Below are 115343 nucleotides of genomic sequence, written 5' to 3'. Positions count from 1 at the left end.
CTGCAGTTCTTGAGGAACGTAACCGATCGATCGCCGCAATCTTGAAATATCGATATCGGTGCTCTTTTGCCCATCAATGCGAATGGTACCTTCTGTCTCTTCATATAAACGTGGGATTAGACCGACAAGAGAAGACTTTCCTGATCCGGTGGCTCCCATAATCGCTACACGCTCACCAGCAGCAACTTCAAAAGTAATATCCTCTAGCACCGAAATATCACTCTCAGGATACTTGAAGCTGATGCCTTCAAATTGGACGTGACCCTGTATTGGTTCGCCCTTTGCGGCTCCGCCTTCCTTAACTCCAGCGCCTGCTGACATCACTTCTGTAATACGCTGTGAGGAGGCACTTGCTCGGGAAATTGTAACGACAAGTCCAGATATAGCTGACAACGCTCCTATGGTTCGTAAAGAGTAGTTAATAACTGCAACAGTTTCTCCTAAAGTAGCATCCCCATTTGCAATCTCAATCCGTCCAAACCATAGGATCGACATAATCGCTGCATTCACAATAAGCATAACAAATGGCATCGTTGTCTCTGTCAAACGTAGCGCAGATACCGTGGATTTCATCAAATTCCCGCTAAAGACCGTGAAACGTCCAATCTCATGTCCCATGCGCACGAACACACGGATTAAGCGAATTCCCGTTAAATTCTCCTGGATTACACCATTCACACCGTCTAGCCGATTTTGTACGTTGCGAAATAACAAAGAAGCTTTTCTCATGATGAAGTAAAGGAAGAGAAGCAACAAAGGTAGAGCTACAGTGAGAAATAACCCCAGCTTCACATGAACAACCAATGCCATAATCACACTGCCCACCACAACCAGTGGCACCCGTGTCATAAAGCGGAGGCTCATAAATATAGTGTCCTGCAGCTGCGATACATCGCCGGTCAGACGCGTGATCAGCGACGAGGTGGCAAACCGATTGAATACTTCATATGTAAACGATTGTACCTTTTCATATAACTTGTCCCTAAGATCAAACGCAAAGCTCTGACTCGCATGGGCAGCAAAAAAAGAACTTAATACCCCAGCTATAAACGCAACTACCGCGCTGCCGATCAATACACCGCCCCAGAGCCATACTACAGAGGAATTTTGTTCTTTAATGCCCTGGTCAATAATTTTGGAAATGAGTAAAGGCTGTGACAATTCCACCGCTAGTTCAATAAGCATCATCACTAGGGCAGCTATTGCAGCGACTTTATATTTTTTAAGAAAAGAGAAAATCAAACCCATTCGCATACCCTCTTTTTCTATTCGTACAGTGCATCCCTTAAACGAGTCGACATTGTGGAAGCCTGCCCAGTTTTCATTATTGCCCGCCGCAGCGCTTTATTGCTTCGATTCAATTCCACCAAATCTGCCATCATCTCTTCCAGCAAAGCCTCAGCCTCGATAGAAAGATTTCCATTCTGCTGAATCAGAGCTAACCGTTCCTTGTATTCGTCTATTTTTTCAGTCACACATATTACTTCCTTTCCAATCACATGATTCCTTTTATCATACCACATTCAATTCTATCGCAATGTTTTCACTGGATACAGCTGACACGAATATGATACTCTAATAAGGTCGCATTTTTAAGATTAGATAATTGGCTTATACGAAAGGATAGATGGAAGTGGCACAATTGTTTTTCAAATACGGAGCAATGAACAGCGGTAAATCTATTGAGATACTCAAGGTTGCGCATAATTATGAAGAGCAAGGGAAATCGGTGCTCATTTTCACTCCATCCATAGACGATCGGGACGAAGTTGGTTTTATCTCCTCCCGTATTGGGCTGCGGAAACAGGCCATACCCGTCGACGAGAATACCGATATTTATAATATCGTCAGCAGTAACCAGCCCAAACCCCACTGTGTACTAATTGATGAATGTCAATTTCTAAGCAAGGACTGCATTCTTCAGCTAGTACGGATTGTGGATGAACTAGGCATTCCCGTTATGGCATTTGGACTTAAAAATGATTTCCAGAACCAGCTATTTGAAGGCAGCAAATACATGCTGATTTACGCTGATAAAATCGAGGAAATGAAGACCATTTGCTGGTTCTGCGAGCGTAAAGCAACAATGGCTCTAAGAGTAGAAAATGGTAAGCCTGTATACAGCGGCAAGCAAATCCAAATTGGCGGCAATGAAGCCTACTATCCAGTGTGCCGTAAATGTCACAAGAATCCTCCACTATAAAATATACCCACAAAGTGAGGCTTTGCTTCGATACTTACTCAGGTACATTGCGGGGGAGCCCAAAATATATACCTTTAGCTAAAAAAGCATTCCGAAGCCGCAATGGCCTCAGGAATGCTTTTTTTAAAATAAAACTCGATTAAACCAGATATCTTTCTTTAAGAATATTCAAATGATGATGATCATGCCCAATCAATACGCACGCCACTGCTCTCGCGGAGATGGTTGCATTGTTAACCGTTCCCTTACGAGTCCATGCATCTTCCGGCAAAGTGTCCAACAGAGCTTGCGTTGACTCTCGGACAAGCTTGTAATGAGCCAGTAGTTTTTCTAGAGTGTGTGCTTCAAAATTTGCGGTAGGCACATAGTCCTTTTCATCAAAGCCCGCCAGCGGGATCTTATCTCCTCTTGCAACGCGCAACAAACGATAAGACATAATTCTTCCAGTATCCGCTAGATGGCCAACCATTTGCTTAATACTCCATTTATCAGGAGCGTAACGATGCTCTCCTTGTTCTTCCGTAAGGTTCGAAATAAAGCTACAAATCTCATCCGTCTGCGCTCTAAAAACAGTACAAATGTCCCCTTCAACTGGCACTAAATCGACATACTTTGATAATTCTTCAAGATACTCACTGCTTTCTGGACGTCGATCCATGTCTAAACCCCTCTCATTTTGAATTTTTTTGAAAAAATAGGAGGAAAATTATACTGTAGTTGTTGTATTTTAGTCCATTTTATACGATACTTGCAATAATAGGGTTAGTTAAACTAGAAGTCATCGGGAGTGTCGGCATGATAGATTTTATGCTTTTTATGATATTTTCAATACTAGAGACCTATGCAATGTTCTTTCTGGCTTTCAAAATTTTCAAAATTGACTTATATCATAAAGAGATGTTGTTTGCTAGTTTTATTATGGGCTTTTTTTCTTATACCCTTAGAATCAACTATGGGATAGCTTCATTAGATACTTTCTCACAATATGCACTAATGTTTTGTTTTATGTGGATGTTATTCCGGATTCATCCCTTCTACGCTTCCATATTAACCGGAATGGCTTATCAAGCTTACTCGGTGATTCAAACCATAATTATGTATCTATTAGACTCTGTAATCAACATGCCTCTAAATACTTCGGAACCGATTACAAAAAACATAATGACAATGCAGATATTATCAGCATTAGCCGCGGTTCTCATTGGTATGTATGTGGGTCATAAACGTATTGGATTTGACTTTGTACCTGACAAACCCGATGTAAGAATTAAACCAACGACTAGCGAAAAATTATTATTTGCTCTTAATCTTCCTACAGTAATTGTCGTTACTTTACTCACCTACTTTTTTGAATCTTTTTTCTCTTTCTTCATCCCAATTTTTTATGGAGTACTATTATGGGGATATCTATATTTCTCACACAAAAAGGATAGAAATAACTATGAGTCATTTAACTTTTAAAATTGTTGAGCTCATTAAGAAAAGTAATCCAGAGCAAACGCATTCCATTGAAATCATGCATTATGCCCTTAGCATTATTTTAAATACTTTATTCATTATTATAACTTCGTTATGCATCGGCGGGCTCACTGGACAGCTAAAGGAAACATTCTTAGCCTTATCCAGCTGCATGCTCCTAAGAATGTCTTCTGGTGGAGTGCATTTAAAATCCGCAAGGTCCTGCAATATTGTATCTATCTTTATCTGTTCACTGATCCCTCATATCACTTATCTAATACATAACCATATCATTTGGATTAATCTTTTTTCTTTGCTTGTAATGATCTTATGTGCTCCAAATCCTGATGCTAATGCGCAAATCCCCAAGGAATGGTATTTGGGTTTAAAGATCATTTCCATAATTCTGGTTTCTTTGAATTTTTGGATCCATTCGTCTGTCATTGGATTGGCATTTTTAGTTCAATCCTTTACAGTTATAATTCCATTACAAAGGAGGCCAATCAAATGAAGAAAAATTTAGCTCGTTATGCTTCTAACCTATTAGGTATTTCTGCTGTTGTTTTTGCAACAATTCTGAAACCACTTGCTAACAGCCCTGAGATTCCAAAAGAACTGCGCAAGTAATCAAACAAGGATGGGGAAAAGATGCGTGTCTTACAGAAAGACGGTTCCTCTAGTGATATTCTAGAGGAAGATATATTGTATTTCTCCAATTATAAGAATACAATATTCGTCCATACGAAAGAAGGCGAATTTATTCTCCCCACCACGCTTTCCGATCTTTCCGTAGCGTATGAGGGTAAGGGATTCGAACGCCTTGACCGCAGCAACGTCGTTAATATCAACAACATAGAAGGCTATGATCCCGGACGCAAGATTGTATGCTTTAATCAAGGTAAGCAGTTCACTACCGTTTCGGAATCCAATGAACCTCGCCTAAAGAAGTACTTATCTACTCATAAGAAAGATTCTGATTAAAACAATCCCGACATGTACTATACATGTCGGGATTGTTTTTGTTTATTAAAATTCAAAGTAAACCAATCTATTATCACACAAAATAGCTATTATGCCATAATTCCCCTAAGATGTAAAGAAAAATTCATAGGATGAATGACAGGAGACGGATTGTATTCCAAATGATACCATATATATAAATGTGTAATAAAAACAAATATATGATGGAGGAACCAAATGAATTACTATTTTCATCCCTCACCACGCCCCTCATCTCTTGAATCAATATCTGATGAAGAATTACTTAACATCTATAAATTAGCGCTTGAGGCACAAGCTTTACCAGATTTCATAGAGATTGTTAGAGAGATCTTAGACAGTAGAGATCTCATACAAACTGAAAAATCATAACATCCCCATACACAAATTAATTCGCAAATTATGACATAATTACATAACTTCCTATGGCTTCACTGCGAGTGTTCTCTAGATTGTCTTCATGTTAACATCATCAACATAAAGAAGGTAGAGCCTCCTGAAGGCCCTACCTTCTTTATATGCAGTAAGGACTACTCCCTGAAATAGAGTAATCTTCTACTCCGTAATTTCCGTTTTAAATACATTTTCCAATTTTCCGCCAAGTCTTTTCTTCAAAGGAACTTTAATATCTCTACCCAGCTCTTTGAAAAAAGTTTCTACATCGCATTTCACATTTTGTGCAGTCGCAATTACAGCGCCATCACCAACAATATTTTGATTCTCTTCAAGAGGAACATCAACTTCGATATCATACTTTTTGGATAATGTCTTGATGTATCGTGCGAAGATCTCCAGCAATTCCTCGTTATTAAAATTCTCTATAGCGACTTTTCCCTTGCTGGTAAACTTCATGTTAATTTTCATTATTAATATCCCCTTTTCTGTCAAACCATTTTTAGTTGTTAGTTTATGGATCAAGATGAATAGATGGCTGCAAGAAAGGGCAACATTATTCATTTTTGAGATCATTTATGAAACACACATTATTTATAAGCACCCTTTATCTGTTGTACTTTAAACTGCGTAAATTCTTTGAGCGCTTGTATGACCTGATCCTGTTCTTCTTCCTTCAGCTCATAAACGCACTCCCGTAACCACTCGCCAAATAGAAAGGCTTGACGCCCTTTCCGAGGGCTCTTTCTTAAGGAGTCGAGGCAACCCTCAAACTTATCGTTCAGGACGTCGGTAAGATTGTATTTCTCAATCTTCTCTATTACCATTCCTGCCCCATATTCCGTTTCATAAACTATGACTTCATTAGAATCAAAGGAAACGTAAGATGTTTCTTTACCTTCCTTTGCCCTGAATTCCTTAAGCTTGTTAAATGCCGTCTCATAAATGTAGTCCTGAGACTGTTTAAGCTGTGGCAGCTCATAACCATGCTTTAAGGTCTTGATATATTCAATATCTGGCATATAGTCTGCCAAATGATACATCCGATTCTTCAGATCTGTTCCAAGTGCTTCGATGATCTTGTCCAGATTGTCTTTTAGCGGAATGCTCTCTCCACGCTCGATCTTGCTAAGCTGTGAGTAACTTATGCCGCTCTTTTCTTCCAGTCCTCTTAAGGTTAACCCTCTCGTCTTTCTGATGTGCCGAATGAAATTACCCAGCTCATCGGGATAGTTCTCAAAATCATTCATGGGAGTCACCTCCCTACTATCATAACACAACATAACAATTTGTGTTGGCTTATAACAATTAATACTAGTAATTACTTGCCTCTGAAGGGTGATTCTCAGTACCAAAAACCCAATATAATACTAGATTTCCAAAATATCGGAGAAGATTTGATACTCATCTGCCAGGCTCTGGATTGTAATCGTTGGTTGGGAATTACAGCGTATCGGACTCAAATGCAACTGTTCATTAAAATATACTACGGTTCGGTGCAAAAGTATGACAATAAGAGTTGTGATGTCCGAAAATTTGGAAAAATAGACCAAAAAGTTGAAATCGCTGCAATACAGTCCATAACGATCCCAAACCATCTACTGTCTGCAAACCATTGTGTGCTTCCAGCTAATCCAATTTGTTAAAAAAACAGCCAGTCCCAACAACCTGGAACTGGCCATAATCGTTACTCCATAACATTCAACAGATTGAGGATCATCTGTGCACTTTCGGCACGCGTGCCGTTTTGCTTCGGAGCAAATTGCGCTACAGCACGTCCCTGCATCAATCCAAGTCTGTACACCTCGCTGATAGCCTCTTGAGCCCATTGTGGTGCAGTGCCAATATCATTAAATGCTGAAACGTTAAGACTAGCTACAGATACGCTGTTCTTGGCGTATGCATATGCACGAGCCAGCATCGCTGCCATCTCTTGACGAGAGATCCTGGCATCCGGTTCAAACAGTAAAGCGGTCTGACCGTTAACAATTCCAGCTTGTTTTGCTAACCCTACTGCTTCTGCATACCATTTATCAGCAGGTACATCAGTGAAACCAGCTTCTGCCTGACCTTTTAAGCCAAGCGCACGGACTAACATCGCTGTAAACTCCGCACGTGTAACCGCACGGTTTGGATCAAAACGATCCACAGCTACCCCCTGTACAAGCTGTTTTGCCGCAAGCTGCTTCACAGCAAGGTAAGCCCAGTGATCCGGCTTCAGATCATTGAATGTTTTGTCATATTCTAATACAACGTATTTACTAAAATGACTGACAGCAGCAGATAGATAACCATTCATCCATGTACTGCTCATATACTCCAACTTACCGGCATCATCAATAAAATAAATACCCAATAAGCTTTGCTCTACAGTCGCACCGACCTTATATGAAATCGTGATCGGCTCTGCAAACTGACTTAATGAGAAGGACTGGCCATTTTCTATGAGGATGCTGAGCGACCAATCTCGCAGATCACTTTTCGCTCTCAATTGTGCTCCAGCTAGTGTACCTGCACGATCTAACAGATCCACGGCTGTATTACTAGCTAACGTGTTCAACCGTAGTGAAATCGTACTCTTGGCAAGAGCCTCAGCTGAGATTAGCTTACTTAGTTCAGCCAGTACTGTAGCAGGAAGCGTAACGGATAAATCCTGCATAACCACTCTAAGCGGTGCGCGTCCAAGCAGCTCTGCAGCATTGCCTGGTAAAAGCAACTCCGTAACCGCTCCGTCAACAGAAACCACAACTTCACCTTGAGCATTCTTGTTCTCTGACAGTTGAGAGGTTGTTATGGTTACTACACCCGCTTGTGCAGATGCCGACGGAGTCGGTGTAGCAGTCGGCGTTGCTGTCACCGCAGGTCCCGGCACCCAGCCTCCTGGTGTTGGTGTTGGCTCTGGACTTGGTGTTGGTTCCGGTGTTGGCTCTGGGCTTGGCGTCGGAGTCGTACCTGGCGTGCTCTCAGTCACTGTCAAAATATATTCAGTGCTGAACCCCTTATAAACAGCGCTGACTTTTGTTATACCAGCACTCAATGCGTGAAGCTCCCCATTCTCACTAATCATTGCAATGGAATGATCAGATGTATCATACCTTACGCTCTCGACCAATTCTTGCTTGCTTCCGTCACTATATACCGCCTGAACAACAACGGAGCCTTTATTTCCTTGTTCCAGCGAATCCGGCCCTTTTATCGTTATTTCTGTAAGGATAGGAGCCTCATCATTTGTTACTACGAGACTATACTCCGAGGCGAACTCCCTGTAGGTTACTGAGATCACAGTAGAGCCTTCCTGATGAGCCTCGACCAAGCCCCGTTCATTGATTGTAGCAATATGCTCATTCGAGCTGGAATAATGAAGTCCATCCAATATTGGGATTCGTTTACCGGATGCATAGACTGCTTCGGTGACTGTCTGGTCGACCTCTGCTGGTTTAAGTTGTCCTTTGCCCTGAAGCTTAATCGCTTGCAGCGCATCTACAGTTATCTTACTTTCCGCAAAAATATTCGGGTAACCTGCCACTGTGACTCTCACCTTAGCTGTCCCTGGTTTTAGCGCAGTAACCAAGCCATTTCCATCTACGGTAACTACTGATTCTGCCCTTTCAGGAACGATGGACCAAAGTTTTGTCAGATGATTAGCCTCATCCGGCACTACCTTAGCTTGCAATTGCAGACTAGCACCAGGCTCAAGCTCAACAGCTGTTTGATCCAGCGTAATGGATTTTGGAACAAAATTCCCGATCACTAAACGGTCAATTTCTACACCGTCTACCGTTCTTGCCGTAACCGTAATCTCGTTCTTCCCAATTTCAACAGCCGTATAGATTTGCTCATCTTCGTCATATATTTTTTCCTGCCAAAAACGTGGCGTCAGCGCATAGAACTTAGGACCGGAGGAACCGCCGATAACATATCGTGTGCCTTCGCCTTCTGCTACCTGTTTACCATCCTTCATTGGAAAAGTTCGCAAGTAAATATGATCATGACCGTTCATCACTAGATCCACATTATGCTTATCAAACACCGGCACCCACTTTGCTTGCACCTGTTCATTCGAATAGATGCTGCCATAGGGCCCTTGATGGAAAAAAATCACCTTCCACTTTTTATCTGTAGCAGATAGATCCTGATCCAGCCACTCTGCCTGTTCAGTGAACGGAGCACCTGAATGCTCTGTATTCATAACCACAAAATGTGTATCCTGAATGTCAAAAGAATAATTCGTACCTTTTACGCTCGCCGCACCGTTTTGCGGGTTATTGAATTGCGCCAGATAATCCCCATCGCCATTGGTTCCCATCACTTCATGGTTCCCAATAATCGGAACAAGCGTGGTATTCATCAGCTGCTTTTGGGCTGCATCAAACCACCAGTTCCACTGCTCTTGTTCAAAGCCTTTATCCACCATATCTCCAGCGTGGACCAGCATTTCAGCATCCGGCATATAGGCAAAAGCAGCCTCTATCGTATTGCCCCAAAGACTAAACCCCGCTTTAGAATCTGCTTGAGAATCTCCGATAAACAAGAATTTTGTAGAAGCGCTCTCCCCCCCGCTTGTAACGAAGGTTCCTTGCTCACTTACATTTGACTCCCCATCCCCCACACGATATACATATTCGGTTCCAGGGATAAGCCCTACTGCCTCCGCTTTATGAACTCGCATCGTTCCATCATTGTTGGTGTTGTAAATTGAACTGTTGCCAGTAATTTTCATTACATTCGCTGCTTGTAAGCTTGTGAATTCTGCCTTTTTCACCAATTCTACTACAGTATTCACGGTTAGCGGTTCAGTCTGCCAAGTAAACTGGCGAGAAGTCGCTGCATCCTGGCCCATCGTAACATTAACATTACGCGGGGCAGCAGTACCGTCATATGGAGCAACCTTGAACGTCATTACAGGACTATAGGTATTTCCTTTTACCGCCTGCAATTTAAAAGTTCCTTCTGCTGAAGTGACAAAGCCAGTAGTAAGTGTCCCACTTCCCTCTGAAGTTGCGCCTTGTACCTCCAATCCATCGAACAGCAGCTTCGCACCTTCAACAACACTTCCATTCAGATCTTTTACCGCAAAAGACGCATCAAAGCCCTTCGCAAGATCATAATGGTTCCAAGTGAGCATCAACTGTGTCTTTACAACAGATTCAACAGCCGCTCCAATAAAAGAAATAGGAACCCCGGTACCTTCTGTCGAAGTTACAGATCCGGATGTATTTTCAATTACAAAACGTTTGCTTGTATCCCCAGCGAGCTGCTCCTGAGTATAGGGACCCACATAATCATTTCGAACCGTATATTGAATTTGTCCGATGAGATCCGTATCTCGTAGATTGGAGGAATTGATATTCGTTAGGTTAAGACGCACAGTGCCCAAAGCTGGATCAATGATCGATTCCATTTGCGTTTCTGATAACTTATTCCCCCGAATTACCTGCAAATCTTTAACTGCAGCCGGATTAAAAGCAAACGTAAGATTTCCTTGCTTCAGCTTGCCCGCTTTCTCTGCCGTTACGTCCAATGTGTAGGTGTTGCCGGCATATACTACTTCTGGTGTTTTGTATACATAGAACGGAGAGCCCAAATTCACTGTAAAATACCATTCTTTTATCGTCTGGTTACCGCTCAAATCGCGGATGGCAACTTTTACTTTATGACGGCCTTCTGTAAGTGGAACCTTTGGTTTATAAGTGATCTGACCTTTTGGAGGATAAAAGCCATGCTCCACTATTTGATCGTCCACATATACTCGTGTTTTGTCCGGATCGATTAAGGTCGTTCCCGGATGCACCACTGGATCATAACCATCATCCTCACCATTGACGGAAAGGGTCGGTGTAGCTGTTTTGACAATCTCGTTCACGCCAGGATAGGCATCTTTAAGCACAGGAGGTGTTCTATCCTCCTCTATCGGACCATAAATGGCACGAATATCATCAACGTAAATTGCACCTGCGCTCTTGTTAAGATTGCTTGTCTCCATATAGCGGACAGGCATATCCATCGTTAACGGGGTGGTTTTTCCCTTAGGAACGGATACTTCGACGTATTTCCACCCCGTCCAGTTCACTCCATTCACCTGATCTGTAAAATCCACAGGCACTGCCGCATTATTGCCATCACGAATCTGTCCCCGCAGCCAGTGCTTTTTGCCATCTCCGTAGATCCACATACTGATTTTCTCAGGATACCCCGGAATCTGAATCCGATTGGCAGTTGAGCTTGCGGCTAAATAAGCACCCGATGTGCCTGTTTTATTAACAAAATCATATTCCAGCTTTAAGGCTTTATCCCCATTACGGACAAAATCCTGATCAGTCACTTCCTGAATGGCCACACTGTTAGCTGCTGCACTGGAGGCAATATATTTATCAATGCCATTCTCAAAATCCTCCAGCATTACAGGCGGTAACCCTACATTTACTTCAAAAGAGGTCTGGGCGTCCCCGTACTTAGCATAAATCTTCCCGTTCTTCCCATTTTCACTCGTCGCTTGAAACAGACCTTTCTCATCTACAGTTCCGATCTCGCCCTCTACCCGCCATTCAAAGCTATGGTTGTCGGCTTGAATTACCTGTCCATTACGTAGCGCCTTCACAGTTAATTGCGCAGCAGCACCTGAAGAATAAGTTTTGATCTCATCAGGAAACCTAAGGTCTGTGAGCTTATCCACGACTTCGATTTCCCCACTGCCTTTGACTGCCCCCACCTCTACATTTACCGTTCCTGTGCCGGCAGTGGTTCCTGCGGTGAAGACTCCGTTCGCATCGACAGTACCAAGGTCAGCGTCCACCTGCCAATTCAAAGTACCCGAATAAGGTGCCGGATGGCCGTTCTCGTCCATTCCTGCTGCTTTGAACATAAAGCTGGAGCCTTGCAAAATACGTTCCGCATTCGGTTGCACAACTAGCTTAGAAGCTGATGATTGCTCTGGGGCTGTGTTGACGACCAGCAAACCGTTGCCGGTTTTACGTTCATAGCCATCAGAGCCCTGATTCATCATTTTGACACCAGATGCACCCGGCATTCTGGCCACAAAAGTAGAAGAGCCGCCACCATCCAGATTCATGGCGTTCACAACGCCCATATCCTTCAGAATGTAGCCAAGCTCATCCGTATCTACACCTTCGCTAAAACCTGGAGATCTTCCATCCACTTCGAATAGAACGAGACTTCCGTCCGCTTTTGTCCCAATGGCTGTACGTGGATGAATTCCTAAAGGCCCTACACCTTGTTGAACTACTCCGTCTTTTACCAGCGGCCCTTCGCCGCCAATAGCTACCTTCACATCATTCCATTCTCCACTAAGCGCAAAGGTCGCAGTAACGTTATCGCCAACCGATAACCCCTGCAGAACAGCACGAGACGTTCCGTTAGCAGACAAAACTACTTTTCCTTTGGTAAGCGGCGTATTGCCTTGATTGTTGCGAATATCAGATACCTTTAGCTTCAAGGTCTGACCGCTCTTCACTTCTCCCTCGACAATATCTAGAACAACCTCGTCACCCTCATTGGTCGACTTTGTAGTTGTATTATAATCTTCCGTATAAAGAACCAGCTCATTCGTATTTCGATAACGGTTGATGCTGGTTAAATTAGTTGTTTTTCCATTAATCGTTACGTTCTTGGTCAGCTTCGGCACCCCATAAATCGAGCTGCCATCTTCTTTTAAACCAAAAGTAAAAGCTGAAATCGAACTGTTCAGGATTACACCATCATCCATAAATAATCCATTCGGAACACCCGTGGCAAAACCGGAGATTTCATAAAAATCACCGTTAATCCCTGCGATCACCCGGTTTCCAGACGAATCCGCATAAGCGGCCATTTCTGTAACACCCTTCATACCGTATACCTTTCCATCCTTCGTACCTGCCCGCAGTTCTAAATGGCCTTGCCCTGGGTTGAACTCCACTGCATGAATCTTTTGTAAACCACGTTCATTCTGAAGATCCATCCAGGTGTACATCGCCCCAGGTGCGAGCTCTGTTTGACGTACATCAATAACGGTTCCGTAGTTTGTTGCTGGTAAATCAGAAATGGAAGCGTGAACAAATACTCCCGGCTGCAACAACGAAATCAACAAAATAAAAATAACTGCCACATTAATTTGCCTTAGATACCTTCTCACTGTGTTGACATCCTCCCCACTTGGCTGTCCTAATAACGATCTGAGCTTGGACAACATCATAGGGTTATAATAACTAGGAAGCGTAAAGGTTAGATAAAATTTACCAAGGCATACTGTTAACTTCTTCTAATCCCCTCCTCAAATTCATGTTTTAACCTGTTGATGAATCTTCTGACCGTTTTCGATCCTTGTTTAGAAGCTGAAACAATGGACCCCGGAGTATTACGATCTGGTGATCGTAGCTCGATCGTCTTCATGATCTTCTGAGAACCCTCAAATGTTTTTAGAAAAGAATAATCCATCCCAATCGTGATCGCGAGTCCTGACGCAACTGCATTATCAATGGCACGGGTGTTATTGCTTGTAAAAAGAATATTCATCGGCCCAACTTTTAGTAAATAACGCTCCACAAAGTCCTGTATGTAATGATCATCGTATAAAACCAACGTCTGGCCTACTAACTGTTCGGGCGTAATTATTGTATTTAGAGCTAGTGGTGATTGAGGATGTACGCCTACAACAATCTTACCTTCCATTAATTCCTCGAATACGACTCCTTTATGTTTCTCTGATAAGCCCTCTGGCGAGACCATCAGTCCGATATCCATTTCATCCTGAAGCACATTATCCAGAATTTCTTTAGGCCCCTTTTCAAAAATCTCTATTTTCACATTTGGAAAATCCGCTTTAAAACCGGATATGACCTTCACGATTAGATGCATGGGTCCCGGAATCGTAGCAATCTTCAAATGACCACTAAGCGCATCGCTGTAGATCTGTGCTTCAGCTTTTAATTCATTTACTTTCATCAAGACTTCATTTGCTTTGCCGATAATGGCTTGTCCCTCTGCTGTGGGAACTGCTCGTTGGCCTCGCGAACGAATGAACAAAGTAACTCCAAGCTCCGCTTCCAGCAGTGTTATGGACTGGCTTATGGCAGACAGGGTGATATGACGATTTTGAGCAGCTTTGGTTAGTGAACCAATCTTTGCGACTTCTACGATATTCTCGCATTGCTCTAAATTCATTTGAATCACTCCCTAAGTTAATATTTACTTAACACCTATTAAATTTACTTAAATTTTAATTAATTTAGACAAGTGCTACAATGTAAATAAGTTAGTAAATAACCTTTTCACCTTATGAACCTATATTTCTAGTATAACTATATTTCTCGAGGAGGAGTCCCAAATGACAGACAAAAGAGTAGCCGTAATTACAGGTGGAGCCAGTGGAATCGGGAAACAAACCGCAATTAAATTTGCAAGTAAAGGTGATCAAGTGGTCGTTGCCGATTTCAATCAACAATTAGGTGAAGAAACGGTCGCACAGATCATCAAGGATGGTGGCGAAGCTATTTTCGTCAAAACGGATGTTTCAAAATACGAAGAGGTAGAAGCACTGGTTGAGAAAACCGTTGCCACATATGGAAGAATTGACGTTATGTTCAACAATGCCGGGATCGGCCGCGTCACTCCTGTACTAGACCAAGACCTTAAGGATTATCATAGTGTTATTAATGTCAATCAGCATGGTGTTGCCCACGGTATTATCGCAGCAGGTAAAAAAATGCGTGAGCTCGGCATCAAGGGGGTCATCATTAATACAGCTTCTGTATTTGGATTCCTAGCTTCCCCAGGTACATTCGCATATCACGCTTCCAAAGGTGCGGTCATTATGATGACTAAATCCGCAGCACTTGAAATGTCCGTTCATGGCATCCGCGTGCTTGCCGTTGCTCCAGGCGCTGTAGATACGCCAATTATCCAAGGATATAAAGATCAAGGAATGGTCGACCAGATGAAGAGCAAAGTAATGGGTAACAAATTAACATTGCCTGAACAAGTTGCAGACACTGTATACTTGCTCTCCTTACCAGAAGCTAGTGCAATTAACGGTAGTGTTGTAATGGCTGATGAAGGTTATGCTTCATTTAAATAAAAAAATTATAAATCAAAAAATCCAAGGCTTCCCGAGCGGGATGTCCTTGGATTGTTTTGTATTACTCCCATGATCTCTGTTCATTGATTTCCAGCTTACGTTTAAATGCCTGCTCTAGATCAATATCCAGTTTATTGGCCAGATCAAAAATATTCCACACCACGTCGTACATCTCAAATCCCAAGTTTTCTTTCTTCTCTGCACCGGGGTCGAAGGATACGGATAGCACCTCTTTGGACAATTCCCCTACTTCAGTCATTAAGTACAGCATTCTCTGCTCAATGGAGCTCGTGTCAAAACCTTTGGTTTCACTGAACTTCTTCACATACTGTTGAAACTCAGATGTATTCATTTCGTTACGCCTCGCTTTTAGGGTATAAAGTTATGTAGTTTATAAAAACGATGTCATGCGATTAGCCTAGCTTTTTCCTTTATTATCATCCATTTGTTCGAAGAAAACAAACTCTCCCGTCATTACAAAAAAAACGATTCTTCAGATCATTGAAGAATCGCTAAGAAAATTTATTTACTTGTTGCTGTTTCAGCCACTATCTACGCCTATGTCGGACATTTCACTGCGCGTTAATCCGCAAGTGCACGGCCAATTTCATCGTCGAACGTGCCGCACCAGTAATGGCGAGACTCTTCATCATTATTCATTTATTATTCGCCGAGTTGCTCCTTGAGCTGCGCAATTTCTGTTTCCATGAAATCCACACGTTTATTCAACTCCGCGATATAGTTTCTTCGAGCCTCTTGGTCCGCTGCGCTTGTTCGGTCGGCCGCAGTAGTTTCCACCAGTTGGATGGCTTCTTTGAGAACTTGAACGCTTGATTCTGCTCCTGCTAATCTTTCCCGGAGTTTAGCCGCTGCAATACTTGCTTTTAGCGCTGCCTTCTCAGTCTCCTTACTCTCCAATATTATCGTTTTTCCTTCAACCGTCAACCCTGCTCCGGTCGCTTCGGACATCGTGCGCACAGGTACGTAGGCCGAGTTATTTACTACAATCGCATCTGCAATCTTCTTTCCGTCTTGTTTTATCGTATACATTCCGGAAACTTTAGCGCCAATTAAAGACGAGCTCGCTGCGAATCCTATTGAACCACCAAGTAACAACGCCGCTGCTACAATCCCTACTATTTTCTTCTTCATATCTACGAACCTCCTGAGCTTATTATTCTTCCAATTATAACCAATCAATTCGTAACATGAAAGATATACTAAGAGACTCTGCCACAGCCAACTCAACTACTGACCATATGTAATCTAGCTATAAGAAGCCATCTGAGTAAGCTTGATCCTATTGTTCTAAGTTGTGTTTTTCGATTTCACGAACAACTTTATTTCGAAATGATTGATGTTAGTTGTAAACAATGTTACTCTATCAACGGTAAACTCAAAATCTTATGCTCCTCAATACCTCTATTAGTAGTCACTATTTTAGTTATAAAGAAAGGTAACACTATGATAAAAGTTGATAACTTATCCTTCGCATTCCCGCAAAAAGAGCTATATAAAAACATTTCATTTACGCTTGAAGAGGCACAACATTGCGCTTTTATAGGAACAAGTGGCAGTGGTAAAAGTACACTGATCGATATACTGATGGACCCAGAAAAATATTTGTTCGAAGGCAAGTTAGAAATTGACCCAAACTGCAAAATTGGATATGTAAGTCAGTTCTCACAAGTAGACAGAACTAAAGAAACAACCGTTTTTGAATATATAGGAGAAGAATTTATTAAGATACAAAATGAAATAACAGCTATTCTCACTGAAATGGAAACATCATCAGATATTGATTCATTACTCGAAAAGTATCAATTAGCTCTAGATGCCTTTGATTCAATGGATGGAAATGATTTTGAAAGCAATATTAATAAGAAACTAAATTTAGCCAACCTCTTGAAGCTAAAAGATGCTAGGGTATCCGATCTAAGTGGTGGGGAATTCAAGCTTATTCAAGTGATGAAGGAAATGCTGACTAGTCCAGACTTAATGATTATGGATGAGCCCGATGTATTTTTAGATTTTGAAAACCTAAATGCACTTAAAAATCTTATTAATGCTCACAAAGGAATATTGCTAGTTGTTACGCATAACCGTTATCTATTGAATCATTGTTTTAACAAAATTATACACCTTGAAAACATGGAGATCCAAGAGTTCGATGGGCGATATATTGAGTATAACTTCTCATTACTTCAGACGAAAATTGAGTTACAAGAAATCGCAGTCGCTGAACAAGAAGAAATTGAGAGATACGATAACATTATTGATAATCTTAGAGCGATCGCAACCTATAATTCAGAAGCATCTAGAGGGAGAGCGTTAAAAGCTAGGGTTAAGTTTCAAGAAAGATTGGAAGCGCGAAAAATTAAAGCGCCATTCGTTGATATTAAGCAACCGAAAATCAGTTTTGGTGTGGACAATGAAATTGAAGAAGACATCACTGTTTTAAATGTGAATAATTATAGTGTTTCCTTTGATGAGTTGATTTTAGAAAATGTTAACTTTGAGATGAAACCTACAGATAAAGTAGCCCTTATCGGTCCAAACGGTACCGGGAAAACGACTTTACTCCGAGATATCTTTAAAAATAATCATGATTCAATTGAAATAAATGCTGATATTAAAGTGGCTTATCTTTCTCAGCTTCAAGACGAAGTGCTAAAGGATTCTAATACCATACTAGAAGACTTCATCGATGCTGGGTTTGCAACTTATGACGAGATTAGAGCACATCTTTCAAACTATGGCTTTGAAGGAGAAATTCTTAATCAAAAGATAGAATCTTTATCCGGTGGCGAAAAAAATATACTGCAATTGGCAAAAGTTTCTGCTAGCAAAGCAAACTTATTGCTTCTTGATGAACCGACAAGCCATTTAGACACCTATACACAAATCGCACTGGAGAAAGCCATTGAAGACTATAAAGGTGCGATTCTCATGATTTCTCATGATTTCTATTCTGTAGTAAATGGTATGGATTATGTATTAATCATTGACGATAAGACGATTAGAAAAATGAGTATGCGAAAATTCAGAAAGATGATTTATGCCAGTCATTTTGATAAAGATTATTTAGAAAATGAACAAAATAAAAAAGCAGTTGAAATGAAAATAGAATTAGCTTTAAAAGACAATAATTTTGAACTTGCAAAAGGTATGGTTGACGAGCTAGAAGAGCTGATTAAGCTGCTTTAAACTACAACCCTCTGGCGGGAAAATGTCTACAAAAAAGACACTGATGAATAAGATCTCAGTGTCTTTTTACTGCATTGATTTGTTGATAGCTCTTGCCGCAACATACTGCCTAATATAATAACAAAACCCAATAAACCATATTGGTTTATCGGGTGAGATGGAAAAAGTTTATCGGTTTTTATATACTGACTGTAAACACCTACCAGCAACCTACAATTCCTTACCACGCACTGCCCCTAACCCTTTCAACTAACCTTATGCTCAATCCGCAGCTTGTCAGCTACCAAGGCAATAAATTCCGAGTTAGTAGGCTTAGATTTGGAGATATTAATGGTGTAGCCCTTATGGGGTAAGGGATTTCACATCTTGGTTATGTTAATTGTTCATAGACTTTATTGGCATACGGTTAGACATTAGTACGCAAAATTGTTTACATATTTTATTATGTCGTAAGCATCTAGAGTTAACAATGACAGTACATTGTGACTATACTACGTAGCCAGATATAAATAAAAAAAATAGGTGCAATGCATTTTCGCATCACACCAATAAATTAGCTGATATACAGCTTTTTATTAACATTGTCCCAGCTTACCTTATGACCTAGTGCTTTCAATACACTAATTTGGAACATAGTTCTCATTATCTTTAATAAATCCGTTATGTACACTATTATCTTTAGTTAGAACGTCCTTAACTGCTTCCACATTATCATCCTCTTTTTGAACTGATTTATCTGGTTTCGGACTAATAAGAGCATAGACAAAAACTATTTGTGTTTGAGTTGGCTGTTTACCATTACGATAATCTGCTGTAGACGTCCAAACGTCAATTGAAAATGTGGATAATCTTTAAACGTAGTCCAATCTCCGCCCCATTCGAAACCCAACTTTTTTGCCTCATCAGTACCGCTTTATCAGTTCTTCCTCAAAGTATTCAATAGACTTAGATTCTTCCTCGCTAGCATAGTGAATAACTAACTTAAATTCATTTTATAGTTCCTTTTGCTCATCTGATTTTTACCGATCTTTTTATCATGTGCTTCAGGAGGAACTTTAGGAATGAATTTTTAACATTTTTTCAATCCAATCACAAACTTCTTGTTCTAGTTGCTCTTAGAGATAGACTCTTCAGGAGTGGCGTAATGAATAACAAGTTTATATTCGTTCTTGTTGGTTTTTTTAGTCATATGAAACGTTCTCCCTCGTAATTGCATATAACAATTATAGCCAGGAGATTAAAATCTAAACTGTGGTGATTACTGAGAACTAATCAATAAAGTATATGAAATAGACACATATATTAAAGCCCCTGAGATAATCCTCTAGGGCTTTAAAATTACTCTTTAGTTTTAGATTTGGCTTCCATTAATACCACTTACGAATTTGAAATACCATCTAATTCCATCAGTAAAATATCGAACAGAATCGCGTAAGTAAGGCGTATTGTGCCTGTGTATTTGTGATCAATGGTGATAAAAGAGGGGTTTGTTTTATCTTGAATTTAGATACCATAAACTGCTGCCGTAATAGATGTATTATCCTCATAAAATATCTTAAACTCAAGAATAACCCCACCAACAATGAAAGGGACAACTATACTCCAAATATCATCAATCTTTAAATAACAAATATTAAATATTAAAAATAAACAATTGAGTTATTTATATAAATATAGTGATTTTTGTAAACATTTGCTATATTTTATTGTTTCATGTTACAATCAAAACACTCCATATTATTCCAAATATACCACAAAGGAGATTATGTTATGAAGAAATGTTTAATGTCTTTATTCTCTTGTTTACTATTGTTCAGTTTATTCTCAGCTACTGTGGGTGCTACAGCAGTGAACACTCAATATCTTGAAGAAATACAAAGTATTCAAGATAATCTTATCAAGAATTTGGAACAGGCTGATGTTGACAATACGAAAGAAGCAAATCAAGCAATCAATTCATTTTTTCAAAATAATCCTGTGAATGAATCCTTAATAACGGATTACTTTGTTAATACAAACCAAAAAACTGTTCTTCCAGAAACTGAAGCTGATAGCGACATGGATCTCAAAAGTTATTTAAGAACTAACATTGAGAATGGTAATTTCAAAGAACATATTATCTCAGATAATGTTAAAATTACATTAACTGATTCCCCATTCTTTATTGTCGAGACAGTAACTGATGATGAACAAGTCATTGATAATGCTTTATTATCGAGCGATATGGCTAAATTAGCAGCAAGTCAAGCAACACCAACAAAAACATATACTCTCGATGTTAAAAGTATACTGGGAAACACAATTTTTTCAATTAGTGTACAAGGGTACTTTACCTATAATGGTACAGCAGTTAATCCTCATCTAGTCGATGCTTGGTATAACAAAGGCACTTTGTCAATTTGGCAGGTTGACGATTGGGAAGAAGGAGTTACCTATGAAATGACTGGAAAAGTGAGAATTTTCGGAAAGGGTAAATTTCATTTCGGACTTGAAATCGCAGGTTATGGACTAACTGTTCAGGATAAATTTTATAATGTATTCCAAGAAGGCGATAAAAGTGGAGGAGTACTTTGGGATAAAACTGTCAACTAAAAAACAATAGAGGAGAAAAAATGATTAATTTTCTAAAATCAAAGTCTTTCCTTGTATCGACAGTACTATTCAGTTTAATATTTATTATTAATATTGCAGTAACTGATTCATCAACTGAAGAAATTGCTCTCGCTGTACTTAAATCATTATTGGCTGGAGTAATTTGTGGATTCGTATTTGGCGGAATTCTCTACTTAATACAGAAAAGAAATAAAAGAATTAATTAATACTAATGGAATTCTATGGAGTAGTTAATTTTATGGAAAAAATCAGGCACTATACAGTAAATTTTGTAACGCGCCTGATTTTTTATGTATGTTTAATGCTCTCTCAAGTTTAATTATCTTTAGCTTTTTCAACTTAACCATGTTTATATATATCTTAGTAAAACAAAAAATTTATTAACTTTCCAGATATCTTCTGAAGTCAACTTTTAACAAATATGTATCTTATTAATCCGATCCTCAGTATAGCTTTTGTTGCTTTCATTGTACCAGTCCTCAAAACAGAATTTCCATTTTTGTCTGTTGCAACTGTAACAAGCTGGTACACAGTTGGATAAATCGTTTGCTCCATCGTCGTTCACATGTTTTTTGTGTAGATCATGTTTTTGCATGGTAGCGCCTCTTGGAATATAATGATCATCTGCTTTTAATCCAGAGTAAAAGCACACGAATTATCAAAATAATTTTCACAATTAGTCCACTCTATGTCAGTAATATTATAATTTTTAGCAGTCCTTTTATCTCTATATACCCTTAACCTATCCTTGTTTTCCTTTGTCCATTTCTTAAACTTTCCATTAATCCTTCTGTTTTCGAACTAATTCTTTTTCTTATTTTTTCTTGAGAATCGTGTTTCCTTACGCTTTCTAAATGCTTGTCATAGTTCGTTATACGCCACTCCAAACCTGTGACAGTTACAGTCTCACCGTTTATTCTAAGTGTGTTCTTTTCGACTCCCTGCCCAATCCCCATTACTACATTTGCTTCAGACTTGGGGAACCTAGAAATGTGATGAATCATAACGTAATTGGTGCGACAAGCGGCTTCAAGTGCCTTACACAGCTCTTTTGCCTCTCGTTTCTTTGCTTCCTTTTCAGGGTTCGCTTTAAATAGGCCCATTTTATGTAATCTCCTTCGGATTCATTTTTTAATTAGCAGTGTTATTATACTTTGCTTAATTGCAGTTCTGTGTAATATTTAATTTCACCATGCTTTTCTAACTTTACTGTATTCCAGTTATTACTATAGGCATAAACCTTTCCTTTACCATCTGGCGTTGTAACATTTTTACCAACTACATATCGATTCACGTTTACACCCTCCAATTTTGTTAAGAAGCCATTAATATTTAACTATTATTTTGAGTAAATTATCGTTTTATTATAGAATATTTTCATTATTTCACCACATGAATAGTTCGAGAGTATGTAAGCTTGGTTTCAGATGGAATAGAATATAAAACAACAAAAAGACAGCTAATTCTAAACAATAGAGTTAGCTGTCTTTTTGAATAATTATATATCCATACTAGCCAGAGGACTATGTAGTTGATATCTTCCCAATCTCTTCGTCTGAAAAATCAAGATATGCATTTTGAGTAACCTCCACTGAGGAATGACCTAATATTCTACAAAGACTCAATTCCCCTTTAACTCTTTTAAGTAAACCTTTAATTTTCACAGGCATTTTCAGAATCGTATTCATTTAATCAGTAATTTTTAAGCTCAAAAATAGTTGCCTCTGATAACAAGATAAGCCTATCGCTATTAACAACAAAAAAACTTAAAGGTATTCCAAGGTTTGTAGAAGGGTCACTTATATTTATTACTTTTACTACATCATTTATATTTAAGTCTGGGATATCTATTTTATATAATCTATAAAAAGAGTCAGAGTTATAACATGTCGCTGTAATCTCATATAATGGTTTTTTTAGTTCATATTGATAAACGCTATAGTTTTTAAGTCCTTTTGATGAAAAAAAGTCTTTTTTGATGATAATTTCATCGCCAATGAATTTTTGCCCTGTTGGATATTCAGAAGCATCATTATATGAATTTGCAAATCCCAAAAGCTTCTCAACTTTCCAAGTTCTATAGAAATATTTTTCAGTTTCACTATTCAAATTTATACTTTCTTGAGCACAATATACGGATTTGTTTTTTGGAATAATAGACTCATCCGTTTCAGATTTAGGCTCACTAGAAGTATTTGGATTTGATGTCATTTCAACATTTGCACAAGCCGATGCTAGCATCAACATTATCATAATACAAACCAATAATATTTTTTTCATATTTCACACTCCCACTATTTTTTCAAGTTCATATGTCTCCTTTTAGATAAAATATTTGTTTTATCAGATGCTAAATTGTTCCAATAGATAATCTCTATAATCAACTCTATTGAAGAAAGTTAACTGTTCATCTGCTTCTAATTCATTTTACACAAGATGTGTTATAAGATATTCCCTGCGAAGTACAATACAACATAAAATTATCAATCTGAAATTAAAAATCAGTCATAAACAAACACTCCTCCATTGGATTTACCAACCCAATAAAGGAGTGAAATTTATACATATACAAATAAGAAATTGATTGGCTTTAAATTACCCAAAAAGAAGTTTATAGGCAAAATCGTTTCAGCCTAAACACCTACCAACAACCCTTAATCCCTTACCACGCACTGCCCCTAACCCTTTCAACTAACCTTATGCTCAATCCGTAGCTTGTCGGCTACCATGGCAATAAATTCCGAGTTAGTAGGCTTAGATTTGGAGATATTAATGGTGTAGCCGAATAAATGGCTGATGGAGTCGATGTTGCCACGGGTCCAAGCCACTTCAATTGCATGGCGAATCGCGCGTTCTACGCGTGAAGGCGTGGTCTTGAATTTCTCTGCTATGGCTGGATAGAGTGTTTTTGTAATCGCACCAAGGATCTCGATATTGTTATATACCATGGTGATCGCTTCGCGCAGGTACTGATAGCCCTTGATATGTGCTGGAACACCGATTTCATGGATGATCGAGGTAATGTTAGCATCAAGATTCTTGCCCTTCGTAAGCGGCACTACATTCGATCTGGACGTCGACGAATAGTTGTACATGTTAGAGGATGAGCTCATGCTGCCTTGGACCCCTACAAGCTGACGTACACGATTTGCCAGGACCTCCATATCGAACGGTTTCAAAATATAATAGGATGCACCAAGCTGTACAGCTCTTTGAGTGATGTTCTCCTGACCAAAAGCGGTCAGCATGATGATCTTCGGTTGAGGATTCAGATCCATATCACGCAGACGTTCCAAGACACCCAGACCGTCTAAATGTGGCATGATGATATCAAGAATAAGGACATCGGGAACTTTGCGTGCTTCGCTTAGCATTTGAAGCACTTCTTCACCATTGTAGGCGATACCCGTTACCGTCATATCTTCTTGTTCAGAAATGTATTCGGAAAGCAAATTCGTAAACTCCCTGTTATCATCGGCCAACAACACTTCAATATTCTGCACTGGCTGCTTCCTCCTTAATTATATCTGCTATTCGAAAATAACATTTTTTTCTTGTCTCTTAACATTTTCGACATGGAGATTGAATTCCCTTCTGTCGAAAATTATTTTTCTTTATTTTTTTTCTGGCATGGATTATAATTAAATATTTTATTTCAAAGTTCGATGATCTTCGTATTCCTTCGACAAAAAAATCTTAAGGCTAAACCGCCTTAAGATTTAATGGATACCTATTCTCCTGTAGGGTTACACCAGAATCCTTAAGCATCCATTCGATGAAGCAACCGTAACCGGACTTAGGATCATTTACAAACACATGAGTTACAGCGCCGATGAGCCGTCCATTTTGAACGATTGGACTTCCGCTCATCCCCTGAACGATACCACCTGTCTTATCGATCAGTCGCGGATCTGTGATACGAATTACCATACCCTTTGTCGCCGGCGTCTGCTGATGTGCCACATGAATGATCTCAACCTTAAATCGTTCTACCTGCTGCCCATCTACAACGGTAAGAATTTCAGCTGGACCTTCCTTGACTTGATTGCTCATTGCCACAGGAATAGGTTCTTTATAAAGACTATGCTCGGGATTACGACTCATTTTACCGAAGATGCCAAAATCCGTGTTACTCTCCACATTACCAAGCACTTGGCTTTCTTTTAAGAAATGGGCTCGTTTCTCACCCGGATCGCCATCCTGGCTTTTAGAAATCGAAGTTACACTGGACTGAACAATATGACCGCTGCCAACAACAATTGGTGTTCCTGTATTCATGTCCGTAATCACATGTCCTAAAGCTCCATAAACCCCCTGTTTCGGGGCATAAAAAGTTAACGTGCCGACACCCGCTGCAGAATCTCGAATGTACAGGCCTAACCTCCAGACTTTGTCATTAATATCATACGCAGGTTTCAGCTTGGCTGTATGCTCTTTCCCAGCGCGTTTAAAGACAATCGTCAGAGAATTATTCGCTTTTCCAGCACGATCCACAAGCTTGGCCACCTTAGATAACTCGTCCAACTTCTCTCCATCAATGGAGATCATCAAATCACCTGGCACCAAACCGCTGACCTCACCTGGGGAAAGCTTGGATTTCTCGGATACTTCAATCAGATGATGTCCAACAACCAGAACACCTGCTGATTTCACCTTTACTCCGATCGTTTGACCTCCCGGGATCACCTTCAGTTCCGGTTTCATTCCATGCGCAGTCACCTTGGCAGGTTCACTGTTCAGTGGTGCGGCAAAACTTTGGTGGGTTCCCGTTATGCCCGATAAACTAAGAAAGAAGGCAAATAAAAGGCCTGGCATTAACTTCCTGAGGTTAGGCTTCAATGGCTGTCACGCTCCCTTTTGCTTCTTTCGCTTGACGAAAAAGGTGGTCGCCAATTGCGTACCTATAAGATAACCTTGCCCCCAGGCTTTTATTACTGTCAATCATTGTTCCGCTTAGCTTGTTGCAGCCTTACTTGCCTCGGCCAAATTAAGCATTTCCTGCGAATGGTGCAATGTTTTTTCGGTAATTTCCACCCCACCCAGCATTCGGGCCAGCTCCATTACACGTCCATCATTCGAGAGTGATTCCACTTCCGTCATGGTTCTTCCGTCCTCAACCTTTTTGCGGATTAAGTACTGATGATCAGCCATACAAGCCACCTGCGGTAAGTGCGTAATGGAGAACACCTGACAAGTGGAGGACAGCTTATACAGTTTATCTGCAATGGATTGAGCAGCCCGACCACTCACACCGGTATCTACCTCATCAAAAATCAGAACTGGAATCGCATCATGACGCGCAAAAATACTCTTCATTGCCAACATAATTCGCGACAACTCACCACCCGAGGCAATTTTGCCAAGAGGTCTTAACGGCTCGCCAGGGTTAGGGGAAATCATAAATTCCGCACTGTCGATCCCTTGTCTTGTAAGACGAATACGCCGACCCTTATAATCAACTCCACGTGGGTCCTCCAACGTGTCTAATTTAACCTGTAGCGAAGTTCTTTCCATCTGAAGATCTTTAAGCTCACTCTCCACTTGCGTGGCTAAATCAGACACACACAGCTTCCGTGCTTCACTTAATTCAGTAGCTGCTTCCATCAATACAGAAAGCAGTGCATCGCGTTTGGTCGTCAGTTTCTCCAGATATTCATCTTTATTCTCAAGCAGATCGGTTTCCCGATGGATTTGTTCATAATAAGCCAAAATCTGTTCTACACTATCTCCGTATTTACGGCGGAGTCCGGTAATTAAATCGAGACGATTCTCGATTTCTTCGAGTCGCTGTGGATTGAATTCGATCTCTTCTCGGTAATCACGAAGCTGAAATGCAGCATCCTCTAGTTGATAATAAGAAGATTGCAGCTGCTCAAGCACGGATTTAAGACCCTTTTCATCATAACGAACCGCATCCTCGAGTCTGGAAATGACATTACCTATGGATTCTAAGCCTTGTCTATCGTAGAGAAGCTCATATGCACCGGATACGGAATCCATCATTTTCTCACTGTGGGATAGTTTGACCCGTTCTTCGGCAAGTAATTCATCTTCTCCCGGTTTTAATGCTGCAGATGAAATTTCTTCTAACTGAAAACGGTACAAATCAAGCATTTGATAAGCCTTTTGGCTGGATTCCTGCAGCTCTCGGAGCTCTTTCTCCACTTTCGCAAAGGCTGAATACTTTTCCTGATATACCGCTTTTAGCGGCCCGATAATGGGTTCTCCGTATGTATCTAACAGTCCCAAATGTCGTTCTGCCTTCAATAAGTTTTGGTGTTCATGCTGTCCATGAATATTAACCAGCTGCTCACCAATTTCACGTAGCATAGTAAGATTGACCATCTGTCCGTTTACACGTGATGTACTTTTACCCTGAGAGGTGAGTTCACGGCGTATTATAAGATGCTCCTCACGCTGAGCCTCAATGCCAAGACGCTCTAAAGTATCCCAGACGGGATGACCGCTTGGGAGGCTGAAGAGCGCTTCCATCTCTGCTTTTTCACAACCGTAACGAATAGAATCCGCGGAGCCGCGCCCTCCGGCAATCAGTCCAAGCGCATCAATAATAATGGATTTACCTGCCCCAGTCTCCCCTGTGAGCACATGGAAGCCAGGATAAAAATGCACATCTACCGCCTCAACGACGGCAAGATTGCGGATAGACAAGGTTTCTAACACTAATAGAGCACCTCCGAGAAGATGATAAGAATATAATGAAATTTATACTTTCTTATAATTTAAGAAATGTAACCCATGATTTGTGAAATTACAGTCTTACTGTCCTCAGGCTGGCGGCAAATAATTAGAATGGTATCATCACCAGAGATGGTCCCCATAATTTGTGGCCAGTCAATATTATCAATCAAAGCAGCGACTGAGTTAGCCGTCCCTGGTAAGCATTTCATCACCACAAGATTAGCCGATGAATCGATCTGCACAAAATTATCCACCAAAACGCGCTTCAGCTTCTGTATTGGATTGTACCGTTGGTCAGTTGGAAGCGAATATTTGTATCTTCCATCATCCATAGGAACCTTGATGAGCAATAGCTCTTTAATGTCTCGAGATACTGTAGCTTGGGTAACCTGGAAACCAGATTCACGCAAGGCTTCTACCAGCTCGTCCTGTGTCTCGATATCCTTTTGCGTAATAATCTCACGTATCTTAATATGTCGTTGACCCTTCATTGTTGCCTCCTAAAAGTTTTGTAAGCGACACTTCCAGATTAGCAGCGACAAAACTACATCGGAAGCATGGACTTAGTTTTGTAAGCGATGCTCCCCGAATTGCTTCGGCAAAACTACTTCGGAAGCATACACCTAGTTAAATATGGACTCAGTTTGATTCTCCGTCATCTCTGCCAAGCTTAATCACTTGAATAGATCCCGCTGCAGTATTAACATACAAAACTCCGCTACATTCCGGATAAATCAGCAAGTACGGAAGCAAGGTATCTCGTAAGCCACTGCCTGTGAAATCCAAAGGTTTGCGTGGTCTAGAAAGAATAACCAAATATATTGATCCTTCCTCTTTAGTCGCCACATAATCTATAAATAACCGGCTATACATCTGCGCCCCGTTTACGTTGAAGGACAACGGGATTTTGAGCTTCCCTCCAACGACCTCGTACCCTTCATCCTCTAGTATGTCTATAGATGGGTGAGGAATAATCACTTTATTAAACGGGATCTGATCCTTCATGAAAGAACGCGGAGAACTTTGCAGCCATATATATATCCGATAAATTATAAAAATCGATAATGCTACTCCAATAAACGCCATGACGACCTTGTCAGAGCTTCCCGCCACTATCAATCACCTCGGTGATTTATTCGCGTGAAGCCATGCCAATTCCTTCTTCTAAGCTGCCTTTTTAGAAGCTTTCCGAATATTTGTTATTTTCCATATGGAAAAAGAAACTCACCGGCGCGATGAGTTTCCATGAGTCGAATTTACATTAAAAGTACCCGTAGCCTGCTTAATCACTTCATCCGCTAGGGATGGAAAATCCTCCACTGGAATGACTGATGATACAGCATCTGAAGGCTGTAATGTACCTTCTTCAGCTTCCGCCAATTCAGGCGTTAGTCTCCAGTGAGCAAGAAACTCAATATTGCCCTCCCCGCCTGTAATCGGTGAAAAGGTTAATCCCTGCAGCTGGTAACCCAGCTCTGCCGCCATGGTCAGTACATTAATTAATACCTCTTTATGAACAGCAGAATCACGAATTACACCTGATTTACCAACCTTCTCCCGTCCTGCCTCAAACTGTGGCTTGATCAGCGCAGCAATATCCGCCGGGCGCTTAAGCAAAGCTTTGAGCGGTGGAAGAATTATTTTTAAGGAGATAAATGAAACATCAATACTCGCAAAATCTGGAATCGGACCCACCAAATCTGGAGGCGTCATATATCGGAAATTCGTTCGTTCCATCACACTAACGCGTTCATCATTACGCAGCGACCAATCCAGCTGATTATAACCAACATCAATCGCGTACACATGGCTTACCCCATTCTGAAGTGCACAATCCGTAAAGCCTCCAGTAGAAGCACCGATGTCCAGCATGGTCCGTCCCGTAAGATCAATATTAAATTGGCGTAGAGCCTTCTCCAGCTTTAGGCCCCCACGACTGACATAAGGATGCACAGAGCCTTTAACCTTAAGGGTAGCCTCCCGTGACACCTTCATACCAGCCTTTTCAATGCGTTCTTCATCCGCGAGCACCAGTCCTGCCATAATGGCTGCTTTAGCCTTCTCACGGCTTTCATAAAAACCTTGCTCAACAAGTAGTACATCTATCCGTTCTTTACGGTGTTCCATGGTCATCTCCCGATCGTTCAAAGGGTTGCTAATTTCCGGCTTCCATTTAGGAAGACGAAGTTGTTTTGTAGTTATATGCACTCAAAGCCATCATGGACTTGATACGTGCACATAGCGCTTCTACAGTAAGACCTGTTTCCTGGCGCTGTTCTTTAATAGAGCCGTGCTCCACAAAGATGTCAGGTACACCCATCAGATGCACACGAGCGTCATAAATTTCATTCTCTGCGTAGAATTCTAATACCGAGCTGCCGAGGCTTCCCGCTTGGCAAGCCTCTTCAATAACAACCATGTTGGTTCCAGCGTGAGCCAAATCAAGCAGCATGGAGTTGTCGAGTGGCTTCAGGAACCGCGCATTCACGACGCCTACCTGAATCCCTTCCCGCTTCAGTAAATCAGCGGCTTCTTCAGCCACTTGAACCATAGGTCCACAGGCTACAACAGCATAACCTTCGCCTGTACGCAGTCGTTCCCATGATCCGATTGGAATAGTACGCAGCTCAGGATCCATTGCTACACCTGTACCGTTAATACGCGGATAGCGATAAGCAATCGGACCGTCATTATATTCAAGCGCCGTCTTCATCATATGACGCAGCTCATTTTCGTCTTTTGGCATCATCATCACCATATTCGGAATATGGCGCATAAAAGCAACATCGTACACACCCTGATGAGTCTCACCATCCGCACCCACGAACCCCGCGCGGTCAATGGCGAACATAACATTCGCGTTATGCCGGCAAATATCATGGACGATCTGATCATAGGCACGCTGCATGAAGGTAGAATACACCGCATATACCGGCTTCATCCCTTCCATAGCCAAAGCTGCACACAGAGTAGCCGCATGTTGCTCGGCAATTCCGACATCAATCATACGATCGGGAAATTCCTTAGCAAAAGGAAATAAACCCGAGCCTCCTGGCATCGCAGGTGTAACAGCAATCAGACGAGAATCTTCCCGACCCAGTTCGATCAGCGTCTCGCCAAATACTTCCGTGTACATTGGAGGACCCACAGCTTTAAGCGCCTGACCCGACTCAATTTTGTATGGTGAAATGGCATGTGATTTATAGAAATCGGTCTCAGCCGGTTTGTAGCCCTTACCTTTAGTTGTTAGTACATGTACCAACACAGGTCCAGCCACGTTATCTGCTTGGTGGAAGGTATCAATCATCTTCTCCAGATCATGTCCGTCTACAGGACCGAGATACGTAAACCCGAGCTCTTCAAACAATACTCCAGGTACCATCATATATTTGAGACTATTCTTTAACTGTTCAGCAGTCTTCGCTAATCGTCCTCCGATGGCAGGAATCTTCTTAAGTAGCCCTTCAACCTCGTCTTTGGCACGCAAATAGTGGCGATCTGAACGAATTTTGCTTAGATAATTGTGCATCGCTCCTACATTAGGAGCAATCGACATTTCATTATCGTTCAAAATAACCATCAGCTTACGCTTCTCATGGCCAATATGGTTAAGTGCTTCAAACGCCATTCCACCAGTAAGAGCACCGTCACCAATCACGGCAATAACCTTATTGTCTTCACCCTTGAGATCGCGAGCCATCGCCATCCCCATTGCTGCCGATAATGAGGTACTGCTATGTCCAGCTTCCCACACATCATGCTCACTTTCGGAGCGCTTAACGAAGCCGCACAAGCCCTGATATTTACGCAGGGTATCGAAGCGGTCTTGACGACCAGTCAGAATCTTGTGGACATAAGCCTGGTGCCCTACGTCGTAAATCATTTTGTCACGAGGGCTGTTATAACAATAATGCAAAGCCAAAGTGAGCTCCACGACTCCCAGATTGGATCCGAGGTGCCCCCCAGTTGCTGTAAGCTTCTCAATCAGAAATCGACGAATTTCCTCCGCTAAGGTAGTTAATTCATCGACTGACAATGATTTTAGTTGCTTAGGATCATTTATTTGTGGAAGCAGCACGTATAGTTCCCCGCTTTCCTAGATGTTGTAAATTATATAAAACCCATTATAACACAAACGAAACGGCTGTCGAAATACAGCCGTTTCGAAAGTTCATAATTAGTGATCACGTGCCATTAAGTAATCTGCAATTTCCAGCAGGCGCTGGCTGTCATGAAAACCACCGTTCAGAACAGCATTTCGGGCTGTTTCTGTAAGCTGCTTCACTTCTTCTCGCGATGCTTCGAGACCGATAAAATAAGGATAGGTTACTTTATGCTGCTTAACATCACTGCCTGTTTTTTTGCCAAGTTTACCTTCGTCTCCAACCAAATCTAGAATGTCATCTTGGATTTGAAAAGCGAGTCCAATGGCTGTTCCAAATTTATGCAAAGCCTCAAGCTGCTGCTCGTTAGCACCTGCAATACGACCGCCAGCTAGTAGCGAAAAGATAATCAAATCTCCTGTCTTATGCAGATGAATGTACTTTAGCTGTGCAAGATCGGTTAGACCCTGCTCGCCTTCCATATCTGCAATCTGACCGCCAACCATACCACGAGGGCCTGCCATTTCCGCCAAATCCTCCACGATGGATAGTACACTTTCCGCAGGGACGCCAAATTTACGTGAGGCTTGTACCACACTGTAGAAAGCATGGGTCAGAAGGGCATCACCCGCAAGAATAGCGGTCGCTTCGCCAAAGACTTTATGATTCGTCAGCTTCCCGCGCCGATAATCATCATTATCCATGGCAGGCAAATCATCATGAACTAACGAGTAGGTATGTACCATCTCTATAGCAGCAGCGACAGGCAGGGCAGCCTCTCGATTTCCTCCTAGTGCTTCACATGCGATAATCACCAGCAGTGGCCGGAGGCGTTTGCCCCCAGCCATAAGTGAATACTTCATGGCTTGCTGCAAATTCTCTGGAACCATCCATTGTGTGGGGAGAATAACCTCTAGTTCATGTGAGACTAGATCGCTTAAGGACGCGATGTAATCCTCCAGTGGCTGACGCACTGTTTCTCCTTCAGAGCTTCTCTCAAGCTCATGCTCAAAGCGAGTCATCGGCGTCCCCTTCCAGACGTGCACCAAACGGCTTCTTACGCAGTTCTCCGTCCTCTAGGGTAATCATTTCGATCTTACGCTCTACCTGCTCAAGCTTGCTGCCGCAAAGCTGAGATAACTTCATACCTTGCTGAAATAAATCGATGGCCTTCTCCAGGGGAACGTCGCCGTGTTCAAGCTCACGTACGACTTCCTCCAGCCGGTCCATGGCGCCTTCAAAATCAAGTTCCGCTTCCTTCGTCATCGTCTTTGCCATCCTCCTTCATTCCCCATACCTGGCAGTTCAGCTGTCCGTCATTCATCTTTATCACTACAAGATCGCCAAGCTGTACTTCGGTCAGCGATTTGATTAAATGTTCTTCTGCTTCGTCATAGACTAAGCTGTAGCCTCTCGACATAACTTTAAGAGGGCTCAGTGCATCCAGATGACGAATCTCCGCTACATAGCGAGCTCGCTTCTCCTGCAGGCGGGCCTGCATAGCACCCATCAGCTCACGGCGCATGCTTTCGGTGCGCTGACGCGCAGCGGCAACACTGCCGTGCGGATGGAACCGCTGCAGACTATGATGCAGCACAGCTTTGCGCTCGCGGGAACGGCTGAGCCGTGCATCCGCTGAGCGCTGGAGCCGCTCACGCAGCTGATCCAGCCGCTGCGTGTGCTGCATCAGCGAGCGGCGCGGGCCTGCCAGCGCCAGCGAGCGTTCCAGCCCCGCGTGACGCTCGCGTCCGCGCTGGGCGCGTCTTTGCAGCGCTTGGCGGAGCCGCTGCTGTTGCTGGCGAAGCTGCGCAGCTAGCTCGCCGGCGTGTGGCACGGCCAGCTCCGCGGCCGCTGTGGGCGTAGCCGCGCGGAGGTCGGCGGCGAAATCGGCAATCGTGAAATCGGTCTCGTGGCCAACGGCCGAGATGACCGGAATCCTTGATGCCGATATCGCTCGCGCGACTTCCTCCTCGTTAAACGCCCACAGCTCCTCGAGCGAACCGCCGCCGCGGCCGACGATAAGCACGTCGGCCTCACCCATGCGGTTCAGCGCTCCAATCGCCTTCACGATCGAAGGCGCGGCGCCTTTGCCTTGCACCAGTACGGGATAGATTACAATAGCCACCTGCGGAAACCGCCGCTGGAGAGTAATCACGATATCCCGCACAGCTGCACCCGTTGGCGAAGTAATCACGCCAATGCACTTTGGAAAGCGAGGCAAAGGGCGTTTACGTGCTTCTGCAAACAGCCCCTCTTGCTCAAGCTTGCTCTTCAGCTGCTCATAGGCTAAATATAGACTACCAATTCCATCTGGCTGCATGTGTGTGGCATAGAACTGGTATTGCCCGTCCCGTTCATATACGGTCACATTACCTCTAGCAATTACCCGAGCACCTTCCTTCGGAATAAAGGGCAGGCGCTGGTTATGAGAAGCAAACATAATCGCCTTGATCCGACTGCTCTCATCCTTTAGCGTGAAATACATATGACCGCTACCATGATGCGTAAAGTTGGAAATCTCTCCGCGAATCCATACATCCGAAAGTAAATTATCCGAGTCTAGCTTCATGCGGATGTAACGGTTGAGTTCTTTTATCGAATAGACCTGCCGCTCTGCCGCCATGAATTCCTACCCCTATTCCAAGCCGTGACGGCGTTTAGCCGCAATCAGCGTATTGCTCATCAGCATTGTAATCGTCATCGGTCCAACCCCACCCGGAACAGGTGTGATGTATCCGGCAACTTCTTTTGCACTATCATAATCAACGTCACCCGCAAGCTTACCGTTATCCAAACGGTTCATACCCACATCAATGACAACAGCACCCGGTTTCACGTACGAAGCGTCAATGAAATTCGCGCGTCCGATCGCAACAACCAGAATATCTGCTTGACGGCTAATTTCTTGCATATTAGCTGTACGGGAATGGCACATCGTCACAGTAGCATTCTCACGTTGCAATAACAAAGACACTGGCTTACCTACAATATTACTGCGGCCAATGACCACAGCATGTTTACCAGCCATTCCTGTTCCTGTACGTTTGATTAGTTCAATTACACCTGCAGGTGTACAAGGAAGCAGACTGTCAGCACCAATCACTAGGTTACCTACATTTACAGGGTGGAAGCCGTCAACGTCTTTCTCCACGGAGATCGCATCAATAACAGCTTTTTCCTCAATATGCTTAGGCAATGGAAGTTGAACTAGAATCCCATCAATATCATCGCATCCATTAAGCTGCGCTACGAGAGCCAGCAATTCTTCTTGAGTAGTAGACTCATCCAGTTTATGCACTTCCGAATGGAAACCAAGGCTGATACAAGATTTTTCCTTGTTGCGAACATAAACTTGTGATCCTGGATCTTCACCTACTAGAATTACTGCCAGACCGGGCTTCACGCCACGTTTCGCCAGTTCAGCAACCTCCTGGGCAATACCAATACGAATTTCCTCAGATACTTGTTTACCACTGATGATTGCTGCTGTCATGATAGTCTCTCCCCTTTTATATACTTTACTATTGTACAAGCATAAACGCCTTCGGCGTCCTTATGTGGACGGTAAGCGTTTATGCGAGAAATATAAAACATAAAGAATAGGTGAATAACTTATACTTGCTTATATTTTTTTAAAATTAAGAATGGTCAGCTTTAATTGTATCTATCTCCTGGATCATCTTACCAAGCACACCGTTTACAAACTTACCGGAATCATCCGTTCCAAAATGCTTGGCCAAATCTATAGCCTCATTCACAGCAACCTTAGCCGGAACATCATTCGCGAACACCATTTCATACGCCGCAAGACGTAAAATTTGACGATCCACACGTGACAGACGGCTCATTTGCCAGCCTTTCAAGTAATGCTCAAGCATATCGTCAATTGCAACCTTGTGCTCCCACACACCGTTTACATGCTCCACCACATAGTGCTTAAGCTGAATTTCGTCCGTAATTACACGCTCTGTTTCATTCTCCTCTGAAGCTTCCTCCAGCAGCATTTCCACAGCTTCCGCGCTCTCTACATCGTTCATTTCCATCTGATACAGGCTTTGGACAATAATCTCTCTCGCTATACGTCTTTTCATGTGTTCCTCCTAAAATCTTATATCGCATTAACATCTTTACTCAAACTTCTATAACGTCGGGCAACCATAAATATAACTTCACACCTCAAGTGTGATAATAATTCAGACTTTAATGACATCGCCTATAATTATTTTAAGCCCAAATCCTTCGAATTCTATCCCTAATCCTTAGAGGATTATTGTCCGATGTCCGTTAAAGATATCTTTCACAATTAAAAAAACCGCAAAGTCTTTCTTCCAGGGGCATTGGACAACACAAACTTACGGCTTCCTGCTCCGGGAAAAAGACTATCGCGGTTCACTTGAAGGGACGCCAGCGTCCGGATAGACGCGTAATCAGCTCCTGCCACTGAAACAGGGGAGCCTCTGCGTTATCCTTTCTTTTGCCGAACGTATATCCGATGAACACTACCAGTGCAAAGAACAACATATCCCAAAAACCGCAAATTAAATATATCAAACCTAGACCAATGCCGAAAGTCACTCCGGCGATTCTACCCCCGTGACTTTCCCATACTTCTTTCCAAGACATAAGGGAAATTCACCTCTATTCCACTCGACTTTTGAAGCTTGGAGACTGCGTGAGGTTAGCAATGTATACAGACACATCAGCAACCGGAATACCGGTTGTCTCCTGCACAAAATCATGCACCTGACGTTGCACTTCTGTGGTTAGTAGCGGCAATGAATGTTCACCATCCACTACTGCGCGAATTGTAATTTCAAGGCCCGCCTGAGAAACGCGAATACGCGATTTGAGATCTCTGATTCCCTTCACTTTACCGGCAGCCTTCAGACTCAGATTCTCAATGGTCTCCACTGAAATCTGGATATCCCCATACTCTGTACGCTGATCAACAGAAGGTAAAGAAGCGCGATCACGACGCAAAGAGATATAGAAAAATCGGATGCTCAGAAGGAACAAGACAACTGCTACTACAATTGCAGTAATATAAGCTGCTGGTCCATTCTCAATCTCCAAAGTTTTAGGAATAGCACCGCTCAAGAGGAGGATGGCAATAACAGATAATATTCCGATACTTAAGCTGTAGACAAACAGCAAAAGTCTGTCCAAAATTTTTGCCACGAGTCTCATAACCTCCTTAAATTAGAGTAAACCCTCGACTTTACTGTCGGGGGTTTATGGAAGAACGACGACTGTTATTTCACGCGAAGAACCGTTTCAGCTTCCTCGTTCTTGTCTACAGTGTTGTTGTTCTTGAATTGTACATCATGAATATGCACATTCACTTCCACAACAGTCAGACCAGTCATAGTCTCGATGGAACGCTTAACATTACGCTGAATTTCAGCAGCCACTTCAGGAAGACGGTTACCATATTCAATGATTACAGAAACATCCACTGCAGCTTCGCGTTGTCCAACCTCTACTTTAACTCCTTTAGACAAGTTCTTACGTCCGAGAAGCTCAACAATACCACCGGCGAAACCACCGCTCATGCCAGCTACACCTTTAACCTCAACGGTCGCTAAACCTGCGATCACCTCGATCACTTCAGGAGCAATCTGGATCTCACCGATTTCTGTCCGTTCGTATTCTGTCGGCAATGTACTCATTTTAGACTTCACACCTTTCAACAAAGATTCTCATAAATTCAAGCGTAAAGCACGTCTCTTATTAAACATACTATATCATTTGACGAACTTTATGACAAACAAAGCGAAGTCGTCCTAAATTTCATACTCTTCCAGAAACTTGATGTCAAAATTACCATCCAGAAATACAGGATGCTCCAACAGTTTCTGATGGAAAGGGATCGTAGTATGGATTCCCTCCACGGCAAATTCAGCCAAGGCACGCTTCATCTTTGCAATCGCTTCCTGACGTGTGGGTGCCCATACAATCAGCTTTGCAATCATAGAATCATAGAAAGGGGAAATCGTATACCCAGGGTACGCCGCGCTGTCTACACGAACACCGAGACCTCCAGGCGGCAAATAAAAGCCGATTTTACCTGGTGAAGGCATAAAATTACGTTCTGGATCTTCCGCATTGATACGGCATTCAATCGACCAGCCATTAATCACGATATCTTCCTGTGTAAATGACAAAGGATTTCCTTCTGCAACCGAAATCATTTCCTTGATCAAATCCACACCCGTAACCATTTCCGTTACCGGATGCTCTACCTGAATACGAGTATTCATCTCCATGAAGTAGAACTGTCCATCCGGTCCAAGCAAGAATTCAAGCGTTCCCGCTCCCGAATAATTCACAGCGAGTGCTGCACGAACTGCTGCATTCCCCATCGCTTCACGGATATCCGGTGTAAGTACAGAACAAGGTGCCTCTTCAATCAGCTTTTGGCGACGACGCTGTACGGAACAGTCGCGTTCACCTAAATGCACTACATTACCATGCTTATCTGCAATAATTTGAATTTCTACGTGCTTCATACCTGTAAGGTACTTTTCCAAATATACACCAGCGTTGCCGAACGCCTTCTGCGCTTCCTGTTGTGCAGCAGTAATCTGCTTCACCAATGATTCCTCGTCCTCAGCAATCCGAATGCCCTTACCCCCGCCACCTGCGGTAGCCTTAATGATAATCGGGTATCCGATATCACGACCCAGCATGACGGCTTCCTCAACATCACCTACAAGGCCATCTGAGCCCGGGATGATCGGAACTCCAGCCAGCTTCATGGTTTCCTTCGCCACAGCTTTATCACCCATACGGTTGATTGCATCTGGAGATGGCCCAATGAAGATAATATTGCAAGATTCACAAATCTCTGCAAAATCTGCATTCTCAGCTAAAAATCCATAACCAGGATGGATGGCATCACATTCTGTTAAGGTGGCTACACTCATAATATTTGTAAAGTTCAGATAGCTGTCCTTGGACGGCATCGGACCGATGCAGTAAGCTTCATCAGCCAACCGGACATGCAGTGAATCCCGGTCGGGTTCCGAATAGACCGCGACGGTGGAAATGCCCAGTTCTCGGCAGGCCCTAATAATGCGGACCGCGATTTCGCCGCGGTTGGCAATCAACACTTTTTGAATGTTCATGCGTTTCCTCCCAAAGTTTTGCGAAGCTTCCGCTCCATAAGTAATCTGCGGTATTTATTCCGGTTTAACCAAGAATAGTGGTTGACCGTATTCTACAAGCTGACCATTCTCGGCCAGTACGGACACGATTTCACCTTTAATCTCCGCTTCCAGCTCATTCATCAGCTTCATCGCTTCGATAATGCATACCGTTGTTTTCTCACCAACACGGTCTCCAACATTAACGAACGATGGCATTTCCGGAGAAGCGGCACTATAAAATGTTCCCACCATTGGAGATACAATTTTATGTAGTTTGCCTTCTGCGACGGCTTGTGGCTGCTGCGCTGGAGGAACCTCACTGATTACTGGATAGGACACTTGCTGCACGCTCTGCGGCTGCGGGGCAGGCGTAAAGGGATAGGCATTATAAGGAGTCGCCTGTACTGCTGTTCCATCAGCTTCAGGGCGATCCGGTTTGCGAATTGCAAGCTTCATTCCTTCGCTTTCGATCTCCAACTCATGTACAGAGGAGGTCTGGTCCAGCAATTTAATTAATTCCTTAATTTCGCTCAACTTGAACATACATTAGTTCACTCCTTCAGCTTTCTCTCGAAGCCACTTCTTAAGCGGACAAGATAACTTTATGTATTATATCATAAACGCTAGAAATGGAAAGAGCCCGGGAGAACCCGAGCTCTTTCGTCATTTTTCCTATAATTTCATGTCTTATTATTTCTCGGAAACGTATTGAACACTAACTTTATCCTGAGACACACTCAGTTCCTTCATTACGAGATCAACGATGCTAACCGCTTGTTTTACATCCAGCTTGTCACTCAGTACGACTACTTTATAGCTGTCCCCAGCTTCTTCCTTCACGATGGCTTCCCCATATTTTTGTTGAAGCTGTTCTTCGATGCCCGTAATTTTAGATTCTTTTTCTTCAAGGTTAAGGAGCTGTTCTTGAGCAACTGCGTTATCAGCAGGCGTCTTCTCCATATCGTTAATCAAAGCGAGTAAGTCTTGTTGGCTCTTTAGATTCTTTTGCTCACGTTCATACAGGTAGTTAGTGAACATGCTGCTCGCCGATACACTTTGTGAAGCTACTTCATCCAGGATTTCTTTATCATTCTTAGCAGGGGTTTTGGATGTTGTAGTAGCCGCTGTATCCTTAGCTGCCGTATCCTTAGTTGCTGTATCCTTAGCTGCTGTGTCCTTAGCTGCTGTGTCCTTAGCTGCCGTGTCAGAAGTTTTACTGGAGTCTTTTGCAGCAGTGTCCGTCGAAGCTTTCTCAGAGTTACCGCTGTCTGCTGCAGCTTTACTGCTATCATCCTTAACCGCTGTAGTTGCACTGTCATCAGTAGTTGCAGTAGCTGCACTATCGTCAGTGGCTGTAGCGTTATCTACAACGCCTCCATCAGCAACAACATCTCCTTGATTGACAACTTCGTTCACAACGATGCCTTTGTCGCCAACCGTTGGTAATGCTGCGTTTGCTGTATCTTTTTTCAAGGAGTCTACCTGCATAGTTCCTGCTGTGTCTTTTGGAACCGATGCACCTGAATCTTCAGTAAATAAATAGTATGCCGAGAGTACAACCATCAAACTGAGCATAGAAACCAACCATATTGTTTGTCTTTTGCCGTTCATTCTTAATTCCTCCTAAAATTTAATCTAGTGGCTGCTTCGGAAGCACTCACTTCTTGACTTTCTCCTGCTACTCTTGTTTGCGTGGTACTACTGAAATGCGCTGAATTGGGACATTCAAGCCTTTTTCGATAGCCTGCTCGATAAGTCCACGAACGACTTTGTTCTCTGCACCTTTGGCAACTACCAGTACGCCGCGTACCTGAGGCTTAATCCGCTTCGTCACAATAGGTGTTTCATCACCCGATTGCGAGTAGGTTACGATTTCGCCATCCCTCGTATATTGTGTCGTGTGACGTTTTCCACCACTGGCATCCGTCTCCTCACTAAGCTGCTGGGAGTCGTTCATATTTCGCACCACGACAATTTCTTCCGTGGATTCCACAGTGACCATGATATCAACGGTACCGACACCAACGATTTTTTCCAAAATCTCCTTCGTCCGGTTCTCCAGTGTCTGTTCAATACTCTCGAACGAGTTAGTAGCTCCAGGATCACTCTGTACCAGCGCCGTTTGGGAGGACTGATTCAGCGGTGGCTCACGCCCCGTATTCTCGTTATCAATCTTCTTCACATTGACGAAGGAATTAAACAGCATAATCGCTGCGCCCAGCAGACCCAGAATGATTAGCCAGCGAAAAGTATGACTTCTCTTCGGACTGCCAGCCCCACCCCCAGCCCATTGCTCCAGCTTTTTCAGCCAATTGCCCACTCCTATCCCTCCTAACATTGATAGTTTAGAAGCTACAGACTCATAACTTGACGTTATTCACAACGCCGCCATCCACTTGGATTACTTTGGGATCCAAATCCCATTTTTGTTCCAACAGCTTTACGATGGACTCCGTTTCACTTGAAGGCGTGTTATTTTCTGTTACATTTCCGTTCACTGCTTTGGGCTCATCTGCAGAAGCTGATCCACTCTCTGGATTTGTACCGATCTTTACTTCTACAGGCTCTACAGGAGCGATTGCAATCGGCGGAGCAGCGGCTGCGCTGGAATTACCTGAAGCCCCTATGGAATTAGCTGTTGCTTGGGACATTGAGACCTTCACTGCAGAGATGACAGGAATATCTTCATTACCGGAGCCGCCGGATTTCCCCATGCCGAGCGTTACAGTGACATTAACCCCGCGTTTGCCGGTCTCGCTGATGATCTGCTCCCTCATTTGCTCAGCAACCTCTTCTGCGGCCAGCTTTAGGCTTTGATCCTGTCGCCCTTGTGCAAGCTTTTGACCATCTGCCAGAATCTTTTCCAAAGAGGGATCTCCACTTCCCCCTCCTGTGAATAAGCCTCCCTCTTTCTCCTGACGCCCCATGGCTATACTCAGCTCGGCTATTGCGTCACCTTTAAGCAGAGAAACGATCGGGCTAAGCATGGTAAGTAAGATCAGGAGGCTCAGCACCAGCCTTGCATAACGCTCCATGGATTTGCTTGGGAGCAGTAATTCAACGAATGATGCTAGCAGCACGACAAGTATGATCTCTCGTAGCCAATCGCCCAACCAGCTCATCGTTTCCCTCCTAAAAGTTTTGTTAGCATAGCCTTCAGAGAATTTCTTCGTACTAAACTAGCTTCGTAAGCACCCGCTAAGTTTTGTTAGCATAACCTTCAAGCTCACCTCATCATGACGGTTAAATTGCCAGCGGTTAGCATGATCGTGACGGCCATAAAAAACATTAACGATACAGCTGCCAAAGCAGCGAATACGTACACCATGCTTTTTCCGATGGTCTGGAGGCAGACCACAATCGGCGTCTCTCCTAATGGCTGCATTACAGCAGCAGCTACATTGTAGATCAGAGCAAGCACCAGAATTTTGATCGCCGGAAAAGCGCAAAGGAACAAAATGATGATCACTCCGGATAGCCCAATAGCGTTCTTCACCAGGAGTGAAGCTGAGATCACTGTGTCTGTTGCATCTGCGAACATTTTTCCGATGACCGGAACAAAGTTGCCTGTAATATATTTAGCGGCCCGGATCGTAACACCATCTGTCACTGAACTCGTAATTCCCCTGACTGAAATCACACCGAGGAACACAGTGAGCAGTACTCCTAGTAATCCAGCTCCGATATTTCTTAGCAGATTCGCCAACTGGGTCAGCTTGTATTTCTCCGACAATGCACTTACGAGATGCAGCACCGCCGAGAAGAATAATAGTGGAAAGACAATGGTGTGGATCAGTGTGCCAACGGTATGAATCATAAAAACAATTAGTGGATGTGTGACCGAGACGGTAACAATGTTCCCCATGGAAGCTAGTAACGCAAACAGTAGCGGAATCATGGCCATCATAAAATCAATCATCCGGTCGATAGCATCCTTCGCATAACCTATAGCGATATTGAAGCTGTTCACGGCAATAACGAGCACTACCATATAACAGAGCGTATAAGCCACCTTGCTGACCGTTTTTCGCTCAAAAGCGGTTTGTAGCGTCTCCAGTATCATGCTGAGCACACTGACCATGACAATCGTGACCAGCAGCCTTCCGTTGTACAGCACCTCATGCCACATAAATCCAAGAAGCCCAGATAATACACCTTGTAAGCTGAGTCCCTTATCCCCTGGAAGCAGCATGTCCATAAGTGATGGTGTTGCCCCGTCTGGAAAAAAACCTCCGTAATCCTTCATCAGTTGATCCCAGTACGACTCCACCTTATCTGTTGGCAGATTGTTCACCTGACCCTTGACCCACTGGTCTACTGGGGAGGAGTTCCCCGATCCAGGTGCTGGAGTTGCTGGAGAAGCTATGGCCACCTGAGCTGTACCTGCAAACCATAGAATGAAGAAGCATGGGAGCAGCAGCAGTATTATTTTTAATTTTGGAGGACGAAAAACACTGCACTTTTGCATAACTTCTCCTCCCTAATCGTTGCTTAGCTTCCTTCAATTGCTTTAAGCAGGCAGCAGCTTCATGACCGTTTCAATAATGATGCTGATAATGGGTACAGCTAGTACCATAATGAGGACTTTTCCAGCGAGCTCTATTTTGGAAGCAATCGATTCCTGCCCTGCATCACGCACAATCTGTGCTCCAAATTCAGCGATATATGAAATTCCGATGATTTTGAACACGGTCTTCAAATAGATCATTTCCATCCCCGATGACTCTGCCACCCGCTCCAGTGTGGAAAGTATCATTCCAATCTTGCCGATTAGAAACAGGAAGATCAGAATCCCTGTGGCAGTAGCGAGGAGAAAGGCAAACATCGGTTTTTGTTCCTTCAGCACGAGAATCAATATGGTCGATATCAGCCCTATTCCAACAACTTGAATGATCTCCATAGCACGCCTATTGAAAAAGAAAGATCGTTTTTATTTCCTGCAACAGTCCGTCCAGCATTCGAATAACCATAAATAGCACGACGACGAACCCGATTACGGTAACCCAATGTGCGAAATCTTCTTTTCCCATCTGTTTAAGCACCGTGTGTATCATGGCGATAATTATGCCAATGCCGGCAATTTGAAAAATCGCATTGACTTCAATATTCATTCCTGGCACCTCGCTAAAAGATCAAAATGACGATCAATGCTCCAAGCAGCAGACCCAGGCTTTTACTCAATTTTTCATATTTGCCTTGATCCTCTCTGGCCACCGACTCCTCCTGCTTCAATTGCTGCAATGCTAACGCGATATGAGTGCTCTGATTGGACCTATCGCTTGTACCGAGAGTACAACTGAGCTGGCGGAGAATCTCTTTTTCTGTCCCCTTCAATGCGGTAGACTTCCAATGCGAGTCCATAGCCCTCTGAATGGCATCCTGGGCACTTCGATCATGGGGTGGGCTCATCTCCTCAGCTGTTTTAATAAACAACGTTTTGAGCGGTTCCTTAGACTGAATCCCAATGCGCCGCATAGCTTCAGGCAATGGGGTAAAGCCGTACATAATTTCTGTTTCCAACCGCTGTAGCGCTGCTATCAAGCCTCTGATATGTCTTGGCCTGTCTGCATATTGTTTTGCAAATTGGAGCCCTGCTAACGTACCAGCCAGCACAATCAGAACGGCACCGAATAGCTTAAGCATGTAAATCACCACCTAATCGATCCCCGGGTGAGATAAGAAGTAATCCGCGTTTCTGTCCATCCAGAACACGAAAGGAGAGTCCTGCTTCTGAGCGATGCAGAATGACGTATCTTTCGAACATCTTTTGTTCCAATAGCCCGCCAAGCCCGGGTCTACGAGCCAGTTCTATTACTTCTTTACCGTGAGCCGAAGCAACGACTGATATTCCAGCATGCAGCGCTTCAGTGACTGCTTCAGCGTCTTCAGGACGACCAATCTCATCAGCGATCAATACATCCGGTGACAAGGAACGAATCATCATCATCATGCCTTCAGCTTTGGGACAGCCGTCGAGGATATCTGTGCGCGGACCAACATCAAAGGCGGGAATCCCGCGTCTGCTTCCGGCAATCTCAGAACGTTCATCGACAATCCCCACCTTCAAACCGGGTCTTCCGCCTTCACGTTTCCCCAAATCTCCTAAGGAGATTTGTCTTGCGATATCGCGAAGAAGAGTTGTCTTCCCGTGCTGTGGAGGCGAGAGGATCAAGGTGTGCATCATTCGCTGCCTCCCCTTGTCCAGCAGATAAGGTAGCACTTTATCCGCGACTCCGGGAACCTCACGGGCTATGCGGACATTGAAGCTTGTAATGTCGCGTAGATGCTCCACACCACCACCACTCAGCACCGTCCGACCAGCAAGTCCTATTCGATGGCCGCCAGGAATCGTAATAAATCCCTTTCTCAGCTCTTCTTCCATCGTATATAGTGAATGGTTGCTGATCAGATCTAGCAGTCTATGAGTGTCCTCCCGATCCGGCCTATAGGCTTCTTCCGGCCTTTGCGTTACGCTGCCATTTGCTCTAAGAAAGTGATATTTACCTGAATAGTTAATCTCCAGCGGACGACCTTCACGGACCCGAATCTCTTCCACCATTCCAAGTAGCGGAAGGGGAAGGCACTTTAATAGTGCTCTTACTTTTTCAGGAAACAATTGCAACCAATCATCTGCCATACAAAGTACCCCCAAGTTGTCCTCTATCTAATTGCTTTATTCCATATTTATGCTTGTACGCGCTCAATATGCCTATCATCTATCATTTTTTTAGAATCCCGATTAAGAGAAAGGCTACACCGCAACCGACCCAGCCTAGTTTGCTCCAGGACAACTGCTGAGCCATCCCTGTAAGTCCGATCGCTGTCGTCAATATCAAGATCGTCGGGCCTACCAAAGCTAGTCCAGAATTGACTGCAAGCGCCTTGTCTACCTGATTCAACCGCAGCATAATCAGTGCAGCTATAATCTCCGCACTACCCGAGAACAGCCGAAGAGTCGCCATCCAGCTTACATACTTGTCCAATCCACTCCACTCCTAACTTTTACTATTTCACACAGAATGATATCCAGGGCTTGTTTGTCCTTCTCTTATCCATGGATATGCGATAATTACTCACTTTAGACAAGGAGAAATGACAGAATTGCAAGTCCAACTGTGAAAGAGTTCATAGTACACACCTATATAAATAAATATAATCAGTACGATAAAATTATTTTTTACGAACACTTCCATCTGTGGTATCCTTGTTAATTGGAAATATAGTGGGTTTATATTTTCAAAAAGAGCAGACTATAAAGACATAAGAAAAAGAGGGGATTTGTGTCATGCAAGTTCGAAGTTACGGGTTACCGCAAAACATGCGGACCGTAGTCAGACCACTCAAGGAAGTAGCTATCATTATTTTTTCAGCCTTTTTAATTGCAAGCGGGATGCGATTGTTTCTAATTCCTCATCAGCTTCTGAGCGGTGGGGTAGCAGGGGTGGCTTCGGTCGTCGGTTATTTAACGGATCCGAAGTACATTTCTAAGCTTTATTTTGTAATAAACCTTCCTTTAATTGTCTGGGGATTTATTGCAGTGGGGAAAAAGTACATCTTACTAAGCTTGCTTTCCGTCGTGGCCACCACCTGGTTCATTACCATTATTCCTGAGGTGCAAATGACCAAGGACCCCATTCTTGCAAGTATTTTCGGCGGAGTAATTATTGCTGGGGGCGTTGGTTTTTCTCTCCGTACTGGGGGCTCTTCTGGGGGATTTGATATATTAGGCTCGATTATTTCACGTAAACGGGATATTCCCATGGGGAATATCATGTTCTTAATGGATGGATTAGTTATTCTGAGTTTAGGCTTCTTTAAAAGCTGGGATTCCGCCTTATACGCTATGCTCTGTATTTTTGTAAAGAGTAGAGTAGTCGATATGATCCATATTCGCCATGTGAAGCTGACCTGCTTTATCGTTACCAAAGAACGGGAGATGATGTTAACCCGTCTAAGAGAGTTACCTCATGGCATCACTGTCGTCAATGCAGAGGGTGGATACAGTCATGAGGGAAATACCATGCTAATGACTGTAACGACTCGGTATGAACTTGCAAATCTGCGGAGAACTATTCTTGAGGCAGACCCAAGCTCCTTCGTCAACGTTGTGGAGACTGTAGAGATTCAGGGCCGGTTCAAACGATTAGGATAAATTCAGGGACCTACCTCCCTTGCTGTTATATAAATGAAAAGGGATGCCCGCAGCCATTTGGCTGTAAGGCATCCCTCTTTGTTTACTCAGCAGCTCTTATCGGCGATCTTTAGGACCTCCGACAAAAGCCTGCTCTGTTGTATCGAGATTGTAGGCGGTATGAAGCGCCTGTATGATTGATGGCAAATTGCCTGATTCAATAACGCAAGATACTTTGATCTCAGAAGTGCTGACCATCTTGATGCTTACACCCTCTTGGGAGAGTACATCAAACATTTGAGCCGCTACCCCTGGATGGCTGACCATACCAGCACCAACGATGGATACCTTCACCAGGTTATCCTCGGAGGTAACTTCACGATAAGGCAAAGTTTTATGAATTTCTTTAATTACTTCCTTCGCCCGATCCAGCTCATCAAGAGAAACTGTAAATGAGAAGTCAGCCTGCTCATTCTGAACACCACTTTGTACGATGATATCTACGTTAACGCCCTCTTCAGCAAGCTTGCCGAAGACCTGAGCGAGTACACCTGGTACATCAGGAACTCCAAGAATACTGACACGTGCTACATTCTTATCAAATGCAATACCACTAACTACGATTCCCTGCTCCATGCTTGTTTCCTCCTTCACAACAGTACCTTCATTATGATTAAAGCTTGATCTAACGACCAGCTTAACTTGATGACGCTTAGCGTACTCCACTGCACGTGGATGTAATACAGCTGCTCCCAGATTGGCAAGCTCCAGCATTTCATCGTAAGAGATTTCCTTCAGCTTACGTGCCGTCTTCACAATACGTGGGTCTGTGGAGTAAATACCATCTACATCGGTATAAATCTCGCATACATCTGCTTGAATAGCAGCAGCCAATGCTACGGCTGTTGTGTCCGAACCACCGCGGCCTAATGTGGTGATCTCACCGTCCACAGTCATTCCCTGAAAGCCTGCAACGATCACGATCTGTTCACGCTCCAAAGACGCTAATACACGACGCGGGTCAATTTCATTGATACGAGCTCTGCCGTGAGTTTCGTCTGTTCGGAATCCAGCCTGCCATCCTGTATAAGAAACTGCATTCCGCCCGATCCCATGCAGGGCAATGGACAATAGAGCGACGGAGATTTGTTCACCTGTCGTCATCAACATATCCATTTCACGTGCGGGCGGCTGCCCGTTTAGTTGCTTCGCCGTATCGATCAAATCATCTGTTGTATCCCCCATTGCAGATACAACCACAACGCAGCGATGTCCCTCATCTTGCTTGTCTGCGATGCGCTTGGCGACGCGTTTCATTCGTTCAGTGTCGCCGACGGAGCTGCCTCCGAATTTCATAACATAAAGTGACAAAGTCCCATTCACTCCCCATATCGGTCTATGTAGTTGCTTCTAATCGGTTTCCCGCTTTAAATCAGTATAATACGAAAACAGTGCCTTGCGTTAATGGTTTCATAAAAAATTTATTAAATTTCCCCGCTGTGAAAAAAAAAGATAAGGTCAGCATCTGCCCTTCAGCTGTGCTTATTTTACTCAACTTCCAGTATTTTAATGTAGGTTTCCATAGCATCTTTATCCGTTACTGTTCATAAAAAAACCTCCACCGTATAAACGGGGAGGCTCTTCTGGTAATATCCAGGTTATTGTTCTGTTTCCTACGCGCGGGAGATATATTTACCTTCACGAGTATCAACCAGCAAGATGTCTTCCTCGTTGATGAACAATGGAACCTGAACACTATGTCCGGTTTCAAGCTTGGCCGATTTCGTAGCACCTTGAGCCGTGTTTCCTTTAACGCCAGGCTCAGTTTCAACAACCTTCAACTCTACGCTGGTAGGAAGGTTGATCCCAAGAATCTCACCTTTGTAACTAACGATGTTTACAGTCATGTTCTCTTTAAGGAAATTCAATTCCCATTCCAATTGCTTTTCGGACAATTCGAATTGGTCATAAGTTTCGTTATCCATAAATACGTGGTCCGATCCACTGGCATAGAGATATTGTACACCACGGTTTTCGATAATAGCACGGCCAATCGTTTCACCTGCACGGAATGTACGCTCTACTGTATTACCGTTACGCAAGTTCTTAAGCTTGGAACGAACAAATGCTGCGCCTTTACCTGGCTTAACGTGTTGGAAATCAATAACGGTAAAAATATCTCCCTCTACCTCTACGGTCAAACCTGTTTTAAAATCATTTACTGAAATCACTAAAAATCCCTCCAAAATTTATATTCAATCTAATACATCACACTTACTTACAGTACTGTATATTCTTTAGACGAATGGGTCAGCAGTGATATTCCGCTCTCCGTGATCACAATGTCGTCTTCAATACGTACTCCGCCAATTCCCGGCAAATAAATACCAGGCTCCACAGTTACTACCATCCCCGGCTGCATAATATCGTCGCTAAGTTTGGACAAACGCGGCCACTCATGAACTTCCATTCCAAGTCCATGGCCTGTGCTGTGTCCAAATTGTTCACCATATCCGTAGCTAGCAATGATATCACGTGCCAAGGCATCACATTCCCGTCCAGTCATACCCGGCTTGATATGTGCTAAAGTATGTAACTGAGCTTCCAGCACAATATCATAGATCTCTTTCAGCTTCGGATCCGGTGCTCCGAGTGCGATGGTTCTTGTCACATCTGAGCAATAGCCATCAAGTAATGCACCGAAATCAAGGGTAATGAATTCATTGCCTTGAATTACACGGCTGCTTGCTACGCCGTGTGGCATGGACGAGCGTTCACCTGAAGCAACAATCGTATCAAACGATGAAGAAGTTGCACCATGGGTACGCATATAAAATTCCATTTCCAAATCAACATCGCGCTCAGTCATGCCCGGCTTGATCACGTTCAGAATATGACTGAATGTAGCATCGGCAAGATCTGCTGCACGTTGCATAACGGCAAGCTCTTCCTCATCCTTGAACATACGAAGGTCTTCCACAGCTTTGGAAATTGGAACTAACACTGCCGGCTTAAGTGCTTCTGCATATGAAGTGTACGCGCTGAATGAAACATCATCCTGTTCGAAACCGATACGTACCTCTTTACCAGAAGGCAGAAGCTCGCGAACTGTATCAATGAACTTAGTTGTATGTTCTACAACCTTAACCCCCATTGCTTGGTCCGCGGCCTGTGTCATATACCTGAAGTCAGTCAGCAGATAACAATCATCACTTGTCACCAGTACATAACCGGACGATCCGGTAAATCCACTTAAATAGCGGCGGTTATAACCGCTAGTTATCAACATTGCATCCAATCCTTGATCCTGCAAAACCTTACGCAGCTTGGAGACACGCTTGTTACCCATTTTCATTCTCCTCTCGAAATAGCCACATTGTATTTTAACATAGGGATATCCCCTTGAGAAGTTTTTTCGCGCCGTTAGGCAAGCGCTGTACTTTGCTCACGCTTCCGTTCGTCCGTATACTCGATCGCTGCTGTATATCCAATGAACATTCCCCATAGCAGAAAAATGCAGAACTCACTAATGACAGTGTTCCACGGCAGCTTGAATGGGGGCTGCATAAGAAACATCTGCGAACCAGGAATAAATATAATCGCCCACCATAAAACGCCGTAGACCAGGCCTGGCCAAGGTCCCTTCAGCTTACGGAGAAGCAGAACATACAGCATGGAGGCGATGACCGAAAATACAATAAACATCATATATCCCACGAAATGTCCAAATGCTGTTGTCAAAAACGCATGCCTGAAAAAAGGCTCTGCGATAAAGCCAGGGCTGACTTTGGTAAAACTGAACCAATAGACTAGCCAATGAAGCCCACCCCAAATTAATCCTGCAAAAAAACCTAATTCGAGTGCAAAAAGCCAAATATTTGTATGCCCCGATTGTTGTTGATGAGATTTGCTCATGAAATTGCCTCGCTTTCTTTATTTTCAATGCCGATTTATCTCTCGTTCTCTCTAGAAGATAGTATGTACAGCAAAAGGCGATCCAACTAGTAATGTCTTCAAAAATTAGTTACAATGTATTATATAAATCATATTAAATACGAGAAGGTGAATTGGTTGTCCCAGGAAACTCCCAGTTACGGCGGCCAAGCCGTCATTGAAGGCGTCATGTTCGGCGGTAAGCATATCAATGTAACAGCCGTGCGACGCAAGAATCAGGAAATCACATTTTTAGAAGTACCCAAAAGCGATAAGAGCTGGGTCACGAAACTGCGCAAGATTCCGCTGCTTCGCGGCCTTGTCAGTATAATAGATGCCAGCGCTAAAGGCTCTAAGCACTTGAACTATTCAGCCGAATCCTACGCTGAAGATGAATTGGAACCGGAAGATATCGAGAAGGAAAAAGCGAAGCCGAAGAAAAAGGATGAGGGCTGGAGCCTTGGAATGATTTTTGGGGTTGCTGTAATGGGTATTCTCTCCTTTTTGTTCGGAAAGCTCATTTTTACGCTTGTTCCGGTATTTGTAGAGGATTTTTTATTTAAAAATGTATTTGATAACTACGTACTGCACAACCTCATAGAAGGCGGCATCAAAATGATTCTCTTGCTGGTCTATTTATGGGCGATTTCTCAAACACCTGTGATCAAGCGACTGTTCCAGTATCACGGCGCCGAACATAAAGTCATCAGCGCTTTTGAAGCAGGCGAAGAACTGACTGTTCAGAACGTTCAGAAATACAGCCGTCTGCATTACCGCTGTGGAAGTAGCTTTATGATGCTGACGATTATCCTCGGTGTGATCATTTACTCCGTAGTCCCATGGGATAATCTTTGGGAACGAGTGATCCAGCGGATTATCTTGTTGCCAGTCGTAATTGGTGTATCGTTCGAAGTTCTAAAGGGAACCAATGCGGTAAGAGAAGTACCAGGCCTTAAATATCTGGGTTACCCTGGATTGTGGCTGCAACTCCTTACAACCAAAGAGCCAAAAGACGATCAGGTAGAAGTATCTATTGCCTCTTTTAACCGTATGCGTGAGCTTGATGCTGCGATTGAAGCAAGAGGATATTCGGAGGCAAGTGTGTCAGGCGGCATATTGGATCCTGCGAAAGGATGAGTGATCTATGATCAGGCATGCTTTAATTTTTTGGATTACGGTTACGCTTGCGATTTTCGGTTTTGTGATTGGAGTCTTGACTGAGCCCTTCTTTACGCTGTCGAAGCTGATTCTCCCCCTAGTACTGTTAGCAATCATTTATTATGCTTACAAAAAAATGGGACCAGGCAAATACGCTCGTAGCAGCAGTGGATCTAAGGTTAAAGTGAAGCCTTCCCAGAAGACCATGTCAAAGGTAGCAGGAATTCGCAAGACTCAAGCTGCACCAGGCAAACGCAAAAGCTATCCTTTCCAAGTGATCGAAGGAAGTAAAGGGAAAAATGATGATCAGCTTCCGAAGTATCACTAACTTCATAAGAACTCCAAAAAGCATCTCCACGTTTTAAGTAACGTGCGGGATGCTTTTTTCTCATATGGATACCTCGCTCGTTATCTTGGTCGCCACTCCTTAAAGAAATCTTCTCCTGCTTTAAGTCCAGCAGCATACATTTCATCGCTTTGCGCTTTTGTAATTTCAAATTGAGTCGTCCCAATCCCAAGCGTAGGAATTTTTACCGTACGAACAAATTTATCCCCTTCAATAAACTTCTCATCATGAGCAGAGAGCATGGTGGTTACCATAGCTTGGAGCATACTGAATGGCCCTCTAATTTTATGCGGCTGTGGATCGGTCTTACCTACCGTTTGATAACCTACCGTAGGAATTCTGCTCCCAGGTTGTTTGCTCCCATTATTCTTGCTGTCAAATAGCCACAAAGGAAAATTACTCAAGAGCCCACCATCTACAACATACACAAACTGCTCGGCAAAGGATTTCCCTCTTGCTGCCTGCCCGTTTAGTCTTAACATCACAGGATCAAAAAAATAAGGAATGCTGCAGCTCATTCGCACTGCCTTGGCCACTTCAAAATGCTCCGGAGAGATCCCATACTGCTCTAAGCCATCTGGCAAGACCAATATCCTTCCATTTGTGATATCGGATGCGATGATAGATAATTTACCGGCAGGCAGATCACGGAAGGTGATGATCCCCTTTTTCAGTAATAATGCTCTTATCCAGGACTCCAAGGCTTCTCCAGAATATAATCCTTTCTTCAATAACACTCGCAGCGCAGGACCAACGATAGCCGTATTATAAATGGGACCTCGCTTCAGAAACGATGAAAAGGATGTTCCTTGGATTATCCGACACATTTCCTCCCCTTCATAGCCCGCTGCTAGTAAAGTGGCTACAATCGAACCTGAGGAGGTTCCTGCTACCCTTTTAAAAGTCCAGCCTGCCCTTTCTGTAGCTTCAACTGCTCCCGCAAGAGAAATCCCCTTTACGCCTCCTCCTTCAAATACTGCGTTAATCTCCATACACAAAAATCCCCCGTTTCCCATAGATTCTATTGCTTATCTATGAGCACAGGGGAACATTCATGACTCCTTATGAATAACAGCTAAACTATTAGGATTTAAAATAAAAGGTCAGTAAGCTCGACAATCCGAACGGATTGCGGACTACGACGTCATTCGCTCTAAACATAATACTACCTGCAACCTCTTCGTACTTCTCATTATATTTGAGCTGATTAATAATTTGATCTCCACTTTGCCATTCAGCCTTTTGATCACTGGCTCCGACCTTATAACCAGCTAACCCGATGTAGAGTTTAACATTCGTATTCTCGACTTCTTTTACCCACCAATCTACTAACTTGTCATAACGAGCTGTGCTAAAGGACAAACTCCAATAAATTTGCGGAGCGACATAATCAATCCAGCCCTGCTTAATCCATGTCCGAACATCCGCATACATGCTGTCATAAGCAGATACCCCTGCAGTCGTGTCCGAACCTGTACTATCATTTTTAATATTTCGCCATACTCCAAAAGGACTGATTCCATAAGAAGCCTTTGGCTTCACCTTATGAATCTGTTCTCCCAACTGACGCACAAATTCATTAATATTATCTCGGCGCCAATCAGCTTTAGAAAGCTTTTTCGTATTATAGGTAGAATAAGCAGCATCATCGGCAAAAGTAACATTTGAAGGATAAAAGTAATCATCCAAATGGACACCATCGATATCGTAACCTTTAACCACTTCCATCACCGTGTCGATGATATGCTGGCGAACCTCCGGAATACCTGGATTAATGTATTTCTTACCATCGGCATTCACAATCCATTCTGGATGTGCTTTTGCCACATGGTTACTTGCTAACGCTGAGGTGGAAGCATCCGTCGTTGCACGGAATGGGTTGAACCAAGCATGAAACTGCATGCCGCGGGAATGCGCAGCACTGACCATATAGCTTAGAGGATCATATCCCGGATTCTTCCCTTGTGTACCCGTCAATACCTTAGACCAAGGAACTAAAGTCGATGGATACAGACTATCTGCTGAAGGTCTAACCTGAACAAATACAGCATTAAAGCCAACAGCCTTTAGCTTGTCTAACAAATTATCAAACTCCTGCTTTTGTTTCGCTTCATTTCCTGCCGAAGACGTTGAAGGCCAGTCCAGGTTGAATACGGTAGAGATCCAAGCCCCCTTCATCTCCTTACCAGTCGATCCACCAGGGATAGTCGGTAACGTCGGCACTGTTGGTGTCGTTGGTGTCGTTGGTTTTTCTGGATCGACAGATTGTGGTGGTTCAGTGTTGGAGATCAAGGAAATATGCTTATTAACCTGATCCCATAACACCTGCAGTCCCAATTGCTCACTTACAAAACGAATGGGTACCATTACCCGCCCCTGCTTAATCTGCACGGATGTATCCAGCGCTACCGAAGTATCGTTTACCCATGCGTTTTTCAGGCCACTGGTCAGCTTGAGAACCGTATCTCCTTGAGTGATCGTTACAGTCTTACTATTTTGATTCCATACTACGCCGGCATTTAATCCTTTACTGATCACACTTATTGGCACCATCGTTACATTAGACGTTGTGATATACGGAGGCACATCACTAATCAGCGCCTCTCCATCCAGTTCAATCGTAATTTGCACCGCTGCCGCGCGTGCACCAGGAGACCATAAAGGCAGAAACAACATAAGTACTAACAAGCTCAACATCCATTTACGATAATTCATAATTCCTCCCCAAATCTAAAAAATATGTATCCAAAAAATAAGAAAAAACGGATAAATCCTTCAAGCAGATGAGAGAATGCCTCCTTCTAAAAAGGGGTTATCTGTCTCTGCAAAAAATATAAGAAGTACCGAATAAAACTCATACTCTCTTATATTTTTAAAAGGACTGTATCCGTTTTGACGCTAAAAACTGGGAAAGGTTGCACTAAACAAAATAGAAACGGCTATACTATCCACTGATTATGCTCACGAAAGCCTTGCTGCGCATAACTTTTAGGACAGTATCCGTTTCGGGAAAAACATTTCAAGAATCGCTTGTCAGTTCGTTGTGAATCGCATATAAAGTCTGTACACGTTCTTCGTCGCGGCGGAAATATTCTACCAATGTTTCAATACGCGTAATCGAATCCCAACTTAAGTGATGCTCGATTCCTTCAACATCATTATAAATGTATTCCTGCTGTACTCCGATCAATCCGAGGAATTCCTCCAATAGTTGATGGCGATCAACCAGACGTTTTCCTACTTTTTTCCCTTTGTTGGTTAGGACAAGCCCACGATATTTCTCATAGATGAGATATTCGTCCTTATCCAGTTTTTGGATCATCTTGGTCACAGAGGAGGGGTGTACTTCCAGTCCCTCGGCAATATCCGAGACCCGCGCATAACCTTTCTCATCTATGAGCTTGTATATGCGCTCCAAATAATCCTCCATGCTGGGTGTTGGCATTAAACTTTACCTCTTTTCTATAATAAGCATGGCGCCGGGCCAAACCTTGCTCTAACAATGATACATGTTTCTAACGCACCTTGGCAAGTCCTTCAAAGGAACTTACAGATGAGTTGCACATGTTTGCCATGCTTCTATTGGGGCTGAGTTAGACATAATAAACATACTCGTCATTCAAAAGGAGCGTGAATTTATGACCATAGTGACGCCAGAGCCCTCTACTGTAAAAAGACCCAGAAAACCTACTGCACTTTTTCTTCCAGAGCTTGTTTTCTTTGAACCGAATGCTTTAAATTACCCTAAAGGTGAAAAAATAATGGAATGGGTAAAGGCTAACAATATCCCATATCGTATGACCACATCACATAATCGTATTATGAATTTCCCTGGTGAAACTGAGGTCGAGCAATATAAAATTGCCAAAAGAACGCTTGTTGTCGGCCTACGCAAAACTTTGAAATTTGACCAATCCAAGCCATCGGCTGATTATGCTATTCCCATTGCCACCGGCTGTATGGGGCACTGCCATTATTGCTATTTGCAGACTACCTTAGGAGCAAAGCCCTACATTCGCGTATATGTAAACACAGATGACATTATAGATGCTGCCAAAAAATATATTGAGGAGCGCAATCCAGAAATCACCACTTTTGAAGCTGCCTGCACATCAGATCCTTTAGGACTTGAGCATATTACCGGCTCTCTGGCAGAACTGATTACATTTATGGCAAAAGAACCCCTTGGCCGTCTGCGCTTTGTGACCAAATACCAACATGTTGAACCACTGCTTGCTTTGGAACATAACGGACATACCCGAGTTCGCTTCAGCGTGAACGCAGATTATGTAATTAAAAATTTCGAGCCTGCCACCTCCCGCTTTGAGGAGCGTATTGAAGCCGCTGGAAAGGTAGCACGGGCGGGTTATCCTCTTGGCTTTATCATTGCTCCAATTATTTGGTATGACGGCTGGCAAGAAGGTTATGCTGAGCTACTGGCCAAGTTAGCCCAGACCCTCCCCCCTGAAGTCGGAAAAGGATTAACCTTCGAAATGATTCAGCATCGATTCACCAAAACCGCTAAGACGGTTATAGAGAAGCGCTACCCCAAATCCAAGCTAGAAATGGACATGGAGAAGCGTAAGAAGAAATGGGGACGCTGGGGACAAAATAAATATGTCTATCCAGATGAACAGCAAACCGCCCTGCGAGAGTTTATCACAGAGCGGATATTCGAACATTTTCCAGAAGCAGGAATTGATTATTTCACTTAAAAAATGAGCCAATCTGGTGTGATTCCCTGTAGCCAAACTGTGATCCGAAACATTTGATCTGTAAAGAGCAGAACGCCCATAAATACCATGAGAACGCCACCAATCTTCATCAGCACATTTGAATATTTAAGGATGCGTCTGGCTCCTCCAAGAAAGAAGGCTAAGACAAAGAATGGCAATGCGAACCCTATGCTATAAGCCGTAATTAATGTAAACCACGTGCCAGGCTCACTTGCAGAAAGTGCGATAATCGCAGTCAGAATCGGTCCAATACATGGAGACCAGCCCGCTGAAAAACCGATACCAAAAATAAAGGATCCCACATAACCCGCCGGCTTCCATTTTAAATCAAGCTTACGTTCGCGAAGTAGAAATTGCGGCTGAAAGATCCCAAGCAAAAATAATCCCATCACAATAATCAAAATCGCCGATAATTGCCGGATCAGATCACGCTGTCCATTAAAAAATTGTCCAAATAGTCCTGCACCAAATCCTAAGGTGTAAAAAACCGCTGAAAAACCTAAAATAAATGCCAATGTATGGGTTATTGTGCGTATACGGACCTCTTTGGTATTGCTACCTGACTTCAATTGCTGAACGGATAATCCGGTAATATACGATAAATAAGAGGGATAAAGCGGTAAGCAGCAGGGTGATATAAATGATGCTACCCCTGCTGCTAAGGCTATTCCTGCATTGATATTAGACAAGGTAGCGGCTCTCCTTCCAGCATTCGAATCACTTCAGGGCATACCCTATATTTTATTCGCTGTTTATGCTGGCAAACCCTTTTTACCGATCAAAGTCAACACTAATAGTGATATGAGTAAAAGCACAATGGTTGCACCAGGGGCCAGATTCCAAATTCCTGCAACCACTAATCCGCCTACAACAGCAATTTCCGAAATGATGACGGATAGAATGACTGAGGATTTAAAGCTTCGAGATAACAATAAGCTGATGGCCACAGGAATGGTCAGTAGAGCTGATACTAGCAAAGATCCAACAATTTTAATCGCAGTACTGATTACAAGCGCCGTCAGAATGGTAATCAACATGTTAAGCAGCTTCACTGGGAGTCCGCTGACACTCGCAGCATCCTCTTCAAAGCTAAGTAAGAAGAACTCCTTAAAAAACAGAGATACTACTACTACAACTGCTATCGTTACGATCCCTACTACGATTAAATCGGTATTGTCTAACGTATAAATGCTACCGAACAAGTAACTCATTACATCTGCATTATAACCTTTTCCTAAAGTGAAAAAGAGTGAGGCTAAAGCCACTCCGCCCGACATAATTATGGCTATCGAGAGCTCTGCATAACTCTTATAAGCCTTGCGCAGCTTCTCTATAGCGAAGGAAGCCACCACTGCAAAAATAAGACCTGCTCCCAGCGGGTAAAATCCTGTCAAAAAACCAAGTGCCACACCGGCAATCGTAACATGAGCCAGCGTATCCCCAATCATTGATAAACGTCTGAGCACAAGAAAAACGCCTATAAGCGGCGCTGTAATGCCTATCAGAAGACCGCCCGCAAGCGCTCGCTGAAAAAAATCGCTAAATAGAATTTCCAACTTTAACTCTCCTCCGTAGAACAATTGAAACATTTTTAAAAGCTTTTATTAAAATCTTTTTTCGATTCCTCCCAAACCCTCCCTCCTAAGGAAGGGCCCCAAGGGCTCTGCCCTCTGGACACCCGTCAAGTGCAACTGGCATAGGAGGTGGGGTTACTGAACTTAGATCAATCGGGGAAAGATCGCTTTCGCCCCTAACGGGGCACGCTTACAGCGTCGCGGTATTTAATATACGGAAAGGATTAAAGATGAGGGAAACCCTGCTCCCACGCTCTATGTACGCCCCCAATAATCGAGTGTTCCCTTTTACTACCAGAGTTTAACTATGACCTAAGAGAGCGTGTGCTGCAGGTTCTCCTCTGTACAATTCTGCAAATCATGAGAATGACGGGAGAAAAAGTTAATCTTACCGTTCGTTTGCACAGGTTCATTCCCTAAGTAATTCTTAATCATGTCAATATCATGCGACACCATTAGGAATGTCATATGATGATGGGCATGCATATGTGTAATTAATTCAAAGAATCCTGCTTGTGATTCAGCATCAATACCGACTGTAGGCTCATCCAAAATCAGCAGATCCGGATGGTTGATCAACGCACGTGCTAGAAATACACGCTGCTGCTGGCCGCCCGATAGCTGGCCTACTCTTTTCTCCGCAATATCCTGTATCCGCATCACTTCAAGTGCATCTTCGCACTGACGATGCTGAGCCTTAGATACTCTTCGAATAAGATTCTTGTTGTTGTACAAACCAGATAGCACTACTTCACGCACCGTTGCTGGAAACAGCGGGTTGAAGGCGTTCTTTTGTGGAACATAACCTATCCGTTCCCAGTCTTTAAACTTGCGGACAGGCGTTCCAAATAGTTTGATTTCACCACTGCTTGCCGGAAGCAAACCGACGATCATCTTCATCAGTGTTGTTTTACCAGCGCCATTAGAACCAATGATACCAAGGAAGTCTCGTTCTCTTACACTATAGTTAAGATTCGAGATCACCTTCTGTTCACCATATGAAAAAGAAAGATCCTGTATATCGATGATATGCTGATGGCAGTCCAAGGATACCGATTGCATGCTTTAGCACCGCCTTTTCCTTATACTTTCCTTTTTATTGTAAAGCCATAATCAGATTTTGCAAATTTTTCTCCATCAAGGTGAAGTAGTTATCCCCGTTCTTTTCTTGCTCCGCAGTAAGACCCTCTACCGGATTAAGAACCATAGTAGACACACCAGCTTCAGCCGCTAACGTCTTAGCCAGTTTATCGGAGACAAGCTCTTCAAAAAAGATGTATTTAATTTTTTCCTCTTTAACCATCTTCGCCAGGTTTACTAAATCCTGTCCACGCGGCTCAGCGTCTGGGGATAATCCCATAATCGCATGCTGCTCAAGCTTATAGTCACGGGCAAGGTAGGCAAAAGCTTGGTGTGAAACTACAATTTTGTGGTTAGGCAGCTTGGTAAGCTCCTGTTCAAATTTACTATCCAAAGCCTGTAAACGTTCAGCAAGCTTATTATAACGCTCTTCATAACCATCTTTATGCTCAGGGTCCACAGATTGAAGGCTTTCTTTTATATTGCGCGCCATGATGATCGCTGATTTCGGACTTACCCAGGTATGTGGGTCCGTATGAAGGCTGTCCTCAGAAGAATGGCTATTATGATCAGCATCATCTTCGTGATGATCCTCTTCGCCGCTTCCCCCATGATCATGTCCGTCATCTTCATCGGTCATTATTAAATCAACACCTTTACTTACTTCAACAGCTTCCACTTTACTGCTGCTATCAAGTCCTTTTAGAAAATTAGGAACCCATCCCTCAAGCCCTGCTCCATTGTACAAGAACAATTGCGCTTTGGAGGTATTGACAATATCCTGACTGCGTGGTGTCCAATCATGCGGCTCTACACCCACCGGAAGAAGGTTAATGGCATTTATATCATCTCCACCAATTTCCCGAGTAAACTCATAAATAGGATAAAAAGTAGTTACAACATTTACTTTCCCTTCAACTATACTTCCACTGCTCTTAGGTCCACATGCAGTGAGTGTAAATACAAGCACCAATGCAAGTATAAGCAGACTTATTCGTGACTTCATAGCAACCATTAAATTGATCTCCCTCTCAAATCGTAATCTTTACTATTAGAAGTATAATAGTAATCATTACGATAAGTCAACAATAAATCCTAATAAGATGATTCTGAATTTTATCCCTGCTTATACGTTGAAAAAGGAATGTTCCCACAGCCTAGCTGGCTGAAGGAGCATTCCCTTTCTTATATAGCAATTACATATATAGATTCTACATAACGAATCTTACTTCACAATAGCTCCATTTGGCATGCTGTCTGGAACTGTGGCGATGGTTAACTGATCACCTTTAGAAGCCGCTAAAATCATCCCTTGGGATAATTCTCCGCGCAGTTTCACTGGCTTCAGGTTCACAATACAAATCACTTTTTGGCCTACCAGCTCTTCCGGTGTGTAAAACTTTGCGATACCAGAAACGACTTGACGCTGCTCATAACCTAGATCCAGCTGCAGCTTCAGCAGCTTGTCGGCTTTCTTCACAGGCTCAGCTGCAATGACCTGAGCTACCCGAAGCTCAGCCTTGGCGAAATCGTCGATGCCGATCTCTTCTTTATGCTCTTCCTCAGGCTCGGAAACCTCAGGAGCCGCAGATGCTGCTTCGGTCGCTTCAGCAGCCGGTTTACCAGCGCCCATGGCTTCGGCGATATAAGCTACCTCTTGCTCCACATCCAGGCGTGGGAAGATTGGATTGCCTTTCACCAGCTTTGTTCCTGCCGGAATCAGACCAAAGGTCTTGCCGCTGTCCCATGTCGTTAATTCACCAACTTCGATGCCAAGCTGTTCCCAAATCTTTGCTGGGGTTTGCGTCAAGAACGGCTGCAGTAGAATGGAAGCGGTGCGAAGACCTTCCACAAGATGTCTCATTACGGAAGCCAACTCAGCTGTTCTGCTCTCATCCTTAGCAAGCACCCAAGGCTGTGTCTCATCAATATATTTATTGGTGCGGCTGATAAAGATCCCGATCGCTGTTAGCGCTACGGAGAACTCCATTTTTTCCATCGCTTCTTCTACTTTGGCATAAGTATTCTCTGCCGCAGCTTGAAGCTCACCATCAAATGCTGTTACATTTCCTTCATACGCTGGAAGCTCTCCACCGAAATACTTCTCTACCATCGCACCTGTCCGGTTCAACAGGTTACCAAGGTCATTAGCAAGATCATAGTTAACCCGATCTACAAAGCTTTCCGGTGTGAATGTACCATCCGAACCAAATGGTACTTCTCGTAGCAGATAATAACGAAGTGCATCCAGGCCGTAACGATCGATTAATGTAACTGGATCTACTACGTTCCCTTTGGATTTTGACATTTTGCCATCCTTCATGAGCAGCCAACCATGAGCAAATACCTTTTTCGGAAGAGGCTCACCCAGCGCCATTAGAATGATCGGCCAGTAAATCGTATGGAAACGGACGATTTCTTTGCCGACAATATGCACATCAGCAGGCCAGAAATTATCGTACAGACTGCGATCCTCGGAACCGTAACCCAAAGCAGTAATGTAATTTGTCAATGCATCGATCCATACGTACACTACATGCTTTTCATCCCCTTTAACCTTAACACCCCAATCGAAAGTCGTACGGGAAACCGCAAGATCCTCCAGACCAGGCTTGATAAAGTTGTTAATCATTTCGTTTTTACGGGATTCCGGCAAAATAAACTCCGGATTCTCCTCATAAAATTGCAGCAATCGATCTGCATATTTACTCATCCGGAAGAAATAACTCGCTTCCTTCACAAGTTCAACCGGATGACCGCTATCAGGGCTTTTTGCACCAATGATTACGCCATTGTCATCTCGAACGATATCGACCAATTGTGTTTCTGTATAGAAGGTTTCATCCGGAATACTGTACCAGCCTTCATATTCGCCTTTATAGATGTCACCTTGCTTGAGCAGTCGATCAAAAATATCCTGAACTACCTTCTTATGACGTTCTTCCGTTGTGCGGATAAAGTCATCATTGGAGATGTCTAGCTTGCGCCATAATTCCTTAATGCCAACAACGATGTCATCAACGAACTGCTGAGGGGTTTTGCCTGCTTCCTCTGCCTTCCGTTCAATCTTTTGACCATGCTCATCTGTACCTGTAAGATACCTTACATCATAGCCGCGTAGACGTTTGTAGCGGGCCATTGCATCTCCAGCTACGGTAGAATAAGCATGTCCGATATGCAGCTTATCACTCGGATAGTAGATAGGTGTAGTTAAGTAAAAAGTTTTCTTTTCGCTCATTGATTAATCATCCTTTCTTTCATAAAAAGACAAAAAACTCCCGCCCCTTTAATGGGGCGAGAGTATAACTCACGCGATACCACCCAAATTTCCTGTCTCTTCACAGAGATCAGGCTTCGCCAGTTCCCTCTCGGGAACTGTCCATTAACGCTGGAACACGCCGTTATCTTACGTGAACCTCAATTGCAGTTCCCGCTCGAACACAGTTCCTCCCGGACCATATTCAATCAAACGCTCCATACCGGCTTTCAGCTCGTTCCGGCTCTCTGTAATGGGCGTACCGATTTACTCATCCGTTCCTCGGAATTCATACTATTACCTGTGAATATACCCAATGGCAAGGGCTCGTGTCAAGTCGCGCGAGCAGAATCCTTCTTCGTAGGGTGTTCCTCAAGAAGCGGAACCGGATCAAGTCCCCCTGGATTGAAGGGATGGCATCTAGCAATCCGCTTGGCAGCAAGCCATGAACCTTTAAGTGGACCATGGACTTCAATAGCTTCTAGTGCATAGGCAGAGCAGGTTGGATAGAAGCGACAAGTGGCAGGCTTAATCGGGGAAATGTACTTGCGGTACACCCGAATGGGAGCCTGAATCGTTCTACGAAGGGTAGCCATCCTTAGACCCCTTTTTTGCGATTAGCTGCTGCGACTAGTTCTTCTTCCCGGTTCTCTTCACATTCCTTGCAATAACCGAACACCTCAAATTTATGCTTGACTACCCGGAATTGATCAGGTGTATCCGTTAAATTCATCGGGCAGAAATTAATCGGGTAGGTTTTCTCGCATTGAAGGCAGATCATATGATGATGGTGATCCTGATGATTGCAGCTTCCCTTGAATTTCACGCCGTCTTCAAAGACGATTTGTTCAAGTACACCAAGCTCTTCCATTACACGCAGATTGCGGTACACGGTATCAAAGCTAAGTCCGCTATACTTGCGGCCCATATGCTCATAGACATCCTTCGCTGACAAATAACCCTTATTCTCGCCGAATAACTTGGCAAGCGTTTTGCGTTGGTCGGTGATTCGCAGACCTTGCCCCGACATGACCTCTAATATTTGTTCTGTCGACAGCATACGCTCATCTCCCATTACATTTCAGTTCATTTCATTTATGCTTCACTCTCTTAATAATGCCCCAAAATAAATGCCCCGTCAATGAAACAACCAAGTGTATGAGCGTCTATCAGAGTAAAATCATACATTTAAATACAAAAAGTCCAGCTGAGTATTCCTTTGCGGAATATTCAGCCGGACTTTTATTTCAGGTGAATCCCAAATAACTTAAAGGATGGACCTATTTTGTTATTTCTTCGCTGGCAGCGGTGTAACCAGGAAATTCACCGGCAAGTTACTACCAGAAGCTGCTGTGAACAAAATCTCCACGGAGCCGCCATAATCGCCAGTACGATAAATCACACTGTTCATGTCAGCACTAGAGAGACTTCCTGAATTCGGCATTTGTACGATTTGACCATTAACCATGACTGGTCCCATGTAATTACCGCCACGTGGATTAAACGTAATCAATGAATTAGGTGCAACACGGTCGAATTTGATTTTGTATAACACACCAAAGTTACCTGCATTGGATGCTTCAGTACCATTCATTGGGTCTACACCGGTCAAATTCAAATCACTCGAATTGTCACCGAGAAGAAGTCTCGCAGGAGTTGTTCCTACTTCGTCGGTAACCGTGATGATGCGTGTAGAATCAGCATAAGTTCCTCGGTTATGCACCCCATCACGATCCAATATTGGAAGTGTAGGAAGTGTAGTTAGAGGATCTTTATTCGCTTCGATCATCATGACATTATATTCAATAGGATAATCGCTAAACAAATCCGCTTGGAGGGATACAATCTCGCCTGGTTTCATTGCAATTTTGTTTAGATCCGTAAGAATCGAGACGCTTTCTCCTGGTTGAAGGACCGTTGTCTTATAATGTTCCCTAGTAATCATAGACTTCCAGTAACGTTCCACAGACATTTTACCAGTGCCTTCTGGAAATGAACTTGGACCGCCAAAGCCTACATACTCTGTTGTAATTGTCGTAGGGTACAGATTGTTATTCTTAGCAATCACATACACCTTCGTTTTAATATTCATATTATTCTTATGGTGGACCAAGAAGCGAGTTCCGCCGAATGATGTTTCTTTATATGTGATTCCTTCCGTATTCACTGTTTCTGGACTATTACTGCGAATAAGGTTATATGGCTCAGAAGAAAGATTATAGGCTACCTTCTGCCAAGTTGGAACCATCGATCCGTCGATGTTAAATACGCTACCCGGAGCACCGAATAATCTATAGAAATCTTCTTTACTGTACAAGATTTCATCTGAAATATTAATGGTTTTCTCAAAAGTGCTGATTGCGCCATGTGAATCTTTGACTTGAATAGCGACTGTTGCTGGACCTGGTGTAAAGAAAGCTTCTGCTTTGTTCGTCCAAGTCACTTCAATTGGATCACCGTCTGGGTCGCTGCTTAGATCCGAATAAGTGATCATTTCACCCATCTTGTAAGAATCTTTGTCTGTCGTGAAATTAGCGACTGGCGGTGTATTTGGTTTTAGTACGTTGATGGTCACAGAGTAAGGATCACTCCACTGTCCATTCGCATCCATAACGGAATAGGATACTACATAAAATCCTGGTGTATCATAGATATCTTGCTTATTTCCTTCCCAGCGTTCATCGACAATGGCCGTACCATTCGGTGAAGAGCTTGAAGTTACAAAATTCACAGGATCACCAGCATAAATTTCAGTTGGCACTGTAAAAGAAGCTTTTGGCTTCGTGTTCAGCGTAAGAATTACTCGTTTTTGCACATTATCAACGGTATAAGGAATGCCTAATGCCCCGGTGATGGACGTCAAAGGAACCATGAATGTACCATTAGTTTGGTAAGCTGGACCTTTCATCGTCACATTTTTACCATTAACGGAATAGATCTTACTGTCCGTTTTAAAGCGCATTACGTCGCTTCCTTTGGTAACAATGGTCTCTTTCGTTTTATAATCGTAAATGTATTTCACACCTACGCGTTCTACCATAGCTCGGATCGAAACGTATGAGACGCCATTCTTCACGGCCATTGGCTGATTAGCCAAATACTCAACGCCGTTTTGGTACATTTTGTTGCTGTTCATCATAAGTACAAGCTGATTACTAGCTGCAGCACGAACACCATCCGTTGGTGTAGGTTGTGTAGTGGTTTCAGGTGTTGCTGTAGGGATCGGTGTAGCCGTTGATTCAGGTGTTGATGTAGGTTCAGGTGTTGTCGTAGGCTCAGTCGTCGGTTCAGCTGTTGCCCCAGGCATTGGAGTTGGTGTAGGTGATACGACTCCCCCTGGTACCTCAGTTGGCATTGGCGGCAATGGGTCAGTAGCTTCTGGCATTACATCCGTCGCAGATGTGGCAGCTGCTCCTACTGCATTGGTATTACCTGAGGTACTATTGACAGATTCAGCAAAAGCCGGCACTGCCGAGGCGGCCTGAGATATGGCCAAAACAGCAACTAACGTTAATTTCTTCAAATCCATGATATGACTCCTCTGCTCCTATTTGTAAATATAAGTAGGTCTCTGTCTTTTTCATACTCCTCTTATATTCCCCGCAAAAACGCAACCGCTCTCAGCGGAGCGGAAGAATTGCTTTTTGCCACGTTCGTTATAACAAAACATAGTATTAGACGCATCCGACCGCAAAAAGTTTCATTTTAAAGTAAAGAAAGATTAACCCAGTATTAAAACAAGCAAAAACAACCTTTCATCCGCTACCCGAAAAATATGAGATTATCCATATAAATATGTGTATTTTACGGCAAGGTATATTCGCTTTCATTTGCTTTTGTTACAATGTATGGAAGAATATCTTTTCATGCGGGTGATGACATGTCCAAGAAAATCTCCATCCTCGTTCAATTAATCATGGGTTTCTCACTGATCATTTTCACTATCGTAGCCTTTACGATTTTTTTGTCCTACCGATCGTCATCCCAAGCCGTTCTTAACCGGTCGAACCAATATATTCTGGAGTCCGTCAAACAACTTCAAGGTAAAATGGACGCTATCCTTCAAGATAACGACAAACTCTCTTCTACGATCATGTTCAGTCCCTTGATTCAAGAAACACTAGGAGACTTAGCAGAATCCCGCACACCTCCTACTGACGCTATGGATATCACCCGCTACATCGATCAACAGACACGTTCCATCAATTATGACATCCAGTTCAAGCTGCTCGGACTTTCAGATAATCAGGTATATACCAACAGCAGCTCCTTAAAAGTAATCTGGGACAGCGAGAGAGAAATCCGCGGCGCCTATTGGTTTCCAGCTATAGCCCAGAATAACGGCCGTATGCTCTGGTTTGGTGTAGATGTATGGCAGAACGGCACGATCCCAGTGGTCATGGGAGCTAGGCAAATTAATGATTGGAATGATTTAAATCGGCTAGGAACCCTATTTCTCGTCCTTCCTGTGGAGGTTATCCATAACGCTGTCAGCCAATTTCATCTTGGTAAGAATGAGAAAATTCAAATTATTGATTCCTTCAACACCATTGTTTATTCCACCGATCCAGATGAGATAGGTCTGTATATGGATGATAGAATTCTAAGTCAATTCAGTAATCATAAAGCACGAATCATCCCAAATACCATAAACTCCCGCAATATGTTCGTATCCTACGCTTATTCCCCCTACAGCGAGTGGAGCATTTTTGCTTACATTGATTCTAAAGAAGCTGTTAAAGATTTAAATGGCATTCGCAGAAATATTATTTTAATTGGCCTGCTCGGGATGGCCGCAGCGTTATTATTTACCTTCTTTTTCTCGTGGACACTGTCTAAGCCGCTTCGTAATCTCGCAACCAAGCTAAGCAACGTTGAACGCGGAACCACGCTACCGTTTGTAAAAACAACCATGAATAAAGAAATGGCTATCCTATACTCAAGCTATAACTCCATGCTTCAAAACCTAGACCATACGATTGCTGACCTCTCAAGCAAACAAATCAGTGAAAAACAAGCTCAGATCGTAGCTCTTAAAGCACAGTTTCGCCCTCATTTTCTCTACAATACATTGAACACCATCTATTGGTCACTGGCTAATAAACATATGCGAGAAGAGTCACAGATGGTTATTGCACTAAGCGATTTGCTTCGATACAGCATTGATCGTGGATCGGAATTTGTTACGGTTGATGAGGATTTACAACAACTAGAAAGGTTCATTTACCTGCAAAAACTACGCTACGAGGACAAACTACAGGTTGATCTGCACGTGAATCCTGAGGTCATGAATAGGCAGCTTATGAAGCTAACCCTTCAGCCCCTTGTAGAGAATGCTATCACGCATGGACTTGAACCTACACTACGCGAAGAATGGCTTATACGTATCCGGGCCTATAGTGAAGGCAACTCACTTGTGCTAACAGTAGAAGATAACGGAGAAGGCATGAGCGAGGCAAGAATGGAAGAGGCCTTAATCAGCGGCGAGGTTAATCCGGAGAAGCTGCTCCACACGGGTATCGGTCTCTCCAATCTGAATCATCGTATAGAACTAATCTATGGACATGGATTTGGCCTTCATTTATCAACCAGCGAGCTCGGAGGCTTACTCGTAAAAGTCACTGTTCCATTACAGTTCGATCAAGGGTAGGGGGCGAAGTGATGAAAGTGTTAATTGTTGACGACGAAAGTTTTGTCCGACGATCCCTGTCAGAAATGCTGGGAAGTGCGAACCATAATTTTAGCATCATTGGTTCAGTAGAGAACGGATTAGAAGCGATACAACTGTTAAAGGAGCAGACAATTGACCTTGTAATATCAGACATACGTATGCCTGGCATGGATGGACTCGAGCTTTCTAAGCATATCCATGAATGTCACCCTGACACAGAGACGATACTGCTCACTGGTTATCAGGATTTCTCCTATGCCAGCCAAGCCATAAGGTACGGTGTACGAGAATATCTGGTCAAGCCAAATTCAGTTGAAAATATCCTCGAAGTCGTAACAAGTGTGTATGAACGTCTGGAATTGAAGAAGCAACACAGGCAAGTCTCGCAGCTGCGAGAAAAGAATCTTCGGGAAAAACGCCTTTCTGATCTACTTTATGGCATTCCATTACCCTACTTTGAAGAACAGCTCATACCTCCCTTTCATTCTTTTGTCATCATTACTGTAAATCACCTAGGTGATGTTATGCCACAGTACTGGTCTGAACAAGCGATGTATGCGGCCGTAATCAATATATTAGAAGAGTGTTTTTCGCTTTACGCTAATGTTGTCGGCATTCAAGAGGAGCAAGAAGCGATAATCATGTTGTTTTATCCCGATGAACAATCCGAAAGAATCGATGAGGCGCTAACTCAGGAAATGATGATTAAGCTGTCTAGCCTCTTGAAATCGCCTTTCAGCGCGGGTGTCTCCAACCCTCACTATGATCTTGGAGCCCTCGCAACAGCTTATCATGAGAGCCTGCAGGCATGCCAACAGCTCAAAAAGGATAGTACCCGACCCGTTATCTATTATAGTGATGTATCCATGTGCTCAGCTTCTCCTCAGCTTACGGAACAACTACAGGTGAAGGCTACACGCAGGGTAATCTCTATGATGATTGAGGCTATGAATTCGCGACTCCAAGAGAACCTCTCTCTCAAAATGATTGCAGATGAATTATACATGAATCCAACCTATCTGGGCCGTCTGTTCAAGGACGATGTAGGAGAATGCTTCTCTAGTTTTCTTACCAAGCTTCGTATTCAAAAAGCGATAGAACTGCTAAATAATGTTACGCTCAAAGTTTACGAAGTTAGCGAATTAGTTGGCTTTAAAGATCCTGCGTACTTCAGCCTCATATTCAAGAAATACATGGGTATGACTCCTCAGGAATTTCAGAAGCACAACAAATAAAGACGAGGTGTGTTCTCTTGCATGTGAATGCTAAGTTGTTGACTATCCTGTTAAGCTTTGGATTGCTGCTTCATACAAGCGGTTGCCAGATCTCTCCTTCTAAGGAAGATATCGACCTTCAAGACCCGATCCAGCTGAACATCTGGCTTACGGCTGGATCAGGTCTTGAGCCGCTTATAGCAGAGTATCAATTGCAGCATCCCGAGCTAGAAATCCATATTCAGACCTCAACCTCCACGCAGCTTCCCGCCAAGCTGCAAACTTCATTCGCAGCAGGATATAGTTCCCCTGATGTGGCGGCCATTGATATTAGCTATTTGGATCGTTTCAAGCAGTTCCCCGATTATTTTTATAATCTAACAACATTTGGAGCGAATGATCTAAAGAATCAATTTCTGAGTTGGAAATGGCAGGAGGTGCTCGGTAATGATTTTATCTTCGGATTACCGACTGATATTGGTCCCTATGCTATGTTGTATCGGACTGACATCTTCGCGTTATCTGGACTCCCTACCAAACCTGAAGAAGTAGCAAAGCGAATCCAAACTTGGGACCAATTCCTCAAAGCCGGCACTAGAGTCCATGAGGCAACAGGCAAAGCCTTTGTCAATGACTTAGAGAATCTTTATCTAACCCTTCTGCGTCAGTCCAAGCTTCAATATTACAGCCCCACTTCCCAAGAGCTGATCATAGGAAATAATCCAGCAGTAAAAGGGGCTTGGGACTTTGCAATTCAAGCTCTGAAGCTGAATCTATCCGCAGGTATTGCTGTAGATACACAGCGCTGGGGCGCAGGTCTGCTAAACGGCGACTTTGCAGTGATGCTCTGTCCGGCTTGGATGATTGATCATATCAAGAGTAGTGCTCCAACAGCCAGCGGATTATGGAATGTAACGACCATCCCAGGAAATAGCGCTAATCGAGGAGGTTCCGTCCTTACCTTGCCTAGAACAGGCAGTCATCCAGAGGAGTCATTCGCGCTTATCAAATGGTTAACCGAGCCCGCACAACAGCTAATTTCATTTAAGTCAGAAGGGGCATTTCCCTCCACGCCCGAAATTTATGACGATCCCGAGATCCATAACCTGTCTGATCCCTATTTTCCTAATTCTGAGGTTGGACGTGTCCTCTCTACAGCAGCACAAGAAGTAGTTCCCACCTACTACGGTCCGCACCACGCCGATGTAGAAACAAATATGCTCGAGTATTTAACCAAAGCCGAGCAAGGTAAGCTAGATCCCGAGCAGGCTTGGTCACTTGCCATTCAGGTAGTGCAAAAAATAGATACTTCTTTCCGCTAACCTATTCACCAAGCGTACAATAAAGGCTATCCCCAGCGCATTAATCATGCCGGGGATAGCCTTTTAGTTTCATTTAAAGTATTTATTTTTGAGCAGCCAAGAAAGCATCTAGTTGTTTTTGTTTCTCTGCAATAATCTTATCAAGTCCGGCTTTCTTCAGCTTGTCGGCGTACTTAGTCAATACGGTATCGGGATCAACAGAACCCGTATCCAAACTGATGTCATATTCATCCATAACAGCTTTACAAGCTGCCATTTCAGTCTTCATAGAGGATGCGTCGAAGTTAAAACCGAGCGCAACAGAAGCTTTACCTTTGGAGTTGAAGGCCTTGAATTGCTCCCATTTGTCTGGAGCTTCACTTTCCCATACAGGATTCAGGAATTGGCTTCCAAGCATCCAGGCGGCAGCGGTATTATAGTCACCCGTTTTGTCAGTAGCTTTAATCGTATCACCGCTAACGACATCATAATGGACACCTTTTACACCAAATACGAGCAGATTATTGATTTCTTTATCCGTGTGCAAAAGATCTAATACCATCATGGCACGAGCTGGATCACCCGAGGAAGCGGAGATCGCTAACATTGATCCTGCTGCATCACTAGTAGAAATCGTCGGTTCGTTAAAAGCAATTTGTTTCAGTTTTCCGACCAAACCTGTAGCATTAGCCAATTCACTATCTTTACCAGGTTTAAGTGATTGTACTGTCATAAAGACATTACCGGCCTTCATTGCATCTTGCGTAGAATTTGTAGCCACGGCCGCATCTTTGTTAATATAACCTTTCTTCATATATTCACGAGTAAGCTTGATGATTTCTTTATAACGATCCAGTTCAATCATGGATTGAATTTTAGTATCCGATGAATCCTTAAGCAGAACGCCCGGAATTGAAGCATCACCAAGCGTATCGTACTGCGCCATGTACTGAGAGTTAAAGGTCTCTCCTTGTTTGAAGTACAGTGGGGTTAGGTCTGGTCTCTTCTCCTTTACGACTTTGAGCACGGCATCCAAATCTTGAATGGTCTTTACATTCGTCATATCAATACCCAGTTCATCAGCAATATCGGAGCGATAAACGATCCCGCCTTGTGCTGCTAGCTCCTTATTCGTAGGAACGGCATAATTCACACCATTGATCGCAGAACCTTTTAAGAATTGCGGGTCAAGATTTTTAAGAATCCCTTGGCCATATTCGTTCAATAGATTGCCATACTTGCCGTTATCATCATTAAGTGGGAGGTAAGCGCCTTTAGCTGAATTGGTTACATAATTTTTCCATTGGGCTGTAAAAATAATATCGAATTTCTCCTGACTGGCAATCTTCAGATTAACATCATTGTCCCATGGACCCCAGTCGATCGGTGCAATATCCAATTTGGCGTTAATTTTAGGTTCCAGAAGCTTATTGATAGCGTCTTCTACAACCTGCTCATCCTTTTGAACGGCACCGACATAGATTAACTTAACAGTATAAGGATCTAATATCTTCTCCGGTTCAGCTGTAGGATCTGCAGCGGGCTCATCTGTTGCCGCAGCATTGGTAGCGGTTGCATTTTCACTTGGCGCTGGTGAGGATCCTTCATTATTCCCGTTATTCCCTCCGCATCCAGCTAAGCTAAGACTGAGTACTACGATAAGCATCAGCGTTAAAAGTGTGCTTGTTCGAATAGCCTTCATGTACACCATAACCTCCCTCAAAATATTTATATATGCTGAATCGGACGTTCACACACTTGCATGGAACGCCGAATTAAGCCATTCCAATCCTCATTAGCCTTTAACAGCACCAACGGTAAGTCCTTTGATAAAATACTTTTGGAAGAAGGAGTAAACGAATACGATAGGACCGATCCCAATAACAGCCATTGCCATTCTTACTGTCTCTGTCGGCAGATTGATTTCTACACCTTGTGCAGCTAAGGCAGCCATCGCTTGAGGGCTTGCAGTCAGGAACTGAACGTTCAACATCGTCTTATACATTAGATACTGCAGATTGACATGCCCTTCGGGTGAAATAAAGATCAAGCTTAGATACCAGTCATTCCAATACGCCAAGGTTTGAAATAATCCCACTGTAGCTAGCACCGGTAACGACAAAGGTAGAATGATTTGAACGAAGATCCGAAACTCCGGTGCCCCGTCAATTTTAGCGGATTCAACTAGTGCCGGCGGGATTGTGTTTGCAAAAAAGGTTCGTAAAATGATGACAAAGAATGCTGAAACCAGCAGTGGCATAATCAGAATCCATAGCGTATCTTTCAAATGCATCATTTGAGTATAAACTAGATACCAGGGCACTAAGCCTCCATTAAACAAAAGTGTAAAAAACATAAAGAACGAAAAGAAATTACGATGTGGAAAATCCCCACGCGAGATAGGATAGGCATACATTGCCATAATTACGAGACTCAGAATCGTTCCAACCACCGTCACAAATAAGGAAACGGCAGCCGCATCTATGATTTGCCAATAATCTTTTAACAGAAATTCATATGACGAGATATCCCACTTGTTCGGGAAAAAGCTGTAGCCGTGCTGCACAACCGATTGTTCATCTGAGAACGATACGATAATCACGAGGATCAGTGGGACCACACAAATCGCCGTATAGATCCAGAAGAATAAATTAATTAACAAATTGGAGATATTAGAAATTTCATTGGGTTGTCTTTGCCGTTTAGCTCTCTTTCCTGTACGACCCGACGGCCCGATTGCAGTTTCTGTCTGGCTCAACACGCCCACCTCCCTCTAAAATAACGCATCATCTTTACTTATTCGTCGTACTGCTAGATTTGCTAAGAATATCAGTAGAAATCCTACAATAGATTGAACGAGACCCGCGGCAGAGGACATCCCAATATCACCAATCGCCAGGAAGGTCTGATATACATAGGTGTCGATAACTTGCGTAGTGGAGTATAATGCTCCTGCGTTTCTAGTCACCTGAAAGAACAATCCGAAGTCTGCGTTAAAAATCCTACCAATCTGCAGTAGCGTCATTACGATGATAACCGGACTGATCAGCGGCAGCGTGATTTTGCGAATCTGCTTCCATTTAGAAGCACCGTCAATCAGCGCAGCCTCATAATATTCGTGATCTATGCCGATGATCGCAGCCATATAAATGACCGTCGTATAGCCAATCTCTTTCCACAGCTTTACTATCACTAGAATCCCCGGCCAATATTGCGACTGCGAATACCATTCAATTGGATCAACCCCAAAGAACGGAAGCAGTGTCTTGTTCATGAACCCGTGCTCAGCACTTAGAAAGCCGTATACTAAATAACTGACGACGACCCATGAGAGAAAATATGGGAGAAACATCGCACTCTGATGGAATTTTGATAGCCATCTGCTGCGCATTTCGTTAAACATAATCGCAAAAGCCAGTGAAAAAAATAGTGTAAGTACAATAAACGCAGTGTTGTACAATAGGGTATTTCTTGTAATGATCCACGCCGTCTCTGTCGAGAATAAATATTTGAAATTCGAGAACCCGACCCAATCACTGCCTAGAATGCCCTTCTGGTAATTGATATCCTTAAAAGCAATTACCGTCCCTAACATCGGTATGTAGTTATTGATGATCAGAATAATAATGGCTGGGAGCATCATCAAATAGAACACCCAATATTTCTTCATCACTCTCAGAAAATTCGGCACTCTCCCCCTACCGCGTTTTTTTACTTCTGACAAGCTGACGGAAGGATTCGTCACACTCATATTCTGTTCCCCCATTTCCCCATCATCCTAATCTAGAGCCTTTTTCACGCTTGCTTGGCTATCGCCTTGCACTTCCTTCTTACACTCTAATTAAAACATATGATAAATTTTGGGAGTATAGGGAGCATATTATATTTCTATAAAAAAAGAGATGATTATCCTCAATAACTAAGGATAATCATCTCTACTGTTTAAAATCATTAAATTGGTTATAACTTATGTACCTTTATCACAGCCGCAGGCTGGTCGATAGCCCATGCATTCCCAAGGGAGTCCCCACATCCGCAGGAGTGGGATGACCCCATACCCACAACGAAGTGTGGTGAGGGAGAAGGAACGGAGAGGAGGTTTGGAACTGTAGGAGCGGAGCGTTCGCCTAAAAGCTTTCCTTGGAAAGCTACCTCGGAAGCATATGCTATCCTCGGATTTCAACCGCAAGCAGCGGTTTCCAATCAAGAAATCCGAGGATAACAGCGACCGGAAGTCCAAACATTCCTCCGTAGTGACGCTTACCTCACCATGCTGAGTAACAGACATTCCTTGCAGTGACGCTAAACATCACCATACGCCGCCGACCTCATAACACTTCGGTTCGGCACCGGTCACGATACTCCTTAGGAGACATCCCCGTCTGCTTCTGAAATACCTTCGTGAAATAACGTCGTTCCTGATAACCGACTCCGGAACCAATCACCGTAATGCTCTTATCGCTGTTAGTAAGCATAAACTTGGCAGCTTCAATTCGTTGTTGTGTTACGTATTCCACGAAAGTCATTGCAAAACGGTTCTTAAACAAGAGGCAGAAGTAACTGCCACTAATGCCGATCTTATTCGCCACTTCCTCAATCCCGATATCTGAATGAAGATGTTCAGTGATGTATTGAGCGGCCAAGTTCATTAGCTGATCCGGCGTTTTTTTGCCATTGTCAACTTCAGGAATCTCCTGAAACAAAGGGATACTATTATACAGTTTATTCTTAAACTGTTTACTACGGATATTAGCTCCGATCTCACGTACCTTATTGCCAAGCTCCTCATAATGTATCGGCTTACAAATGTATTCTTTTACCCCAAGCCGGATCGCTTCCCGTGCATAGTCAAATTCCTGATACCCGGTAAGAAGCAGTACCTCACTATCCAATCCTAATTCCCGCAGCTTTCCTACAAAAGTTAACCCGTCCATCACTGGCATACGAATGTCACTCAACACAAGATCGGGTTGCTCCTCTTCAGCAATGCGCAAGGCGTCCATACCGCTTCGCGCCATACCTACGACCTCCATCCCCATCTCCTGCCATGGCAACACTCTCTTCAGATTATTCAGAATTGGGGCTTCGTCATCTACCAATAATACTTTTAGCATAATGATCTTCCCCCTGCTCGTATTTAGGTATGACACATTGAATAATAGTACCATATCCTGGACTGGAACAAATAAATATTCCATATCTGTCACCGTATTCAATGCGGATGCGATCCGCTACACTGCGAATGCCAAGGCCTCTACGTTCAAGATTCATCCGGTTTTCCCGTTCAACTTCAACCTCTTGCTCCACAGGATCATTCACAATATATTGGAAAATAGACAACTGAGATGGTGTAATTCCAATACCGTTATCTTCAATTCGTAAAATTAAGTCCCCTTGCTTCTCCCAAACTTTCACAGAAACTTGACCTTTGTAATCAATACCCTCAAATCCATGTTGAATGCTATTCTCTACAAGCGGTTGCAAAGTAAGCTTTAAAATGCCGCAACTCATCAATTCTTGTGGGATATCAATATCGTATTCAAATAAATCCTCAAATCTAAATTTTTGAATATCCAAATAATTGCGCAGATGTTTAATCTCTTCATCCAGTGTAATTTCTTCTCGATCCTGAATGCTAATACGTAAAATACTTGCCAGTCGGTAGACCATCTCACTGACTTTCTTGCCTTCATTCTGTATAGCCAGAACATTAATCGACTCTAACGTATTGAATAAAAAATGCGGTTTAATCTGAGCCTGTAGAACACGCATCTCGGCTTGATTCTTGCGACGCTGTTCCAAATGGATTCTGTTAAACAACCGGTTAATTTTATCCATAAGATCATTAAAGCCTTTACCAAGAAGCGTTAACTCATCATTCCCCTTCACTTCTACCCGCGAAGTCAGATCTCCATCCTCAACACGTCGCATAAAACGAACAATTACGGCGATTGCACCAGTAATGCGATTCATAAAGAATAGATTGAAGATCACTGCTGCCAAAAAGCAAAGGAAGATAACCCCAACAAACCAGCGTGCAAATACTGTAACTTCTCGAGATAAAGAGTCCCATGAGGTTACAGACACTAGACTCCAAGGATAATCTTTCAAATGATACATGGAGAGAATACTTTTCTCCCCGTTATACTCTGTTTTAAAACTCTGAAACCCTTTTTTGAAGGTAATCTCTTTATTCGCGAATGACTGAATATCCTGCCCATCCAGCTTTTGATCTGGGTCAAATAGAATCATTCCGTCATCATTTACTAGCATAAACGAAACATCCTGATTACTATCCCCAATTTTTAAATTGCGAAATATCGATTCGAGCTCCCAATTTTTGATCTGTACAACAAGGATACCTATGTTCTGAAAGAAGCTCAGTTCCTTCACGAGTCGAATTTGTGTAAACACAGGTTCAGTTCCTGTAAGTTCGGGATACTCATGAGGAGCCAGCCATTTTGGCACGCCATTCAAATCCATTACTTCCTGGTACAAATCACTTTTTTTGAAAGTATCATAGGGTAGCGTTCGGAAATTTTCCTTATTAAAAAGCGACACGATTTCAGAGTTACCTCTACCGTTAAAATTGTATAAAAAAGCATAGCTAATCGATGGATGGTTAAACAACAGACTACGGAAATTGCGCTGGCTTGCATTCAAATTGAGTTGCTCAGCATCAGTCAAATCTTGATTAGAAGGATCTTCTGCGCTAAGTGCCATATGAAAAACCGAGGTAGCAATTCCGTTGTCTGTAACGTTATCCATATCTTTTAACACATTTGAAATACTGTAACTAATTGCTTTGAGTGAGTATTCCGACTGTTGACTGTACTTCTTCTCAATAGAGTTATAAGTCACGAAAAACATAAGCATGCCTAGAATAAATAAGGGAATGATTATCAGGCCCAAAAATGCCGTAAATAATTTATAGCGCAAATTCATCGGCTAGTGCTCCTGACTGAGAAAAAAAGTTATCCTTTTACGCCACCCGCAGTTACGCCTTCAATAATTTTTTCCTGTAAAATCGCATAAATCACAATTACTGGCAGAACGCTGAAGACGATACCCGCTGACATTTGTGCATAGTTCATCTGATATTGATCACGGAATTGAACCATACCCACTGGGAGCGTACGTAGTTCATCATTTGATAGGAAGTAGTTTGCCAGCAAGAATTCGTTCCAATTGCCCAGGAAATTAACAATGAATACAGTAACCATGGCAGGTACGGTTAGAGGTACAATAATTTTAGCAAAGATACCTGGTGCCTTCAACCCATCCATGACCGCTGCCTCTTCAATTTCTCTAGGCAACGAGCGCATAAATGCAGCCAATATAATTATCGTAAACGGAATTGCATTCGCGATATAAGGGATAATCAATGCCCAGTGCGTATTCAGAATTCCCATCTTACGTACAATCGTATAAATAGGAAGCATCAATGCGTTGTTTGGAATGAGCATTCCCACCATAACTAAGGTGAACAAAATCGTATTCCATTTGCCTTGGCGCATCCGAGTAACTGCAAAAGCAAACATAGACGCTAGAATGATAGATACTACAGAAGCCAATATGGAAATGTACAAACTGTTAAAAAAGTAGGTGCTGATCTTGGCATTTACCCAAGCTTCAACGTAGTTATTGAAGACGAACTCCTTTGGAATCCCAAAAGGGTTAAGTGCTATTGCATTGTTATCCTTTTTCACAGAGGAGAATAACACGAACAGGAAAGGAAATAGAATAACTAGTAGATAGGACAATAGTGCGACGTGTGGCAGACTTTTTTTCAGGGCGCGTGGCATCAGTATTCAATCCTTTCTGTGCGTCGGGCTATCAGCAGCTGATAAATAGCTGTAACCACCAATGTAAATACAAAGATCAGGACTGCAATGGCATTACCGTACCCGTACTTAAAGTTAGTGATAGCATATTTAATCATGTAAGTTGCCATTACATCGGTTGAACCAGCAGGTCCACCCTTAGTCATTACAATGACGATATCCGCCGCTTTCATTGCTCCAGCAATGGACAACATGATTACAACAGAAATGATCGGAACGATTAAAGGAAGCGTGATACGTGTAGCACGCTGGAATCCAGTTGCGCCATCAATGGCAGCTGCTTCATCCAATTCACCTGGTATCGACAGAATAGCTGCAAGTACCATTACAATGTAGAATCCGGTCCATTGCCAAGCATTCGTGATCAGGATGGATAACATTGCGAATCTTTCATCCGACAGCCAGTAAAGTGGATCAATACCAACTAAGCCTAGAACCTTATTTAAAAGTCCAATGTTGGGCTCATAAATGAAGCCCCATAGAATACCGATAACTGCTGTAGACATAATAGAAGGCATGAAGACCGCTGTCTTATACAAGCCTTTTAGCTTCTTTACATTCGATATCAATAACGAGAAGAATATGATTAACGGTACCTGTACAAAACAGGAGAAAAGAATGAAGAAACCGTTATTTTTGACAGATATCCAGAATCGTTCGTCTCCTAATGCCTTCTCAAAATTACTGATTCCGGCAGACTTGACTGTGTCAGATACCCCATTCCAGCTAGTAAAGCTGTAATAGATTGAACTAAAGATGGGATAGATGAAGAACATCGTGAACAAGATCAGTGCTGGAAGAATAAAAAGGAAAAATACCAATGGATTTCTTAGTGCTTTATTCATGACTACCTCCGGTTGCTTTGACATCTGGCGAACAATGAATGTTTAGAGCTTTGCAAACACATAATTTCTTTGAGTTTAAAAATGTACCCTGGTTCTGGCACCAGGGTACATTCAATTTGCAGCTACTTATTCAACTGCTGCGTTTGCTTCTTCTTGTACCTTCTGTAAAGCTTCGCCCATTTTCTCTGGAGTTGTCTGACCACCAATTAGCTTTTGAATTTGAATGTTACTGATTTCTGTAGTTACATCAGCTTGAACAAGTGAGTCAAATGCTGGGAACGAAGATTGTGAGTTATTAAGTACACCTACGATTTCGCTCATCAGATCATCCGTAATATTTTCATTCAGCACGTTTTGATCAATCTTCATTGCTGGCAATACGCCATCTTCAACAAGACCACGTAATTGCATTTCTTCGTTAAACAAGTTTTTGATGAAAGATTTCACAGCAGCCAATTGACGTGGATCTTTCTCAGCAGAAGCAGAGAAACCGTAGCCATTGTTTACATCACGCATCAATGCAGTTTGGTCACCTACGCCACCATCAACTGGAGGAATATTGAAGAATCCAACTTTACCGATCAAACCTTCGCCAGATTGTCCTTCTTTAAATACGGAGGATTTCCAAGTACCATCATACAAGAGGATTGCTTCACTACTAGTGAATTGTGTTGTATATTCAGCATACTCGAAACCAAGTTCGCCTTTTTTGAAGTATCCTTTGTCAACCCATTCTTTGTACTTCGCAAAACCTTTTACAACGTTTGGATCAGTCCATTTAGCTTCGCCTGTTGCAAACTTAGCGGTTACATCTGGACCTGCATAACGTGACCACAAGTGGTTAGCTAGCATAAGTGGTACCCACCCAGCCTTAGATGCACCAGCCAAAGGTACTTTTCCGTCAGCCTTGATGTCAGCCAATTGTTGTTCCAATTCAGCAAATGTTGTTGGAGCTTTCCAACCCTTGCTATTGTAGTATTCTTTGTTGTAGAAGAACCCTTCACCAGATCCACCGATAGGCAATCCGTAAATTTTTCCTTCATAAGTGAAAGGATCAAGATTTGAGAATTTATCCTTAATTCCAAGTTCCTCTAGGATTGGAGTCAGATCGAGTAATTTACCTTCTTTAGCATAGATCTTAGAGTCAGGGCTTCCGAAAAGATCGAAGATCTCTGGTGGATTACCTGCAGCCATTTCACCACGTAATTTTTCTTTACGGTTTACATCTGAATCTACTCCATCAAGCTTAAAGGTCAGACCCGGTACATCGCCTTCTACCTTTTTCACTACTTCTTGCAGAATAGCTAAACGTTTCTGTTTGTCGGCACCGATTTGAGTGTGACGAATCGTCATTTCGAACGGCTCGCTACTAACCGGTTCTTCTGTTGCTGGAGCATTTGTAGCATCCGCTGAATTCGTCGCGGTAGCGTTTCCATCTCCTTTGTTAGAAGATGCATTGTTGTTGCCTCCGCAACCTGCCAGTAAAGCTGATGATACAAAAATCAGGGACAATAGCAAAGTCATACCTTTTTTCATTTCTTGTGACCCCCCATATAATGTTGTGCTTTACACTTCTTATTATAGAAAACAGATTCCATTCTCGTAAGGTTAAGATTCATCCACTATAGGGATAAAAATCTCTAATGAAAGCGGAATCAACTACACAATATGTAATATAATATAACTTTATTTCAGTAATTATTACGATTAAAAGCTTTATGGCGTAATTTAACCATACATACACTTTGAAAATAATAATAAAAACTCAATGCAATGATACAATATATATCATAACGTATTTCCAACTGGTTAATTAACAGCTGTAAATATATCATTTTTTTAAAGCGAAAATACAAAATTACCCCTTTAAATGACATCAGACGTCCCTCATAACAAAAAAACCGTTCCTTCAGCAGTAAATCACTGAAGGAACGGCTCCACTTAATGTAGGTATAAATTATACCAACGCTGTCTGCTTACGACCTTCTTCGACTAAGCGGTACGCCCGCTGAACTTCTTCATCCGTAGGGGATGGCACTCCATCCAATTCATAAGCCTTGCCGAGCATTTCCCATTTATAGATACCCATTTGATGATAAGGTAAGATTTCAAATTTCTCAACGCCATTTAAGGTTCCAATATAACGACCTAGATTGATAAGGTCCTCTTCACGGTCATGAATGCCTGGAACATATACATGTCTAATCCACATCTTACGGTTATGATCTGACAGCCAACGTGCAAGCTTCAAGGTCCGATCATTAGATTTACCAGTTAACTTAATGTGTGCTTCTTCATCAATATGCTTCAAATCGAGCATCACCAAGTCCGTAACATCCAATAGGTCATTAATCTTGTCACCTTCGTTATAACCATTACTATCTAATGTGGTGTGCAGATTCCAACGCTTCTTAACTTCCGTAAATAATTGTTTTACAAATTGCGCCTGCAAAGTTGGTTCTCCGCCGGATACTGTTAACCCACCACCGGATGAACGATAGTAGTTTAAATATGGCTCGATCTCCGAAAGCACTTCTTCTAGAGTCATTTCCTTACCTTCATCTAAAGCCCAAGTATCAGGGTTATGGCAATACTGGCATTTCAGCAAGCACCCTTGCATAAATAAGACAAATCGAATACCAGGTCCGTCAACGGTTCCAAAGGTTTCCAAGGAGTGTATGCGACCTTTAATCATAGGATGTCATCCTTTCTCCAGGACTGACTAACAGTCCATCTTTCACGAAGAAGAATCCCTGCCCTTAAGACTGTGTTCTCCTTAATCGCGACCGTAAAATTTAAAATTTTAATGATTCTTGAACAAGATATTACCGCCCTTGAAACAAGAGCGGTAATTCCTTGCAAATATTTTAGAGCATATCTCAATGAAAGATCTTTATAAATATAAACAAATTACATTGAACCGTGGAAAGTACGGTTAATTACGTCCATTTGTTGTTCGCGAGTCAACTTGATGAAGTTAACTGCATAACCGGATACACGGATAGTCAATTGTGGATAGTTCTCAGGGTGATCCATAGCGTCCATCAGCTGTTCACGGTTAAATACGTTAACGTTCAAATGCTGAGCATTATTATGGAAGTATCCGTCCATCATGTGTACCAGGTTAGACTTACAGGATTCATCATCTTTACCCAGTGCCTTAGGTACGATAGAGAACGTATTGGAGATACCATCTTGTGCATCAGAGTAAGGCAGTTTGGCTACAGAGTTCAGTGAAGCCAGAGCACCTTTCTTGTCGCGTCCGTGCATTGGGTTAGCACCTGGTGCAAATGGTTCGCCTTTTTTACGTCCGTCAGGTGTTGTACCTGTCTTCTTACCGTACACTACATTCGAAGTAATGGTCAATACAGATTGAGTCGGTACAGCATCACGATATGTTTTGTGTTTACGGATCATAGACATGAAGGTTTCAACCAATTCTACTGCGATATTGTCTACAGCATCGTCATTGTTACCGTAGCAAGGGAATTCGCCTTCAGTTTCGAAGTCAATTGCAATACCTTGTTCGTTACGGATTGGTTTAACCTTCGCGTATTTAATCGCACTCAGTGAGTCAGCTGCAACGGACAGACCAGCGATACCGCAAGCCATTGTACGCAGAATGTCGCGATCATGCAGTGCCATTTCGATACGTTCGTAAGAATATTTGTCATGCATATAGTGAATGATGTTCAAAGTGTTAACATAAGTCTTAGCCAACCACTCCATCATCGGTTTGAAGCGTTTCATTACTTCGTCATAATCTAGATATTCAGAAGTGATAGCTGGGAATTCCGGTCCAACTTGCGCTCCGGATTTTTCGTCTTTACCACCATTAATAGCATACAGTAAAGCTTTTGCCAGGTTGGCACGAGCGCCGAAGAACTGCATTTGTTTACCGATACGCATTGGAGATACGCAGCAAGCAATCGCATAATCTTCACCCCAGTATGGACGCATTAGATCGTCATTTTCATACTGTATTGCACTAGTTTCGATAGAAACCTTAGCACAATATTTTTTGAAGCCTTCAGGCAATCTTTCGGACCAAAGTACAGTTAAGTTTGGTTCCGGAGCTGGACCCAAGTTGTACAGGGTGTTCAGGAAACGGAAGCTGTTCTTGGTAACACGAGTGGTTCCATCTTCAGCCATACCACCGATGGATTCAGTTACCCAAGTAGGGTCGCCGGAGAACAGGTCATTATAGTCAGGTGTACGCAAGAATTTTACGATACGCAGTTTCATTACGAAATGATCGACAATTTCTTGTACTTGTTCTTCAGTCAAAGTACCTTCTTCAATATCGCGTTCTGCATAAATGTCTAGGAAGGAAGAAACACGTCCCAGGGACATCGCTGCACCATTTTGTTCTTTAACTGCTGCCAGATATCCAAAGTATACCCATTGAGTAGCTTCTTTGAAGTTCATCGCTGGTTTGGAAATATCCATGCCGTGAGCAGCTGCCATTTCTTTCAATTCGCCCAGTGCACGAATTTGCTCGGACAGCTCTTCACGTAAACGAATTACTTCTTCTGTCATGGAATCAACTTCAAGCTCAGCTAGTTGTTGCTTTTTGTCTTTAATCAAGAAATCAATACCGTACAGAGCTATGCGGCGGTAGTCGCCGATAATACGTCCACGGCCGTAAGCATCAGGAAGACCTGTGATAACGCCGGATTTACGTACTGCTCTCATGTCTGGTGTATATGCATCAAATACGCCTTGGTTATGCGTTTTGCGAATGTTCGTGAACATGTCAACGATGTTTTGTGGAAGCTCGAAGCCATAAGCCTTCGTAGCATCAACCATCATCTTGATCCCGCCGAATGGCTGGATGGAACGTCTGAAAGGAGCGTCAGTCTGCACGCCTACAATTTGTTCCTTGTCCTTGTCAATGTACCCTGGAGCATGTGAAGTGATTGTGGAGACAGTATCTAGGGAAACATCCCATACGCCGCCTCTTTCTCTTTCTTCCTTGCTCAGTTGGGAAATAATCTTCCACAGTTCAGTTGTGTTACTAGTAGGACCTACGAGGAACTCTTCGTTACCTTCATAAGGCTTAATGTTACTAGCGATAAAGTTGTTAACGTCAACTTTCTTGGACCATTTACCTTTTGTAAAACTTCTCCAACCGGATTTCACTTCATTTACTTCTTTTTCAATCACCGACATGCTAAATCCCTCCATCTATATTTATTATATTTGTAGAGATCGCGGGCTTGAAGGTTGATCCCGTGTCTCGTGATCCCCAAAAGATGTGGTTGTTCCAAATTTCACAATCAACATTTCATATGTGGGACCGTTGTTTATATAAACATTCTAGTTTATTTTCTATAAAAACACTGTGACAAATATCACCTTTCGAGTGATATTTGTCACCTTTATCTAAGTCCACAACTATCCTATTCTCTATTTAACCATTTATTAATTATCAAATCTTCCGTAGAACGCATTACGGTATACATCAGCAAGCTCAGAAACCAGTGGCAGCTTAGGATTGGCAGTTGTACATTGATCTTCAAACGCACGGTCAGCCAAGTAATCTACACGGGATTCGAAGTCCTTAGGATCAAAGCCCAGTTGTTGGAACGATTCTTCGATGCCCAATTTTTTATTCATATCGCGAATAGCATTGATCAGGCTAGTTACACCTTCTTCAGTTGTGCGAGCTGGCAATCCCAGAATACGGGCAATTTCAGCATAACGCTCATCAGCTACGAAGTGCGAATATTTAGGGAACGAAGCGAACTTCGTAGGTTTTTTAGCATTGTAACGGATAACGTGTGGCATAAGGATCGCGTTAGTACGACCATGAGCAGTGTGGTACTGTCCGCCCCATTTATGCGCCAAACTGTGATTAATACCCAAGAATGCATTGGCAAAGGCCATACCAGCAAGTGTTGATGCGTTATGCATTTTCTCACGTGCTACTCTGTCGCCTTCCAGCGCCGATTTTTCAAGGTATTGGAATACCAGTTGGATCGCTTTAATAGCTAGACCATCAGTATAGTCACTCGCCATAACCGATACATAAGCTTCGATAGCATGTGTCAATACGTCCATACCTGTATCAGCAACAGCAGTTTTTGGCAAGCTGTATACGAACTCTGGATCAATGATAGCCACATCTGGAGTTAACTCGTAGTCAGCCAAAGGATATTTAGTGTGCTGTTCAGTTGTTTTATCGGTAATAACTGCGAAAGATGTTACTTCCGAACCTGTACCCGAAGTAGTTGGAATTGCTACAAATTTAGCTTTGTTACCAAGTTTAGGGAATTTGTATACCCGTTTACGGATATCCATGAATTTTTGTTTCAGACCATTAAAGTCTGCGTCTGGATGTTCATAGAATAACCACATTCCTTTTGCAGCATCCATTGGCGAACCGCCGCCAAGTGCGATAATGCAGTCCGGTTGGAATCTGTTCATCATTGCAGTACCTTTTTCAACTGTAGTTGTCGATGGATCTGGTTCAACTTCAGAGAACACTTCGATAGCTACAGGAGTTTGGCGTTGACGCAGGTAATGTTCAACTCTTTCAACATATCCAAGCTTAACCATCATTGGGTCAGTGATAATTGCGACACGTGTGATATCAGGCATTTTGGTCAGGTACTGAGTAGCGCCTTTTTCGAAATAGATCTTGTCAGGTACTTTAAACCATTGCATATTCACGGTACGACGATTCACCCTTTTCACGTTGATCAAATTGATTGCTGTAACGTTTTGCGACACGGAGTTACGTCCATAAGATCCGCAGCCCAGGGTCAACGAAGGGATATTAGTGTTATAGATATCGCCGATCGCACCATGTGTGGAAGGCGAGTTAACGAGAATACGTCCTGTTTGCAGACGGTTAGAGAACTTCATGATTACTTCTTCGTTGTTGGAGTGGATAGCCGAGCTATGTCCCATACCACCAAATTCAACAATTTGAGCTGCGCGTTCGATACCTTGATCTGCATTCTTAACTTTGTAGCAAGCAAGAACCGGGCTTAATTTTTCAGCGGAAAGTGGATATTTAGTGCCTACACCTTCAAGTTCTGCTACCAGAATCTTTGTGCCGGCAGGGACTTGAATGCCACACATTTCAGCAATTTTCACTGCGGATTGACCTACGATTGCTGGGTTAACCGCACATTTATCTACGTTCATTGCTCCACTAGTCAGTTTGGCAGCTTCTTCTTTATTCACAAAGTAGCAGCCATTAGCAATCATCTTTTTCTTCACTTGATCGAAGATTGGTTCTTCGATAATAACAGCTTGCTCGGAAGCACAGATCATACCATTATCAAATGTTTTAGAAAGAATGATGTCCGTTACGGCTTGATCAATATCCGCGCTCTTTTCAATGAAAGCAGGTACGTTACCAGGGCCTACGCCAAGTGCTGGTTTACCACAGCTATAAGCTGCTTTTACCATTGCAGAACCACCAGTTGCCAAGATAAGAGCAACGTCTGGGTTGTTCATCAATGCGTTTGTCTTGTCCATTGTTGGCATTTCAATCCATTGGATACAGTTCTCAGGAGCGCCAGCTTTCACGGCAGCATCATGAAGAATTTTTGCAGCAGCTGCACTACACTCTTGCGCAGATGGGTGGAAACCGAATATAATAGGGTTCCGTGTCTTAATCGAAATCAACGCTTTAAACATCGTGGTGGATGTAGGGTTGGTTACCGGTGTGATACCCATAACAATTCCGACGGGTTCAGCAATTTTTTGGAAGCTATCATAAGCGTTGTCTTCAATAACGCCTACTGTTTTATCGTATTTAATTCCGTGCCAGATATATTCAGTTGAGAAGATGTTCTTCGTAATTTTGTCTTCGTATACGCCGCGTCCAGTTTCTTCTACGGCCAATTTTGCGAGGTACATATGTTTGTCGAGTCCAGCCAACGCCATTGCATGAACGATTGTGTCAACTTGCTCTTGGTTTAGCGCCATGAACGCCTCATGCGCTTTTTTTGCTTTATCCACTAAATTCTGAATATACTCTTCAGCGGTAACTTGTTTAACTTGGGCGGCGACTTCGTTCTTAACTGCCATCTCCCTCGTCCTCCTGTCAATTTTTAGTTGTTTTTCTCTACACATTTATCTTATCACATGATTTCCACCTTGTATAGTGAAATCTTTCACAAAGTATAAAGTTTTTTTGATTTGTTTTCAAAGCGCTTTCATTCGATCATATTATAGTCTTTTTACCATATTATGTGCTATAAAACCCTTTAAATCTTAGAATTATACTTTAATAAGCAAAATTTCAGCTCCTTTTTATTCCATATATCTAAAATCAGTACACAAAAATGTATCTCTTCATCACAGTCAATTACGATTTCTCTACACTGTAATAATTTCCAAATGATTATCACTATTTCTGAAGATTTATAAATTTATAAATCTTCACAACAAAAAACCGACCCCAAAGGGGCCGGTTTTTGCATTAGACTATTCCGCTTTAATCGTATCAAAGAATTTCTCTTGCACTGTTTTAGCTGCTGCTTCTAACTGGCTCTTGGAATCCGTTCCTTTTTTGGAGAACAGCTCTTGAATAACATTGGACATGGTTGCGTAATAGTCCTGTGTGTTGTATTGAGCTTCAGGTTTACCATCCAAAAGTCCCATAATGTCAGGGCTATATTGGTATACATTTGTGTACTTGTCATAAACCGCTTTGGTCTTCTTACCAAACTCAGAATCAGCTGAGTAGTAGTCTAAGAGCGGCGGGATAAAGTATTTGCCATCGGTTGTACGTTGTTGAAGAATTGCATCCAGTGCTTCCAAACCTTTGTCAGAGAAATAATCAAAAGTAATGTAGCGGAATGCCATTTCTTGTTCATCTGGCGTAGCATTTGGATTAATTACTAGATAGTCACCACCAAGTACCCCTGTGTGTTTTCCGCCTTTTTCCATAGCTGGCATAGGATACGTAAGCACATCCTCAGGTTTCAGTCCACCTTGGTTCAGCGCTTGCTCGATAACGCCATCAGATCCGGCCATTACCATTGCTGTACGACTTTGTTGGAACGCACCTACAGCATCGCCCCAACCAAGTGCCCAGTCCTGAGGAATCGCGTTAGCTTCCCATCTAAGTTTCTTGTAGAAATCCAGTGCTTTAACGCCAGCATCGGAATTAAATGTAGCTATAACCTTACCGCCTTCAATCTTTTGAATCTCTCCGCCAGCTTCAAACAGGAAGTTGGTCCAGTTCCAACCTGATTCGTTCCCCTTACCCATTGGAGCAATACCGGAAATACCTTTTTTGGCATCAGCTACACCTTTAGCCGTATTCAGCATATCATCCCAAGTCCAATCCATAGGTGGAATGGCTACGCCTTTTTCATCCAGCATTTTTTTGTTGATCATAGTGGTTGTTACATAACCTTTTTGTGTTACTCCGAAAACTTTGCCGTCGATAATAAATTGATTTTGAAGCACGGTGTTAATTTGATCTTTAAATTCATATTTGTTCCACAGATCTGTGATGTCAGCAACCCAGCCCTTTTCAACCAGGAATTTAGCTTCTGTAGCAAAAGTATTAAAGAAGGTTGGTGCTTCATTCGCAGCCATTTTAATTCCGATTTCACTTACATTGTACTGCCAGTCGTCTTTAACGATTTCTACGTTCGGATATACCTCTTGGAAACGTTTGATTTTGTCGTCTTCCTGTGCTCTTATTTCAGTCAGGTCAGGTGTTGGATAGTGAATCTTGATCGTCACTTTTCTTTGAGTAATGTCATCCACTGGCGCATCCGTAGCGGTTGCTGTATTATCCGTTACCGCATTTGTTGGCGCAGCAGATGCTTCCCCGCCTTTGTTCCCCGCTGTGTTTCCGTTATTGTTGCCGCTGCAAGCAGATAGCAACGATCCGGCTACAAGTACGCTTAGTAGAACGCTAGAGTACTTACGCATTGAAACTCCCCTTTTCAATTCATAATTATCTTACATATCGATCATAGATTAGAAACCGTTTACAAACGAGGTGCATTTATATTCCTTTCATGTGCATGTTTACGATCCGTGGATAAATCCGTCGATAATTGCTTATCCTTTCACTGCCGACAAAGCAACCCCACGCATAATGAATTTCTGGAAAATCAAGAAGACAATGATTGGAGGCAAGGATACTATAAACAGGATTGCAAATTTAATATTAGTATTGAGTGCCTTCACATTAATAACGTATTTATAAATGGCTGTCGCAAGCGTATATTTCTCTTCACTGTGCATAACCAGAGATGGCCAGAACCAGTCATTCCATGCAGTAGAAAAGATAAAGATCGCTAATGTAGCAAAAATCGGAATGGATAGTGGCACGGCAATGGAGAAAAAGCTTCTCGGCTCAGAGGCCCCATCAATTCGTGCTGCTTCAAAGATTTCTGGATGAATCCCGTCAAAAAAGTTCTTTAACAATAGAAAGTAGAACGTGTTCGCTCCCGCCGGCAACCAGAAGGCCGCATACTGATTCAGCAATCCGAGCTCTTTCAAATTGACAAAGTTCGGGATCATGTAACTGGTCGCCGGAATAAACAATGTCATCAGGAAGAAGAAGTAAATAGCTCTTTTGTAAGGAACATTCATACGAGAAATACTAAAAGCCGACATTCCCAATACGACAAGCGTCACGACCATATTCCCTAAAAAGATATAAATGGTGTTTCTAAGGAACATGGGTAGATCAATGTAGTTCATCGCGTCTTTAAGGTTGCTGAAGTGCCATTCCTGAGGGAAAAAATGAGGCGGGAATGAATTCACTTCTTGATTCGACTTCAACCCGTTGAATAACGTCATACAAATCGGGTACAACATGCTAAAAACCATAACCAAAATAACGACGCACATCAAACCATAAACGATCTTATTACTTGTTTTTTTCAAATCGTGTTCTGAAAGAATTCCTCTATCTGCGCTTTTCATCTTAGTAGTCCTCCTTGTTAAGCTTGAACTGTAAAATGCCCAAACCACCTAGGACAATGAACATTAACATGCCAAGCGCAGTAGCTGTTCCATAATCGAGTCTTGTAAATGCATATTTCACGATCAACAGCGCATAGGTAAGCGTAGTATTATTTGGACCGCCATCAAGCAGCGCCATCTGTGACTGATATCCTTGTGAAGTACCAATAATTTGCAGGATCAGCATCAAAAAGATTAAATTACGCAGTGAAGGCAATGTGATGTACTTTATACGTGCCCATATACCTGCTCCATCAATCTCAGCGGCTTCATACCAATCTCTTGGAATGCTGAGTACGGCAGCTAAGTAAATTAGCATCCCTGATCCGAACTGCTGCCATGTTTCCATAAACACAAGGGAAATCATCGACCATCTTGTATCTGTTAAGAAGGCAACCTGATCCACACCCATTGTGCCTAGTAACGCATTAATCGGGCCCACCGGATCATAAAGCCATCTCCACAGTCCATAGAGAACCACACCAGGCATTACGAAAGGAAGGTAAGCCGCTACACGTACAAAGCCCCCAAACTTTCTCAGCTCCGAGATCATGATGGCAAAAGCAATCGGAACCCAAAAACCGATAATAAGACATAGAAACATGTAATACCCAGTGTTCTTTAATGCGGTCAAAACATCTGGATCACTAAGTGCTCTACTGTAGTTCTCAAAGCCTACAAAGCTATTACCTTTCACAAAATCAACATGGTAGAAGCTGTACAGTAAGCCTTTAAAAATTGGAACCCACAAGAACATAATAAAAACAATTACGGCAGGTACGAGGAACATATATCCCCAAAAGTTTTTCTTCCAGCGGTTTTGCTTGTACGGTGTCCCCTTCAGCGTCGCCGGGTTTTCGGTTACTACTGCGGTTTGATTCATCAGGCTCCCTCATTCCATTGTTCTATCAGCATTTTTCGCAAAATGCTTCCTACCTTAAATTGTAGGAAATGAGGGTTGTACTGAACATGTCTATATCTACCGAAGTCATGAGTGTTTTTACTTCTTCAATTCACTGGGGCTAATCCCATAATATTTTTTGAAAATTTTACTAAAATGCTCGGGCGATTCATAACCCACACGTTCCGCAATTTCGTATCTGCGAAGATCGGTATTCAAAATCATCTCCCGACTTTCTTCCATCCGGAGCTTAATTACATATTCCCACAGGTTATAACCTGTATTTTTCTTAAATAGGTAGCTCAAATAATTGGGGCTAACATGATTCTTCTTAGCCACATCGTGAATAGTAAGTCCTTTTTGCGCATAGTTCTCGTCAATATATTCTTTTGCTTTTTGTACGATCAGATTGCTATGCGTATGAAGTTCTTCTACAGAAGGATCACTCGTGTAACTGTTCCAGTTGAAATCCCCATAATAGAACACGTAATGGTCACTATGCTCATTATTCCAGAGAATTGCATTAGAGGCCTGACGGTTCAACACGGCCATAAACGAAAGCCCCTTTAAAATCTGGCTAATGCCAATGACCACATTCAGATGTAAATATTTATGGATATTAAAATGTAGACTACGACCAAGTATATCTAGCCTGTTGATTTGGCCGGCAGAAGAATCCTCATAGCTTTTTTCATCCCATTGAATAATGATCGTAATTTCTCCATCCGGCGCATAAAAGGCTATCGAGTTCCATTCCTGATCCATTAATTCTTTGGCAATGTTCAGCGCAGCATAACAAAGAAGCCGTCTGTCCCGAATAGTATACTGCTTCTCCTGGTTTACTCCAGTCAGTGGTACCTTAAGTTTTAAGACGGAAAAATACGGCCCTTGTAGCTTCAGGTTATCCAGCTTCAGCAGGTTATCTCCTTCAGCTAGTACAACTCCAGGGTCAATGAGCAATTCGTTCAAGAGCTTGCTATATTCCGGCAGCGGCTCTTCCAGTCGAAAGCTTTCGTTAATTCCAGACATGAAGACATCTAGTTCTGGTGAGGGCTTCCCCATCTTAAGGAGTACATTTCGGACCGAATCCAAAAACTGCTCACTATTCAAAGGCTTGATTAAATAATCCTTTGCCCCGAGCCTAACAGCCATTTGAGCATATTGAAACGTCTCATGAGCAGAAATCACGATGGTCTGTACCCATGGTTTGGCTAGTTTGGCATGCTGCATCAAATCAATTCCACTCATCGCACCCATCTGTATGTCCGTAACGAGCAGATCAATTTCCTCCATACGTATACAGTCTAGTGCTTCAAATCCGCTATTAGCTGTATAGATATTAGAAATATCCAGCCCGGATGAAGCTAATAAATTGCTCAATCCTTTACAAATCAATGGTTCGTCATCCACAACCAATATATTGAACATATCTGCATGCTCCCCTTCCTTAGTCCTGATTCTCCGATTTCGGAAGCTTAACTGTTACTAGCGTTCCGCCTTCTGTACGAGGGGTATAGCTGATGCCATAATCAGAGCCAAAATGTAAATGAATACGCTGGTTAATATTGCGGATACCATAACCGCTAGTGGGATTGGGGCTTTCATCATTCAATACAGCTTCTATGGCTTCATAGTCAACAGACTTATAGCCGTTATCTTCAATAGAGATCCTAACGGTTTCATCCTCACACACTGCTGTGATGGTGATCTCACCATCCTCGCCCATATTTTTAACCCCATGAATAATAGCATTTTCTATTAATGGCTGCAGCGTGATTTTTGGAATTAGGTTGCTTTTCGTATCCGGGTGAATATTCATCACAACTTGAAATACATAATCATAACGGTGCTGCTGTAGCTTGATATAGGCCGTTGCATGCTCCAGCTCTTCTTCAAGGCTGATCAGCTCCCTTCCCCGACTAAGACTGATCTTCATTAATTTGGACAATTCCTTGATCATCTCGGCGGATTCGACATTTCCTTCTAAAGAGCTTTTCCAATAAATGCTCTCTAGGGTGTTGTAAAGCAAATGAGGGTTGATTTGTTGATATAGAAGTTGAAGCTGGGATTCCTTCTGTTTAAGCTCCATCTGATATTTGTATGTGATTAATCCGTTCAGCCTTCGGGCCATATCATAAGTAGAAGCAATCAGCACACTGACCTCATCGTTACTCCCCCTCCGTGGTGTCTCTGGAACTCGATTACCCGGCTCGTATTTTCGCACGAAAAAAGCCAGCTTTTGCAAAGGAGTCATTAATGAACGCCAGAAGTACGTAATCATAATTAGTCCAAATACTGCATAAGCCACGGTGATATATTGAATAACACTTTTCATTTCGTTCTGTTGCTGCAGTAGCGCCTTCACTGGAACTTTGTAGACCAGTTTTTGTCCAAGCGCATGGTTATTGTTAACCACATAGATAAAATCGGAGGTAATCACATCCACTGTACCTTCCAGATCCTCGGCAACAACCGTCTCCGGCAGCTCAATCACTTCTCCAGTATTATTCGTAGTGGAGGCGAGAACACGATTGTTTAAATCTGTTAAATAAATTTCGCCGTCAGGCAAAGAGATGGATTTGAGAGATTCTCCAATTTTAGAGTCCATTTTGGTGATGACCAAAACCCCTATAGTCTCCGCTTTTCTGGAAATGTTGTTTACAGCTCTCATGTAAGTAAGTGTCTTTAAATTCTCCGCTTGAGCGCTTAGCCTCTCCGTGAACTTCAGCGAGCCGCGTCCTTTCTTCTGAACAACCTCCTCAAACCAGTAAGGCTCTTCGGCTTTAGAAAAGAAATAAACTCCCGCCTTCTTAACCTGTGGAAAATTGGGAGCAAAAAAGTAATAATCATTCGGATCGTATATATAAAGGGAGTAATAGATGCCATCACCACGTTCAGCCCCCTGAGAGTAACTGACCAACAGCTTCTCTATTGTCTCATATCGTTTGACCCGCTCCAGTATGGTATCCGAGCCAGTCATATTCATTTGCTGAATCAGAGGATTTTGAATCACGGTGGTAGTGATTTTATTAACTGTATCGATATCCCGATTAATGATCGTAAAGTTCTGCTTGTTCAATTCCACATATGCATTCGTAACATGGCGCTTCAGTATTTGCTCTGCCTTCAAATTCCCATATATGTTCAAAAAGAAGATCGGAGAAATCATAATCAGAAATAGCAGGATGAGCTGCTGCTTGACGTTCAGCTTTCGAATCAATCTAATCAGCCTAGACAACACTATAGTCACACCTCCGGGTTAAATAACTATATCAAAGGGATAAACGCTTACATATGTTCATTTTAAAGTTTTTTATGGTCATTTGTATGTAGTTTTTTTCTGTTGTGCGGATTTAAATGAGAGGGAATCATGGTGTCATTACGAGGAAACTTTGGACTTACGGCCGCTGTTGTCTCCAGATTTTCTGATTTATACCGCCAATGGCTGATAAAATCCGGAGACAAAGGCGGACGCTTTCGCTCCTCCAGTTCCAAAATTCCTCTCCATGACCTTCTTCCCTCTCAAAAAACCGAAAACAGAAAAAAGGGAGGGCGGGCAGGGACCACTGCGTGGGGCTTTGGGGGACACTTATAACTGGTCATTTCTAGGAAGGATTATGAGGGTAGGTGATATGTACGTCACTACGTGGAGCTTTTAGGCTTACGATCGCTGTTATCCTCAGATTTCCTGATTTTATACCGCTTGGCGGTAGAAATCTGAGGATAAAGGCGACCACTTCGTTTCTCCAGCTCCAAACCTCCACTCCGCAACTCCATCACCGGAATTCTTAAAAAACAAAAATAGAAAAATAGGGCGGGAGAGTGAAGGCCACTGCGTGGGGCTATGAGAGGTATTATTCGCCTCTGTTTTACACTGTTGTGGGCTTCACATTTGTTGAGCCTTTGGATGAGCGATTGGATTACCCAATGAGCGACATTACTACTTGGTGTGCGCAGTTGTACTTGATAGCTGAATACACAGCGTGAGCACAGGAATTTAAAGCAAAAAAAGACCGACCCCACAGTAGCATCAGCTACTTTGGAGTCGGTCCCCTTTTTATTTAACTCAACAACTCATACAATCCTTTTACAACCATATCGGCTTCCTTCAGCACTTCCGGCTTACCTATGCCTACTACCTTCATACCTGCAGCCTTACCTGCTTGAACGCCCGCTTCCGCATCCTCAAACACGACACATTCGTCCGGCTGTAAGCCTAGCTCCTGACCAGCGATCAAGAATACCTCCGGGTCCGGCTTGGCAAGTGACACTTTGTTACCGTCAACTACGGCATCGAACAGATCCGTAATGTTCAGCTTATTCAAAATAAACTCTGCATTCTTACTAGCTGAACCTAACGCAATTCCAATCCCGCGCGTTCTCAGTCCAGTTAAGTATTCTTTGACCCCAGGAAGCAGTTCCGACTCCTCAAGCTTAGAGATGTACTCTACATATAGGCGATTCTTCTTCTCCGCCATCGCAAGCTTCTCCGCTTCTTCAAATTGTAGGCCACCAACTTCCAGAAGAATATCGAGCGATCTCATCCGGCTCACGCCCTTAAGACGTTCGTTATCCTCCTCTGTAAATGTAAAGCCTAGCTCGTCAGCAAGACTCGCCCAAGCCAAATAATGATATTTGGCCGTATCTACAATAACGCCGTCCAGATCGAAAATGGCGCCTTTCATATTTTGCAACATGGATTTACTTCCTCTCCGTTGTTAGTTAATGACTATACTGTTGTTTCGGCCAAGGTTAGACGCAAGCTCTCACCTGCACCACAGGACTTTCCTTCTCCCCCTTGTACCGAGAACACCAGAGTCCCGCTGTAGTCGGCTGCTGTGGTAACTGTAACTTCATCCTTGCTGATCCGCAACTTAAAGGTATTCCCCCGAAGCGTAACCGGAAGCTCAACAGACTGCCAATGTTTAGGCAGTGAAGGTTTGATATGGACAGTTCCCCCATCATAATCCAACCCTGCAAAACCAAGCACCGCAGCCATCCAAGCACCACCGTTAGCGGCTGGGTGGGTACCACCGATATAAAGATCGCCTACGTACTGCTTAGATTCTCCCGTGAGATCAACAGTAGCCGTGCGCATAAAATATGGATATCCCCAATCCGGCGAACCAATATCGGCAGCTACCAAAGCGTAGATACAAGGACTAAGACTTGACCCATGCTCGGTGCGCGGTTCGTAGAATTCCCAGTTCGCTTGTTTCACTTCCTTGGTGAAGGAATGTTTGAATAGATTTAACATCAAAACGACATCCGCTTGCTTCAGTATTGTTGTGGTTGTGGCTAATCCATTACCGCCACCCAAATACTCATTTTTGTTAAGTACACGGGATTTCAAATCTGGCAGCCTAACATCTTCTAAGGTGAAGTAACGGTCGAATTGTTCGATGACAAGACTGGCAGGGTCTGGCTGCGGAACATAGAAGCTATCCAGCATAGCTTTGAACTCTGTCAGAAACGGACCTTCACTAAACTCTGTAGACAGTTGGTTGTACACTTCCGGATACTTATCTTGCAGCAATTCTGCTGTGCGCAAGGCAATCTCCAGTGTCTCCTTAACCAGAGCATTCGTAAAAGCATTATTGTTTACACGCTCATGATATTCGTCTGGACCTGTTACATCTAGAATCTCGAAGCGTTCTTTTACTGAATTATAGTAAGCATAAGAGTAGAAGAACCGGGCACATTCCCAGATCACTTCCGCCCCTCCGCTAGTCAGCAGACTCTCGTCACCTGTAAATTGAACGTATTTCCAGATCCCATGTACAACATCCCCACTGATATGAACCTGCTTATCACGGAAATAAGTCCGCATTGGTCGACCGGTAAATACATCATTCACATTAAACAGTGTACAAGCATCGTCTCCTGTATCCTGACTTTCCCAAGCATAGAATGCTCCCAAAAAACCATATTCCGCGGCCTTCCGGCGAGCTCCGTCCAAGGTATGAATCCGGTACATCATCAGGTTGCGAGCAACCGTTGGATCAGTATGCAGGAAGAAAGGCAGCATAAACATCTCCGTATCCCAGAATACGGCCCCTTTATAGACCTGACCCGATAAACCTCGAGCCGGGATAGAAACCTTTTCCGAAACTGTAGGTGCAATAATTAACAGCTGATAAATACTGTATCTTAGAGCAAACTGGGCATCCTCATCGCCTTCGATAATGACATCGCTAAGTGACCATCTTTCTTCCCATTGCTGGCGATGTGCCTGTAATAACTCGTCATAACCGAGCGTTTCAGCAGCTAGAACAGACTTTACTGCTTCTGACTCCGGTACACTAACATCAAGTCCAGTATATACCGCAACGTACTTAAACCATTCATAGGTCTCACCCGCGCGCGCTTCAAAAGAAATCCGGCGAATACTAGCGCCCTCATCCAGTTGCTGATCTCCGAAATTAAATACGGTTCTCTCCGCCACAACTACCGGAATGTTCAATTCTCCACTAGTGGAGGAAGAGACTAGTACCTCACCCTGTGACTGTACTTTTTGACCATAGAGGTGAGGACCATTGATATCCCATACATCTACGTCAATCCCAGTCTCAATCACAATTTGGCAGTCCTGTGTACTATGGATAGAGTATTTACTAACGAGCAGGTGAAGTTTGTCCTGGCTTACGAAACGATCTGCTGTAAATGTCAACATCCCACCATCAGATAGACTATAGCCAGTGCTCCGATGATGAATGGCACTACGAATATTCAGCTCCTGAACATGAGAGCTCGGTTCACGCTCTAGCACACTTAAAGATTGACCGTTGCAGACAATCTTGGTCCATAATCCATTAGGAGCATTGACAGGTTCTCTCCACTTCTCTCCCGCTTTGTCATATAGACCAGCTAAAGTTACGGCAACTAACTCAGTTTTACCGAATTCCTCTAGTGTCCCGCGATATCCCATATAGCCATTGCCTAACATATATTTGTTCCCGTTCGTCGTCACAAGTTGCTTGTCAAAACAGCTATCCCTAACCGCCCAGCTCATCGAGCCAACATCCCTTCACCTAGCGGAAGCGTCGTCCCGGATGCGTCCACCGTAATTGACTGCCCATACACTGTAATATCAGTGCTACCCCCATTAATTGCGGTGAGCGTTACTGAAGTCTTGTTGACCAAAATACGTAGTAATACCCCTTCATACATCACTTGGAAGCTATACTCGTTCCAGCGCTCCGGCAATGAAGGCTGGAAGGACAAACGATCCCCATCTGAACGCATACCTCCAAAGCCATACACAATATTCATCCAAGCGGCTGCAATCGAAGTCGTGTGCAATCCTTCGCGTGTGTTACGGTTGTAATTGTCTAAATCCAGTCTTGTCGCAAATTCAAAGAACGAATAGGCTTCTTCTGGCTTACCGATTTCGCTTGCCAGTATGGAATGGATCGAAGGTGAAAGTGAAGACTCATGAATACATCTAGACTCGTAATATTCATAGTTAGCAAGCTTCGCTTCTTTAGAGAATTGTCCATTATATAAGAACATAAACATGAGAACATCCGGTTGCTTAATCATGTCATAACGGTACAATCGATCATACGACCAGTTCGAGTAGAGCGGAAACTCTGTTACAGGAATGGAATGAATATCAATATGTGGCATATCGAAGAATCCATCATGCTCCTCAAATACTCCTGTGACTTCATCAACCGGAATCTTCATATTGTCTGCTTTATTTTTCCAATCGGTAAGCTCTTCGTCACGGAGTCCCGTCTTTTCCGCAACCATTGCAAAAGCCTCTGGTGCCTGTTCTTTCATTTCACTCAGGGTGTCTAAGGTGTATTCAAATGATTTTTGGGCCATCAAATTAATATAGCAGTTATTATTCACCATCAATTGGAACTCATCAGGACCCATTACGCCAAAATATCCATATTTCCCACTCTGTTGACCCCATTGACCGCGTGTAGCATAGAATCTACTGATCTGGATCAGCATTTCAGCGCCTTTACTGTGCAGGAATTCTTTATCCCCAGTATTTTTGACATAATGCCAGATACCATAGGAAATAGCAGTCCCTACATGAAGCTGAAGATTCGAATGCTGCCAGAGATCACAGCTTTCTGTTCCGTCTATTGTAGCAATAGGGTAGCAAGCGCCATCGCAATCAACATCTTTAGCACGTTGCATAGCCTGAGGTAATGTCTTATATCTAAAGTCCAGTAAACTCCGTGCAGCCTTAGGATTATTAAACATATAGAATGGTAAGCAATACGACTCTGTATCCCAGAACGCCAAACCACGATACACTTCTCCAGTCAATCCTTTAGCGCCGATGTTGAACCCTGGATGATCACCATGATAAGTCTGATAAAGCTGGAAAATGCAAAAACGAATGCCCTGCTGATTCTCAGGATCGCCCTCAATCCGAATATCACTTGTCTCCCAGATACCATTCCAATATGCCGTCTGATCCGCGAATATTTGAGTATCGCTCAGTTGGCTTGCACTTTCAGCAAGAGCTAGCCCTTTGCTCCACAGCTCTTCAGCTGTATGGGCAGATTCACTATCCGAATAGTTGATAACCAGCTTTGTAAAATGGGTCGCTTCTCCCTGAGCAAGATCCATAGTAAAGCTTTGTCCAATAAATTTCTCATGTTCAACTCGCGTAAGCTGAAGCGGCTGTGAAGATTGTAAAGAAAAGCTAGAGAATAGCTTGTTAGCTGTATTCACTGTTCTCGCCATAATAGCTGTGGTAGATCCTTGTTCTCCACTGCGGAGACTACTCCACATACATTCGCCGCGTTCCTCATGAATAATGCTGAAATCAAGACCTGCACAAATGTCCACGCTGCCCGAGAAATTAAGGGGCTCAAATTCCACCCGCTGTAGTCCCAGATGAGACATCGTCATACTTACCAAGCGTGTAAAGACAACTTTTAAGATTTTTCCATCATCTAGGTGCCAGATTAGCTCCCGCCGATAGGTCCCACTACGAAGATCCAGTTTGCGCACATAATCCGATATTTTACTTTTTGCCAGATCAAGCTGTTCACCATTCACAGTGATCCGCGTATACAGCCAGTCCACCGCATTTACCATATATCTCAGCGAGCGAATAATCCCCTTATAATGATTGCCAATGTCCAATTGTTCATTTAGCCCGTTGAAATAACTGCCTTGCAGGGAATCCCCAGAGTAACCTTCCTCAGCATACCCCCGCACACCCATATACTCATTTCCCAGTGAAAAAATAGATTCCGAGGTCCGATTTCGTTCTGGATCAAAGCCCTCTTCAATAATTGCCCAAGGATCTACCTTAAGATATTTGTCCGCCACTTTAGCCATGTATGATTTCCCCTTCTCCTGGTTTTTGCTCCATTCTCAGGATATCGTTCCATACCCGTTGCGCCAATGTCTGACCTTAATGAAGATGTGTGCGTTTATACGGAGTTGAAATCGAACGAATTTCTATATAATGAATTTTTACAGTATAATATGTAGAATCTAATAAGAACAAAAAAAACAGCGACAGACCCATTATTTGAGAATAATGGATTGCCACTGCTGATATATAAAGAACATATACTTCTTACTCCTTTTTAGTTAAAAATCATATTACATCTTGCACTTTTGAAGTGAAAATAATCACAATGTTGAAAATTCGACACTTTTAAATGGTTTTTCTTAACCAAATCGAAGAATTTAGAGGTATAATTAATTTAAAATTTACTGAAAAACTGAGGGAATAAAGGGGATGTCGATTATGCTAAAAGAACATTACAATGTCATCGAAGCCCACGGAAATACAAACTGTTTCTCCGAACAGAATTTCAACAGACTTCTTGTTACTATGAAAGAGCGCGTTGTTCCAGAGGGTTCACATCTTTTCTGGGAAGGCGACTACTCGGATAAATTGTTTTATATCAAACGTGGACGTGTGAAATTAACTAAATCAACGGATGAAGGTAAAGAACTTATTCTTTATATGTACCAAGCCGGCGATATGGTAGGTCAAGCGGACCCATTCTTCAGCACCAAGCACAGCTTTACTGCAGAAGTGATTGAAGAAAGTGAAGTTGGCGTTATCGAGCAAAAGGATTTAGAAATTCTCATTTGCCAACATTGTGATTTTGCCATCGACTTTATGAAATGGATGGGCATTCATCACCGTCTAACTCAAACAAAATTCCGTGATCTTATGATGTACGGCAAACCAGGCGCACTTTGCTCCACTCTCATTCGACTCGGCAACACCTATGGTGAGAAGAGCAGCGATGGTGAGAATATCCTCATCAACAAAAAAATTACGCATACAGATTTGTCCAACATGATCGGCGCTACTCGTGAGAGTGTGAACCGGATGTTGAGCGACTTGCGTAAAAAAGACGCGGTTGAGTACGAGAACGGTATGATTGTCATCAAGGATCTTGGCATGCTGCAGGAAATTTGCCACTGCGAAATGTGTCCAAACGAGATCTGCCGCATCTAATTTCCGTTTATAATATACCCTCTATTCTCCTCAATGAAACATATATGACCCAATTATTCTGCACAATATAAAATAGAGTGGTCAAAGGCGCCTAAACATAGGCGTCTTTTTTTATACCACAAGACAAGCAAAAACGCCTTCGGCGTCCCTAATGGACGGTAAGCGTTTATGCGAGAAATATAAGGATAATTTATAGCGTGAAACTTATACTTTCTTATATTTAGAAAAAGAGCTGAACCCGAAATTGGGTCAGCCCTATAACTATATATACTCTTAACGCTTGGTCTGAGTACCCCGCACGGGAGAGATCATCCAGTAGGCCATACCGACGAATACGCCACCGCCAATTATATTTCCTAAGGTAACAGGAATCATATTGTGGATCCATCCGGCAATTGTAACGGTGTCAGGGTGATTCGGGAGCAACACAGCAACACTCAGCAGCGTCATATTAGCCACACTGTGCTCATATCCACTCGCAATAAAGGCAAATAAACACCACCAGATTAAAACCAGCTTGGCAGTTTCACTTTTGGCGCGTGAGGCCATCCATAGCGCTAGACAGACCAGCCAGTTACATAGAATCCCACGGAAAAATAGCTCTGAAAACGGAAGGCTCATTTTCTTGGCTGCAGCCGCAAAGATCAGATGCTCTGGGGGAGCCGCACTGAATAGCCCAGTTCCTCGAATCAAAAGTGCTAAAATCACTGCCCCTATCACATTCCCTACAAACACAAGCACCCAGTTCTTGACAGTATCCCAGATACTTGTTCTACCAGCAAGTGTACTAACCGTAAAGAACATATTATTTCCGGTAAACAGCTCTGAGCCTGCAAACACAACAAGAGTCAAGGCAATACCGAAGGATGCACCCATAATGAGGGGTTGGAAAGGCGCTTTGGCAGCCGCTAGAGGCGCTCCCAGCGAGAAAATAAGGATAATCCCAATGCCTACATATGCCCCTGCCAAAAGGGCTGTTAGAAAATATCTTGGTAAATTTTCATTCATTTGGTCTCGCTTGCTGACTGCCGCCTCGACAATGTTCTCCACACTTTGAGTAAACATAATACTCCACCCCACCGTTTTCTATTTCATCCTTTACTACAAGCTTCGGTGTCTACAAGCTCACTGTCACAATGTCTCCGACAAGGGAGACTGGATAAGTCATAACGATACCTTGATCCGGTGCCTGAACTTCACCCGTGCGAAGATCTATTTTCCAATCATACAGTGGATCATAAAGAAAGTGACCCGAAACGATCCCTTCAGCAAGCGGCCCCCCTTTTGGATGAGGGCTCCTATTCTGAAGCGCATAGATCGCTCCGTCAGAGGTACGAAATACAGCCAGCTCCACATTTCCAGCCACAATTACCCGGCCAATCTGTAACAGGAAATCCTGTACAGTTCCTATCGTATATATCTGCGTTGCCATTTTCATTGTTCTGCTCCCTTCTGTGTGCGTAATCTATCCGCTAGACTCTTGTTTCTTCAAAAAGCGCAGTACGAGTGCTGCTGTCATTGAGCATTTTTTTCCAAGGATCCGTAACCTGAGTCAGAGCAAAGTCAATCCGTGCGGCCAGCTCTTTGCGATTATCTTCATTATTCAAAATAACCATTTGAATCTGCTCAAGTCCCATACGCTCAACCCACTCGGATGTTCGCTCCAAATAATTGCCGGTCTCACGGTAATATTGCATCACTGCGGAGCACACTTCGATCAACTCTTCATCGGTCTTAATTTTGCAGAAGGAGTCTGCGATCCGTGGCTTGATCCCACCGTTACCACCGATAAACACTTCCCAACCACCATCATTTCCAACGATGCCAATATCCTTCGTGCAGGATTCCGCACAGTTACGTGGACAGCCGTTGACAGCTATTTTAAACTTGGCAGGAAAATCAAGACGTTCATACTTACGTTCTATGAGCGCGCCCATTCCCAGCGAATCTTGTGTGCCAAAGCGGCAGAACTGGGAGCCCACACAAGTCTTAACCGTACGCAGGGATTTGGCATAACCGTAGCCTGAAGGCATATCCAGCTCTTCCCATACCTTAGGCAAATCTTCCTTCTTCACACCGATTAGATCCAGGCGTTGCCCTCCAGTTACCTTCACTACTTTCACGTCATATTTAAGGGAGACGTCGGCGATTTTCTTCAAATCCTCCGGCGTAGTTACCCCACCATACATGCGTGGTATCACGGTGTAGGTTCCATCTTTTTGAATATTGGCACCCATTCTTTCATTTACAAATCGGGATTCTTTCTCATCTTGATGGGTATCAGGGTTCATCATCCCTAGATAATAGTTAATCGCCGGACGACACTTGGAGCAGCCTTCCTCTTGTTTCCAACCGAGTACATTCATGACCTCTTTTGTTGTTTTAAGACCTTTAGCTGTAATTTCAGCAACAATTTCATCACGGCTAAGCGTTGTGCACCCACAAATACCTTGCTTAGCAGCTTGCTGGAAACTGTCACCTAAGACAAATTGCAGGATTTGTTCTACTACGGGTTTACAACCACCACAAGAGCGAGTAGCGCCAGTGCATGCTTTGATCTCATCCACAGTAGTAAAACCATGTTCAGTGACAGCATCTACGATCGCTTTTTTAGTTACACCATTACAGCCGCAGACAATTTCTTCGTCCGCCATAGCTTCTACGGATGTGCTCTTCTTAGCTCCGCCACCGCAGCAGCCTGTTCCCATAACCTCCGTATAAATCTCATCGGTCATTACCGCGCCTTGTTTTACTAGCTTTTGCAGATTCGCGGACTCCGTTACATCACCGAACAAAACCGCACCGACAATCACATTATTTTTGAGCAAAATTTTCTTATAAGTTCTCTTCCATTCATCTTTGCTTGAAATCACAGTGTGTTCAGGACAATCCAAAAACTCACCTGCAGAAAATACATCCACCCCAGAAATTTTAAGCTTCGTGGAAACAATCGAACCTTCATAAGGCTTGGTATCGCTACCACATAAATGTTTAGCTAGAACCATGCCTTGTTCAAATAGTGGAGCCACCAGTCCGTAACACATACCGCGATGCTCAGCACATTCGCCGATGGAATATACATTCTGCATGGAAGTTTGCAAATAATCATCCACCACGATCCCACGATTTACGGAGATTCCGCTATCTTTTGCCAATGTCACGTTCGGTTTGATTCCAACAGCCATTACCACAAAATCTGCAGCAAGCGTACTGCCATCACTAAAACACAATCCACTTACTCTCTGTTCCCCGCTCAATTCTACCGTTTGTTTGCCCATAGCAAATTTCACGCCTTGACGCTCCAGCTCAGCTTGCAGCATAGAGGAGGCATTCCGATCAAGCTGACGCTCCATCAGATCTTCCATCAAATGAACTACGGTAACATCCATGCCAAGGTTCACAAGACCTTTTGCCGCTTCCAACCCAAGCAAACCCCCGCCGATGACAGCTGCTTTGTTGTATTGTTTGGCCGCTGCCAGCATCGCATCACAGTCTGAAATATCCCGGAATCCTACAACGCCCTCTTTATCACTGCCAGGTACAGGTAAAATAAACGAATTCGAGCCTGTCGCAATAATTACCTTGTCGTAGGGGACTAGCATCCCACTATCCGTAACAACTTGCTTCGAGCCTTCATCAATTCGTGTCACCATTGTTCCCGTGTGTAGAGTTATATTATTGTCTTCATACCAATTCCAGTCGTTTAGGATGATATCATTAAGGGTCTTACTTCCTTCAAGAACATAAGACAACATGATCCGATTGTAATTGGGATGAGGTTCACTTCCAAAAACCGTGATGTCATAAGCTCCACCCAGCTTCAATATCTGCTCAATCGTACCTATGCCTGCCATACCGTTGCCGACTAATACTAGTTTTTCTCTTATCGTTGTCATGGTTAGGTGCCTCCTCAAGCTTATGAATACCTGATCAATTTCTCTTCTACATATTGGAATTATACGGTTCAAATTCAAGTCGTCATTGTGATTGCAGTCACTTCAATTGTGAATATTTTCACACTTTAGTGTACTGATAATTGTTAGATATCTTTTCCACATAAAAAGCCAGATTAACGATTCTGAACAACCGTTGATCTGGCTTAATGTACGTTTTTTTAGCGTAAAGTCAATAAAATCTCCAATTCATCTTGAGCCCTGAGCTTCATATCCATTCCATCATCGAGCAGTTGTTTTCCGTTCACCTTCAGCTTCCATTCTTCATTACTAAGAGGAGTATAATCGTCGACGGAAAGCACCTTTTTATTGTCATCGGCCAACTGTACGCTACTACAGCTTTTGAGCAAATCTCTTACAGTTAAATCCTCTTCAAATAACATAATATACGTATGATGCAAGTCTACTTCAACACTTCCACCGTTCAAGGTCAGCCTTACAGTTTGAAGTGGTGCTTGATGGTCCTTCGACTTCGCGGTGAAGACTAGCTGTGAATCATACCCTACAGTATTATTCCAATCCGCATTCCCAATGATTTGACCGCCCATCTGAAGCTCCCAAACCATTCCCGCCTCTAGCGAAAAATCCTTTACCGAAACAATGCTTGAGTTATCCTCAGCAAATGTGGCAACATTACTACCTTTCAGTAGCTCCATGATCGATATTCCATTTCTATAACTCCCACTAAGTAACCTATCTGATGGTTTAGTAAGCAGTTCATTATCACCAACCCTTATCGATATTGTCGGTCCCTCTGATCCTGCCACACCATTATTAGCATTACTATTGCCGTCATTGTTAGTAGAGCATCCACCTATTATGAATATAATGACTAATCCTAGCATCAATTTCCACAAAGATCGCATGGGCATCCTGGCACCGCCTTGTCCCGCCTAATGACCATATAGCGTCTCAGGCTTGTAAAGTTATGTATTCTGTCTTTTTAAGGATAACTTAAACAAGCCATGTTCTCAAATAAGTAATAACAAGCTTACTTCTAAAATTGACAAAAACTTTTTAAAAAGCTAACCTCTATCCCCCTCTTTCTGCTCATCCGGCGCCATTTCACATATTCTGGGGGATTTATCCCCTTCTTTCTGCTCATTCGGCGTCATTTCGCATATTCTGGGGGATTTATCCCCCTCTTTCTGCTCATCCGGCTTCATTTCGCATATTCTGGGGGATTTATCCCCTTCTTTTTGCTCATTCGGCCCTATCTCGTAGTCCGCTTTTAAGCAATCCTTCCGCCTGCCTGCCTGCCTGCCTGCCTGCCTGCCATCCATCTATCCATCAATCGATCTTACCCATATTTTTTACGATCATTTCTTCTATCTTTTTCAACGGAGTTATCCGCATTTCTTTACATTCTATAATTCCCTATAAAAAAAGCCCCCTAAGGGACTCTTTAGCACACTATTCATCTTCACTGAAACCTAGGGAACAATATATTATTCTCCAAATGTACGTGTTCAAAAGTCATACTCTCCAGCTCTTCCAGCCGGGCATATGTCAATCGATAGGTCGTGCAAGCATGCGCCGGTGGAGTGAAATCATCTGTAATACTACGTATTTTCCTCAAAATATCGCCCGCACCATCATGCTCACTCTCCAGCTCAGACAATGACTCACGAAGCGATGTCAGGCCTTCTTCACTAGGATTAGCAGCGTATGTCAACAGCTTAGGAAACTCATCTTCTTCTTCTTTAGCCGTATGCTCAAGTAAATCTTCCTTAAGTATGTTGAACAAGTTATATAACTCCACCAAATGGGGAGAATCTCCGCCATGCACTCGATATACCTTAGTTACATTTTGGCTAATGAGGGGTAGCTCTTCACGAAGATAACGGTGGTGTTTGTTAATAATATGGTCAATTAACTCTTCTGAAGGTGCAGTATTCCAAGCGATTTCCTCTTGGGGTACTGGATACTCTTCGAACAGCTTGTTTAGATAGCCGATGATTATCTCGTGATCCAGACCACGCTCAGCAGCTGCTTCAGCAAGAGGTTTAGCTCCACCGCAACAGAAATCAATCCGTTTTGCTTTGAAATAATCTGCCGCTTTAGGGAACTGTAATACAATATCCCTCACTAGTGCATCTGGGGTAAAACCAGCTTGTACCGATTGTGCTTGCTTCGAATCCGAAATACTATCATTAAGTTGTTTAGTTTCCATTATAGCTCCTCCTTGGGTTATGGGATTAGGTTCTGAATAAATCTTATCCACTTCTTCACCTTAACCCTGAAAGGAACTTTGACTTGTGATTGTACGCACGGAAATTGTATCTTATTTTTGAACGAAATTGGAGATTGTTGTACATGCAACGTAAACGCAAAAAAGCACCTTTGCCTACAAAGGTGCTTTTTTAACTCATTTTATTGCACATAAGCCTGCATATACGTCCGCTGTCCCTTTGAATCCTTCAAATAAGGTCCCAATCCGGCAAAACGGGAGTGATCCATATAAACACCCGTCATCCATCTGCCTTCCGTCAAGCCACCATTCCATTTAAGGACAAGATCAGGTGCGGAAATCCATTCCTGAAAGACTCGTATATTCTGATCTTTATATTCTTTACATGGCTTAGACCGCTCAATAAGGTGGAACTCATTAAGATAAGTTGGAACGAAATAAGAGGATATCGTATGCAAATCATCATCGTCAAAAAAAGGCTCGTCGCCTAAAAAGGGTTTGAATAATACGGTATTCTCGTACATGGACCAAATTAAGGCTTGAAGCACCATACTCTGGCGAATGCCGTTATGAAACTTATATTGTCGTCCATGATTCGCCGCATTTACATCCTGTGGAGGTTCCGTGGACTCCAGACAGTGCCGTTCACAACCAATACACTTCCAGCCGGTCGGACTTTGAATCCATTTTTGAAAAATAGTCCCACTATCATTGTTTCCTTTGTAGAGTGAAGAGATAATGCTGTAAGGCACGCCAATCCACGCATCCCATAAGGAATCAGGAAGATGGCTATGCAGCATGAACAACGTCTTGTCATAGATGAGCTGTACTTTGATAGAAGCATTCTCTAGCTCAGCAACATCCTTTTTTCCATACGTTATTTCCCGGGAAAACAGGGTCGTCTTCGTCTTCATCTCCCTCGCCTCCTAATAGCTTTGATGCCTGTACTCCAGCTGAGTAGATTTGAGCAAAAACCAATACGCGAGCGTTTCCATTCAAGGATCATACAATGTTTTTCTATTATATTACAATTATTTTTAAACTGTGCAAGTTTTTTTCAAGCATAAAGGATTGGAACAAAACTGTCACTGTCTAATATTTAGAAATTGAAAAGCCCCTTTTCCACCATTCCGGAAAAAGGGCCACAACATTACTGTGAATTTTAGTCTACCCAGCTCTCAGCCCAAGACTGAATCTGCTGCATAACAGGCTGCAACGCACGGCCTTTGTCTGTTAATTCGTACTCAATACGTACGGGTGTTTCTGGGTATACATGCCTAACCAGGATACCCTCACCTTCCAAATCCTTCATCCGCTCGGACAGCATCTTATCGCTCATTGAAGGAATGAGGCCGGAGATATCTTTAAAACGCTTCGGTCCACTCATCAATGTCTGAATAATAAGTCCATTCCAACGTTTGCCTAAGAAAGAGAAGGCTGTCTCAAATCTGGGACACATCGCAAATTGATGTTCTTCCATTGTTCTCACCTCTCACTAGCGAAACTTACTATTAGTTAGTATATATAATATTAACACATTTTAACCATGATGAACATCGTTTACCTAAAAAAGTTCATCTGACTCTATTATTATATCCCCAATGTCAATCCCCCACAGGTCCTTTAGATCCCCTTTGAGCAATCGCTTCAGTTACGATTTGTGCCAAGTCATCATTTCCAAAAAGCGAAAGTACACCCAGAACGGTGTCATCAGAAATGTCCCCCGCTTCCTCCGCGGAAACCGTGAGGGCAAGTGCCTGACGCAAGGCTTCATTCCCTTCCTGCTGCGGATAAGCCTGCAAGTATAGAGCATGTGGATCGAGTCCATTATTTACACACCACTGAGCGAATACAAGAATCATCATCTCTTCTTCGCGTTTATAGCTTTCGATGATCTGTTCCTCCACTAATTTACGGTTATCCTCCATATATTCTTCTCCTTTCTCAGAGACCTCATTCAGCAAGCTGTGCCGCCAGCATATGACTAGGCAGTACCGCTGAAGCAGCAATGCTGCATAGCTCCGGTGTATTTATGTTGCTAAGAAAATTATTCACCACTCCACTAAAACCTCTTCTATCGAGTACAGTATCCCAGCTTCCAAAGCCTTGAATATGCGGTAAGGTATCTTTTTCAAAAAGAATGGCTTTTTCTAGATCCACTACTTCCACCGATCTGCCATTTCCGTGCAGCTCAAGCTTCTCCAAATCCACACCAGCTTCACGAACCATACTGTACATCCCAACTGCACTATCTTTCCAGCCTAGCATTCCAGATGCCTGCAGCAGACGACCTTCTCCACTAGAGTGAAGATGACTACGAAGCAGTTCATACTGATCTCCACACAACCACAACAGCAAATCAAGCATATGGATCAGATCATCATGCACGGTTTCGCGGCTGGTGCTTGTCTGTAGCTTCGTTCGATGTTTAATCGCACTGCAATGGCTAATTCCGCCGACTTCTTCAAGCCATTGCTTGGCGGTGACATACATTGGGGCAAAACGGCGATTAAAGCCCACTCCTAGCAAAAGCCCCTTATCTTGTGCTAGCTCTGCCATCCTTCTGGACTCTTCTAGATCATAGGAAAGTGGTTTATCTACATATACCGAAATCCCACGTTCGAGACATTTTGTTACTATATCATAATGAGTAGTTGTTGGGCTATGTACAAATACTGCATCCAGATCCCAAGATAACAGCTCTTCCAGATTAGTCGTCCCTTTAGGAAAACGGTAGGTATGAACGGCCTGCTCTACCGTTGTCGGTGAATGACTAAGAACACCAACTACCTCGGCATAATCATGCTGAGAGAGCAGTGGTAAATATACTTTGCGGGCTATATTGCCGATTCCTATTATGGCGACTCTTTTACGTTCAGGTACAATCACTGATCCATCCCCCTCTTAACACTTCAATATATCGTTCTTTTCTCTTTGTTCTCTACAAATGCTATTATACCTGCTTCTCATTCTCTGACAATTGATCTTTGCTTCAATATTTACTTCATATCCCGTATGATGAGATGAATGAGTGGAAGAAGGGGCATATTATCTATGAAGAAATGGTTCTCGATTGTTCTTTATGTTTCGGGTACAATCCTTGCGTTTATCTACAGATATGACATCCTAAGCTGGATGAAAGAGGATCATAATCTTTTCAGTTCTATAGGGATTGCAACTTTACTGGCCCTGTTTCCAGTTGTCCCTTATAAAGCTGTCATCGGATTCTTCGGTTATGCATACGGAAGTTTAGCGGGTGCCTTGATTTGCTGGCTAGCTACAAATTTGGCTGCCGCAATCCTTTTTGGCGTTGTGAAGTACTTGTTTCAAAGCCAAGCGAGAGCTTATTTAGCCTCTATTCCCGCACTCGAAAAGTTCACAGTAGGCATTGAGCGGCGACCTTTCGCTTCGATTGTCCTAGCACGACTCGTGCCTATCATTCCCCAAACAGCTGTTAACATCTACGCTGGAGCAGCTGGTCTGCCTTTTTGGAGCTATATTGCAGCTTCCGGCATAGGAAAAATACCGGGGATTGCATTATACGCTTTCCTCGGGAATCATCTGTTCCAGGACCCTGTAAGTGCGATTATTGCCATCATCGCCTATGTCGCTGTGCTAATTATCGCTGGACTGAGCTTGCGTCCGCGCTCTCAAGAAGCGAAGAATAACCGATAGCGAAAGAACTTATCGGTTACAAACTGGCAGGCAGTTAGTATTTGCTTTATAATTAAATTGTGATCTATTTAATTGCATTATGTGAATGGAGGGATATCAATGAGTGAACATCAGACTAACCATATAAATACCAAGACAGAAAAAGCAACCTTTGCAGGTGGATGCTTCTGGTGCATGGTCTCGCCGTTCGAAGAATTGCCAGGTATCATTAGTGTCGTCTCTGGCTATACCGGCGGTCATACAGTGAACCCAACCTATGAAGAGGTTTGTTCTGAAACGACAGGACATGTTGAAGCTGTACAAATTACGTTCAACCCAGATATTTTCCCTTATAGCAAGTTACTTGAGCTGTTCTGGCAGCAAATTGACCCTACCGACGCAGGTGGACAATTCCATGATCGCGGGACTTCTTACGGAACAGCAATCTTTACCCATTCGGAGGAACAAAAAGAACAAGCAGAAGCTTCCAAGGCAGCTCTGCAAGCAAGCGGTCGGTTCTCTAGTCCGATCGTAACCCCTATTCTCCCGGCAGCCACCTTCTATCCTGCCGAAGAATATCATCAAGGTTACCATCATAAGAATCCAGGCCACTACAAACGTTATCGCAAAGGTTCTGGCCGAGAGGATTTTATCGAAACCCACTGGACACATAAAGAGGACAAACAAAGTTTGAAAGAACGTTTAACCCCTCTTCAATATGAAGTCACTCAGAACAGTGCAACAGAATCTCCTTTCCGGAATGATTTTTGGGATCACCATGGAGATGGTATTTATGTAGACATCGTATCTGGCGAACCGTTATTCAGCTCGCAGGATAAATACGATTCCGGTTGCGGCTGGCCAAGCTTCACTCGTCCGATCCGGGACTACGCTGTGAAGGAAAAGACGGATCTCAGCCATTTGATGGTTCGGACAGAAGTTCGCAGCAAAGTAGCGGATTCCCATCTAGGCCATGTCTTTGACGATGGTCCCGGAGAAAACGGTTTACGCTATTGCATAAATTCGGCGGCGCTACGATTTGTACCGAAAGAGGATTTGGAGAAGGAAGGATACGGGGAGTATCGCATACTCTTCCAGCCTGCCTAAACATCAATCCTCAGCACATAAAAAAACGGTTGTCGTCCTTTTAGGATGACAACCGTTTTTTTCTCTTAAAATATAAGAAAGTATAAGTTTCACGTTATACTTTATTCTTATGCTTGTAGGTCTATTCTTTCTTTGAGTCCTCTGAGTCCTTATTAGCCTTCGAATTATCCTCTGAAACTGCCTCCTTAGGCTCTGTTGCCGCAGGGATGGCTTGCTCTCTGTTCAGCTCCTTATTTCGCTGACGAATTCTCTCGGTCTGCTGCTCCCGACGCTCGCGAATATTTTTACGGGAAACTAATACAATAGCTAAAATAATGGCAGCCCCGATAAGTATCGGTAACGCTCCTGCAAGGATAACGACAATCCACTGAAACATCACAGATAGTGCATTTAAGCTTCCGTTTAGAGCATCTGAAGCACGTTCCAGTAACGGCCCTTGCTCCTTCTTCTCTTTGACAGCAATACTTTCATCCGTCTGATACACTCTCAATTCTACCGTAGAAAAGGATACATTCTGATTGATATAACGCATTCTACCTTTAATCTGCTCAATGCTTTCTTGAATCGAACCAAGCTCGTTCGCGAAGGCGACCAGATCAGTGGATTTCGTCGCTTTTTTCATAAACTCTGTATATTGTGCTTCCATTAGCTGTTTTGCCTTCAAACGTGACTCCAGATCAACATACTCTTCTGAGACATCCTGACCTTGAATGCTGCGCTGTAGAGATTCGTGTTTTACTTGTTCTAATTTATTCAGAAAAGGTGAGAATCCGGAGGCAGGCACCTTAAGGATAAACGTCCCACCTTGCTCGTACTGCGACATATTTTCATTAAACTCAATAATATATCCATTGGCCATGGTTACTAAATTACGTATTTCAGTCTGTGCTTTTCCATAGTCTTCTACTTCCATGTTAAGATTCGCTTTATAGATCAGCTTCTTGTTCAAGCCCGCTACTACATCGCTACCAGTAAATCCCGCACTTGCTTGATCTGTATTTTCTGATGTGGAGCCCTTTACAGCCATATTCTCGCTGCCAGTTGCTTCTGCCTCAGGAGCTGCCGAAGTGCTTTGATCCGCTGTTGAGGCCATCGAGCTTTGCGATTGTACCTCTACTGCTGCGTCGTTACTCGTACTACCATTTTCTTTTGCCAAACTATCTGCCGCTGAATTTCTATCCGCTGAGCCACAACCCGCCAAGACTACCGTAAGAATTAATAAACATAAGTAATGCAGACCCCATTTGCGCATTCTCATTCCTCCAAAAATGTAATAGATACCGCTTGCACGGATCATAATATCGTTACGGAATGTCTTGTTCTAAGCAGATCTCTTCCGTCACTCTTTACTAAGACGTTCCAAAACTTGGAAGGTTGCACTGAAAAATGGAATTGTGTACAGTTTCTTATGAATTATGTTCTCTAAATAAAAAAAAGAGTCGCATTTCTGCAACTCTTTTAGTTCAAGCTGTTATTTTTCAAGCAAAAATCAACCTGGGTTAGAAGCGCTTTGTTTAATGGCATATACACCATCTGGTAACGAACCGCTTAATAATCTCGCAATGTAAATATCAACATCATAACTAGTAGTGCCTACAAGAACTGAAGAACCCTGAACATTGGCATAGGTCTTCTCCGTAATCACACCAAATGAGTTATTCATAATCGGCGTGTATTCCATCCAAGCATAATTGTAAGGATTCACTGATGCAGTTGTCGTGTTACTGCCACCATAAGTATTAGACCATGATGAGCCACCAGTAATACCAGTACTTACAGCTGTTTGTTTTGCGGTTACACCAAAGCTTGTATTCGCGATATAGCCTTGAGATACTGAATAGCTAATGTTTAACAACGAATTTGCAGAAGCACTATTATATACAGGCTGAGAGATTCTTCTAGTCAAACCACTTCTAGTGACATATGAGACATAACCATTTTGTTGGTAGGAGTATATCGTTGTTTGATAAGCATCTCTAGGTGCAATTACAGAAGCGTCATCAAAGGAAGAGTCCGTTATGAACAGGGGTATACTTGGTATCAGCCCCTCTTTAGCAGCTTCTAAAGCTTGACCTTGTGCAAGAATTTCATTGTACTCCTCTACTGAAATTTCTGACAATCCCGTAGCTGAGGCTTTGTAG

At 43.0% G+C, this 115343-nt stretch carries 103 protein-coding genes and 2 pseudogenes (2 of these 105 running past the window's edge); 18 read left to right on the top strand and 87 right to left on the bottom strand.

Annotated elements, in window-relative coordinates:
• Positions 1–1248: the 5' portion of an ABC transporter ATP-binding protein gene (locus tag ACQKMP_RS10325; protein ID WP_427469337.1), read on the bottom strand. 486 nt of this gene lie to the left of the window's left edge; the window shows 1248 of its 1734 coding nt (coding positions 1–1248); it begins with the start codon at positions 1246–1248; its stop codon lies beyond the left edge, outside the window.
• Between the two features lie 17 nt (positions 1249–1265).
• Complete coding sequence (locus ACQKMP_RS10320; RefSeq protein WP_042129770.1) at positions 1266–1475, bottom strand: hypothetical protein; 210 nt, start codon at positions 1473–1475, stop codon at positions 1266–1268.
• 158 nt (positions 1476–1633) lie between these two features.
• On the opposite strand from ACQKMP_RS10320, the gene ACQKMP_RS10315 reads away from it, so the two are divergent.
• On the top strand, positions 1634–2203 hold the full coding sequence (locus ACQKMP_RS10315) for a thymidine kinase (protein WP_042129772.1): 570 nt from the start codon (positions 1634–1636) through the stop codon (positions 2201–2203).
• Positions 2204–2342: 139 nt separating this feature from the next.
• Here ACQKMP_RS10315 and ACQKMP_RS10310 read toward each other — a convergent pair whose 3' ends face one another.
• A complete protein-coding gene (locus ACQKMP_RS10310) occupies positions 2343–2861 on the bottom strand; it encodes a DinB family protein (protein WP_042190399.1) in 519 nt (172 codons plus the stop codon).
• A 137-nt stretch (positions 2862–2998) separates the two neighbouring features.
• Between ACQKMP_RS10310 and ACQKMP_RS10305 the strand changes: the two genes are divergently transcribed.
• The 4 genes from ACQKMP_RS10305 (at position 2999) to sda (ending at position 5032) form a co-directional block, all read left to right on the top strand.
• On the top strand, positions 2999–3664 hold the full coding sequence (locus ACQKMP_RS10305) for a hypothetical protein (protein WP_143764067.1): 666 nt from the start codon (positions 2999–3001) through the stop codon (positions 3662–3664).
• Entirely contained in the window at positions 3588–4172 is a 585-nt protein-coding gene (locus ACQKMP_RS10300) for an accessory gene regulator ArgB-like protein (RefSeq protein WP_427469336.1), read from the top strand. Before ACQKMP_RS10305 ends, ACQKMP_RS10300 begins: the two co-directional genes overlap by 77 nt.
• Before the next feature lie 137 nt (positions 4173–4309).
• Positions 4310–4642 (top strand): LytTR family DNA-binding domain-containing protein, encoded by a 333-nt coding sequence (locus ACQKMP_RS10295; RefSeq protein WP_042190411.1) that lies wholly within the window; start codon positions 4310–4312, stop codon positions 4640–4642.
• Positions 4643–4858: 216 nt separating this feature from the next.
• A complete protein-coding gene (gene sda, locus ACQKMP_RS10290; RefSeq protein ID WP_081382883.1) occupies positions 4859–5032 on the top strand; it encodes a sporulation histidine kinase inhibitor Sda in 174 nt (57 codons plus the stop codon).
• Between the two features lie 183 nt (positions 5033–5215).
• Here the strand turns inward: sda and ACQKMP_RS10285 are convergent, their stop codons facing one another.
• The 4 genes from ACQKMP_RS10285 to ACQKMP_RS10270 all read right to left on the bottom strand — a co-directional run bounded on the left by ACQKMP_RS10285 (position 5216) and on the right by ACQKMP_RS10270 (position 14212).
• A complete protein-coding gene (locus ACQKMP_RS10285; protein ID WP_042190413.1) occupies positions 5216–5524 on the bottom strand; it encodes a hypothetical protein in 309 nt (102 codons plus the stop codon).
• 119 nt (positions 5525–5643) lie between these two features.
• Positions 5644–6303, bottom strand: coding sequence for a helix-turn-helix domain-containing protein (locus tag ACQKMP_RS10280; protein WP_042190416.1), 660 nt, complete (start codon positions 6301–6303; stop codon positions 5644–5646).
• A gap of 437 nt (positions 6304–6740) precedes the next feature.
• Positions 6741–13184 (bottom strand): phosphodiester glycosidase family protein, encoded by a 6444-nt coding sequence (locus tag ACQKMP_RS10275; protein ID WP_427469335.1) that lies wholly within the window; start codon positions 13182–13184, stop codon positions 6741–6743.
• A 116-nt stretch (positions 13185–13300) separates the two neighbouring features.
• Entirely contained in the window at positions 13301–14212 is a 912-nt protein-coding gene (locus tag ACQKMP_RS10270; RefSeq protein ID WP_339266282.1) for a LysR family transcriptional regulator, read from the bottom strand.
• Between the two features lie 163 nt (positions 14213–14375).
• Between ACQKMP_RS10270 and ACQKMP_RS10265 the strand changes: the two genes are divergently transcribed.
• Positions 14376–15125 (top strand): SDR family NAD(P)-dependent oxidoreductase, encoded by a 750-nt coding sequence (locus tag ACQKMP_RS10265; protein WP_042190424.1) that lies wholly within the window; start codon positions 14376–14378, stop codon positions 15123–15125.
• 61 nt (positions 15126–15186) lie between these two features.
• Here the strand turns inward: ACQKMP_RS10265 and ACQKMP_RS10260 are convergent, their stop codons facing one another.
• Both ACQKMP_RS10260 and ACQKMP_RS10255 read right to left on the bottom strand, forming a co-directional pair.
• Positions 15187–15477, bottom strand: a complete 291-nt coding sequence (locus tag ACQKMP_RS10260) for a MazG nucleotide pyrophosphohydrolase domain-containing protein (RefSeq protein ID WP_042190426.1) — start codon at positions 15475–15477, stop codon at positions 15187–15189.
• Positions 15478–15788: 311 nt separating this feature from the next.
• Positions 15789–16277, bottom strand: coding sequence for a hypothetical protein (locus ACQKMP_RS10255; RefSeq protein ID WP_339242844.1), 489 nt, complete (start codon positions 16275–16277; stop codon positions 15789–15791).
• A 312-nt stretch (positions 16278–16589) separates the two neighbouring features.
• Here ACQKMP_RS10255 and ACQKMP_RS10250 point away from each other — a divergent pair, with 312 nt between their 5' ends.
• On the top strand, positions 16590–18332 hold the full coding sequence (locus ACQKMP_RS10250; RefSeq protein ID WP_427469334.1) for an ABC-F family ATP-binding cassette domain-containing protein: 1743 nt from the start codon (positions 16590–16592) through the stop codon (positions 18330–18332).
• A 245-nt stretch (positions 18333–18577) separates the two neighbouring features.
• Here ACQKMP_RS10250 and ACQKMP_RS10245 read toward each other — a convergent pair.
• A pseudogene (locus ACQKMP_RS10245) lies at positions 18578–18673 on the bottom strand (sporulation transcription factor Spo0A); the annotation flags it as partial.
• A 428-nt stretch (positions 18674–19101) separates the two neighbouring features.
• The gene (locus ACQKMP_RS10240) at positions 19102–19221 is read right to left on the bottom strand and encodes a M15 family metallopeptidase (RefSeq protein WP_427469333.1); all 120 of its coding nucleotides are present in this window, start codon (positions 19219–19221) and stop codon (positions 19102–19104) included.
• An 881-nt stretch (positions 19222–20102) separates the two neighbouring features.
• Here ACQKMP_RS10240 and ACQKMP_RS10235 point away from each other — a divergent pair.
• On the top strand, positions 20103–20924 hold the full coding sequence (locus tag ACQKMP_RS10235) for a hypothetical protein (protein WP_427469332.1): 822 nt from the start codon (positions 20103–20105) through the stop codon (positions 20922–20924).
• 433 nt (positions 20925–21357) lie between these two features.
• Here ACQKMP_RS10235 and ACQKMP_RS10230 read toward each other — a convergent pair whose 3' ends face one another.
• The 31 genes and pseudogenes from ACQKMP_RS10230 to ACQKMP_RS10080 all read right to left on the bottom strand — a co-directional run bounded on the left by ACQKMP_RS10230 (position 21358) and on the right by ACQKMP_RS10080 (position 45878).
• Complete coding sequence (locus tag ACQKMP_RS10230; protein ID WP_427469331.1) at positions 21358–21540, bottom strand: HNH endonuclease; 183 nt, start codon at positions 21538–21540, stop codon at positions 21358–21360.
• 142 nt (positions 21541–21682) lie between these two features.
• Entirely contained in the window at positions 21683–22048 is a 366-nt protein-coding gene (locus ACQKMP_RS10225) for a hypothetical protein (RefSeq protein ID WP_427469330.1), read from the bottom strand.
• Between the two features lie 44 nt (positions 22049–22092).
• A complete protein-coding gene (locus ACQKMP_RS10220) occupies positions 22093–22239 on the bottom strand; it encodes a hypothetical protein (protein WP_427469329.1) in 147 nt (48 codons plus the stop codon).
• Positions 22240–22443: 204 nt separating this feature from the next.
• Positions 22444–22567, bottom strand: a pseudogene (locus ACQKMP_RS10215) (tyrosine-type recombinase/integrase); the annotation flags it as partial.
• Between the two features lie 70 nt (positions 22568–22637).
• Positions 22638–23225 carry a hypothetical protein gene (locus tag ACQKMP_RS10210; RefSeq protein ID WP_427469328.1) on the bottom strand — a complete coding sequence of 196 codons (588 nt, stop codon included), beginning with the start codon at positions 23223–23225 and terminating at the stop codon, positions 22638–22640.
• Positions 23226–23632: 407 nt separating this feature from the next.
• Positions 23633–24448: a sporulation transcription factor Spo0A gene (gene spo0A, locus ACQKMP_RS10205; RefSeq protein ID WP_042129795.1), complete on the bottom strand. Its 816-nt coding sequence runs from the start codon at positions 24446–24448 to the stop codon at positions 23633–23635.
• Between the two features lie 199 nt (positions 24449–24647).
• Complete coding sequence (gene spoIVB, locus ACQKMP_RS10200) at positions 24648–25760, bottom strand: SpoIVB peptidase (RefSeq protein ID WP_081382880.1); 1113 nt, start codon at positions 25758–25760, stop codon at positions 24648–24650.
• A 138-nt stretch (positions 25761–25898) separates the two neighbouring features.
• A complete protein-coding gene (gene recN, locus ACQKMP_RS10195; RefSeq protein WP_427469327.1) occupies positions 25899–27626 on the bottom strand; it encodes a DNA repair protein RecN in 1728 nt (575 codons plus the stop codon).
• Between the two features lie 59 nt (positions 27627–27685).
• Entirely contained in the window at positions 27686–28135 is a 450-nt protein-coding gene (gene ahrC / locus ACQKMP_RS10190) for a transcriptional regulator AhrC/ArgR (protein ID WP_042190440.1), read from the bottom strand.
• Between the two features lie 148 nt (positions 28136–28283).
• A complete protein-coding gene (locus ACQKMP_RS10185; protein ID WP_231573324.1) occupies positions 28284–28757 on the bottom strand; it encodes a hypothetical protein in 474 nt (157 codons plus the stop codon).
• Positions 28758–28868: 111 nt separating this feature from the next.
• Entirely contained in the window at positions 28869–29771 is a 903-nt protein-coding gene (locus ACQKMP_RS10180; protein ID WP_042190442.1) for a TlyA family RNA methyltransferase, read from the bottom strand.
• Between the two features lie 46 nt (positions 29772–29817).
• Positions 29818–31722, bottom strand: coding sequence for a 1-deoxy-D-xylulose-5-phosphate synthase (gene dxs, locus ACQKMP_RS10175; RefSeq protein ID WP_076284485.1), 1905 nt, complete (start codon positions 31720–31722; stop codon positions 29818–29820).
• 99 nt (positions 31723–31821) lie between these two features.
• Positions 31822–32769 (bottom strand): polyprenyl synthetase family protein, encoded by a 948-nt coding sequence (locus tag ACQKMP_RS10170; protein ID WP_042190447.1) that lies wholly within the window; start codon positions 32767–32769, stop codon positions 31822–31824.
• The gene (xseB, locus tag ACQKMP_RS10165; protein WP_427469326.1) at positions 32756–33013 is read right to left on the bottom strand and encodes an exodeoxyribonuclease VII small subunit; all 258 of its coding nucleotides are present in this window, start codon (positions 33011–33013) and stop codon (positions 32756–32758) included. Before xseB ends, ACQKMP_RS10170 begins: the two co-directional genes overlap by 14 nt.
• Positions 32991–34370, bottom strand: coding sequence for an exodeoxyribonuclease VII large subunit (gene xseA / locus ACQKMP_RS10160; RefSeq protein WP_042190449.1), 1380 nt, complete (start codon positions 34368–34370; stop codon positions 32991–32993). The genes xseB and xseA overlap by 23 nt, the downstream gene beginning before the upstream one ends.
• Before the next feature lie 12 nt (positions 34371–34382).
• Positions 34383–35240: a bifunctional methylenetetrahydrofolate dehydrogenase/methenyltetrahydrofolate cyclohydrolase FolD gene (folD, locus tag ACQKMP_RS10155; protein WP_427469325.1), complete on the bottom strand. Its 858-nt coding sequence runs from the start codon at positions 35238–35240 to the stop codon at positions 34383–34385.
• Between the two features lie 145 nt (positions 35241–35385).
• Entirely contained in the window at positions 35386–35838 is a 453-nt protein-coding gene (gene nusB, locus ACQKMP_RS10150; protein ID WP_042190451.1) for a transcription antitermination factor NusB, read from the bottom strand.
• Positions 35839–36136: 298 nt separating this feature from the next.
• Complete coding sequence (locus ACQKMP_RS10145; RefSeq protein ID WP_042190453.1) at positions 36137–36370, bottom strand: DUF2273 domain-containing protein; 234 nt, start codon at positions 36368–36370, stop codon at positions 36137–36139.
• 15 nt (positions 36371–36385) lie between these two features.
• Positions 36386–36925 (bottom strand): alkaline shock response membrane anchor protein AmaP, encoded by a 540-nt coding sequence (amaP, locus tag ACQKMP_RS10140; RefSeq protein WP_042129814.1) that lies wholly within the window; start codon positions 36923–36925, stop codon positions 36386–36388.
• Between the two features lie 74 nt (positions 36926–36999).
• Positions 37000–37416, bottom strand: coding sequence for an Asp23/Gls24 family envelope stress response protein (locus ACQKMP_RS10135; RefSeq protein WP_042132343.1), 417 nt, complete (start codon positions 37414–37416; stop codon positions 37000–37002).
• A 114-nt stretch (positions 37417–37530) separates the two neighbouring features.
• Positions 37531–38874 carry an acetyl-CoA carboxylase biotin carboxylase subunit gene (gene accC, locus ACQKMP_RS10130; protein WP_042190455.1) on the bottom strand — a complete coding sequence of 448 codons (1344 nt, stop codon included), beginning with the start codon at positions 38872–38874 and terminating at the stop codon, positions 37531–37533.
• Between the two features lie 54 nt (positions 38875–38928).
• Positions 38929–39438, bottom strand: coding sequence for an acetyl-CoA carboxylase biotin carboxyl carrier protein (gene accB / locus ACQKMP_RS10125; protein ID WP_042190457.1), 510 nt, complete (start codon positions 39436–39438; stop codon positions 38929–38931).
• 147 nt (positions 39439–39585) lie between these two features.
• Complete coding sequence (locus ACQKMP_RS10120; protein WP_149646746.1) at positions 39586–40506, bottom strand: SpoIIIAH-like family protein; 921 nt, start codon at positions 40504–40506, stop codon at positions 39586–39588.
• A 67-nt stretch (positions 40507–40573) separates the two neighbouring features.
• A complete protein-coding gene (gene spoIIIAG / locus ACQKMP_RS10115; protein ID WP_042190462.1) occupies positions 40574–41215 on the bottom strand; it encodes a stage III sporulation protein AG in 642 nt (213 codons plus the stop codon).
• A gap of 40 nt (positions 41216–41255) precedes the next feature.
• Positions 41256–42017 carry a stage III sporulation protein AF gene (spoIIIAF, locus tag ACQKMP_RS10110; protein WP_427469324.1) on the bottom strand — a complete coding sequence of 254 codons (762 nt, stop codon included), beginning with the start codon at positions 42015–42017 and terminating at the stop codon, positions 41256–41258.
• Between the two features lie 104 nt (positions 42018–42121).
• Entirely contained in the window at positions 42122–43363 is a 1242-nt protein-coding gene (gene spoIIIAE, locus ACQKMP_RS10105; protein ID WP_042190464.1) for a stage III sporulation protein AE, read from the bottom strand.
• Positions 43364–43405: 42 nt separating this feature from the next.
• Complete coding sequence (gene spoIIIAD / locus ACQKMP_RS10100; RefSeq protein WP_042129828.1) at positions 43406–43795, bottom strand: stage III sporulation protein AD; 390 nt, start codon at positions 43793–43795, stop codon at positions 43406–43408.
• A gap of 7 nt (positions 43796–43802) precedes the next feature.
• On the bottom strand, positions 43803–44006 hold the full coding sequence (gene spoIIIAC / locus ACQKMP_RS10095) for a stage III sporulation protein AC (protein WP_036682849.1): 204 nt from the start codon (positions 44004–44006) through the stop codon (positions 43803–43805).
• Positions 44007–44019: 13 nt separating this feature from the next.
• Complete coding sequence (gene spoIIIAB, locus ACQKMP_RS10090; protein WP_042190466.1) at positions 44020–44538, bottom strand: stage III sporulation protein SpoIIIAB; 519 nt, start codon at positions 44536–44538, stop codon at positions 44020–44022.
• Positions 44531–45532, bottom strand: coding sequence for a stage III sporulation protein AA (gene spoIIIAA / locus ACQKMP_RS10085; RefSeq protein WP_076284476.1), 1002 nt, complete (start codon positions 45530–45532; stop codon positions 44531–44533). The genes spoIIIAB and spoIIIAA overlap by 8 nt, the downstream gene beginning before the upstream one ends.
• 82 nt (positions 45533–45614) lie before the next feature.
• The gene (locus tag ACQKMP_RS10080; protein WP_371915730.1) at positions 45615–45878 is read right to left on the bottom strand and encodes a YqhV family protein; all 264 of its coding nucleotides are present in this window, start codon (positions 45876–45878) and stop codon (positions 45615–45617) included.
• Between the two features lie 302 nt (positions 45879–46180).
• On the opposite strand from ACQKMP_RS10080, the gene ACQKMP_RS10075 reads away from it, so the two are divergent.
• Complete coding sequence (locus tag ACQKMP_RS10075) at positions 46181–47047, top strand: YitT family protein (RefSeq protein WP_081382878.1); 867 nt, start codon at positions 46181–46183, stop codon at positions 47045–47047.
• Positions 47048–47143: 96 nt separating this feature from the next.
• Here the strand turns inward: ACQKMP_RS10075 and ACQKMP_RS10070 are convergent, their stop codons facing one another.
• From ACQKMP_RS10070 to ACQKMP_RS10055, 4 genes are all read right to left on the bottom strand, one after another.
• Entirely contained in the window at positions 47144–48397 is a 1254-nt protein-coding gene (locus ACQKMP_RS10070) for an aspartate kinase (protein WP_042190470.1), read from the bottom strand.
• A 302-nt stretch (positions 48398–48699) separates the two neighbouring features.
• Positions 48700–49257, bottom strand: coding sequence for an elongation factor P (efp, locus tag ACQKMP_RS10065; RefSeq protein ID WP_042190473.1), 558 nt, complete (start codon positions 49255–49257; stop codon positions 48700–48702).
• 47 nt (positions 49258–49304) lie between these two features.
• Positions 49305–50375 (bottom strand): M24 family metallopeptidase, encoded by a 1071-nt coding sequence (locus ACQKMP_RS10060; RefSeq protein ID WP_076300855.1) that lies wholly within the window; start codon positions 50373–50375, stop codon positions 49305–49307.
• A gap of 74 nt (positions 50376–50449) precedes the next feature.
• Complete coding sequence (locus ACQKMP_RS10055; RefSeq protein WP_076284474.1) at positions 50450–50941, bottom strand: YqhR family membrane protein; 492 nt, start codon at positions 50939–50941, stop codon at positions 50450–50452.
• Positions 50942–51148: 207 nt separating this feature from the next.
• Here ACQKMP_RS10055 and ACQKMP_RS10050 point away from each other — a divergent pair, with 207 nt between their 5' ends.
• Both ACQKMP_RS10050 and ACQKMP_RS10045 read left to right on the top strand, forming a co-directional pair.
• On the top strand, positions 51149–52096 hold the full coding sequence (locus tag ACQKMP_RS10050) for a DUF1385 domain-containing protein (protein ID WP_371916578.1): 948 nt from the start codon (positions 51149–51151) through the stop codon (positions 52094–52096).
• Positions 52097–52103: 7 nt separating this feature from the next.
• Complete coding sequence (locus ACQKMP_RS10045; protein ID WP_042190481.1) at positions 52104–52445, top strand: hypothetical protein; 342 nt, start codon at positions 52104–52106, stop codon at positions 52443–52445.
• Positions 52446–52525: 80 nt separating this feature from the next.
• On the opposite strand, the gene ACQKMP_RS10040 is transcribed toward ACQKMP_RS10045, so the two are convergent.
• The 3 genes from ACQKMP_RS10040 to mntR all read right to left on the bottom strand — a co-directional run bounded on the left by ACQKMP_RS10040 (position 52526) and on the right by mntR (position 55908).
• Positions 52526–53455, bottom strand: a complete 930-nt coding sequence (locus tag ACQKMP_RS10040) for a patatin-like phospholipase family protein (RefSeq protein ID WP_341124472.1) — start codon at positions 53453–53455, stop codon at positions 52526–52528.
• A 91-nt stretch (positions 53456–53546) separates the two neighbouring features.
• Positions 53547–55178, bottom strand: a complete 1632-nt coding sequence (locus ACQKMP_RS10035; protein ID WP_427469323.1) for a family 10 glycosylhydrolase — start codon at positions 55176–55178, stop codon at positions 53547–53549.
• A 304-nt stretch (positions 55179–55482) separates the two neighbouring features.
• Positions 55483–55908 carry a transcriptional regulator MntR gene (gene mntR, locus ACQKMP_RS10030; RefSeq protein ID WP_042190488.1) on the bottom strand — a complete coding sequence of 142 codons (426 nt, stop codon included), beginning with the start codon at positions 55906–55908 and terminating at the stop codon, positions 55483–55485.
• 193 nt (positions 55909–56101) lie between these two features.
• On the opposite strand from mntR, the gene splB reads away from it, so the two are divergent.
• Positions 56102–57178, top strand: coding sequence for a spore photoproduct lyase (splB, locus tag ACQKMP_RS10025; protein ID WP_379424439.1), 1077 nt, complete (start codon positions 56102–56104; stop codon positions 57176–57178).
• On the opposite strand, the gene ACQKMP_RS10020 is transcribed toward splB, so the two are convergent.
• From ACQKMP_RS10020 to ACQKMP_RS09985, 8 genes are all read right to left on the bottom strand, one after another.
• Positions 57175–57888, bottom strand: a complete 714-nt coding sequence (locus ACQKMP_RS10020; protein ID WP_042129852.1) for a cytochrome c biogenesis CcdA family protein — start codon at positions 57886–57888, stop codon at positions 57175–57177. The two genes, splB and ACQKMP_RS10020, sit on opposite strands and share 4 nt — an antisense overlap.
• A gap of 63 nt (positions 57889–57951) precedes the next feature.
• Entirely contained in the window at positions 57952–58755 is an 804-nt protein-coding gene (locus ACQKMP_RS10015; protein WP_427469322.1) for a metal ABC transporter permease, read from the bottom strand.
• Between the two features lie 330 nt (positions 58756–59085).
• Positions 59086–59835 carry a metal ABC transporter ATP-binding protein gene (locus ACQKMP_RS10010; RefSeq protein ID WP_042190495.1) on the bottom strand — a complete coding sequence of 250 codons (750 nt, stop codon included), beginning with the start codon at positions 59833–59835 and terminating at the stop codon, positions 59086–59088.
• A 34-nt stretch (positions 59836–59869) separates the two neighbouring features.
• Positions 59870–60868 carry a metal ABC transporter solute-binding protein, Zn/Mn family gene (locus tag ACQKMP_RS10005; RefSeq protein ID WP_076284469.1) on the bottom strand — a complete coding sequence of 333 codons (999 nt, stop codon included), beginning with the start codon at positions 60866–60868 and terminating at the stop codon, positions 59870–59872.
• A 210-nt stretch (positions 60869–61078) separates the two neighbouring features.
• A complete protein-coding gene (metG, locus tag ACQKMP_RS10000) occupies positions 61079–63091 on the bottom strand; it encodes a methionine--tRNA ligase (RefSeq protein WP_427469321.1) in 2013 nt (670 codons plus the stop codon).
• Between the two features lie 350 nt (positions 63092–63441).
• On the bottom strand, positions 63442–63705 hold the full coding sequence (yidD, locus tag ACQKMP_RS09995; protein ID WP_427469320.1) for a membrane protein insertion efficiency factor YidD: 264 nt from the start codon (positions 63703–63705) through the stop codon (positions 63442–63444).
• A gap of 2 nt (positions 63706–63707) precedes the next feature.
• Positions 63708–64169, bottom strand: coding sequence for a Fur family transcriptional regulator (locus tag ACQKMP_RS09990; protein ID WP_042190503.1), 462 nt, complete (start codon positions 64167–64169; stop codon positions 63708–63710).
• Between the two features lie 228 nt (positions 64170–64397).
• Positions 64398–66638, bottom strand: a complete 2241-nt coding sequence (locus ACQKMP_RS09985) for a copper amine oxidase N-terminal domain-containing protein (protein ID WP_076300851.1) — start codon at positions 66636–66638, stop codon at positions 64398–64400.
• 351 nt (positions 66639–66989) lie between these two features.
• On the opposite strand from ACQKMP_RS09985, the gene ACQKMP_RS09980 reads away from it, so the two are divergent.
• The 3 genes from ACQKMP_RS09980 to ACQKMP_RS09970 are packed head-to-tail and all read left to right on the top strand — an operon-like array spanning position 66990 to position 71316.
• A complete protein-coding gene (locus tag ACQKMP_RS09980) occupies positions 66990–68759 on the top strand; it encodes a sensor histidine kinase (protein ID WP_427469319.1) in 1770 nt (589 codons plus the stop codon).
• 11 nt (positions 68760–68770) lie between these two features.
• A complete protein-coding gene (locus ACQKMP_RS09975) occupies positions 68771–70015 on the top strand; it encodes a response regulator (RefSeq protein ID WP_427469318.1) in 1245 nt (414 codons plus the stop codon).
• A 23-nt stretch (positions 70016–70038) separates the two neighbouring features.
• Entirely contained in the window at positions 70039–71316 is a 1278-nt protein-coding gene (locus ACQKMP_RS09970; protein ID WP_341124465.1) for an ABC transporter substrate-binding protein, read from the top strand.
• Between the two features lie 82 nt (positions 71317–71398).
• Here ACQKMP_RS09970 and ACQKMP_RS09965 read toward each other — a convergent pair whose 3' ends face one another.
• The 19 genes from ACQKMP_RS09965 to ACQKMP_RS09875 form a co-directional block, all read right to left on the bottom strand.
• Positions 71399–72997: an ABC transporter substrate-binding protein gene (locus ACQKMP_RS09965; protein ID WP_339242890.1), complete on the bottom strand. Its 1599-nt coding sequence runs from the start codon at positions 72995–72997 to the stop codon at positions 71399–71401.
• Positions 72998–73090: 93 nt separating this feature from the next.
• Complete coding sequence (locus ACQKMP_RS09960) at positions 73091–74053, bottom strand: carbohydrate ABC transporter permease (protein ID WP_427469317.1); 963 nt, start codon at positions 74051–74053, stop codon at positions 73091–73093.
• A 15-nt stretch (positions 74054–74068) separates the two neighbouring features.
• Positions 74069–75061 carry an ABC transporter permease gene (locus ACQKMP_RS09955; protein WP_231573326.1) on the bottom strand — a complete coding sequence of 331 codons (993 nt, stop codon included), beginning with the start codon at positions 75059–75061 and terminating at the stop codon, positions 74069–74071.
• A gap of 562 nt (positions 75062–75623) precedes the next feature.
• Positions 75624–76409, bottom strand: a complete 786-nt coding sequence (locus ACQKMP_RS09950) for a response regulator transcription factor (RefSeq protein WP_042190514.1) — start codon at positions 76407–76409, stop codon at positions 75624–75626.
• Complete coding sequence (locus ACQKMP_RS09945; RefSeq protein ID WP_076284461.1) at positions 76384–78240, bottom strand: cache domain-containing sensor histidine kinase; 1857 nt, start codon at positions 78238–78240, stop codon at positions 76384–76386. Before ACQKMP_RS09945 ends, ACQKMP_RS09950 begins: the two co-directional genes overlap by 26 nt.
• 29 nt (positions 78241–78269) lie before the next feature.
• A complete protein-coding gene (locus tag ACQKMP_RS09940; protein ID WP_042129876.1) occupies positions 78270–79100 on the bottom strand; it encodes a carbohydrate ABC transporter permease in 831 nt (276 codons plus the stop codon).
• Positions 79100–79984: a carbohydrate ABC transporter permease gene (locus tag ACQKMP_RS09935; protein WP_042190519.1), complete on the bottom strand. Its 885-nt coding sequence runs from the start codon at positions 79982–79984 to the stop codon at positions 79100–79102. The genes ACQKMP_RS09940 and ACQKMP_RS09935 overlap by 1 nt, the downstream gene beginning before the upstream one ends.
• Positions 79985–80110: 126 nt before the next feature.
• Entirely contained in the window at positions 80111–81520 is a 1410-nt protein-coding gene (locus ACQKMP_RS09930; RefSeq protein WP_042190521.1) for an extracellular solute-binding protein, read from the bottom strand.
• Between the two features lie 421 nt (positions 81521–81941).
• Positions 81942–82679, bottom strand: coding sequence for a pyruvate formate-lyase-activating protein (gene pflA / locus ACQKMP_RS09925; RefSeq protein WP_042190523.1), 738 nt, complete (start codon positions 82677–82679; stop codon positions 81942–81944).
• Between the two features lie 215 nt (positions 82680–82894).
• Positions 82895–85156, bottom strand: coding sequence for a formate C-acetyltransferase (gene pflB / locus ACQKMP_RS09920; RefSeq protein WP_042190525.1), 2262 nt, complete (start codon positions 85154–85156; stop codon positions 82895–82897).
• 252 nt (positions 85157–85408) lie between these two features.
• Positions 85409–88030, bottom strand: a complete 2622-nt coding sequence (gene adhE / locus ACQKMP_RS09915) for a bifunctional acetaldehyde-CoA/alcohol dehydrogenase (protein WP_427469316.1) — start codon at positions 88028–88030, stop codon at positions 85409–85411.
• Between the two features lie 399 nt (positions 88031–88429).
• Positions 88430–89893 carry an ABC transporter substrate-binding protein gene (locus ACQKMP_RS09910; RefSeq protein ID WP_076300846.1) on the bottom strand — a complete coding sequence of 488 codons (1464 nt, stop codon included), beginning with the start codon at positions 89891–89893 and terminating at the stop codon, positions 88430–88432.
• Positions 89894–90025: 132 nt separating this feature from the next.
• Positions 90026–90898 (bottom strand): carbohydrate ABC transporter permease, encoded by an 873-nt coding sequence (locus tag ACQKMP_RS09905; RefSeq protein ID WP_042190530.1) that lies wholly within the window; start codon positions 90896–90898, stop codon positions 90026–90028.
• Between the two features lies 1 nt (position 90899).
• Positions 90900–91820, bottom strand: a complete 921-nt coding sequence (locus tag ACQKMP_RS09900) for a sugar ABC transporter permease (protein WP_339242900.1) — start codon at positions 91818–91820, stop codon at positions 90900–90902.
• 117 nt (positions 91821–91937) lie between these two features.
• A complete protein-coding gene (locus ACQKMP_RS09895; RefSeq protein WP_042190532.1) occupies positions 91938–93266 on the bottom strand; it encodes a response regulator in 1329 nt (442 codons plus the stop codon).
• A 19-nt stretch (positions 93267–93285) separates the two neighbouring features.
• Complete coding sequence (locus tag ACQKMP_RS09890) at positions 93286–95079, bottom strand: cache domain-containing sensor histidine kinase (RefSeq protein WP_042190535.1); 1794 nt, start codon at positions 95077–95079, stop codon at positions 93286–93288.
• Positions 95080–95899: 820 nt separating this feature from the next.
• On the bottom strand, positions 95900–96535 hold the full coding sequence (pgmB, locus tag ACQKMP_RS09885; protein ID WP_076300843.1) for a beta-phosphoglucomutase: 636 nt from the start codon (positions 96533–96535) through the stop codon (positions 95900–95902).
• A 32-nt stretch (positions 96536–96567) separates the two neighbouring features.
• Positions 96568–98850 carry a glycosyl hydrolase family 65 protein gene (locus tag ACQKMP_RS09880; RefSeq protein WP_427469315.1) on the bottom strand — a complete coding sequence of 761 codons (2283 nt, stop codon included), beginning with the start codon at positions 98848–98850 and terminating at the stop codon, positions 96568–96570.
• A complete protein-coding gene (locus ACQKMP_RS09875) occupies positions 98847–101153 on the bottom strand; it encodes a glycoside hydrolase family 65 protein (RefSeq protein WP_427469314.1) in 2307 nt (768 codons plus the stop codon). The genes ACQKMP_RS09880 and ACQKMP_RS09875 overlap by 4 nt, the downstream gene beginning before the upstream one ends.
• Before the next feature lie 418 nt (positions 101154–101571).
• Between ACQKMP_RS09875 and ACQKMP_RS09870 the strand changes: the two genes are divergently transcribed.
• Positions 101572–102297: a Crp/Fnr family transcriptional regulator gene (locus ACQKMP_RS09870; protein ID WP_042129903.1), complete on the top strand. Its 726-nt coding sequence runs from the start codon at positions 101572–101574 to the stop codon at positions 102295–102297.
• 273 nt (positions 102298–102570) lie between these two features.
• Here the strand turns inward: ACQKMP_RS09870 and ACQKMP_RS09865 are convergent, their stop codons facing one another.
• From ACQKMP_RS09865 to ACQKMP_RS09825, 9 genes are all read right to left on the bottom strand, one after another.
• On the bottom strand, positions 102571–103362 hold the full coding sequence (locus tag ACQKMP_RS09865) for a formate/nitrite transporter family protein (protein ID WP_427469313.1): 792 nt from the start codon (positions 103360–103362) through the stop codon (positions 102571–102573).
• A 52-nt stretch (positions 103363–103414) separates the two neighbouring features.
• Positions 103415–103735 (bottom strand): nitrite reductase (NAD(P)H) small subunit, encoded by a 321-nt coding sequence (locus tag ACQKMP_RS09860; protein ID WP_427469312.1) that lies wholly within the window; start codon positions 103733–103735, stop codon positions 103415–103417.
• A 34-nt stretch (positions 103736–103769) separates the two neighbouring features.
• A complete protein-coding gene (gene nirB, locus ACQKMP_RS09855) occupies positions 103770–106193 on the bottom strand; it encodes a nitrite reductase large subunit NirB (RefSeq protein ID WP_427469311.1) in 2424 nt (807 codons plus the stop codon).
• Between the two features lie 218 nt (positions 106194–106411).
• Entirely contained in the window at positions 106412–107122 is a 711-nt protein-coding gene (locus tag ACQKMP_RS09850) for a hypothetical protein (RefSeq protein WP_427469310.1), read from the bottom strand.
• A 551-nt stretch (positions 107123–107673) separates the two neighbouring features.
• Positions 107674–108423, bottom strand: coding sequence for an iron-sulfur cluster repair di-iron protein (gene ric / locus ACQKMP_RS09845; protein ID WP_427469309.1), 750 nt, complete (start codon positions 108421–108423; stop codon positions 107674–107676).
• A gap of 200 nt (positions 108424–108623) precedes the next feature.
• Positions 108624–109355 carry a hypothetical protein gene (locus ACQKMP_RS09840; RefSeq protein ID WP_076300835.1) on the bottom strand — a complete coding sequence of 244 codons (732 nt, stop codon included), beginning with the start codon at positions 109353–109355 and terminating at the stop codon, positions 108624–108626.
• A gap of 248 nt (positions 109356–109603) precedes the next feature.
• Entirely contained in the window at positions 109604–109921 is a 318-nt protein-coding gene (locus ACQKMP_RS09835) for a winged helix-turn-helix transcriptional regulator (protein ID WP_042129916.1), read from the bottom strand.
• Positions 109922–110045: 124 nt separating this feature from the next.
• On the bottom strand, positions 110046–110369 hold the full coding sequence (locus tag ACQKMP_RS09830) for a hypothetical protein (protein WP_094873764.1): 324 nt from the start codon (positions 110367–110369) through the stop codon (positions 110046–110048).
• A gap of 25 nt (positions 110370–110394) precedes the next feature.
• Positions 110395–111330, bottom strand: coding sequence for a Gfo/Idh/MocA family protein (locus ACQKMP_RS09825; protein WP_076284446.1), 936 nt, complete (start codon positions 111328–111330; stop codon positions 110395–110397).
• Positions 111331–111495: 165 nt separating this feature from the next.
• On the opposite strand from ACQKMP_RS09825, the gene ACQKMP_RS09820 reads away from it, so the two are divergent.
• A complete protein-coding gene (locus ACQKMP_RS09820; RefSeq protein WP_427469308.1) occupies positions 111496–112116 on the top strand; it encodes a TVP38/TMEM64 family protein in 621 nt (206 codons plus the stop codon).
• A 99-nt stretch (positions 112117–112215) separates the two neighbouring features.
• Positions 112216–113202, top strand: a complete 987-nt coding sequence (gene msrA / locus ACQKMP_RS09815; protein WP_042190568.1) for a peptide-methionine (S)-S-oxide reductase MsrA — start codon at positions 112216–112218, stop codon at positions 113200–113202.
• Between the two features lie 121 nt (positions 113203–113323).
• On the opposite strand, the gene ACQKMP_RS09810 is transcribed toward msrA, so the two are convergent.
• Entirely contained in the window at positions 113324–114454 is a 1131-nt protein-coding gene (locus ACQKMP_RS09810; protein WP_052404385.1) for a DUF4349 domain-containing protein, read from the bottom strand.
• Positions 114455–114691: 237 nt separating this feature from the next.
• On the bottom strand, positions 114692–115343 hold the 3' portion of the coding sequence (locus tag ACQKMP_RS09805) for a hypothetical protein (RefSeq protein ID WP_339242926.1). It continues 128 nt past the right edge of the window; only the last 652 of its 780 coding nucleotides appear in the window; its start codon lies beyond the right edge, outside the window; it ends in the stop codon at positions 114692–114694.

The organism is Paenibacillus sp. NPDC101420, from assembly GCF_050277435.1.
GTDB lineage: Bacteria > Bacillota > Bacilli > Paenibacillales > Paenibacillaceae > Paenibacillus_AQ.
The sequence above is the reverse complement of the archived record's forward strand: the minus strand, read 5'-3'. Positions and strand labels throughout refer to the sequence as shown.

Excerpts from the sequence above, each read along its gene's own strand:
- ACQKMP_RS10225 (WP_427469330.1), bottom strand. The coding sequence starts at position 22,048 with ATGGGCCTATTTAAAGCGAACCCTGAAAAGGAAGCAAAGAAACGAGAG.
- ACQKMP_RS10295 (WP_042190411.1), top strand. The coding sequence starts at position 4,310 with ATGCGTGTCTTACAGAAAGACGGTTCCTCTAGTGATATTCTAGAGGAA.
- ACQKMP_RS10075 (WP_081382878.1), top strand. The coding sequence starts at position 46,181 with ATGCAAGTTCGAAGTTACGGGTTACCGCAAAACATGCGGACCGTAGTC.
- ACQKMP_RS10285 (WP_042190413.1), bottom strand. The coding sequence starts at position 5,524 with ATGAAAATTAACATGAAGTTTACCAGCAAGGGAAAAGTCGCTATAGAG.
- ACQKMP_RS09975 (WP_427469318.1), top strand. The coding sequence starts at position 68,771 with ATGAAAGTGTTAATTGTTGACGACGAAAGTTTTGTCCGACGATCCCTG.
- folD (WP_427469325.1), bottom strand. The coding sequence starts at position 35,240 with ATGACAGCAGCAATCATCAGTGGTAAACAAGTATCTGAGGAAATTCGT.
- ACQKMP_RS09955 (WP_231573326.1), bottom strand. The coding sequence starts at position 75,061 with ATGGGGGAACAGAATATGAGTGTGACGAATCCTTCCGTCAGCTTGTCA.
- ACQKMP_RS09870 (WP_042129903.1), top strand. The coding sequence starts at position 101,572 with ATGCTAAAAGAACATTACAATGTCATCGAAGCCCACGGAAATACAAAC.
- ACQKMP_RS10270 (WP_339266282.1), bottom strand. The coding sequence starts at position 14,212 with ATGAATTTAGAGCAATGCGAGAATATCGTAGAAGTCGCAAAGATTGGT.
- ACQKMP_RS10135 (WP_042132343.1), bottom strand. The coding sequence starts at position 37,416 with ATGAGTACATTGCCGACAGAATACGAACGGACAGAAATCGGTGAGATC.
- ACQKMP_RS09840 (WP_076300835.1), bottom strand. The coding sequence starts at position 109,355 with ATGAAGACGAAGACGACCCTGTTTTCCCGGGAAATAACGTATGGAAAA.
- ACQKMP_RS09820 (WP_427469308.1), top strand. The coding sequence starts at position 111,496 with ATGAAGAAATGGTTCTCGATTGTTCTTTATGTTTCGGGTACAATCCTT.
- ACQKMP_RS10230 (WP_427469331.1), bottom strand. The coding sequence starts at position 21,540 with ATGCAAAAACATGATCTACACAAAAAACATGTGAACGACGATGGAGCA.
- spoIIIAE (WP_042190464.1), bottom strand. The coding sequence starts at position 43,363 with ATGCAAAAGTGCAGTGTTTTTCGTCCTCCAAAATTAAAAATAATACTG.
- ACQKMP_RS09865 (WP_427469313.1), bottom strand. The coding sequence starts at position 103,362 with ATGTTTACTCAAAGTGTGGAGAACATTGTCGAGGCGGCAGTCAGCAAG.
- accB (WP_042190457.1), bottom strand. The coding sequence starts at position 39,438 with ATGTTCAAGTTGAGCGAAATTAAGGAATTAATTAAATTGCTGGACCAG.
- ACQKMP_RS10260 (WP_042190426.1), bottom strand. The coding sequence starts at position 15,477 with ATGAATACATCTGAGTTTCAACAGTATGTGAAGAAGTTCAGTGAAACC.
- pflB (WP_042190525.1), bottom strand. The coding sequence starts at position 85,156 with ATGTCGGTGATTGAAAAAGAAGTAAATGAAGTGAAATCCGGTTGGAGA.
- ACQKMP_RS10255 (WP_339242844.1), bottom strand. The coding sequence starts at position 16,277 with ATGAAGAAGAAAATAGTAGGGATTGTAGCAGCGGCGTTGTTACTTGGT.
- ACQKMP_RS10250 (WP_427469334.1), top strand. The coding sequence starts at position 16,590 with ATGATAAAAGTTGATAACTTATCCTTCGCATTCCCGCAAAAAGAGCTA.
- ACQKMP_RS10120 (WP_149646746.1), bottom strand. The coding sequence starts at position 40,506 with ATGAACGGCAAAAGACAAACAATATGGTTGGTTTCTATGCTCAGTTTG.
- adhE (WP_427469316.1), bottom strand. The coding sequence starts at position 88,030 with ATGGCAGTTAAGAACGAAGTCGCCGCCCAAGTTAAACAAGTTACCGCT.
- ACQKMP_RS10265 (WP_042190424.1), top strand. The coding sequence starts at position 14,376 with ATGACAGACAAAAGAGTAGCCGTAATTACAGGTGGAGCCAGTGGAATC.
- ACQKMP_RS09900 (WP_339242900.1), bottom strand. The coding sequence starts at position 91,820 with ATGAATCAAACCGCAGTAGTAACCGAAAACCCGGCGACGCTGAAGGGG.
- spoIVB (WP_081382880.1), bottom strand. The coding sequence starts at position 25,760 with ATGCCAGGCCTTTTATTTGCCTTCTTTCTTAGTTTATCGGGCATAACG.
- ric (WP_427469309.1), bottom strand. The coding sequence starts at position 108,423 with ATGGAAACTAAACAACTTAATGATAGTATTTCGGATTCGAAGCAAGCA.
- spoIIIAB (WP_042190466.1), bottom strand. The coding sequence starts at position 44,538 with ATGCTTAAGCTATTCGGTGCCGTTCTGATTGTGCTGGCTGGTACGTTA.
- xseB (WP_427469326.1), bottom strand. The coding sequence starts at position 33,013 with ATGACGAAGGAAGCGGAACTTGATTTTGAAGGCGCCATGGACCGGCTG.
- ACQKMP_RS09940 (WP_042129876.1), bottom strand. The coding sequence starts at position 79,100 with ATGCCACGCGCCCTGAAAAAAAGTCTGCCACACGTCGCACTATTGTCC.
- ACQKMP_RS09990 (WP_042190503.1), bottom strand. The coding sequence starts at position 64,169 with ATGCTGTCGACAGAACAAATATTAGAGGTCATGTCGGGGCAAGGTCTG.
- ACQKMP_RS10060 (WP_076300855.1), bottom strand. The coding sequence starts at position 50,375 with ATGGGTAACAAGCGTGTCTCCAAGCTGCGTAAGGTTTTGCAGGATCAA.
- ACQKMP_RS09950 (WP_042190514.1), bottom strand. The coding sequence starts at position 76,409 with ATGCTAAAAGTATTATTGGTAGATGACGAAGCCCCAATTCTGAATAAT.
- nusB (WP_042190451.1), bottom strand. The coding sequence starts at position 35,838 with ATGAAAAGACGTATAGCGAGAGAGATTATTGTCCAAAGCCTGTATCAG.
- ACQKMP_RS10170 (WP_042190447.1), bottom strand. The coding sequence starts at position 32,769 with ATGACTCGCTTTGAGCATGAGCTTGAGAGAAGCTCTGAAGGAGAAACA.
- ACQKMP_RS09830 (WP_094873764.1), bottom strand. The coding sequence starts at position 110,369 with ATGGAGGATAACCGTAAATTAGTGGAGGAACAGATCATCGAAAGCTAT.
- ACQKMP_RS10300 (WP_427469336.1), top strand. The coding sequence starts at position 3,588 with ATGGAGTACTATTATGGGGATATCTATATTTCTCACACAAAAAGGATA.
- spoIIIAF (WP_427469324.1), bottom strand. The coding sequence starts at position 42,017 with ATGAGCTGGTTGGGCGATTGGCTACGAGAGATCATACTTGTCGTGCTG.
- ACQKMP_RS09835 (WP_042129916.1), bottom strand. The coding sequence starts at position 109,921 with ATGGAAGAACATCAATTTGCGATGTGTCCCAGATTTGAGACAGCCTTC.
- spoIIIAA (WP_076284476.1), bottom strand. The coding sequence starts at position 45,532 with ATGGCAGATGATTGGTTGCAATTGTTTCCTGAAAAAGTAAGAGCACTA.
- ACQKMP_RS09860 (WP_427469312.1), bottom strand. The coding sequence starts at position 103,735 with ATGAAAATGGCAACGCAGATATATACGATAGGAACTGTACAGGATTTC.
- ACQKMP_RS09985 (WP_076300851.1), bottom strand. The coding sequence starts at position 66,638 with ATGGATTTGAAGAAATTAACGTTAGTTGCTGTTTTGGCCATATCTCAG.
- msrA (WP_042190568.1), top strand. The coding sequence starts at position 112,216 with ATGAGTGAACATCAGACTAACCATATAAATACCAAGACAGAAAAAGCA.
- ACQKMP_RS09895 (WP_042190532.1), bottom strand. The coding sequence starts at position 93,266 with ATGTTCAATATATTGGTTGTGGATGACGAACCATTGATTTGTAAAGGA.
- ACQKMP_RS09980 (WP_427469319.1), top strand. The coding sequence starts at position 66,990 with ATGTCCAAGAAAATCTCCATCCTCGTTCAATTAATCATGGGTTTCTCA.
- nirB (WP_427469311.1), bottom strand. The coding sequence starts at position 106,193 with ATGACAACGATAAGAGAAAAACTAGTATTAGTCGGCAACGGTATGGCA.
- ACQKMP_RS09810 (WP_052404385.1), bottom strand. The coding sequence starts at position 114,454 with ATGCGCAAATGGGGTCTGCATTACTTATGTTTATTAATTCTTACGGTA.
- ACQKMP_RS09880 (WP_427469315.1), bottom strand. The coding sequence starts at position 98,850 with ATGAGCTGGGCGGTTAGGGATAGCTGTTTTGACAAGCAACTTGTGACG.
- ACQKMP_RS10235 (WP_427469332.1), top strand. The coding sequence starts at position 20,103 with ATGAAGAAATGTTTAATGTCTTTATTCTCTTGTTTACTATTGTTCAGT.
- ACQKMP_RS09935 (WP_042190519.1), bottom strand. The coding sequence starts at position 79,984 with ATGAATAAAGCACTAAGAAATCCATTGGTATTTTTCCTTTTTATTCTT.
- ACQKMP_RS09910 (WP_076300846.1), bottom strand. The coding sequence starts at position 89,893 with ATGCGTAAGTACTCTAGCGTTCTACTAAGCGTACTTGTAGCCGGATCG.
- ACQKMP_RS10045 (WP_042190481.1), top strand. The coding sequence starts at position 52,104 with ATGATCAGGCATGCTTTAATTTTTTGGATTACGGTTACGCTTGCGATT.
- ACQKMP_RS09850 (WP_427469310.1), bottom strand. The coding sequence starts at position 107,122 with ATGCCCATGCGATCTTTGTGGAAATTGATGCTAGGATTAGTCATTATA.
- ACQKMP_RS10280 (WP_042190416.1), bottom strand. The coding sequence starts at position 6,303 with ATGAATGATTTTGAGAACTATCCCGATGAGCTGGGTAATTTCATTCGG.
- ACQKMP_RS10035 (WP_427469323.1), bottom strand. The coding sequence starts at position 55,178 with ATGAATTATCGTAAATGGATGTTGAGCTTGTTAGTACTTATGTTGTTT.
- ACQKMP_RS10310 (WP_042190399.1), bottom strand. The coding sequence starts at position 2,861 with ATGGATCGACGTCCAGAAAGCAGTGAGTATCTTGAAGAATTATCAAAG.
- yidD (WP_427469320.1), bottom strand. The coding sequence starts at position 63,705 with ATGGCTACCCTTCGTAGAACGATTCAGGCTCCCATTCGGGTGTACCGC.
- pflA (WP_042190523.1), bottom strand. The coding sequence starts at position 82,679 with ATGATTAAAGGTCGCATACACTCCTTGGAAACCTTTGGAACCGTTGAC.
- pgmB (WP_076300843.1), bottom strand. The coding sequence starts at position 96,535 with ATGTTGCAAAATATGAAAGGCGCCATTTTCGATCTGGACGGCGTTATT.
- accC (WP_042190455.1), bottom strand. The coding sequence starts at position 38,874 with ATGAACATTCAAAAAGTGTTGATTGCCAACCGCGGCGAAATCGCGGTC.
- ACQKMP_RS09965 (WP_339242890.1), bottom strand. The coding sequence starts at position 72,997 with ATGAAGGCTATTCGAACAAGCACACTTTTAACGCTGATGCTTATCGTA.
- sda (WP_081382883.1), top strand. The coding sequence starts at position 4,859 with ATGAATTACTATTTTCATCCCTCACCACGCCCCTCATCTCTTGAATCA.
- spoIIIAC (WP_036682849.1), bottom strand. The coding sequence starts at position 44,006 with ATGAATATTGAAGTCAATGCGATTTTTCAAATTGCCGGCATTGGCATA.
- mntR (WP_042190488.1), bottom strand. The coding sequence starts at position 55,908 with ATGCCAACACCCAGCATGGAGGATTATTTGGAGCGCATATACAAGCTC.
- ACQKMP_RS09945 (WP_076284461.1), bottom strand. The coding sequence starts at position 78,240 with ATGAATTTGCGCTATAAATTATTTACGGCATTTTTGGGCCTGATAATC.
- spoIIIAD (WP_042129828.1), bottom strand. The coding sequence starts at position 43,795 with ATGGAGATCATTCAAGTTGTTGGAATAGGGCTGATATCGACCATATTG.
- ACQKMP_RS10005 (WP_076284469.1), bottom strand. The coding sequence starts at position 60,868 with ATGGTTGCTATGAAGTCACGAATAAGTCTGCTTATACTTGCATTGGTG.
- ACQKMP_RS10040 (WP_341124472.1), bottom strand. The coding sequence starts at position 53,455 with ATGGAGATTAACGCAGTATTTGAAGGAGGAGGCGTAAAGGGGATTTCT.
- ahrC (WP_042190440.1), bottom strand. The coding sequence starts at position 28,135 with ATGAAGGGTCAACGACATATTAAGATACGTGAGATTATTACGCAAAAG.
- ACQKMP_RS10305 (WP_143764067.1), top strand. The coding sequence starts at position 2,999 with ATGATAGATTTTATGCTTTTTATGATATTTTCAATACTAGAGACCTAT.
- ACQKMP_RS09930 (WP_042190521.1), bottom strand. The coding sequence starts at position 81,520 with ATGAAAAAAGGTATGACTTTGCTATTGTCCCTGATTTTTGTATCATCA.
- ACQKMP_RS10180 (WP_042190442.1), bottom strand. The coding sequence starts at position 29,771 with ATGGAACACCGTAAAGAACGGATAGATGTACTACTTGTTGAGCAAGGT.
- ACQKMP_RS10055 (WP_076284474.1), bottom strand. The coding sequence starts at position 50,941 with ATGAGCAAATCTCATCAACAACAATCGGGGCATACAAATATTTGGCTT.
- splB (WP_379424439.1), top strand. The coding sequence starts at position 56,102 with ATGACCATAGTGACGCCAGAGCCCTCTACTGTAAAAAGACCCAGAAAA.
- xseA (WP_042190449.1), bottom strand. The coding sequence starts at position 34,370 with ATGGCGGCAGAGCGGCAGGTCTATTCGATAAAAGAACTCAACCGTTAC.
- ACQKMP_RS09905 (WP_042190530.1), bottom strand. The coding sequence starts at position 90,898 with ATGAAAAGCGCAGATAGAGGAATTCTTTCAGAACACGATTTGAAAAAA.
- ACQKMP_RS10145 (WP_042190453.1), bottom strand. The coding sequence starts at position 36,370 with ATGTCTTGGAAAGAAGTATGGGAAAGTCACGGGGGTAGAATCGCCGGA.
- ACQKMP_RS10210 (WP_427469328.1), bottom strand. The coding sequence starts at position 23,225 with ATGAAAAAAATATTATTGGTTTGTATTATGATAATGTTGATGCTAGCA.
- ACQKMP_RS10050 (WP_371916578.1), top strand. The coding sequence starts at position 51,149 with ATGTTCGGCGGTAAGCATATCAATGTAACAGCCGTGCGACGCAAGAAT.
- ACQKMP_RS09875 (WP_427469314.1), bottom strand. The coding sequence starts at position 101,153 with ATGGCTAAAGTGGCGGACAAATATCTTAAGGTAGATCCTTGGGCAATT.
- ACQKMP_RS10010 (WP_042190495.1), bottom strand. The coding sequence starts at position 59,835 with ATGCAATCGGTATCCTTGGACTGCCATCAGCATATCATCGATATACAG.
- metG (WP_427469321.1), bottom strand. The coding sequence starts at position 63,091 with ATGAGCGAAAAGAAAACTTTTTACTTAACTACACCTATCTACTATCCG.